The following is a 97241-nucleotide window of genomic DNA, read 5'->3' as shown; positions in this document are numbered from 1 at the left end:
CCGACCGGCCGGCGTCCGAGGTTTCGTTTTACTGCCGAAACGCTGGGTTGCTGAGAGAACGTTCAGTTGGCTAGGTCGCTGGCGACGCTTGAGTCGTGACTATGAACATCACACCAAATCGAGCGAAGCCATGATCTATGTGGCTTCCATTGGTCGCATGCTCCGCCGCTTAGCTCCTTCACCCAACCAAGCTCCGTTCAAATACCGACTTACAGCATGAAGAGGATTCCGGATAGGCTCTTAGTATGGATAGTAAATATCCACAACACACTCTCCATTCTTGGCAACCTCATAGCCTTCGAGTGATTCGCACTGAGACTGGGCGCCAGCGACGCAATCGTCCGGACCATCAGCTTCACAGCTTGAATCCACTGTTGGGTTGTCGAGTTGATGGATCGGTTTGGAACGATCGCATTTCATCCCCGTTTGAGACGCGGTTGCCTGACAGTCCAGGGCTTGTAGCTGCATCGAGACTCCGCTCGCGACGATCCCCATACCGAACACAACCAAGACGAATCCAAAGATCGAACGAACTTTCATTGCCGACTTTCCAGAGAGTTTGCTCTCGTCTGTAAATGAGTGCCTACCTGCAGCCTTCTGAATTCACAGCAGTCCAACGTAGACACGCTCTCACAATCGCTTTCGACTCACGCACGCAAGTCAAACTTGCCTTCGCCATAAGACAAATCCGATCACCATTAGAACAATCCCGTTCAAGATCAACAACAACGAACGCCAACTGAAATTCACTTCGCGGATCGAGGACTCGAGAGGTGGCTCCGGTTGCATGTTTTTGATGTACTCGGACTGGGCCAGAAAATATTCTTTCACATCGGAAAAGCTTTGCTGAAGCGTATTTCCCCGCGTGTATTCCGGGTTTCGAAAATCGATGGCAATCGCCCCAGCAGACGCCGGCATCTGAAATTCGGATTCATTCAGCTCGACATTGAAGACAGCCGACCGAATCAACTTCACCGACCAACTCTTCAATTTTCCCTCTGAGTCGAAATGAAATTCGTAGTGTTCAAGTGGCATGAGCACGTCTCCGGGGAAAAGTGTGTAATCACGGAAGTACTTGACCTGACTTGGAATCGCATCTTCAGATTTCCGAATGACGATTTCGAGCGGAAGAAGATGTTCGCCGTCAATCGCGACTGTCGATCCCGAAGCATTTCGAACGATGTATTCGCCGACCGTATTTCCCTCTGAAGGCAATGGTTCGACTTCAACCGGGCGGAAATTCGTAAGCTCACTCGTCGGCAGATAGGAGACAAGACGATAAAACCCCCATCTCGGCTGAGACCGATCATAGGCTTTAATTGTTTCATCTGTCGGAGGATCTTTAAGTGGAAACGATTTGACAAGATGTAAATCGTCGACCATGACATGATCGAATTCCGGTCCTGTCGTCCGTTCACTCACGCCATTGTTAAGAAGAGTCTCAACAAATGTCATCGTCCACTCACCCGGTCCGGAATACGACTTGTATTGCTTGAACGCTTCCGGGTTGAAGACTTCAATCAGCTGATAAATTTTTTCTTCAGGATCCGAAGTCTCGATGGAATCGATCTTGAGCGCAATTTCACGAGGGGAAATTTGCAGCGGTTCCCAGAGTGCGCCTGAGGAGACTTGCGATTCGATTCTCGCCGTTGTGACTCGCGATATTTCCCCAGCCCAGACAGCCTCAACCGACTCGACAGAAGGACCGTCAAAGCCAACGACCTCCAACGAATCCTCGGAAGTCTGACCGAAACATTGAATCGAGGACATCGATACAACAGCCAGCAGTAGCGTTGCAAGTCTCTTCATCTTCCCCACTGACTGATCCTTTGTTTCTGCCTCATACAATATACTTGTACAAGCTATTTCGATCGACAAGCGGTTGCAAGTTCTTCGAAACATCTCAACATCGCTCTCGGTTCTTATCGAACCGAACGGGAGTCGCCTTGAAAACCTTGCAACTGCTTTCCGCACTCCGTAGCCTTTTTGATTCAATCAGCATCACTTTATCGACACGATTCAAAAGAGTCATCGACTTGCTGATCGCTCCCCCCGATTCACCAACGCTTTTGGACTTGACCAAGAAAGTTGTTTGATCATGAAAAGTATGTTCGCGATTGGATTGTGTGGGTTCGTTCTCTTGCTGAGTGCTCAAGTGAAGGTCAATCTCGCACAAGAGAGTGATTCTACTTCACAGCGAGAAGCGACCTTCCGATTGCCCTTCCATTACGGCAAAATTGGAGTCTCGCCGTCTCAGCGAGAAAAGTTGAAACAGATCCACAATACCTATGAAGAACGAATCGAAGAACTTCGAAATCAACTGAAAGCAGTCGTGTCTGAACGGAACGCAGCCATGGAAGCAGAACTGACTGCCGGACAGCGATTGCGGCTGAAAGAACTTCGGGAAGAATCGATTCAGTCCAAACCGCGAGGCCAGCAACCAGCAACTCCTGCCGAAAACGACCAGGAGTAGCAGCGACTCTTCGGACCGCTCGATCAGCGGCGAGAACATTTCGAAGTGGCCGGTCATGAATTACAATCGCCTCATGACACGGTCTCACACTTCTATCAACTTGTTTTCGCACCTGCGTTCTCGATGCGTGTGTTGCCTGCTTGTTCTTCTGAGCATGGTGACACACGCTGAAGAGACACGCATTCGTCTTTCCCCGATCGAACTTCAGGCAACGCCGACCACGAATCCCCGCCGCCCCGTGCAAATGGACTGGGTCATCCCCGGCGAACAAATTCTCGTCGCCAACCGCCGCTCAGCTTCGCTAAGTCTCATCGATCTTGCGAATCAAGACACCGCAACTGAGTTTGCCCTCTCTGCAAGTCCTTTCGCATTAACATCTCTGGCCGATTCCCCCTCATCCCGGACAAAGCGATTCGCGGTCACGACTTCTCCTCCGGGAAAATTGTTGATCGTAGAAATTGAAGCAGGAAAAGTCTTTGAAGCGGAATCGCTGAATCTGACATCGCGGCGGATGGAGTCGTACGTGGCAGTCCATGGGCCCACGATAGCTGTCAGTTCAGTCTGGGACCGATGTGTCTGGCTGATTGATGATGCGAAACCGCTACGAATCTCAAATCGCATCGAACTCGCATTCGAAGCCGGAACTCTTCAAATCAGCCCCGATGGAGAACATCTCATCGTGGCTGATGCGTTCGGTGGTTCTCTCGCACTGATCGCCACTTCGACAGGGGAGATTCTCGATGTCATCGAAACTGGAGGCCACAACATTGCTGGTCTCAGTTTTCTCACCCCCACTCGACTGATGATCACACATCAGATTCACCATGCGGACGGGGCAACGACCATTGATCGGATCGCCAACGGGGCTGTGATTGAAAATGTCATTCAGGAACTCGATCTCAAAACGAATGACGTCGACTCCGCCGAATTGATCCCTCGACTCGTCGGCGAACTGGGGGAGCCCTCACACGGAGCAGCAGATCCCGGCGCAATCGCCATCGACAGCACAGGATCGCGGTTCGTTGCCATCTCCGGCAATGATGAAGTCCTTCGCCTCAACAAATACGGCGTCAACCTTTCCCTCACTCCCGTCGGCGACCGACCTGTTGATCTCTTGCTTTCTCCTGCTGAAGACTCGCTGTATTGCCTGAACCAGTTTGACGAGACAATTTCCGTCATTTCAACCGAAGAGAATCACGTCGAGAGAGTCATTCCTCTCGGGCCTCGAAGAACGGAAACACCCGCAGACCGCGGCGAACGCCTCTTTTTTGATGGGTCACTTTCCCGCTTCGAATGGTTCAGCTGTCATAGTTGTCACGTTCGAGGACACACTCACTATGGGCTTGCAGACACCTTTGGAGACGGGGATTCCGGAGCACCAAAGCGGGTGCTGTCTCTACTTGGAGGGCGTGACAACACTCCCTGGGGATGGAATGGAAGCAAGTCAACGTTGCATGATCAAGTGCGGCAATCCGCGATCTTGACGATGCGCGGGGAATCGCCGTCCGCACGGGAGGTCAACGATCTCGTCGCTTATCTGCACACTCTCAATTCTCCGCCTCCCTTTCAGCCATCGCGAAGCTTGGAAGACACACGGACTATTTCGCGGGGGCGAGCGATTTTCGACCGTCAAGGGTGTGTCAGTTGTCATGTCCCTCCACTGACATTTACGTCCGATTCCATCTACAATGTCGGAATCGCCGACGAGCACGGAAATCAGAAGTTCAATCCCCCTTCTCTCAATGGCGTCGGATACCGACGCGGTTTCTTCCATGATCGCCGTGCGAAAACTCTTCACGATGTCATTGTCAATCAAAGTCATCAACTTGACGAGACACTCAACCCCAACGACGTCGAAGCACTGATTCGTTTTCTGGAAAGCCTGTAAGTGTCCGACAATTCAACACAACGCGCCACACTGCAACTCCTGCGTGACCTGTCTCGCGCCGGTGTGACTCATTTGCCACATTGGGACGCAGCCATCGCAATGGCGGCATCGGAAAATGGTCCCGCAATCGAAACGGACGCGAGAGCTGACGAAGCTAGCCCGCCAGAAATTCACTCCGAACAAATTCCGGAAGCAGATTCCCAGACCGATCGCGTGAACCCATCAACGTCTCATGACACTGCGATTCTCCCAGAAAACCAATCGCCGGTAAGCGACGTCACATCTCCCGATCAGCCTGTCCTCCCAGCGAAAACTCTCACCGAACTCGCCGAGCGTGTCGCCACCTGCACTCGCTGCCAGGAGCTCGCTGAACAACGAACGCAAACAGTCTTCGGAGTCGGCAATCCCAACGCGAAGATCATGTTCATCGGAGAAGCTCCGGGAGCGGACGAAGACCGACAGGGCGAACCGTTCGTCGGGAAAGCTGGCCAGCTACTCAATCGAATCATCGAAGCCTGCGGCTGGAAGCGGCCGGACTTATACATCTGCAACATCCTTCGATGCCGACCACCAGGAAACCGGAACCCGACACCGGAAGAAGCCAGTAATTGTCGCGAATATCTCGACGGGCAGATTGAACTGGTCCAACCGGAATACATCGTCTGCTGGGGATCAGTTGCCGCGAAGAATTTACTGAATCAAGATGTGAGCATCGGAAAAATGCGAGGAAAATTCTTCGACTATCGAAACGCGAAAGTTCTTTGCACTTATCACCCGTCCTATCTCTTGCGAAATCCTGAAGCTAAGAAACCCGTCTGGGAAGACATGAAGTTACTCATGGCAAAAATCGAATCGGATGCCAGAGACTGAATGAGCACCCCTGTGAACGTCGCAGTTTTGACCCTCTCAACACGACTGCGAAAAGAAAGTGAAGTGTTATGCGTGTGCTCGTGACTGCCGGCCCGACCCGAGAGTACCTCGATGAAGTCAGATATCTGTCGAACGCCAGCAGCGGAAAAATGGGTTATGCCATCGTCAGTGCCGGGCTGAAACTCGGCTGGGAGATGGTCCTCGTCAGCGGCCCCGTCGATCTGCCTCCTCCTCCCGGATGCGAGTTTCATCCCGTTGTGACCACTCGTGAAATGCGCGACGCTTCAGTCGAAGCGTTCGACCAATGCGATGGAGTGATCGCTGCGGCTGCGGTCTGCGATTACCGTCCAATCGTGCGAGTCGCAGGCAAACTGTCGAAAACGGGAAACCCCGTCACCATCGAAATGATTGAAACCGACGACGTTCTGGCGGAACTCGGAACGAGAAAACAAAATCGCTGGGTCGTTGGGTTTGCACTGGAAGCTCAGAATCCCCGGGAGAATGCGCTCCAGAAACTTCGACGCAAAAACTGCGATTGGATTGTCTTGAATTCCCCGGCAGCCATCGGAGCAGACTCCAATCAGGTCGAACTCATCGCGGCGGACGAAACGACTCAAGCGACGTGGGCGGGGTCAAAGTCGGAAGTCGCGGACTCCCTCGTTCATTGGATCGCGGAGAACCGGGAACGTGGCCATGGTCAAAGTTGAATTCTTCGGAATTCCCCGACAACGTACCGGCGTTTCACACACCACTCTCGAAGCGACGACGATTGGCAATCTTCTCAACCTTCTCGCACAGCAGTATCCCGATTTTCGCGATACGTGCATGGAGGAAGAACAACTCACCAAGGACGTTCTCGTCTCGGTCAATGGAAAAACGACCACAAGAGACCGCGCCTGTCCGCTCCAGGAAAATGACAACGTTCTAATACTCACTGCCGACGTCGGAGGTTAAACGACCTCTTAGAAAACAACTTTTCACTCGAACGAGTGAACACCGTCGCGATGAAAAGAACACTTACAGGTGAGCGTTTAGAAACTCGATAAGATCATTTAACGCTCTTTCGCGGACTCTATATTTCGGAGCAGCTTTCGATAGTCCTTGAGACATTGCTCAACCATCGAAACAAGTTCCGAGAGTTCCCCCTGATTCTTCACTGCCAATTCCGTCAGCGGCTTCATCCACTCCTGCATCAGGCTGAACTGCGATTCGAGGACCCCGTAAACAGACCTCGGAAGCTTATTCACGACTGTGATTCGATCTGACGATCCACGGTCCTGATCTTGACTGACTTCAGAAGATTTCGAGGCTGCCTCCTTTGAAGAAACGGGTAGATTCTCTGGCCATTGGACTTCGAGAGGCGGAAATCGAATCGGGGGAAGAGTCACATTCAGTGGTCGATCAACAAGATGTGCAAGCTGCTGCAGCCCTGCTTCAAAGTGACCACTCAACACTTTCAACTCATTTTGAATATTGTCTTGAAGTCGAGTCGATTCCTGTTCCTGTGGTTCTGAATTCGTCGACTTTGTCAGAGCACTCGCTCCGTCGACCACAGCTGTCCGAATCGAGTCGAGACCTTCGTTGAGCGAGTTAATCGTGAGAATAACCTGACCAACTTTGTCGCCAGCATCAATCCCCTTCATCTTGACATTCTGTCGAAACGCTTTCTTAATCGCTTCCCATCGTTCCTTTTGTTCAGCTGTCAATGTTCCGTTGAGTTCCCGAAACTTTAATAGATTCGCTTCGGTTCCTGAAGTCAGAGTTTGTGCATCATTCTGATAGCTGGAATCGATCAACGTTTCTAATTCGGCGCCATCCATGATCGGCATCACCTTTTCAGCGATACGATTCATGTTTCGATACGAACCCTGAAGCAAGAACGGTGGTTCAGTTCGATAGTCATCATTCTGGGCTGCCGACGCGATATATGCCTGATTCACTTTCAGCACAACATCGCGCACGCACATCAACTTTGTCATCGTCTGGACAAACTCATTGAGTTCCTCAATCGAATAGTTCGATTCAAACTCGACGCCCTCGGAAGTCATTTCTTCACCGCGGCGGACACGTTCGGCAAGTTCAACAACAGCATGAACATCCTTCTGAGATCGACTCGCCAGCTGAGTCAGAACTGGATTCGAGGTCAGAGCGTTCTCGATGTAACTCAACTCGAAAGCGCGTGCACTGTCTCCGATAATCTCGCCAAGGTTATAGATATCGGCACGATTGCTCAGCATGTCCGGGATTCGAAACTTCTCTCCACTCTCGGTGTACGGATTTCCGGCCATGACCACTGCGACCTTCTTTCCACGAAAGTCATAAGTCTTCGCGACTCCTTTATAAACTCCTTCAATCTTTCGCTGAGCATCACATAAACTAATAAACTTCTGCAAGAACTCCGGATGGCAATGCTGAATATCGTCGAGATAGATCATCACATTGTCGCCCATCTCGAAAGCAAGGCTAAGCTTGTCAATCTCCTCGCGTGCTCCTGCGTTCGGAGCGGCATTCGGGTCCAGTGAAGTCACCTCATGCCCCAGCGCCGGACCGTTGATCTTCATGAAGATGATCCCCAGCCGGTTTGCGATGTATTCCATCAGCGTCGTTTTACCGTAGCCAGGAGGAGAGATTAGCAACAGCAGGCCCTGCCGATCTGTTCTCTTCCCTTCTCCACTCGCTCCGATTTGCTTTGCGAGATTATCACCGACCAGCGGAAGATAAACTTCATCAATGAGCTTGTTCCGGACGAACGATGTCAACACACGCGGCTGAGAGTCTTCCAACTGCATTTCTGTCTGAGCAGCTTCAATCAGTTCTTTCTTGAGGGTATGGAACCGTTCGTATTGCGGAACGACTTCATTCGCAAACCGTGCCAGACGATTATTAAACTGATGGTACTGGAGTTGATAAACGCCGTTGGAAACCACGGGATGGCTTCCGGTCATCCCTTCGAGATTCATTTCCAATTGCGCTGAGACAATCGCCGTCGACTCGAGTTGACCATCCATGATCAGTTCCGCAACTTCATCACGATAGCTGATGAGTTGGTCAGCATTCTTATGATTGATCAGGAATGCGGTGATCCAGTCGCGAGCAAGTTCGAAACACGAGCTTGTATCTCGGCTGACAGCTTTCATCGCATCAGCAAATCTTTGATCAACTTCCCGCCGATGCAGTTCCTCATGAAACTCGGAAAACAGATCTGCGGACGTCTGCGATGTGACAAAAACATTTCCTCGCGATTTTCGCTCTGAGTCCGTCAATTCCTCAAAGAGATACTCTGCCGCCTCGCAAAGCAAGAGAGAGTCACGATTCAGTTCCCCATAAAAGTCCTTGTTTGTAAACAGCCCACAAACAGAGAACCATTCCCAAAGTTGATCCTGAAGTTCAGTAATATATGCTTTCTGCTGATCCAGCCCCGGAAACAACTCTGAGACAACACCAAACCCTGATAGCTTTGATTCGATCTTCTTCTTAATCTTGGAATCGCCAAAATTCCACCAGTACAAATTCGCAATCGCGCGAGCTTGAGGAGAGTAGCGAAGCAGGCCACATTCCGAATGGATTGCCAGAAGCGATTGCAGAATAATCGCAGCATCGTGGTCATGAACTCCTTTGGAATACCCTTCCCGGTAGCGTGGCCCCATAAAGCGTTGAACAACCGGCAGAAGTTCGTCAACCTGAAAGTGATCGCCTCGCTCACGATCCGTTCCGACTTCATCGCTTAGTGATAAATCGCCAGACTGGATCGCTAATAGAATCTGATAGGCAAGGTACTCCGCTCGATAAACGTTCTTGTTTTCACTGACCACTTCCATCGACCAGACTTCTTCCGTTTCACGAAGTTCTGCACTCCCAATCGGCTCATAGAAGTCTGTTCCTGTGAGATGGAAAGTCGGTTCTCCGTCTCGAAAGACCAGCGTGAGATCGAGAACTTGCGTGTTCACTGAGAACCGGTGATTTCCGAATCGAATCACATGGTCGCCGTCTTCGTAAAGTTCCTTTCTGTCTTTAAGTTGACGGATCGAGTCATCGCGAATTGACTTCAGTTTGGATTGAATGTCGTCAACTTTGACGCTGTCACCCAACTCCTCAAGATCAGCGACAATATTGCGGACCTTCTCAATCATCAGGTCCGATGCAAAATACCCGTGAATGTCGCGGACCTCATCCATCGAGTCGACACGATTCTTAACTCCTTTCAGAATTCGATCCGCCGCATCAGCCAGGGCATTGGCACGACGATTCCGCTTTTCAAGAAGTTGCATTCGACGCGATTCGAACGCGCTCGCGACTTCCTCCCGTTTTTCTGTAAGTTGAAGAATAAACTCGTCAAACTCGGCGAACTTTCCTTCAAGCTCTTCAAGCTGCACCATTAACTTCGTGAGATATTCTTCACATCGCTGCGGTGTGTCACAGACGTCGAGATAGTTCACGACCGACTGATTGAGCAGCTTCAACTGACTGGAAAACTCAGCCGCCCCTTCGACCGACGCGAGTTCCTGAGTCTTGCGCTTCAGAGTTGCCCGGGCTGTGTTGAGGCGAGAGAAGATTGCGGAGATATTGTCGATAATTGATGTTCGTTGCGTCGCATCATCGATCCGCAGATTGCTGACAATCTCAATCAACATCTCGAGCTCGTTTGCTGACTCAGCAATGCGAGACTCAACCTCTCGGGCCTCAGCAACTCTTTCGAGCTGATCGATCTCCGCCTGCTCTTTTTCAATCGCAGCCACGTAAGGCGAGAGAGCATCGTCCTGCAACAGGAAACCGACACATCGATGCGACAACTGCTCCGAAGCTTCTGAGACCTCTTTTTCGATGTTGGCAATCAAGTCCAGGTCCGCATACCGAAGCTCACGCAGGCCGATAATGTCTCCCCGAATTCTCCGAAAATCTGAGAGCGACTCAACATACTCATCGATGCCTTCGAACCGTTGCCGTCCCAGGCGATTGAGCAGTTCCCGCGTCTGTTGAACAATCGAGTCTGTCTGGCTCCGTGTATTCTTTCGGACACGGACCACCTTCTCGTATTCATCAACTGCAGCAGCAGCAGTCTTTCGAATCTCTTGAAGAGGGATCGCAAGATTAAACGCATCGTCTTCTTTAATCCAGAAGTAGCTATCGAGAATATCGATCGCTCGTTTTTCCAGATCGACATACAACCCGGTGTATCTGTCATCCTTGTCAACCAGACTCAGGATTTCATGACACTCAGCCATGGCCCGGACGATATCACGATTGCCGATTTTATAGAGATAAGAGTCTGTTCGAGTCGGTGCCTGATAGTCTTCTCCCACGTACGGAGTCTGCCAGACTTGAATGGCGTGATGCTTTTGAGCCTCCTGCTGCGATTTTTGCAGGATCATTTCCCCGCCCTGAAACATCGTGAAGCCGTGACAGACGATGGGCGTATCCACCTTCTGTTCGATCACGTTGTACCCGAGCAGAACATAGTCGCCGAGTTTCGGCTGATAGAACACATAAAGAGTGTCTTCTCCATTCGGAGAGACAATGCGCCGTTCGAAGATTAATCCCTGCAGGCTTGTTTCAAATGTTTTCTGTTCTCCACTTTGGAGATAGTAACCGTTTGAAAAGATAAGCCCATGGTCGTCGGGAAGTAGAACACAGGAATCCGCAATCGAATCGACTCGGCTCGCCTTCTGAGTTTTCTCATTGAAGACGATATATCTCCAGACGGTTTCCTGATAAGGCCGAATCTTAAGCAGTATCGTATGACCAACGAAGGCGTAATAAATGTCTGCGTCGTCGAGTGTCTGATCTGAGTTTTCGACGAGTTCCTCGTAGACTCCCTTCCCCGACTCAGTGTTGTCTTCCACTTTGATCGTGAGATCGCCGCCCACAGTTTCGACGAAAATCTTGTCTTCGATGGAAATGTGGGGGTGCAGCCCGTGTCGCTGCATATCCCGGGTCGTCTTGACCCACTCAAACTCGTGCTGCGAGGGATATCGAACTTCGTGATCGCTCCGATTCCCGAGATATTCGAGAGCCCCGCCATGGACCAACCATTTGAAGGACTTGATGTCGCTGAAGTCTTTCCCGACACGGAACACCATATACAAGTGCAATCCGCGCACAAAAAACTTCTCGAACGTCGCGTTCTTGTAGTAGCGATAGACATCCTGAAAGTCTTTCTCGAACTCAGGATATCGAATCACATCGAGAGGGCGTTGATTGAACGACTTTGAATCGTCGTCAAACTCATAAACGCCGAAGACGTCCGATAAACTTCTCTCAGACTTCAACCCGAACTGAACATTATAACCGAACAGAAACTGATCACCGACAGCGACCATATCTCGAGGAACACAGTTATTCTCTGTTGTAATCCTCTCGGTATTTAACAGCTTCAGCTCGATCGACCCGAAGACCTGCTTTCGTTCATCATTTAAATGCGAGAGTCGCGAACGAAGTTCATCAGCATGCTTGCGCAGCCGATTTTGCAGAATCTCATAGGTCCCGGATTCCAGCTTCGATTCAGATTCAGGCTGCGGAGCTGTTTCGGTCATGAGGCAACTTACCGACGTCTAGTAATTCAGTTGAGACGGTTCAAATGATTCTGAAGTCAACAATGACCAGCCACTTCTCCATCATTAAATTCTGGCTCTAATGGCGAGTGGAGCTTCAGAGTCCTGAGATCAGTTCACTCCTCCGTGAGTCGATCGGATCAATCATCGCTGTCACCGGATTGAACCATTCCCAACCCAAGAGCACCGACCTTCTTATCCATCAAGCCTGCATCCTTGAGGTACCGTTGAAGTCGCTTCAGACTCGATGTTGTTCCGTCATTGTCAGATTCGACCAGAAGTTTCGTGAGAAGAGCAGCAACGGACAGGTCTTTCACATCTTCCATTTTCATGCCAAACTGGCTTGCGAATCCAACCAGGTTTTGAGTGAAGTCTTCCGAACCGTTCCCATCAAAGAACGTGCTCTTAACATCCGTGAGCACCTCTGAGTTGCCGATGTAACGATCGACAGATTTTCCGGCTTTGATCGAATCGACAATCCGATCGAAGAACTCAGTCTCACCACCGACGATGTCAATCCGTGCGGACTCGAGAGCGGCGCCCACGATTCCGGACTGTTCACGAGCAATGTCTTTCTGTGCGTCAATTGCTGCGATCTCGATTTCTTTATCTTTGTTAAGTCTGAGTTTGAACTCTTCGTGCTCACGTCCGACACCATCGAAGAGTTTCATGGCTTCGGCCTTCTGCTCGATGCCTTTCGCTTCCGCGTAGTACTTCTGCTCCAGAACGGTCGCTTCGGCCATTCCTTCTTTCTCGATCGCTTCGGCTTTGGCTTTCTGCCCCTTGGCTTCAGCAACAAGTTTTCGCTCGACCACTGTCGCTTCCGCTGTTCCTTCCTTCTCGAGAGCGTCGGCACGCATGGTCATCACCTGAACTTCGGCCAATCCATCTGCAGCCGCTTCCGCCTGTCGGGCTTCTGCCAGGAGTTTCTTGGATGCGGTCTCTTTCTCAGCAGCAGAAAGTTTAGCGTCCGCTTCGATAACAACCTTGTCGGCTTCGAATGTCGCAGCCTGCTTCTGAGCTTCGGCAGCTTTAATTTCTTTAACCAGCGACTCTTCTGCCTGCTTCTCGGCAATTGTAATTGCGACACGTTTTTCTCGATCGGCGGTCGCGAACTCTTCGGTATCCTTAATTCGCTGCTGTTCTTCGACGACAGATCGTTCGACGGCAACACGCTCGCGAATCACATCCTGAATGTTACGTTTCTCAACCTCGATCACTTTCTCTTTTTCAATCTCGGCGAGGCCAACAATTCGCTCTCTCTCTGTCACTTCGAGGAGTCGATCCTTTTCGACACGTTCGCTCTCGACGGCATCTGTCCGCTCTTTATTCTTTTGAGCGACGATGATTTGACGCTGCATATTTTCTTCAGCAACTGCAAGTTCTTCTTCGGTGCTGATTCGAGCCGATTCGGATCGGAGACGCTGTTCTTCCTGAACTTTGGCGGCTTCGGCATGTTCTCGTGAGGAGATCTCGGCAATTTCGCGCTTCTGCTTTTCTGTCGCTTCGACACGTTGTTTTTCCAGCTCAAGGATTGCTTCTTGAGCTTCGACATCCTGCTTCTTAATCGTCTTCTCTTTTTCTCTCCGAATGTCGTTCGCTTGAATATGTTCCTGCGCTGTGAGATTTGTAATCTTCTTAATCCCCTCTGCGTCGAGGATATTCATCTCGTTCAGGTGTGTAATCGGCGTCTGCTCAAGAAAATCGATCGCGCAGTCGTCGAGAACATAACCATTCAGGTCTGTCCCGATATGCTTAAGAATCTCTTCTTTAAACTGGTCTCGTTCTGTATAGAGATCAACGAAATCGAAGTGCTTTCCGACAGTCTTAAGTGCTTCCGAAAATTTGGCATCAAAGAGTTCAACGAGTGCAGCCTTCTCAGAAGCTCGCCGACATCCCAGGGCTTGGGCGACTTGTAGAATGTCCTGCGTCGTATTATTCACCCGAACGAAGAAGGCGACTTCGATATCTGCTCGGACATTGTCTTTACAGATCAGCCCGGAAATTTCTCGACGAGCGATTTCGATCCGCTTGACCGAGAGGTCCATGTGCTCGACGCGGTGTGCGATCGGAATGACCCACATTCCGCCTCCGGAGACGACACTCATGCCTCCCCATCCGGTTTTGACCAAAGCTTCTTCCGGCCCAACTTTGCGATAGAATCGCGACATCGCGATGAGAAAGCCCACGAGCAGAACCGAGAGAAACACGAACGCCGGTATGAATACTTCCCACATGGTTTGTCATTCCCTCAGTGATTGATGCCACTCTGACAGCGAGACCGTCGATCGAAGAATTTCGACTCAGGCGTTCTCGGTGCATTCGACGTAATACAGCCCCGTTTCGGGGGAGTAGTCTACGATTCGCACAAGCGAATCTTTTTTTGCCGTTCCTTCGACAGTTCGTACGTTCAAGCGCAAAGGCGCTCCACTCTCAACAGCACACATTGCCTGCCCAAATTCTTTCGTCGCTTCGGAAGTGACGATCGTGCAAGTCTTTCCGAGCAATTCCGGAATTGTGTTTGGCTGTTGAACTCGTAATCTTCCTCGGAGAGGATTTGTGATGAGTTTTGCCCCCACGATGCCAAGCCCCAGGCTTCTGGCGATCGCAAATGCTGATTCCCCCAACGTCGGATCTTCCAGCCCGCGATCAAGGATCATCGTGCTAATCCAGGAAACGATGGCCACAACTGAAAGCCAAACCATGAACGGGACTTCTCCCAGGTTCAGCCATCTCAATCCGAGCATCCCCAAGTCCGTGACCGAAGGTGAGACGTCGGGATCGAGATCCAGATCGAATCCAAGGTCAAAGTCGAAGACATCGATGTCGATTCCGCCGACAATCACCAGCAACCAGTAAAGTGTGACAACCACCAGCAAGATGCTGAATGGAAGTTCAGGCCACTGAAAATATGTTTCCAACAGAAAAGTCATCGCAATTCTCCGATGTTGCCATTATGCAACAGAGTCTCTGGCAACCCTTGTCAAAACGGGAATTCGCTGCGATGGATCAAGAATTCCGGAGCGAATTCGGATAGTTTTCGGGTGACAACGATCAATCAGAGTGTGCCATCGATGGCGATCGTCACGGTCGGAACAGGTTATGAGGGCAGCGATTCGAAGTTGCTCACCGACTCTTCGGCGTTGCCTCAACACAACTCAACATGCGAAAAGAGCGACAAGCAAGATGGTCTACTTGAACAAAATCTACACGCGTACGGGTGATTCCGGAGAGACGTCACTCGGCGATGGGACGCGCGTTCCGAAAGATCATCCGAGAATTGTCGCGTACGGGACGATCGACGAATTGAACTCTGCACTGGGAACGGTGACAGCACTGGGACAACCAACATCTCAGACACAATCGTCACTTCGAATAATTCAGAACGACCTCTTTGATGTTGGTGCCGATCTTTGTGTTCCGGAGAGTGAAGAGCCCCTTGAGTACACGCCGCTGCGAGTGACCGCTGAGCAGGTCACCCGACTCGAGGACTGGATCGACCGAGCGAATGAAAGCCTCTCGCCCCTGACAAGTTTCATTCTTCCCGGAGGAAAACCGGCTTCTGCATTGCTTCATCAGGCTCGCACAATTTGCCGACGAGCAGAAGTTCATATCTACCAACTTCTCAGCGAAGAACGAATCAATCCACAAATTCTCAGCTACGTGAATCGCCTCAGCGATTTGCTCTTCGTGCTGGCCCGAGTTGAAAACGACAACGGCACAGCAGACATTCTTTGGAAACCGGGAGGAGACGGCTCAAAGATCCCGGAAGAATAAGACAGTCGCAGCGCCCCAACTCAGCTGTCGGGAAGACAGACTAAAAGATCGAGGAGCGCAGTTCTTCAAACTTCTCTTTGAGTTCAGGCATTGCGCCATGGTGCGATGCGACGATTCCGCCGACCTGATTCGCAAAGTCTCCCGTCTCCTGAAGTGTCTTCTTTCGAAGCAGCGACGTGATCAGACCGGCGGTGAACGCATCCCCTGCCCCGACGGTGTCTGCCACCTCAACTGGCTTGCCGTCGACTTCAACAACACCATCGGCACTCACAAGACAGCACCCATTGGCCCCGCGAGTAATACAAACGAGCCCCGGTGAGAATTCCTGAATGACTTGCTGGCCAAATGTGACTTCGTCACTACTGAAGTTGAAAAGCGGAGCGATCACTCGAACTTCTTCATCGTTCAGCTTTACAACACTGGCGAGGTTGAGGGAATCTCGAATCCAATCGGGGGTGAAGTAACTCTGCCTGAGATTGACGTCGTAAACCTTCAAACAGGAATCCTGAACTGATTGAACAGCCTTGAGAATTGTTTCCCGTGACGTCGACTCACGCTGTGCCAGCGTTCCGAAGCAGACGGCACTCGCAGACTTCATGATCTTCTCAAGCTCTTCGGTGAACTCAAGCCGATCCCAAGCGACGCCTTCGTGAATCACATAGGTCGGTTGATTCCGTTCATCGAATTGAACTGTGACCGCCCCGGTCGGAGCTGCTTCGTCACGCTGGATTCCATGAGTCTCCAATCCCTTTGACTTGAGAAAGCTAATCAGCTCGTCGCCCAATTCGTCCGCTCCGACACGACTGACGACGATCCCCTGATTGCCGAGTTGCTCAGCTTGGAATGCCACATTCGCCGGTGCTCCTCCGGGTCGCCGTTCATCCGGAAAGACATCCCACAGGAGTTCTCCAAGACCAACGATGATGGGGCGATGCTCAGACATAAATCACTTCATCCGGAATTCAAATTGCTACGTTTATTTCGACGCAATGGTCGAAATCGATTGGCTCTCCTGAAGCTATCAGAAAGAGAACTTCACTGAAACTCTTCAATTCTTCTCAATCCTCGACCGTCCACCTATAATCAATCCCGGTCGCAGTAGCGACAATTGCCGTTTCCATCCCTCAGCACACCTCTCGTCAAGTATCCGCACTTATGCCCGTATTGAATCAGAGCCAACTTTTTGACGTCGCAAACACTCTTCTCAGTGGCGCAGGTGTTCCCGCCGAAGATGCGAAAATCGTCGCCCAGGAACTCTCCGACGCCAATATCGTTGGACACGACAGCCATGGCATCATGCGGTTGATGCAATATGTCGACTTCATCCGCGATGGTCATGTCAAAATTGGAGGAGAGTTTGAAGTTGTCCGCAACGCACCTGCCTTCGCAGTCGTCGATGGAAACTTTAACTTCGGACAGGTCACTGCGAGAAAAGGACTGGCACTCGGGATTGAGAAAGCACAGTCTGCCGGGACCGCAACGATCATGATGCGAAACTGCAATCACGTCGGGCGACTCGGAGCTTACACTCAAGATGCGGCAAATCGTGGATTCGCAGCCATCATGGCCGTGAATGCTCCCGGTCCGGGAGGAGTGGCGCCGTTCGGAGGAATGGAACGTCGACTGGGTACGAATCCGATCAGCATGTCCGGCCCGTCAATCAATGGTCCACTTGTCCTCGACATGACAACGAGCGCAACGGCCGAAGGCAAGCTGCGCGTCGCGAAACAGTCCGGGAAGACTGTCCCTGATGGAATGATCATCGACGGGCACGGGAAACTTTCCACAGATCCGAATGCGTATTACGACAAGCCTTATGGTTCCATTCTTCCGCTGGGAGGTCCGGAATTGGGACACAAAGGATACGGACTTTCCGTGATGGTCGATGTCTTCTGCGGAATGCTTTCCGGGAGTGGCGTCTGCCGCACGGATCTCCCTCGGGGAGCCAACGGGGTTTGGCTGCATCTGATGGATGTCGAACAATTCCTGCCACGCGATGAGTATGATGAGTGGATGTCGAAATACGTGAGTCACTTAAAAGACTGCCCACGACTGCCCGGAGTCGACGAAATCCTTCTTCCGGGAGAACTTGAAGAACGAGTCAAACAACAGCGCTCAGCGAACGGAGTCGAAATTCCACCAGAGACATGGAGACAAATCTCCGAGTTGGCTGCATCCTTGAATGTGTCTCTCGACTTTGCGACAGACAGTTCATCGTAACCCTCCAAGTCAACTTCAGCGACATGCGTCTTCATTCAATTTAAGGTCGCTTTATGCTTCGAGTCACGACGATCCTGAGAAACACGGTCACACTCACAGCTGTCATGGTTTCGACAGCAGCGTGTCAGGAGATCGATTTCACGAGAGACATTCGTCCAATCCTCTCGGGGAAGTGCTACGCCTGCCACGGCCCCGATCCGGAAACTCGCGAAGCAGGATTACGACTCGACCAGGAAGACGCATCGCGGCAAACACTCGACAGCGGCGAAACAGCCATTGTTCCAAACGACTGGAGCAAGAGTGAGTTAGTCGTTCGTGTCACGACATCGGATGAATTCTCTCGAATGCCGCCCCCGGAACACGGAGCTGCTCTCTCCGAAAAAGAAGTCGATCTCCTTAAGCGCTGGATTGAACAGGGTGCTGCATATGCGCGCCACTGGTCATTCGATCCCCCGCAACGACCGAAACTTCCGGATGTTGGGCAATCCAACTGGCCCCGTAATCCCATCGATACTTTCGTGCTGGCTCGCCTGAATCGAGAAGGGCTGAGTCCGTCCCCGATGGCCGATCGAACGACACTCATTCGCAGAGTCTCTCTCGACTTGACGGGACTTCCCCCGTCACCTGACGAAGTCGAGGGTTTCATCAATGACAATTCTCCCGACGCCTACGAACGCCTCGTTGATCGCTTGCTCAGTTCTCCCCGATTCGGCGAACGCTGGGGCCGCACCTGGCTCGACCTCGCTCGCTATGCTGATTCCGCCGGATACGCTGACGATCCTCCGCGAGAGATCTGGAAGGACCGAGACTGGGTCATTAATGCCATCAACGATGGAATGCCATTCGACCAGTTCACGATCGAACAAATCGCAGGAGATCTTCTTCCCGACCCGACGGACGATCAATTGATCGCGACCGCGTTCCATCGAAACACGATGACCAACAGCGAAGGGGGAACCGATGACGAAGAATTTCGAAGCGCTGCGATCGTTGATCGTGTGAACACGACGCTGCAAACATGGATGGGTTTAACGATGGGGTGTGCACAATGTCACACCCACAAATACGATCCGATCACTCAGACGGAATACTATCAAGTGTATGCCATCTTCAATCAAACTGAAGATGCCGATCGACGCGACGAAGCCCCCGTTCTCGAAACATGGACACCCGAACTTCTCGCCAGGAAACAACGAATCAGCGACCGAATCCGCTCGCTCCAGAAACAACTCGACGAAAGTTCCAGCCCCAACAATTCCGAACAAGCTGCCGCAAAAGTTCCCGCTGGCCCGGTGGTCGCTCGATATGTGCGAATCGAACTTCCCGAAAAAGATCAGTTTCTTTCGCTGGCAGAAGTCGAAGTCTTTTCCGGCGACGAAAATCTGGCTCTCAACAAACCGGCAACTCAAAGTTCCACAGCTTATGACGCCCCTCCCGAACTGGCGGTCGACGGGAATTCTTCTGGAGCGTTCTTCGCGGAGAAATCCACGACGCATACCGAAAAGGAAAACTCCCCGTGGTGGATGGTCGACCTGAAACGCGATTCAGAGATTGATCTCATCAAAGTCTGGAATCGCAACGACAGCCCAACGATCTTCCAACGTCTCAACGGTTTTCGCGTTGTACTCCTCGATCAGGAGAAGCAACCCGTCTGGGCGAAGACGATTTCGAAGGCCGCAGAGTTCGACACCACAATCCAGATTCCGAAAACTGGAACTCCATTTTCCGAAGACGAAGTTCACGATCTCACCGCACTCCAGCAGCAAAGTTCGCCACGCATCAAGGCATTGCAGAAGGAGATTGATCAACTCAGAAAACAACAGGCAAAAATCTCGCCGATCAAAACTCCCGTGATGCGTGAGCTTCCCGCAGAGAAGCAGCGAACGACCCACATTCAAATTCGCGGAAACTTTCTTGACCTCGGTGACGAAGTTCAGGCAGGCGTTTTAAATGAGTTTCACCCGATTGATGTCGAGACTCCCAATCGCCTTGATTTCGCCCGCTGGCTGATGTCTCCCGAAAACCCATTGACGTCGCGCGTTCTGGCCAATCGTCACTGGGAAGTTCTCTTCGGAAGAGGACTTGTTGAAACGAGTGAAGACTTCGGAATGCAGGGGGAACTTCCCAGCCACCCGGAATTGCTTGACTTGCTGGCGACCCGTTTCGTGGAATCGGACTGGAGTCAAAAGGACCTCATTCGTTTAATTGTCACATCGGCCACTTATCGACAGTCTTCTGACACGACTCCCGACCTCATCGAGCGCGATCCGGCGAACCGGCTACTGACCCGCGGACCACGGTTTCGGCTTTCTGCGGAATTGATTCGTGATCAGGCTCTTTCACTTTCTGGATTGCTCAGCGACAAGATGCTCGGCCCGTCGGTCAATCCTCCTCGACCGAAACTCGGCCTCAGAGCAGCCTTTGGAGGCTCAACCGATTGGGAAACCAGCACAGGCGAAGACAAATTCCGCAGAGGAATCTACACCACCTGGAGGAGATCGATTCCGTATCCATCGATGGACGCTTTCGACGCGCCCAGTCGAGAAGTCTGTACTGTTCGGCGAATCCGGACCAACACGCCGCTTCAGGCACTCGTGACACTCAACGATCCGGTATACGTCGAAGCTGCGCAGGCTCTGGCAGGACGGATTCTCACCGAAGGCGGAGACAAATTGGAAGATCGTCTCGCCTACGGTTTTCGACTTTGCACCGCCCGATCGCCCAATCCCTCAGAGCTGGAAGTTTTGACCCGAACATTTCGGTTGGTGCAATCTCAGTTTGAGTCGAAAGAGCAAGAGGCCGCCAAGTTGCGAGTCATCCCAGCGACTGCTGAAAGCGAAGCCTCATTCGCAGAACAGGCCAGCTGGACGACCTTGGCAAATGTTTTATTGAATCTTGACGAAACCTTAACGCGACGGTGACACTCTCCAGCCGCTTCCTGTCAGAGTCAATGACTCTGTAAATTCGCCGATTCTGGATTTCAATAGTAGACTTATCAAGATGGCTTCCTCACGCTTCCTGTTGTTCATTCTGAGTTCACTCACAGCTCTTCCGCTGCTGACATCCGGCTGCGCCCCCAAAATTCAGGCGGTCGACGACCTGAACGGCATTCAATCGACCTTCGATCAATTCAAGATAGCCGTTCGAAATCGCAAGGGAGACGCTGCGGCGGAACTCGTCACAGAGAATTCGGTGGAACGCTTTGACGAACTTCGAAGCTGGGCAGTCTCGGATTCTCCGGAACGACTTTCCGAGCGTCCCGTTCTTGACCAGATTGAGATCTTGCGACTTCGCCACGAACTCACACCAGAACAGCTTCAGAATTCGGACGGGAAACAAGTCATCGCCCTTCTCGTCGAACGGGGTGAGCTCCCAACACCGTTCGTGCAAGACTCCCAGATTGCCGAACCGGTCTTTCATGGAGATCGTTGCATCCTGAGAATCTTCGACGATTCCGGGCTGGCCAAAGAACGCATGACATTCCGCAAAGAAGATGACATCTGGAAACTCGACATCGCCTCGATGGAATATGTCCAGGAGAAAATCTACAACGCGATGAAACGAAAGCGGAACATGTCCGACGAAGAAATTATCGAAGAAATCTCGGCGACATGGGATGACGACATCGATATCGATACACTCAATGACACGACAGATCAAACGGTCCATCCGGATCAGCCGGAAGCCGTTCTTCAATCGGAGACTGAACAGGATTCTCAATGACTATGCGGCAATCGATTGTCTGCGTTTCTCTTCTCTTCACTTCTCTTTCAGCGGCATACGCACAACGCGATTTGAAAGAGATTCCCTCACCTGATCCAGAACTGGAACGGCAGACGTTCATTCTCCCGGAGGGATTTGAAGTCAATCTGTTTGCGGCCGATCCAGCGATCGCCAAACCGATTCAGATGAATTTCGATCCGCAAGGTCGCCTTTGGATCGCAAGTTCCGAAACGTATCCACATATCGAACCCGGCGCAGTCGCGAACGACAAGATTCTTTACCTCAAAGATGACGATGGAGACGGAGTCAGCGATCGCACAGAAATCTTCGCCGACGGACTTCTCATTCCGACTGGGGTCATCCCCGGCGATGACGGCGTCTATGTGGGAGCGAGCACAGAGCTTCTGCATTTCAAAGACACCAACGGCGACGGCAAAGCTGACGAGAAAAGAATCGTCCTCTCGGGATTCGGCACTGAAGACACACACCACATTCTTCACACTCTGCGATATGGTCCCGAATCACTCCTCTACTTCAATCAGTCCATCTACATTCACAGCCATATCGAGACCCCCTGGGGCATCCGGAGATTGAATGCCGGAGGAATCTGGCGGTTTCGACCCGAGACTCTGGAGCTCGAAGTCTTTGCTCGCGGACTCGTCAACCAATGGGGGACAGACTTCGACCAGTACGGCCAGACGTTCGCAACAGACGGAGCCGGAGGCGAAGGAATTAACTACATCGTGCCGGGTGCGTCATATGTCACCGCGTTCGGAGCTCAACGCATTCTACACGGTCTCAATCCCGGCAGCCCGAAACATTGCGGACTCGAAATCGTCGAGACACCAGATCTCCCGGAAGACTGGCAGGGAAGTCTGATCACCAACGACTTCCGGGGACACCGTGTCTGTCGGTTCGTCCTGACCGAAAGCGGATCCGGATACCGATCGCAGGAACAACAGGAAGTCATCAAGTCCGATCACGTCGCGTTCCGGCCCGTTGATGTCAAACAAGGCCCCGATGGATCCATCTACATTGCCGACTGGTACAACCCGATCATTCAACACGGTGAAGTCGACTTTCGAGATCCCCGCCGAGATCACACTCACGGTCGCATCTGGCGAGTGACCTACACAGGAAACAAGACTAATCCACCGCTTAATGTTGAATCACTCGATGTTGACCAACTACTCGACCTCGTGGCAACTCCAAATCGGTTCTACCGGCAGCAGGCCAAAGTCGTGCTTAAGGAGCGAGGCGAAAGCATCCTCCCCACTGTGAAGCAATGGGCAACGTCTGTTCAAGACAATCAACACGATCGACTACTCCTCGAAGGGCTCTGGATTTTCCAATCCCTCGGTCAGCTCGAACATGATCTTTTGAATCGATGTCTCAACTCCGACAACCACAGCGTCCGGGCAGCTGCGACGCGAGTCGTCGGACAAATGGTTTCTAAGATTGACGCCCCGCTCGAAGTTCTCGCGGAGCGCGTTCTCGATTCCCATCCTCAGGTTCGCCTTGAAGCAATTTGTGCGTTGTCGCATGTTTCTGATCCCTCAGCAGTCGAGGTCGCTCTTCAAGCATTGACTCTCGATGTCGACGAAAACATTGACTACGCGTTGTGGATGACATGCCGTGACCTCGAACCGTACTGGGCCCCGGCACTGGTGCGCGGAGAACTTTCGCTCGATTCTCTTCCGCAGGCACTTCCGTTTCTGCTGAGAGCAACGAACAACAACACCGGTGTCGCAACGCTTGTCACTCGTCTGAAGGACGGCACTCTGACTGCCGATTCCCTCGACGACGCTCTCAGTGTGCTCGCTGATCTTGGAACGACGGAGCATCTCGGGGAAATTCACGATCTCATCCTCGCTGAACAAACACCGTTGACTCTTCGAATCCATTTCCTGAACACACTCACAGAGGCCGCACGGAAACGAAATCAAGTTTCCAACCGCCCGCACGCCTCCCTGAGAGTCCTCTTTAACCACGAAGACCCGGCACTTCGTGTCGCCCTCATTCGATATGCGGGAGCTTCCAAAGCGGCGGAACTGAGGTCGGTGATCGAAGAGACCATCGACGAAGAAGACACTTCACTCGGGGAACGAGTCGAAGCGGTTCATTCGTTCGGTCAGTTCTCCGACGCAGCTTCTGCTTCCAAACTGATGCAGGTGGCCAAGTCAGAGATGGCTCCGGAAATCCGCCGCGCCGCACTCATCGAGTTGCTTCGCTTCCGACCGAAACAGGCTCCGGCGCTCATCGCGGAGTTCCTTCAAACCGCTCCGCCGCAAATCATTGAACCGCTCTTTCACGCAATCCTGCAACGCAAAGGAGCAGAAGCTTCCGTCGCAGCTGCCATGAAGGATCTTTCATTTCCGAAAGACGTCGCTGTGATCGGATCGCGAGTTCTCGGTTCGTCGGGGCAACAGGATTCCGAACTTGCCAAAGTCCTTCGTCAATCCGGACAACTGGCGGACGAACCGGTTCAACTCAGCCCGGAAGAAATGCAACACCTTGTGGCCGAAATTCAGGCCAACGGAAATCCGACTCGCGGTGAAGCAATCTTCCGACGCGGCGATCTCAACTGTCTTAAGTGTCACGCGATTGGACCTGCGGGCGGACAGATTGGTTCGAACCTCGTCAGTCTCGGAGCAACAGCACAGTTGGACTACATCGTGGAGTCTCTTCTGGATCCAAACGCCAAAGTCAAAGAAGGTTATCACACCGTGGTTGTGGCGACTGACGAAGGAAAAGTCTATTCAGGAATTCAAACTCGCGAATCGGCTGATTCACTTTACCTCCGAGATGCGGAAGGCCGTGAGCACGTCGTCGTCAAAGACGAAATCGTTCAGCAGAAACAAGGCCTCTCCCTGATGCCCGCGGGTCTGACTTCGTCGATCACGCACAATGAGCTTCTCGATTTGTGTGCCTTTCTTTCGTCGCTGGGACGAACGCCCGACTTCACGATTGGAACGAAACCCGTCGTGCGGAACTGGGAGACCATTGAAGCCACGAAAGAAGCGGCATATCAACTGCGTCGAACCAGTTACGCCGACACAGCCACGGATCACCCGGCCTTTCAATGGAAAACCGTTTACAGCCACGTTGATGGTCGACTGAGTTTGAACGACCTGCCAGAAGTCTTTGTCCGCAATCGCTCAGCTCCTGGAATTCGCGGCATGAGTTTCGTTCGAGTTCGATTTGAATCGACCGAAGGTGTCGTCGGCTTTGACCTGCAAGATTCAGCGGGTCTTCAGATCTGGTTTGATGGACAACCGATTGAAGCAGCGAAACGCATCGAGGCGGAAGCTTCCGCCGGTCCGCATCAACTGACTATTGCCGTTGACCGTTCGGTTCGAACGTCCCCAATTCTCTTAAGCCCGGTGAATGGTGAAAACTTCGCAATCATTGACCTCCCGGCACAGAACTAACACGTCGAGAAAGAAAGCCCATTGATGAGGATCGGAATCGTCAGCGATACTCACGGAAACCTCGAAAACACGTCACTGGCAGTTGAGCATCTTCGATCCCACGAGATCGAGAATGTCATTCATTGTGGCGACATTGGCTCAGCCTCTATCCCGTCAGAATTCACTGAATCTCAAACACACTTCGTGTTTGGGAACGTCGATTCTGATGTGGCAACGCTTCGACAGGCAATTAACGACGCCAACGGAACATGCCACGGTCGATTCGGAGAAGTCACTCTCGGAGGACGAAAGATCGCTTTCTTACACGGAGACGACGCAGCCCGCGCGAACGAGACGATTGAGTCCGACGAGTACGACCTCGTCTGCTACGGGCACACACATAAGGCAGAGTCCCACAAAGAGGGATCTACGCTGGTCCTCAATCCCGGAGCCCTTCACAGGGCGAATCCGCACACTTTGGCAATCGTCGACTTGACCGATCTTTCCGTTCAACATCTTCCATTACGTCTCGAGGAAGGAACAGCAACGTCGCACTCGAAGGAGCATTGATTCGATTTTCGACTGATCGAAAATTCGTGAGCGAACCGCTGGTGAAATCCCGACAGGAATGTGCGACAATCGCATCAGCGAACGCTGATTTCACACACTCTCTCACTGGAGGAATCGATGTCAACCGCCACAACTTCGCCAAGTGTGATCGCTCCCCCGACAGTCCGCCGGACACAGTTGCTCATTGATGGCCAGTGGTGTGATTCCACAAGCGGCAAGACTTTCGCGACCTACCATCCTGCTACGGAAGAAAAGATCGCCGATGTTGCTCTCGCGAACGCGGATGATGTTGACCGTGCTGTGAAAGCTGCCCGTCGGGCGTTCGAATCTGGTGACTGGCCCGCAATGGATGCCCGTGATCGCGGTCGGCTCCTGAATCGTCTGGCTGATCTGATCGAAGAAAACGCAGACGAACTCGCTGCGCTGGAAACACTCGACAACGGGAAACCGATTCGCGACGCCCGAGCAGCAGACATCCCGCTGGTGATCGATTGCCTGCGATATTATGCCGGATGGGCAGACAAAATTACCGGCGAGACCATCCCCATTCGCGGCGATTACTTCTGCTACTCACGTCGTGAACCATTGGGAGTTTGCGGGCAGATCATCCCGTGGAATTTCCCAGCTCTGATGGTCGCCTGGAAATGGGGACCAGCACTCGCCGCCGGATGCACAATCGTCATGAAACCGGCCGAACAAACTCCCCTTTCCTGTTTACGACTCGCTGAGCTGGCAACCGAAGCGGGCTTCCCTCCCGGCGTGATCAACATCGTTCCGGGATTTGGGGAAACGGGGGCCGCAATTGTTCGCCACCCCGATGTCGACAAGATCGCGTTCACCGGGTCGACAGAAACCGCACAGCGAATCATGTCCGACGCTGCGCAAACATTGAAACGACTGACCTTCGAACTCGGCGGAAAGTCTCCGAATATCATCTTCGGTGACTCGGACCTCGATGCAGCAATTGAAGGAGCGGAATTCGGCCTCTTCTTCAATCAAGGTCAATGTTGCTGCGCAGGAAGCCGGGTCTTCGTTGAGCAATCTGTGCATGAAGAGTTCATCGAAAGAGTTGTCGCCCGGGCTCAGGAAAGACGCCTCGGAAATCCGTTCGACGAAAACACGACACAGGGTCCGCAAATCGACATTGATCAGTTCCGAAAGATCATGCACTACATCGACCGTGGCAAACACTCAAAAGCAACGTGCGTGACTGGAGGAGAACGCGAAGGCACGCAAGGGTTTTACGTACAACCCACGATCTTCGACAATGTCACTGACGACATGGATATCGCAACAGACGAGATCTTTGGCCCCGTCATGAGTGTTCTTCCGTTCCGTGATATCGACGAAGTCATTGAACGTTCGAACAAAACCTACTACGGACTCGCAGCTGCGGTCTGGACGAAAGATGTCGCCAAAGCCCACCGCATCGCCAACTCCGTCAAAGCGGGGACCGTGTGGATCAACTGCTACGACGTCTTCGATGCGGCCGCCCCGTTCGGTGGATTCAAAATGTCAGGCATCGGACGAGAACTCGGAGGCGCTGCGTTGGCGAACTACACGGAACACAAGACCGTCACGATGAACCTCAACTCGTAACAACGAGCCGTTCACGAGTGCGAACTCCGAGTACAGCCCCGACACTTGCCGCCACAATGCCGACCGATTCGCCCCGGTCACGACGGCGCTCTCGTGGTGCCGCTGCGCTCGCTTCATCTTTGAGAAATGGTTATCGTCCGGGTTGCTTGAATCGTTTTAAGATCAATTCAAGCAATCGCAACAAAGCCACTTCTGCAACAAGGCCACTCAGAGGGTCAATCAGAGACATTGTGGCCACCGAAAAACTTCAACTCGCATCGATAGTTGCGAAGTATAGAGACTGAGAGACGATGAATTCTGAAGCTGTGAACGAGTCCGAACTGATCCGAACCGATGTCGACGGAGTGTCGACACTTCAACTCAATCGTCCCAATCGTCGACACGCTTTGTCGCTGTCGTTGTTGTCGGAACTCGAAACGACACTCCAGTCCCTGAAAGACGACCGATCGATTCGCGTCGTCGTCATTGCTTCTGCCGGTCCCGTCTTTTCATCAGGTCATGATCTCGGAGAAATGCAACAACGAACTGAAGAGGAGTATTCCACTCTGTTCGCTACCTGCGCTCGAGTGATGATGGAAATTCGCTCGATGCCTCAACCTGTGATCGCCAGAGTACAGGGTTTTGCAACAGCTGCCGGATGCCAACTTGTCGCTGCGTGCGATCTTGCGGTTGCCGTCGACACCGCACAGTTCGCAACTCCCGGAGTCAAGATCGGGCTGTTTTGCACAACTCCCATGGTTCCACTTGTTCGAAACATTGCCCCCAAGATCGCAATGGAGATGCTTCTCACCGGGCAGCCGATCTCTGCAAAGCGAGCACTTGAAGCGGGACTCGTCAACCGCGTCGTCTCAGAAGAGGAACTCGATTCGACCGTCAAGGAATTGACGACAGCGATCGTCGCTTCAAGTCGACGAACACTCGCCCTCGGCAAAGAAGAGTTTTATACGCAACTGGAAATGACGGAAGAAGAAGCCTATGCCCGGGCTGTTTCGGTGATGACGAAGAACGTCCTCGAACACGATGCTCAGGAAGGAATGGCTGCGTTCCTGCAAAAGCGAACGCCCGTTTGGAGCGAGTAACGTGACGCCGACGTTCCGAAACTCGTCGACACCGTTCCAGCAGCTTCATCATTCGTTGACAAAAATTCGAAGAAGCCAATGCTACACTCGCTTAGCTTTGCGAGGAATGAGCATCGATGGGATCTCCTACACCCGAACGCGCAACCATCTGCGGGACCAGAATCGCCACGTTGCAATCACTCCGCGAGCGAACATGTCGGCATTCATTCCGACCCAGGCGCCCATCAACCCCATCTCCATTGTGACGCCGAAAAAGTACCCCAGCGGAATACGAATCAGATAGGTCGTGAACATCGCGACATACAGGGGAAACTTGGTTTCTCCTGCACCACGAATCGCAGCGAAGTAAACGATTGAGAGAATCAGCGGAATCTGAAACAGACCGACAACTCGAAACGCGGGAATCCCGACAGCTCGGACAGCTTCGTCCCGGTTCATTTGGTTGTAAATCCAATCCGCTCCGAAAACGAACCAGGCGGTGATTAAAACTCCGAGGAGTGCACACTGCATAGCTGCCTCGTGTCCGGCTCGAACCGCCCTTTCCTTGTTTCCCGCTCCCAGCGACTGGCCCACCATTGTCGCGGCAGCAGCTCCGTACGCGACAGCAGGCAGATAGGTAATTGCTTCCACGCGCACCCCGATGATGTGTGCTGCGAACTCCGTTTTTCCAATCCCGGAAATGACACGCAGGAAGATACAGTGCCCCACCCACATGACGATCCCTTCCATCCCGGAAGGAACGCCGATCGCGAGAATCCTTCGAACGGTTTCCCCGCGCAGACTTAAATCCGAGGGAACCAGCGACAACCCGCTGAAACCCATCATGAAAATGGTGAGAATTAACAGTCCTCCGCACACTCTCGCCACAACAGTTCCAGCGACGATTCCATCGACTCCCCATGGCTCAATCGGTCCGACTCCATGAACGAGCGCGGTCGACACAATCACATTCAAGATGCTGACTGATCCAAACACCCACATTGGAGTCTTCATGTCGCCGCAACCTCGAAGAGCAGCGGCCAGCACCAGACTGAAACTCGAAAACAGCAAACCGATGGCATCCACTCGCAGGTAACGCACAGCGATTCCGGCAGCCTGTCCATCAAGTCCCATCAGAGCCACAAGCGTCGGCGCAGCGAAGAGAATCACTCCCGTAAACAGCAAGCCAGAAACGAGAGAGAGTGCGAGAGACCGGTTGGCGACAACGTTCGCGCCATCTCGATCATCGGCACCCCACGCCCGCGAAATGAGTGCGGTCGTCCCTGTGGCCACGAGCGAGAAGATCAACGACGCCAACCATCCCACATAGGCTGCAACACCAACAGCAGCAGTCGCGTCGGTCCGAATGTCACTCGTCAGGTTCCCCGCCAGATAAACGTCATAAAACCCAACCAGGAAATTGAGAACCTGTTCTCCCAGCACCGGGAGCGCCAGGAATAAGACAGTTGTTCGAAGAGGACCTGACATCAGATCCACATTGGCAGAAGAGATCGGAGCGCGAGACATCGGTCGATTCTAGAAGATCTGGATCCCAGGTTTGCAGTAACTCACACAAACAAACACCTCATTCATCAAAAGAGAGAAAATCAGGTGAATGCAGAGAAACGATGAAAACGGTTTCGGTTCAATAATGGAAAAGAGAATTCCCAGGCACTCGAGACAAGAGCCCCGAACTCATCCATGAACACTGATGCAAATTTCAGGAGATCCGATGGAATACAGAAACTCCTTCCGTGAACCCTACCTGACTTCCCGATCGCACGATACGATGGGAACACCATCTCCTTGACCTTTCAAATCGATAGGATGCGTGACTCGTGATTATCGGAGTGACAAAGGAAACATACCCAGGTGAGCGGCGTGTCGCCCTGGTTCCAGCATCGGTTTCGGCATTGAAGAAACTCGGAGCTGAAGTCACCATTCAATCTGGTGCCGGAGTCGAAGCAGGGTTCCCCGATTCAGATTATGAGGCCGTTGGCGCCAAACTGGTTGAATCGCGTGAGAACATTGTCGAGACAGCGGATGTGCTGCTTCAGGTTCGCGCAGCTGTCGCGAATCCGGAACATGGCTCGGCCGATCTCGCATCACTGAAGCCTGATCAGGTCTTGATCGCACAGTGTGATCCACTGTCTGATCCGAAACAGATGCAGGATGCCGCCTCGAAAGACGCTGTGATCTTCGCCCTCGAACTGGTTCCGCGAATTACCCGTGCTCAAAGCATGGACGTGCTGTCATCGATGGCCACAATTGCTGGTTACAAAGCCGTTTTGCTGGCAGCGATCACTTCTCCTCAAATGTTCCCGATGATGATGACCGCAGCTGGGACATTGACTCCTGCTCGCGTGTTTATTCTGGGTGCTGGAGTTGCCGGTTTGCAGGCCATTGCAACCGCTCGAAGAATGGGCGCAGTCGTCAGTGCTTACGATGTTCGTCCTGCAGTCAAAGAACAGGTCGAAAGCCTGGGAGCCAAATTCGTTGAGATGGACCTCGGCACCGCTGAAGGAGAAGGTGGTTATGCGAAGGAAATGGACGAAGAATTTTATCGAAAACAACGCGAACTGATGCTGAAAGTGATTGCCGACACAGATGTCGTCATCACCACTGCGGCCATCCCCGGCAAGAAAGCTCCCATTCTCGTCACCGAAGAGATGGTGGAAGCGATGCCGCCTGGAGGAGTGATCGTGGACCTCGCCGCAGAACGTGGTGGAAACTGCGAACTCACCAAATCTGGGGAAACGGTTGTCGCCCACGGCGTGACCATTCTGGGCCCGGAGAATGTCCCGTCAGACATCCCACGCCACGCAAGTCAGATGTTCTCGAATAACGTCACTACGTTTCTGAAGTCGCTCATCAAAGACGGGGCAGTCAACGTCGATCTCGATGACGAAGTCATTGCGGGAACTCTGGTCACATATAAAGGCGAGATGGTCCATCCGCTGTGCCGAAAAATTGCTGGCCTTGAAGAGATTTCACTCGATCAGTTCAAAGCCCCTGAACCCGATCCTTATGCCCCGATTCCACTGGCCCCAGATGATGAGCCGGCAGAATCGAGTCCGGAATCGAATGAGAACTCTTCGGAATCGAAATCGGATTCTGAAAACTGAGTGGGGTGACGGAAACCGAACTCCACAACAGTTCATTTCTGGTGACGTGTTGAGAATCGAAACGTTCACAACTTGATGAAACAGAGTGCCACATGCCATTCCATCCATTGTTGCTAGTTGCTCCAGTTGGTTCCGAGGAAGCGATCCAGCAATCAATCGAGCAAATCAGTGAAATGTCCGAAGCGATTTCGACAGTTGCGGGATACTCAGCTGGCCTGGCGCTGGTCCAGGGGCTGACGGTCTTTGCTCTCGCAGTCTTCGTCGGTTTCGAAATCATCACCAAGATCCCTCCGACCCTGCACACTCCATTGATGTCGGGGTCGAACGCAATTTCCGGAATCACACTCGTCGGGGCCATTTTTGCGACCGGAGCCAAACAGCACGACTTCGCAACCTTTCTTGGTTTTCTGGCAGTCATCATGGCGACTGTCAACGTGATTGGCGGCTTCATGGTCACCCATCGGATGCTGCAGAAGTTCAAACGGTAACCTCAGGCACGTTCGTCTATCTCGTCGTTCACTCGATCAGGAGTTGTTGTCTTGTCTCCCGTCTGGCTAAATCTGAGTTACCTCGTCGCTGCCGTCCTGTTCATTCTCGGTCTCAAGGGAATGACTCGACCACGGACAGCTGTTCAGGGGAACCTTTTCGGTTCGATCGGCATGTTCGTGGCTGTGGTGGCCACATTGCTGGCCACTGGTGTCGTTGGCTACGTATGGATCCTGTTGGGTGTTCTGATCGGTGGAGCCATCGGAGCTTATTTCGCTCTGACCGTGAAAATCGACCAGATGCCCGAAATGGTTGCGCTTCTCAACGGTTTCGGGGGCGCCGCTTCGATGTTCGTGGCGACCGCTGACTTCTTCCGAAATTCGAATGTCGCCTCGACGGACGTCATTATCGCAACAGGTATTTCCGCATTGATTGGATCGGTGACACTCTCGGGAAGCCTCGTTGCCTTCGGAAAACTGGCCGAACTCGACTTCGTCAAGAAACTCAAACCGCTCGACAATCAGCAGATCATCAACGCCGGAATCGCAGGCGTGCTTGTCGTTCTGATTGCATTGCTGATCACGCATCCGATGAACTTCTGGCTGTGGCTGATCGTCATCACAGCCCTTGCATTGGGTTATTTCCTGACAATCTCGATTGGCGGAGCGGACATGCCGGTGGTGATCGCTCTCTTGAATTCCTATTCCGGTCTGGCTGCCGCTGCGACTGGTTTCGTGTTGCAGAACAACGTGTTGATCATCGCAGGTTCGCTTGTCGGAGCATCCGGACTCATTCTGACGAAAGTGATGTGCGATGCGATGAATCGATCGTTGCCCGCTGTTCTCTTTGGAACATTAGGACCAACGGCGGATGGGCCGAGTGCCGACGAAGTCTACAAGACCGTGAAATCGACCTCGGCAGAAGAAGTCGCAATGCTGATGGAAATCGCGAGAAAAGTCGTCATCGTTCCGGGATACGGGATGGCGGTTGCCCAGGCCCAACACTCCGTCCGCGACTTGATGAACCTCCTCAAAAGTCGAGGAATCGAAGTCACCTTCGGGATTCATCCCGTCGCTGGCCGAATGCCGGGTCATATGAACGTCCTTCTTGCCGAAGCAGACATTCCTTACGATCTGCTCAAGGAAATGGACGATGCAAACTCAGAAATGGAGCAAACGGACGTCTGTCTGGTGATCGGTGCCAACGATACCGTCAACCCTGACGCACGCACCAATCCGAACAGCCCAATCGCCGGGATGCCGATCATCAATGCTGACAAAGCAAGGACCTGCGTCGTCATCAAGCGAAGCCTCAGCCCCGGTTTTGCAAAGATCCCCAATCCACTGTTCGCGAACGACAACACCCTGATGCTGTTTTCTGATGGAAAGCAAGCTGTGATGGATATCATCACCGCGATCAAAGAAGGTTAGTCGGTCGACCATCCGGTAAGTTGTCGGCATCGATTCGCAAGAGCGAACGGAGTAAAAGCTCAGCACACAAGATCTTCAGGTGCTGAGCCCCGTTCTTCTCATCCGAAAGTAAGTGATCAGTCTTCTGGATTTTCCGCTGACTGGTGCTAGCATACGGATTCACGCGAACCGGACTGCGTCCGCGTTTGTGAAGACGTCCTCCCAACCTAAACTTCCCTCCTTGTGAGAATCTCATGAACCCGCGAACTGTTGGACTTCTGTTTGCCATTGCGACTGCTGTTTTCTGGGGCCTCTACGGACCAGCCCTTGGCAAATCACGAATCGTCGGGCAGACCCCGTTCAAGCCGTACATCTTTATCGGAGTCGCCTACCTGATCTGGGGATGCCTCGGGGGAGCCATTGCCGTCCAGATGTCTGGAGATGGATTCGCGTTTCCGGCGAAAGCGGGATGGTGGGGCTTTATCGCAGGAACGCTCGGAGCATTCGGAGCGTTAACTCTGACGTTCGCAATGTATAAATCTCACGATGCCTCACTCGTCATGCCCGTCGTTTTCGGCGGAGCGACATCAGTCGCAGCCATCACAGGACTGTTGATGCAGGCCCAGGCCGGCAAGATGCATCTCGACGTTCGACAGGTCCTCGGGTTCGTACTCGTCGTTGTGGGTGTCGTGCTGATTCAAAGATACTCAGCACACGGCCCTGCTCCCAAACCGGCCCCCCAAGCTGTTGAATCAAGTAGCGACGCACCAACAGAAGCTGCGCCAGCCTCGAGCGACTCATCAGCAACTTAAAGTGCTCTACGACGGAAGACCTCGCATCAACTCGACCGAGGCAGTGAATGTTTGCATCTGGCTTTCAGTGATCGACACGTGAAAACCCAGCACTCGTTGAAACAAGCAAGTGCGAGCGAACGCAAAGATTCCACGCAAGCGATTTAGTCATCCGCAAACGGATCGTATTCGAGGTCGTCGCTGTCAAACCCGAGCGAGAGTTTGAGTTCTTCTGCAGTCTTGAGAACTCCTTCGTCGCTTTCGGCTGCAATGATTTCGTCGAGAAACTCGAGCAGGTTCGGTGGACGAAGCTCGCCCAATGCTTCGACCGCCGACGCTCTGACTCGGTTCTTGGGATCTTTTTTCGCCAGTTGTTGAAGTTCCGAAATCGCTTTCGATATTCCGAGACTTCCCAGTCCATTCGCAGCCCACATCCGATCGAGCCATTCCTCGGATTTCAATTGACGAATGAGCGGCTGCAAAGCCCGCTGGTCTTTTGTTTGCCCCAGTAGACGTGCCGCCGGAGAACGTGTGAGTACGGCGGAGTGAGACAAGAGTTCCACTAACGGTTCGACTCCAACAGATGAGACCGCTTCTGAGCGTTTCAAAAGAGACCGCTCTGCGACATTGCGTACTTTGTTGACGCTGTCTGATAGCTGACCGATCAGAGGCAAAATCGTCGCGGAGTCATTGTCTTCCCCCAGCCCCACAGCTCCCAGTTCTCGAACAACCGCGTCCTCGTCTCGTGTAAAGTCGAGCAGCCGATTCCTCGCTTCAGGTTGCTGAATCCTTCCGAGCAAGACTGCCGACTCTTCTCGAACCAAATCTGCGCGGTTTCGATCGGTCGCTATATTTGCAACGAATTCGACAACGTCCAGGTCAAGCGGAGGTGACAGTTCCTTAAGCAGCCCAATCAATTCATTGTTGTCAGCAGACTGAAGTTGTTCAATTGTGACTGCCATTTTGATTCCCTTCTCGAACGGAGACCTGTCTTTCCCAAAGACTGAACGATCCGTGAAACCCAAAATTCAGTTTGAGTCCTGTTGAAGACTTCCGTTCGCACGAAAGTTTTTGGCATGAAAATTGAGAATATCGCGGCCAATCTTCGCATACATTTTCTTCGAGCTATGGGGAACTCCCGGAACGACAACGAACGTGTGATCGATGCCTAAATCGTTGAGATGCTGACTCCATTCGCGATTTCCTTGAGCATTGTCATCTTCTTCACCCACTGCGACGAAAATTTTCACTTCGGGACCTGAACTTCGTTTCGCATATGCTTCGGCCAAATCCCACGTGTTGTTGGTCGCCGGCTGAATCGTCAACGCTTCGCTTTCTTTGCCTGAATTTTCCGAGATGCGTTTTTCATGTTGCTGGCCTCCTCCCAGCGGAGCAGCCGAACAAAATAGCTCCGGATACTTGAAGAGATAACGGGCAGTCCCGCGGCCACCTTGAGAGAAACCTTCGATGGCTCTTCCGGACCGATCGGCAACAGTTCGATATTCGGAATCAACATGATCCACGAGTTCACGAAACGCTGTCTCTCCTAAAAATCCCTCGTGATCGTAATGGCTGAGTTTTCCTCCGTTGGGAAAAACAACAATCAGCTCGGGAAGAGTGCCGTCCTTCATTGCGTCCTCGTAGATGGACGACATCGAGATATTTTTTGTCTCACTTCCGGGACGCCCCCCGTGTAGCCAGTAGATGACAGGATAGCGTCGCTGTTCGCTTCCCGGCTTGTTGTAAGAAGGTGGAAGAAGGATGCAATAGCCGACGTCGACACCATTAGCAGAGCTATGAAATGTCTCATGATGCAACGCTTTGGAAACTTCTGCAGGAAGTGCATTCACCCACTGAAACGGTCTTTGAGCTTTCTTTTTGGCTGGTTGTTGAGCGAATACGGTTGTCGCAAAAAGAAGACTGAAAACGAACGCCATCGAGTAACGAGTAGACATCGAGCCACCTGTTAAAAATTCGTCAGAAGACAATTAAAAAACACGATCTTAAAACTTTAGAGATCAATCGCTTTAAGCACCATTCACAGTATCGAGTGCTCACTAAGAATCGATCAAGCTCTTCAAGACTCGCAAGTTCACAGCGTCCATCTCCTCTCCTTCACGCTTTTCTTTTTTGGTTTCCAGATACATGGGAAGCGATTGAAACCTTGAATCATTGAGCAAGAACCGAAACGGCTCCAGACCGAGAAAGCCTTCGCCGATGTGATCATGACGATCGACGCGACTTCCCTGCTCTTTCTTGCTGTCATTCAAGTGCATCGCCCGAACGTTCGGAATTCCGACGTGTTCGTCGAGTTGCTGCATCGTCTCTTCATATTCTTCCGATGTCTTCAATCCATAGCCAGCCGCAAAAATATGGCACGTATCGAGACAGACACCAAAGCGTTCGCCGTCTTCCGCTTCCCTGAGGATTTTCCCAAGATGCTCGAATCGATATCCAAGATTGGTCCCCTGCCCGGCTGTTGCTTCGACCCAGGTCTGAACCTGAAAACCTTTGGTTCTGCGATGTGCTTCGTTGAGGCCGTCGATCACCTTGGCGAGTCCTTCCTCTTCAGAACTCTTCAAATATGACCCCGGATGCATCACGACTCCCGCCAACCCGAGTTTCTCAGCCCGTTCCAGCTCAATGACATAAGCGTTTAACGACTTCTCCCAGAGTTCGTCATCAGGACTGGCGAGATTAATCAGATAGCTGTCGTGCGAACAAGGGCTTTTGAGTCCGTTCTCTTCAACCGCCGCTCGGAACAAATCGGCGTCCTCATCCGTCAGCGGTTTGGCTTTCCACTGATTGTTGTTCTTTGTAAAGATTTGAACGGTGTCCATCCCCAAAGCGCCTGCAGCGTTGGCAGCTTTGTAATAACCACCGGCGATGGAAAGATGAGAGCCAAAAAGCGGCATTGGAATTCCTTAGAAGCGAATAGGCAACATTAAGTCTGCGATAAACTCGACCACATTCTCATGTGATCCCATGATTGATAGCTGTGCCCGGCGGAGTCAAAGCCAACGATGCGAAGAGATCTTCGGAACGAAAGTTCCTGACTTCGCAGATTCACGCACGAATCCGAATCGCTGTGGACTGAGACCGACAACGTGGGCAACAGAACGTCCGTCAATGTGGATGAGAATGCGGGTCGTTGTTGAGGTGAAGTTGGTTCCAGTGAAAGTGCAATTGCGGAGATGCTTTCACAAGCTCCGACAACCCTTCTTCGCTGCAGCCTCCTCCGTCGAGGTAAAAGGACTCCAGTGAATTCTTCTTCGCAATATCTTTCAAGACCTGATCGTCAATCGAAACATTGATCAAGTGCAGAAATCGAAGATTGGGAATCTCAAGAATGGCTCTCACGCCATCGTTATTCACGTTGGGAGCACCGATCCGCAACAACTCCAGTTTCGAATGTTCGGAAAGAGCCTGAACACCTTCGTTCCCGAATTCTCCCTGAGGCAAGTTCAGGACGGTCAATTCGGGAAGGTTTGAAGCAATCCATTTCAAATCGCTCTCAACGACCGGTCCGTCGAATCGAAGTTGGCGCAATCCCGGAAGTTTCGTAAGCACCTGATGGATGAGTTCCGAAGAAATGGCCGACTGATCAATTTCGAGGACCATGAGCCCGTCACAACCTTCCAATAGCATCCGGAACTCTTCTTTAGAGACCGGACGACTCCGAAACCGGATCGCGTTTTCGTCTTGTTCACGAACCAGTTGCACGAAAACATCCCAGTCTTCCGGCGCGGTTTCATCGGCCGCATTGGCTGATTTCGGCATCTCGCTGTCGGTCGCGGATTGTTGCGGAGCTCGCCCACAGGCAGATGCCAGCACAATCGCGCCCAGCATCGCTACAATTCCTCGTGAACCGAAAGGACGATTTCGTGTCGGGTTCATTATCAGTATCTTCTGGTTTGCATTCACGTCTTCGGCATTCTTCCCGTTTGCGGTCACTGACTCAGCCCGGTAAACGCGGAATCAGATGAGGGAGAGTGCAAGATAACGCATCGGAAAGAATTCAACATGTCTACCGTTACCATCTCGATTGCCGACTTTGACAATCCAACTCATGCACAGGCAATCGTCGACTGCATCAACGCCTACGCTACGGAACACCACGGAGGAGGTGCCAAAGTCGCCCCGGAAATTGCCTCTCAAATCGTTCCGGGAATGAAACGAATTCCGGGAGCGTTCACCTTGCTGGCCTGGGATGGCGACAAACCCGTAGGGGCTGCGGTCTGCTTCATGGGCTTCACGACGTTCGCCGCCAAACCGCTCGTCAATGTTCACGACTTATCAGTCGTTCATGAATACCGAGGACAGGGAATCGGATCGAAGTTGATTCAAGCTGTCGAAGATCACGCGCGTGAACTCGGATGCTGTAAAGTGACGCTCGAAGTTCGCAAAGAAAACCCGCTTGCAGAAAAGCTCTATCTGCGAATGGGATTCGGCGACCCCGACGGATTCGAAACACGATTCCTGGATAAAAAATTGACCTAAATCATCTTCATAGTTTCTGCACATTCGCCCGAGTTTGCTTCGTCCGAAGGCCTGCTGCGTTGGTTCTTCCGATGTGCGGCCATCCGTGATCGATGATCTTTAAGAGTCGATTCACGGTTCGGGCTGAATGCATCAGTGACGGCCTACCACGGATTCGGGCGATTCATCGAATTTGATGAACCCGCCTGTCCGCGGCGCCAACGTTCTTCATGAATCTGACCGCGTCCCGAGGCGCAGCCTTCCCAGTCTTCGGATTTCCATCGACAGCTGTGTCGGTCGACGTTTTCTCCCGCGACGAAGCAGTTCTGATCGGCCGCTCTCCAAACGCCCATTTCAATTTCAGGGGGAAGCCAGCCCATCGCCTTCTTCACCGCGAAGACCATCGCAAGACACGCGGCGAACAAACCTGTCAGGAACAGAATCAGCGGGAACAGCAAGATGCCGAGATCGAAGAATCTCGTCCCGATCGGAGAGATCTGCTTCCAAAAAAGAACGGTGACCAGCGTCGCCAGACTCAAGTACGGACCGTAGGGAATGGAACGATCCCGCACAAAGACTGCTGTCCCAAGAATGGCCAGCAAGGCAAACAGTGGAGCCAGAAAGAAGGCGACCACGGTCGGTTGCCATCCCAGAAAGGCCCCCACCATTGCCATCAGCACGACATCACCGAAGCCCATTGCTTCTTCTCGGAGAAACAGAAATCCCAACAATCGAACCGCCCACACAACGCCTCCGCCCACGATCAGTCCAATCAGACTGACCGCAAGGCCATGAAGGTGAGGATGCAGGGAAATCCACTCGGGAACCCGGGGCCCCGATATGAGCGGATGAACCCAATCCGGGGTCACGATGCTGAAGGTTCGAGCCAGCGATTCATCCTGAAACCAGACAGGAACGATGTGCAAAATCCCGAACGTGGTACTCGCAATCACCGCGAAGATCATCGCGGGAAGCGTCGACCCATCGGGAATGATTCGCAAGTCGAAATCGATCAGTGACGCGACAAGCAGAGCTTCGATCATCACCATGTGAAACGCATACCGAAGCCAGACGAAAGCCTCGGGAGACCATCCGTTCAAGCCGGGATAGATCTGTGGTCCGATCTCTGAATAGATCGAACTCTCGCTGAGAAGTGGATGAAATCCGCCTGGAACTTCAAACAGATAGACCAGCACGAAAAGGCAACCATTCGCGAACTCGACAAGCGGATAGCGGGGGGAAATCCGCATCTGGCAATTGCGACAACGTCCCCGCAGCTTGATCCAACCGAAGATCGGGATGTTGTCGGACCAGAAGATATCGGTATCACATCGAGGGCAGTGCGAAGGTCGATTCCATAACGACCGGAGTTGATCCAGGAATCTCGGCTCTGACGGAATTCTGTGAACGCAGACGTTCAAAAAACTTCCGATCACTGATCCGATAATGAACAGGTACGAAATGATCATCCAATCAGGCAAATCGAAGTGGAGAATCACGATGCTCCTCCGGACTCGGGCCCCAGTTGGGACATGATCTCGTCGACGATCTCATCGACGGTTCGCTCATCGGTCTCGATCACGAAACTCGCAGCTTCTGAATAAAGCGGCAAACGACTTCGCAGAACGGACTCGACTTCTTCCACCAGTCCTTCCCCGGTCAGCGAGGGGCGGGAACCGGTCGATGCGGCATCTTCTTTCAATCGTTCAACAATCGTTTCAACCGAAGCACTCAGCCAGACCACCGGTCCGCTTTCCCGCATCAGTTGCCGCGTCTGTTCGTTAAGAATTGCTCCGCCCCCGGAAGAAATCACAGCATGCTCGCGACTGAGTTCTCGCTGAAGCTGTTGTCGTTCCAGTTCACGAAAGTGCGGTTCACCATCTTCTCGGAAGATCTCCGCAATGGACTTTCCTGAGACGCTCACAATCTGATCATCGGTGTCGACAAAATCCCATCCGAGACGCGACGCCAGAAGCTGACCGACGGTCGACTTTCCTGTCGCTCGATAACCGATGAGAGTCACAACCATGTTCGTGTTGCCGTTATGTCTAAGTGGGCAGTCCAGGACATTCGCTCGAATTGCTTGCCTGAGTTTTTCCTGAGTTTTTCCTGTGAATTGCTGACGAGAACGTTCAACACTCGACAGATTGTCAAACCAGTGGATCGAATGTGCTCGAAATCTCCGTCGAATTCTAGGGTCGCGGGGGACCGAAGTGGAGCAACGATTTGAGCTCAGAACATATTGATTCTCAAATAAAAATCCCAGTCGCACAGACCTCAAACTCTGAGTGGCGAATCCCTCTCATGAGAACGACAGGTTCTCCGGAGGACACGTCATCAATAGTGGTTGAAGCGATTTTCAAGACCACGCTGTTTGGAGTAACGTCTCTATTCGCTTCTCAAAGTCGACAGAATCGGAGTCGAGACCGCAGCTCGAACGGCCCAGATGACGGAAATCATTCCGACAACAAAGACCGCGCAGAGCATTCCCAGCAATTCACTCCACGGAACGCTTGCCACAGAACTCGAGAGGTGAGGCGCCATGGCGAGCAGCGCCGAAATCGTTCCCAGAACAAGTCCGCAGAACAAGAGAATTGCATTCTCAATCGCAACGACTGACGCCAGTTGGCTGTTGCGAAACCCAATCGCTCGCATGAGCGCCAATTCACTTCGACGCTCAATCACATTTCGAAGCATGACCGTCGCCAGCCCGATTGTTCCCAACAGAAGACCGAGTCCTCCGAGTGTCTGGAACGTTGAGAGATAGGTATTTTGCACAGCGAGAAAGTTCGCCAACCTTTCTTCGACCCGCTCCGCATCAAATCCATAGTCGCCGAGCGACGACTCGAACGCGTCGCTCACTGAGCCAGCATCTTCCAGAGGAGTTTCAATCAGAAAGTATTCAAACCCAACCTCTTCCGGAAAGACTTCACGGAAGTTCTCTTCTGACATCACCAGCACACCTTGAAACACGCTGTTGGCAAACATTCCGACAATTTCCAGCGAGTGCTGCGGGTCTTCATCGCTGGGAACATTGACGACCTGACCGATTCCTTTGTGAAGGCTGTATAACAGAGTATTCATATCTCCGAAGACCGGAACCGCACCGGAAGCAGTCTTGCCTTCGAGCAGTTTCCAGGGCTGATCTCCGGGAGTATCCGCGAAGAGAAACCGTTCGTGCTCAATAAAGTCTTTCAGCACAACTTCGGGAACTGCCAGAACTGTCGGAAGCTGTGTCTGATAGAGATTGAGACAACTTGCGTTCTCGCCATGCCGGACACGAAACGGCATGACGCTCGCTTGATTGAGTGTTGCCATCAGTTCTTCATTGAGAACATCAATTCCCAGCTTGGAACGCCCCTCGACCGTGTTCAGATCATAGAGGATGGGGATGTTGGTCTCCGCGACCAATGTAAACCCGCCGTTCCCGGAATTTGTCTTCGGTTCCGCGTTCGCCGGGTCTTGTCGCCCTGCCGCAACGGCAACAATCACAAAAGTCGCTGAGGCAATCAAGCTGGCACTCAAGACGCTTCGAGACCGATTTCTCGCCGCATTGCGAAGCCCCAACTGCAACGTCCCCCATTTCGAAGAATGAGAATCCAGAATCCAATTGCTGTTCTGCAAGAGTGCTGAAAACGCGAACAGTCCACCGATGAGCATTCCGAACCCAACGAGGAAGAACGCCACGATCCTCCAGGAAAATCCAGAGAACGCCTCGCTGTCCGGAATCAGTCCAACCAGTGTGAACAGCAAAACCAGAGACGAGAGAAGCAACAGGGTGACAGCTATTCGTTCTGTTCGTTTGCGATTGCGATGTTGATGCACCGTGCTCGGCTCAATCTGTGCATTCAACAGTTGCCGAGTCGACTGCAATCGTGTTTGCCAGAGCGACCGAAAGATCGCGAGTGCCGCAACGACGATCGCGATCACCAAGCCCACAATCAGACTTCCCGGATGAACGTACACATCGAGAAACGGTGTCCCCACAGCCCCAAACCACCAGGTTTTCAGGCCATGGATCATGATTGCCGCATACCCAACAGCCAGTAGCATCCCGACCAATCCTCCCAACAAAGCGACAACAAGTCCTTCATAGAGATAAATCCGGCGGACACGACTGGTCGTCATTCCAATCGCATTCAAGAGACCTAACTCGGAAATACGATTTTCGATCCCGAGGCGGAACAGAAGCCCGATCAACAGCATCGCTGAGAAAATCAGGAAGAAGGAAAACCCGATAAACAGACCGGTGAAATCGGTCGTTCCCTGCGCTGCCATCAATCCCGCAGCCTTGATGGGTTGCGCGACAATCCCTGTGTCCGATGGCTGCAATTCTGAGAGCAATCGTTTACCGAACTCGTCGCTAAGTTCGGCGAGTGTCTGCCCTTCTCGGGGTGCAATACGGAACGATGTCAATCCCCCGTAACGGCTTCGCCACAGATCTTGCGCCGTTTTGAGAGACGTGAACATCTTGGGTGTTGTTCGATAATCGTTTTCTCGCTCGGTCTCCGTATTGTCCCAGTACAAGTGGTCACGATCGGTGATCAGATTTCGTTTCAGCGGAAAGGGTGCCCGCCAATCTCCATACGAGTCCGCATCGGTGACACCCGGAACGTTGGGAGTAAACCCCATATCATCGGCGACTCCTTGCAAAGCCACGACTCCGGCAACATCGAAGATTTCTTCCTGTTCCGGCAATTCGCCTCGATCGCCGACCTCGTAAAACTTCACGGCCACTTTTTGGCCTGCCTGAAGATCGAGGTCCGTTGCGAGCCATTCGTTGAGATACACGCTGCCCTCGTTGAGAGGAGTGTGATCTCCGACGAAATCGAAAGGTCCAAACGGAGCACTCGGTTCCGGATCGACGCCTGCGATGACCGAGTACATCGAGTATTTGTCAGCATCCTCCGGGTTCCACATGCGATTGAGCAGATAAACCAGAACGGGAGAGGTTCGCAGCTGAAGCGATTTAGCTGCCGACTCCGCAGCTTCAACAATCTGGTCGTCGAGGATCATCTGATCGCTTTCGAGCGACAGATATCCGTGTTCTTCATTCGGAACAAGGCGGAGCGCGAGGTCGTCCAGCGTTAACTCTTCGGACAACGCTGTCGTGATCTCCTTCGCGACCTCCGGACCGATCGTATCCACCGAAAGAGTCTCTCCGGCCGAAACGAACAAGGCATTGACTCTCGCAGGTTTGGCGATGGGATTTCTTCGGGATCGACGCACTTCAGCGAGTCCGATTTGCGATTGTAAATCGGAGAGATTCACGAAAGCATTTGTCGGAATCTGTTGACTCGGATTGAGGCCAAAACGTGCAACGCCATTGCTCTCATCTGCGATCGCAGAGACATCGACGACAAGTTCTGTGATGGTCTCTTCTCGATCTCCCAGTAAGGAATCCCTCGGAATCGATGCCGGGATTTCGATCAGCACGGAAATCTGATCGCCCACCTGAACTTGAAGTTGATCAGCGGCCCGTTGGCTCAGAACAACTTCACCCTTTTCAGGAGCCTCAAGCCCGTTCGTTTCGAGCATCGACCAGAGCCGTTCATCGGTCCCGATCAGTTCGATGTGAGACGCTCTCGTCGTCACGTCATCATCGGATGTTCGTTCGAGCGTTCCCTGCATCAGGATGGCTGGAGCTGACTGCTGAACTTTCGGATCCGCGTTGCCCAGAGTGCTCGCGAGTTCTTCTCGAAAGAATCGGAACCCGGTGATTGAGTGATCAATCTTTCCCAGACGGTCCAGCGACATTTGACGCAAGCTGTCGCGAACAGAGTCACCAACGACGAGTGCCCCGGCGATCACAGCTGTCGCGGCCGCAACTCCCAGAAGGACCGCAAGATGATTCCTCCAGTAATAACGAAGGCTGTCGACCAGAAAATCTCGAAACCACATCAGAGAACACAATCCAGAGTCAAACGGATAGAAAACATGACTCAAGATTAACCGCGGATCGAGGAAAGTTCGAGGCGGAAAGAAGATCAGCTACAGCATCGATTGCGGCCGAGCCGTTTCGCTTCGTAAAGGTTCTTGTCTGCCTGTTCGAGCATCCCGTTCATCGTGATGGGAGCCGACCCCAAAGCATGCGCAACGCCGATACTGATCGTCACGTTGATATCCCCCTTACTCGAGGGAAACGGTTTTCCGCCAACGAGTTCACAGAGTTCCTCACCCAAACGACGCAGATTGTCGAGCGTACACTCAACGATCACCAACGCAAATTCTTCCCCGCCAACCCTCGCGAAGATTTCGTCGTTTCGAACGCGGCTGTTGACCCGTTTACAGACACCTGCAAGCAGCTCATCTCCAATCAGGTGACCGTGCGTGTCGTTGATCTGCTTGAAGTAATCGATGTCGAGCAACAGAAGTCCGAGTTGCCGACCGTGCCGAAAGCTTCGATTGATTTCACGGATAAAAGCATCTTCGAAGTAGCGACGATTGTAGGTCTTCGTCAGCGCGTCGACCGTCATCATTTCGAAAACGGCTTCGTGGTACATCGCCTCAACGTGATCGGAGGCAAGAAACTTGAAGATGTGATGGCCAATGCGGATCTGATCCCCCGACTTGAGGACCTGTTCACCCACACGTTGATCATTCACGTATGTGCCGTTCATACTGTTCTGATCGACGATCATACAGTTGCGGTCGACCCACCGAATCACAGCATGACGTCTCGATGCGAAATCATCCGAGAGTTCATAGTCACAGGAGATATCGCGTCCGAAGAGGATCTCATCCTGATCGAGAGCAATCAAACTCCCGGTGACGACTGGCGGATAGATCTTCACCAGACATGCGTCTTTCGGACGAGAGTGTACGGAGTCCTCCCCGAATTTCTCGGGAGATTCCGATTCCAGATTCAAAATGGGGACTGTATGGCGCATCGTCAACCGAAAAGGCCACGTGAGTTTTGCGATCTTGACACGGTAGGTTAACTCGCAGAAAGAGGTTCCTACGGCGGAATTATGTTGTCTTTCGGACACACACAAATGTCCCGCCAAATTGTAACGATTCTTCCTGTCAGTCTCATTGTAGGGAATTTTCCGATCAGTGCATGATTGCAACTGACTGATCGAGTCAGTTTCCTGATTGCGTTCATCCCTTTATGATACGGGAACGAATACGACCTGACTGTTTGATTGACCTGGAAAACCATGAATCGCCCCCGCACTCCCCAGAATCTCCCTGACCCCACGATCAAGACTTCTGAAGGCTGGCACTGCCTTCACATCTACTACAACATCGACCGAGCAGCCCTCGCCCAACTTTCCCAGGAAGAAATCACGGCAGGCGCCAAGGCCGTCTCAGAACTCATGGACCCGATGCACGACGACGCTCCTGAACGCGTGCAATGCTTTGCCGTCACCGGTCATCGTGCTGACTTCGGAATGATGATGCTCGATTACAATCCGTTGAAGATCGATCGTGTTCATCAGCGCCTGCGATCCAGCGTGCTGGGACCGGCACTTCAACCCAGCTATTCGTTCGTTTCAATTACCGAAGTCTCCGAATACGTTCCGACCGTCGAACAGTATTCGGAAAAGCTTCGCCTCGCTGGAGCAAACGCCGAAGACCCCGCCTATCAGGCGAAAGTGGCTGCCTACGAACAGCGACTTCCAATGATGAACAAGCAGCGACTCTACCCGGACTTCCCGGATTGGCCCGTTCACTGCTTTTACCCCATGAACAAAATTCGTCACCCGCAGGCCAACTGGTACACCGAACCGTTCAGTAAGCGTTCTTCGCTCATGGCAGAGCATGCGACTTCAGGAATTAAGTTCGCTGGCAGAGTCTCTCAGTTGATCACAGCCTCGACCGGTTTCGACGACTGGGAATGGGGAGTGACGCTTTGGAGTCGCGCACCTGAGTACATCAAGGAAATCGTTTACACCATGCGATTTGATCAGGCATCCGCCCGATACGCCGAATTCGGACCGTTTTACATCGGCTATGTCATGACTCCGGAGAAGCTTCTTAATCATCTCCAGATCTTGCGTTAAGCCTTCGAGGAAACGGTTGCAATGATGCCCCGGCTGCCGGGGACTTTCGAAGTCGAGAACAAAAGTCGTTATCCGAACGAAAACGAGTTCACCACCGTCACGAATTGGTTTGGCTATGTATTTCATCGATCCACATGTCCACATGGTTTCGAGGACGACCGACGATTACGAACGAATGGCGCGAATGGGATGCGTCGCGATCAGTGAACCGGCCTTCTGGGCTGGCTTCGATCGTGGGAGTGTCGACGGGTTTCGCGACTACTTCGAGCAACTCACAAGCTTCGAGCCGAAAAGATCGGGATGGAGCGGAATTCAGCATTACACGTGGTTGTGCATCAACGCGAAAGAAGCCGAGAACGTTCCTCTCGCCCGTGAAGTCATTGCGATGATCCCCGAATTTCTGGACCGCCCCGGCGTGCTCGGAATCGGAGAAATTGGCCTCAACAAAAACACTCCAAACGAATCGACGATTTTCCGCGAACACCTCGATCTGGCCGCCAGAACGAACGAACTCGTTCTGATCCATACTCCCCATCTTGTCGACAAGTACAAGGGGACTCGAATGATCGTCGACATGCTTCAGGAGCGAAATGACATTCCTCCGGAACGGGTTTGCATTGATCATGTCGAAGAGCACACCGTGAAAGCGGCGCTCGACGGCGGATTCTGGTGCGGAATGACCCTATACCCAACGACAAAATGCACCCCAGCCCGAGCGGCGGACATTATCGAACAGTATGGGGATGAGAGAATCCTTGTGAATTCGGCTGGCGACTGGGGTCCATCGAATCCGCTTGCAGTCCCGGACTTCATTCAGGAGATGCGAAAGCGCGGGCACAGCGAAGCGAAAATCCGCAAAGTTGTTTACGAGAATCCTCTGGAGTTCTTCGGCCAGTCTAGACGCTTCAAATTCACCCCTCCAGAATAACACCCGTCGTCGCATCGCTGCGAAAACTCGATCAACGCGACGATCACGGATAATCCTCACTGGTGGTGTTTTCCTTACGGTGAACCGCTCCTGCAATGGAATCGGCATTCCTTGCCGGAACTTGCTTCAGGTGGACTGCTCTTGCGCGCCGATGCACTCAGAGAAGTGATCCCAACACATCCTGATTGAGTGGTTTTCCAAAACGCTCTTCGAGTCGCACTCATTTTCAGGACGAGGTCTCTCTCCACCCGAAATGATGGGAGAATCCGATTTCCAGTCTTGTTGTTACCAGCGACCAGCAACCTTACGTGACCCGACTGGTCGAAATCACGTTTCGACAATCTGGTTGCGAGGTCGTCATCTGTTCCAACGGGCGCTCCACCTGGGAAACGATTCAACAAGTCACACCGAGCCTGCTTGTACTTAATACCGATCTCGGTGAAATGAGTGGCCTGGACTTGTGCCGAATGATTCGGTCTCATCAAGACCTCAGAACTGTCCCGATCATCCTTCTTTCCGATCGCGGATTACATGCTCCTTCTGAAGAAGTGCTCTCCGAACTCGGAGTCTCTCAAGTGTTGACGAAACCGTTCAACCCGGCCGAGCTTCGAACTTTTGGGCTGTCGGAGATCATGCGGTATCACAAATCCCGATCATCGTCTCACCTGCGCCACTTCAACAACTAGAACTTGTCTCAATGAGTTCAATGAGGTTGCCGACTCGCTTCTTGAAGCGGGTGCAATCGTTGGTCGTTGCAGGCAGCAATCTTCTCAATCGCTCCGCAAGTTGGAAAAAGGTCCATCTGTCGACCTGCGTGCTTTCCAACAGGTGTCTCATGAGCGAATCACACAAATGAGAGCGGTGGTGAATACACCTGACAACTCCGATGTGATAGGTTGAAGTCCTCACCTTACCAATGCTCTTTGGGATTAGAGGCCGCCATTGAAGACCAACCTGTATGGAATCACCACTCTTGGAATCACCCTCTTGCTGGGGAACTTCGCGACTGCCGAAGATGTCTCCCAACCCAATGTTTTGTTCCTCGCCGTGGACGACATGAAGGACTGGGTCGGATGCTTAAACGGCTACGAAGGAGTTGTCAAAACTCCGAACATTGATTCTCTCGCGAAACAGGGCCTTTTGTTTACGAATGCGCACTGTCCCTCTCCAAAGTGTGCGCCATCGCGGGCAGCAATCATGACAGGGTTGCGGCCGTCGACGACCGGGCTCTACGACAACGGACACTGGTGGTATCCCAATTTTCCGGACGTGGTGACTATTCCACAATGCTTTCGAAACAACGGTTATCAAGTTGTCGGAGCAGGGAAGATCTTTCATCACACAGCGGGGAACAATCCGCCAAACCAGTGGGACGACTTCTTCCGACTGACCTTTCGAAACGATCCGTGGTTTCGCGGCGCAAAGCTCAACTATCCCTGGTCAAAATCCGGACCGTTTCCCGAAGCATATCCATGGAGCGGTGTGACAGGGCTTGGACATGAAAACGATTGGGGATCGCTGGGGATTGAAGAGAGAGACCACGACGACTTTCTCACCGCAAGCTACGCAGTCGACTTCCTTCAGAAGGAACACAACAAGCCATTCTTCCTGGCGTGCGGACTTTTCCGCCCTCACCTTCCGTGGTATGTCCCGCAACGATTCTTCGATATGTATCGGAGTGAAGACGTCATTTTGCCCGAGGTCAAGGACGACGACCTCAACGACATTCCCGACTCAGGTCAAAAACTGGCCGCGGATCGACGCAAAGATCTGAAGCTGATTCGTCAGAGCCAAAAGTGGCGAGAAGCTGTCGAAGCGTATCTCGCGAGCATCTCCTTCGCCGACGATCAGATCGGTCGGGTTCTTCAAGCGCTCGAAGCAAGCGACGCCCGCAACTCGACGATCGTCGTCCTTTGGTCCGATCATGGCTGGCATCTGGGCGAGAAAGACCACTGGCACAAGTCGACACTCTGGGAAGAGGCAACAAGAGTTCCCTTCATCATCAAAGCCCCCGGATTCTCCAGTGGAGAGTGCTCAAAACCGGTCAACTTGATCGACCTGCTTCCCACATTCGTTGAGCTGTGTTACTTCGAACCTGTTCCCAATCTCGATGGGCAGAGTCTAGTTCCGCTCCTCCAGAACCCTCAGGCACAATGGGATCGCCCCTCGGTGATTGAGTACCGCAAGGGAAACGGCGCCGTCCGTAGCGAACGCTATCGGTTGATTCGGTACGCCGATGGAAGCGAAGAACTGTACGACCACAATGTCGACCCGCAAGAGTGGACGAACCTCGCTGGTTCTCCGGAAGTGGCAACGATTCAATCTGAACTCGCCGAGTGGTTGCCAACGAAGTGGGCCGACTCCGCACCGACCAAGTCCGCTTACAACTTCGATCCCGACAACTACACATGGACAGTCAAATCGACTGGGGATGTCATCGACGGAAAAACACCATGAACACCACTCTCCCGACAAAATTACTGCTTGTGTTGATCACAAGCTTTTGCAGCTTCTCACTGTGTGTTGCAGCTGCTGAAGAGAAAACGAACGTCGTCTTCATACTGGTCGATGATCTCGGTTGGAACGACATTGGCTGCATGGGCAGCGATTATTATCAAACGCCGAACATTGATCGACTCGCCGCACGCGGAGTCAGATTTACCAATGCTTATTCGGCGTGCGCGGTCTGCTCTCCAACTCGGGCTGCGATTCTCACCGGGAAGTACCCTGCCCGACTCTTGCTGACTCAATGGCTTCCGTCGGGGCGATGGGACCGAGAACGAAACAAGATGATCGAAGGACGATACATCGGAGAACTTCCTCTTGAAGAGATCACTGTCGCAGAAGCACTTCGCGAAGCAGGCTATACGACGGGATACGTCGGGAAATGGCATCTCGGTACGGAAGCGTTCTACTACCCGCAACATCAGGGCTTCGATGTCAACATCGCCGGGAGAGACTACGGAGCACCGGGAAGCTACTTCTACCCATTTGAAGGGACATGGAAAATTCCCACAACGGGACAAGTTCAAGTGAAGGCATCGCCCGTTTCGGGCAAGGAGGGTGACTATCTGGTTGATCGCCTTGCAGAAGAAGCAGAACATTTTATTCGATCTCACTCGGAAGAGCCGTTCTTCCTGATGCTCGCTCATTATGCGGTGCATACACCCTTACAAGGGAAACCGGAAAAAGTTGACGCTTACAAACGTGTCGATCCCGGCACACGACAAGGAAACCCAAAATACGCTGCCATGGTCGAAAGTATTGACGAGAGTGTAGGAAGAGTCTTGAACACGCTTAACGAACTCGACCTCGACAATCGGACATTAGTGATTTTCACCAGCGACAACGGAGGCTTCGCCAAAGCGACCGACAACTCCCCTCTTCGAGCAAATAAAGGCTCACACTACGAAGGAGGCATTCGAATTCCCGCAATTGTTTCCTCGCCGCGCAGCCAGAATTCCGGCTCGGTGTGCGACGTTCCAGTCATCAGCACTGACTGGTATCCAACAATTCTCGAAGCCACCGACACGCCTCTTCGACCGTTTCAACATCTCGACGGAGAGAGCCTGTTGCCGCTCATTGAATCCAAAAGTGACTCACTCGATCGGGAGGCAATTTTCTGGCACTATCCACACTACAACCAACATCCCCAGAACTTCCCCTGCAGCATCGTTCGTCGAGGTGACTGGAAACTCATTGAGAACCTCGAAACCGGAGAGTTCGAGTTATACCACTTGGGCGACGACATCGGAGAGTCTGAGAACCGGTTGAAATCGGAACCGAAAATCGCCAGTGAATTGCAAGCTCTGCTCACAAGCTGGAAGATCGAAGTCGGCGCAGATCCCATGCGTCCGAACCCGGAATACCAAGAATCAATCAAATCAAAGAAGTGACACAAAACGGGCTCGAATATGAACCCGCACTGCCCAATTCGATTCTGTTTTCGAGGCCAAAGCCTGCTCGAAAACTTCCAACACGGTCGTCACTTTCTACGTAGAGGTCATCTATCTCTTCAACTTCACGCAATCAGGAGCAACTGTGATGCGACTCGCTTTGCTGCTTACGACCGTGTTTGCATTTCCATCTCTTCTCATTGGGCAAGATCAACCGCCCGCATACGGGGAAGGCATTTCGCTGACGGACGCGAAGACCGTCATGGCTGCTGCAGAAGAATATGCCCGAAGCAACAACTGGCCGGTCGCCATTACGATTGTCGACAGTGCCGGTTTTCTGGTGATGTTCCAACGTCTCGAAAACACACAACTCGGAAGCGTTGAAATCTCAATTCAAAAAGCGAAAACATCTGCCCTGTTTCGTCGATCGACGAAAGCCTTCGAAGATCGAGTCGCAGAAGGGGGTGCGAACCTGAAGCTTCTCAAACTTCCTGGAGGGCTTCCGATGGAAGGCGGACTTCCAATCATCGTCGATCACAAACTCATCGGAGCAATCGGTGTTTCGGGAGTTACCTCCGCGCAAGATGGAATGATCGCCCAGGCAGGAATAGACGGGCTCTCTACTCTCAATCCGGCACAATCCAAAATCAACAACGAGGATTCCGATAAGTCATCTTTTGCGGGTACAGTCACCCTCGACGGAAAACCGCTCGAGATGGGGACCGTTCTTTTTGTTCCTCAGTCCGGTGGACGACCGGCGGGAGCCATGACGAATGCGAACGGAATTTACGAGTTTTCGAATCCTCTTGAACCCGGAGTTTACACTGTTCGAATCTCCTCAAAACGTGACGAAATCGTCCAACCCGATGGAAAAGTCCTGCCAGCGCAACCAGAAACCATCCCGGCACGATACAATTCTCGATCCGAACTCAGAGTGGGAATTATGGACGCCAGCGATGAATTCTTCTTTGAGTTGAATTCCGAAAACTGAGCGCTGAACAAACACGGAAAGAACGCTTGAGAAAATGGCAGAGCACGATATCGATTCGTTGATTCGAAACCGACGGACAATCAACGCTTTCAAGACTGAACGCCCCGACAATGAAGCCGTTCTCGCAGCTTTGGAATCGGGGTGTTGGGCTCCCAATCACAAGATGGCAGAGCCCTGGCGATTCTACCTGCTCGGGGAAAAAACAATCGCACAAATTGTCGATCTCAATGCCGAAATGACCCGCGTGAAAAAAGGCGACGGTGCTGCACAAAAGAAGCGGGACAAATGGTCGACCATTCCCGGATGGATCGTTGTCACCTCTCTTCGTTCTGATGATTCTCTCCGAGACCGTGAGAACTACGCAGCGGTCTGCTGTGCGATTCAAAACATTGCTTTGTCATTGTGGTCACGCGGAATTGGGATCAAGTGGACGACTGGCGACGTCACTCGGTCGCCGGAGTTGTATGAAATCCTGCAAATCGATCCCGCGATCGAAGACATCGTCGGGGTGCTGTGGTACGGTTTTCCGAAAGAGTCCCCGACGTCTCACCGTCGTCCGCTTACTGATGTCTTGAAGCAGCTTCCATGACCACACTCAAACTGATGAATCCTCACAGCGTGCTGGCAACTCTTGAGCATCGTCCACACGATGTTCTGGAGGTTCACGCCAGTCGAACTCGAAGCAACGAAAGCTGGAAGCTCGTCGCCAATGTCGCTGCCGATCAAGGCATTTCCGTACAGGAACCCGCCCAGCGAGGGCGACAACGCGGACGGGACGAATCTGGTCGAGTCGGGACGACTTATGCCGTCATTCGTCCTAAAGCGGCATCTACACTGAAAGACCTGTTTTCGGACTCCAGTCCTCAAGGACTCTGGCTGATGATGGATCGATTGCAGGATCCTCACAACGTCGGAGCCGTGTTTCGATCAGCCGGCTTCTTCGGCGTCAAAGGGGTGATTCTCACACAAGACAAATCGGCCCCGCTCACGGGAACAGTCTACGATGTCGCTGCCGGTGGGATGGAATCCGTTCCACATGTCATTCAGACGAATCTTGTCCGAGCGATTCAGGAAGCAAAGAAATGCGACATGTGGGTCCTCGGGAGTTCAGAACATGCGGAAATGCCGCTTTCGGAGGTCGACCGCGATCGTCGTTGGCTTCTCGTCATTGGAAGTGAAGAGAAGGGGCTGCGGCGCCTCACTTTGGAAAACTGCGATCAGGTCTGCCAGATTCCACCTCGCGGATCAGTCACTTCGTTGAACGTTTCCGTCGCTGCGGGACTAATGATCGCTTCGCTATCACCATCGAGCTGATCTCGCAGGCGTTCCCGCTCGGTTTGATCACGCTCAGTTTGATCACGCTTGGATTGTTGATGGAGCGATCGATCAGAATTCGTGAAACCGATCGCAGTAAACAATTGAAACAAAAAACGCCGACCTGAATCCATGGATTCGGGTCGGCGTCGTTTTTGTTCATCGTCGAAAATCTCCACAGTCATAGCTGTGAGGAGATCTTCGAAGGTGTTATCTCAAGAATTCGCTCGCTTCGTCGAGGAACTCAGGATACAGGGTTCGCATTGTTCCGACAGCTTCTGCCAGAGGAACTCCCACGATGTGGAGCCCATTCAACGCAACCATTTTCCCGAAGTCTTTGTTCAACGCCAATCGACCAGCGTGAATTCCGAGTCGAGTTCCGAGGACGCGATCGTAAGCACTTGGTGAACCACCTCGCTGAAGATGGCCGAGAGTGACGTCTCGCGTCTCGATCCCGGTCTTCTTTTCGATCATTTTGGCGACTCGTGATCCGACTCCGCCCAGTTTCACATGGCCAAATTCATCGAGTTCCGCATCTTTGGTCGTAAGGTCTTCGCCCTTCAGGACCGCACCTTCGCTGACCATTACGATGCCGTACTTCTTGCCGTTTTCGCGACGCTTCTTCAGCAGTTCACAAACAGCATTGAGATCGACTTCCTGCTCAGGAACCATAATCGCATCGGCGGAACATGCGATTCCTGAGAAACAGGTAATCCAGCCAGCGTGACGTCCCATGACTTCGACGACAATCACGCGTCGGTGAGACTCTGCGGTTGTTCGCAGTTTGTCCACAGCATCCATGACGGTGTTCAAACAGGTATCGAACCCAAAAGTGAAGTCCGTGCTGCTCAAGTCGTTATCGATTGTTTTCGGGCAACCGATCGTTGGAAGATTGTGGTCGCTGTACAATTTGCTTGCGACACCAAGAGTGTCGTCACCACCGATCGCGACCAGACAATCGAGTTCCAACTCGTTGAATGTCTTGACGACTTGCTCAACGAGCGATTCGTCTTTGTAAGGATTGGTTCGGGAAGAGCCGAGAATTGTTCCACCCATCGGGAGAATTTCATCGGTTTCCATTGGGTTCAGTTGAACGAAGTTGCCTTCGATCGCACCTCTCCAACCTTCCAATAATCCGATTGTCTCACCGCCGGCATTGTGGATTGTGCGGACGAGGCCTCGAATGACAGCATTGAGACCGGGGCAATCTCCACCCCCTGTTAGACAGGCGACTTTCATTTTCAAATTCCTGATGTGTTAACGGAGCGAAGAAAGCGCTTCGCAGACGTAGGTGAGAACGCATTTCTGCGCGGCATCGTAAAAGCGGAACGCCAAACGTTCAAGCGCGAAGGAACTCAGACGATTGAGTTCATCTGAATTGTTCAAAGAATTCCCAAACTACCAGGTTCGTTCGACGAACTTGGTATCCCCTTCTGCATTGCGGAACACCGAGTGCATCAGGATCTTCTTGGCGAGCGGAATTGTCGTCTTAATTCCGGGACCATCGATACGAAACTCGTTGAGAGCACGTAACATACACGCAATTGCCTCCTCGCGTGTCGGCTTGTACACAATGAGTTTTCCGATCATCGAATCGTAATGCGGACTGATCCGATAACCAGTATACACATGTGAATCGAAGCGGACACCGAGACCACCTGGGATAATCAGGTCCGTGATCGTGCCAGGACAGCCTCGAAACCCCTGATCTGGATCTTCGGCGTTGATCCGAACTTCGATCGAGCATCCCGTCGAAGTGATTTCGTCTTGTGTGAAACTCAGTTTTTCGCCTGCCGCGACGAGGATTTGCTGACGAATCAAGTCGATTCCGGTGACCATTTCCGTCACCGGATGTTCCACCTGAATTCGAGCATTCACTTCGATGAAATAGAAGTTATTGTCCTGATCGACGATGAACTCCACTGTTCCAGCGTTGAAGTAGCCTGAAGTGCGTACGAGACGCGTGGCCGCTTCACACATTTCCAGCCGAACGTTTTCGGGGAGTTTTGGTGCGGGACTCTCTTCGATCAGCTTCTGATGCTTTCGCTGCATCGTGCAATCACGTTCCCACAGATGAACCGCGTTCCCGTGTTGATCGGCCAGCACCTGAACTTCGACGTGTCGCGGTTTTTGAACGAACTTCTCGATGTACACGCCAGCATTCTTGAACGCCTTTTCTGCTTCAGCAGAAGCGGCTTTCAATTCGGTTCTCAATGATTTTTCATCGGTCGCGGGCCGAATTCCTTTTCCGCCGCCGCCTGCGGTCGCTTTGATGAGCACGGGGTAGCCAATTTCGTTGGCGACTCGCACCGCTTCTTCTTCACTGGTAATCAGCCCATCGCTTCCGGGAACGACAGGAACTTTGGCTTCCATCGCAATTTTGCGGGCTTCAACTTTGTCGCCCAACTTGCGCATCGCTTCCTGTGGAGGTCCGATGAACTCGATTCCAGAATCCCGACACTGTTCAGCGAAATCGTAGTTTTCAGCCAGAAAACCATAGCCAGGATGAATCGCCTGGGCTTCGCTCAGTTCCGCAGCGGCGATGATGTGTTCGATCTTCAAATAGCTTTCTGAAGACGAAGCCGGACCGATGCAAATTGCCTCATCGGCCAAATCGAGGTAGTGAGCACCGCGATCTGCTTCGCTGAAAACCGCGACAGTCCCGATCCCAAGTTCCTGACAGGCGCGAATCACACGAAGTGCGATTTCGCCTCGGTTAGCAACCAAAATCCTTTGAAACATGATATCGATTCAATCCTAGAGAACTCTTATGGGATGCTGTGTGGCCCCTGAAACGTTCGCTCGTGAAAATTGAGACGGTTGTCATCCGGACTCGACGTCCGGCTCTTTGAAAACACGCCACCAACATTGCAAACTCCAGCGTCGGCGAACATTTCGCAAGTCTGCACGTTGCTCAACTGCTCATGAGATTATGACGTGAAGACTTCACTTCGACACTGCAACCGCTGTGATCAATCGGGCTTAACGAGGAACAACGGCTGTCCGTATTCTACGGAATCACTGTCCTTCAAGAGAACTTTGACGATGGTCCCTGAAACCTCAGCAGGAATTTGGTTAAAGACCTTCATCGCTTCCACGATGCAGACAATTGAGTCTTTGGTCACGTGATCCCCGACCTTGACGAAGACTGGCTCGCCGGGAGACGGAGACTGGTAGAACGTCCCCACAGTGGGACTTTTGATCTCAACAACTCCTTCGTCCGCTGCTGGCGCGGCCGCAGGAGCAGAATCCGACGCTGCAGGCGGTGCGGCTGCCGGGGCAACGGGAACAGCTTGTGCGGGCAAGACTGGGGCAGGAGCAGGAAGCGTGGCACTGAATTCATGCCCTCCGCGACGCAGAACGTATTTCGCCGTTCCCTGTTCCAGCTTCAGCTCGGTCACGTCGTGCTTTTCCATCAGTTCCATGACCTGACGAAGCCCATCGATGTTTAGTTCGTCTGCTTCGGCGTTCGCGTCGCGAGCCATCTCAATTCCTCAGTGTTTAGTCGATTATGTCGGATGTCCGCTTCGCATCCTGATTCGGAAGGCGAATGGATTCTTGGAGATTGGATATGTCTGATTCGAATTTGAGATCATTCCGTTCGTACGAATCGGCTTCTCACGAGGGTGACATGCCAAAACCTGACGATATTGATGGAACAATCGACGGAATCCCACAGGTTGTCTTGTTCAATGAGATGTTGAAGGATGACGTCCACTCACCAGATCAATCAGATGGTGATTCGAACAGAATCCCAACTCTTTGTGACGCTGGACAATACTTCACATCCCTGGTCGGTGACAAGAACATCATCTTCAATCCTGACACCTCCCCAGCCCGGAAGATAGATCCCAGGCTCGACGGTGACAACCATTCCGGGCTCAAGCGGAGTCTCTGCAGTCCGGGAAAATCGCGGCAATTCGTGAATATCGAGGCCAATTCCGTGACCGAGTCCATGATCGAAGTACTCCCCGAAACCCGCGTCAGCGATGTGTTGGCGTGCTGCGTTATCGACATCAAGCGTGGAAACTCCCGGAGCGATGAGTTCGATCGCCAGCATTTGTGCTTCGAGCACGGTCCGATAGATTTTCTCGAATTGAGGCTCTGCGAAGTCTTGAGTGAGCATCGTCCGCGTCAAATCTGACTTGTATCCCAAATAAGTTTGAGCTCCCCAGTCAACAAGAAGGATCGGATGTTCCGAGAGTTTTCGATCTCCGGGACGGTAGTGCGGCATCGCGGAATGGTCACCGACCGCAATAATCGGATGGAAACTCAACTCCTCGCCACCCAGCCCACGAACGATGTGCTCTAACTCATAGGCCATTTCTCGCTCGGTTGCCTCGGGGCGGAATTGATCGAGAAGCTGGGAGAATCCTTCCTCAGCCAATCGAACCGCGAGGCGAATGTCTTCGATCTCGCTGCTGTCTTTGATCGCTCGGATCGTTTCGACCTTCCAGGAAAGCGGAACCCACTCCTGCCCCTTCGAACTGTCAAGGAGTACCTGATAGGTGTCAAACGGCATCGCATGCCCTTCGAACCCGATCGGGCCATTGGAACTCGTCGGAAGTTCCGCGACGACTCCTTGAATGAGGGACAAATTGGATGGGCGAATCACTGCCGCAACATCCGGACATTCTGATGCAAGCTGTGTCGTGTATCGGAAATCACTGACGAGTCGGGCTGAGTCCTGCGTTAACAGCATCCATGTGCTGTCGCCGGTGAACCCAGTGAGATACGCCACATTCTTCTCGGTGGTGATCAGGAAGGCCTCGATTCCGTCTCGACGCATCTGTTCTCGGACCCGATCACGTCGGGCTGCATGTTGCTCAGCCATCTGATTCCATTCTCTGAAAAGTTTGGACGTCGTTTGAAACGAGTCAGGATTCCACCGATTGCTCCTGGACTCCGGCAAATCGTGCCGAAAAGGAGGCATTCACGCAAGGATGGACCTGTTTTCCGTCAGCCGAAAATTTCGACTCATTAAGCTGGGAAAACTTTACCGATAGTAACGGTTGTACGGATTCTCCTAATCCATGGGGATTGCGTGCCGCGCGGAAAGCTGAAATTCCATGAACGAATTGGAAGTCCCAAAATGCGATTGTTCGAAATGGTGACAAGACGTGGTTTCGTCGCTCCGGCAGTATGCTGTGTGATCGCCGCATCTTTGTGCCCGAACCAAGCGTCGGCCCAAGGCTTCTTCCGAAAAAAAGTCAAAACGACCAACGAAACTGTTGAAGCCGGTTGGGATACTGAAGCTTCCAAACGGAAATCAGTTCGTCTCAACTTTCTTACGACTCCGTGGGCAAAAGTCCTGAACGATGTCGCGAAAGAGACCGGATCGACACTCGTCATGCACGATGTCCCTCCCGGAAATTTCTCTCGTCACGACTGGAATCAGTATAACCGTGATGACGCCGTCAAGATCTTGAATCGGGAACTCGAACGGGTCGGATTCCGTATCCTGATTAAGGACCAGTTCCTGACAGTCATGTCGACTCGTCGCGGTCGATTGGAATACGAACGACCGATTTCCCCTTTGCCGGAAGAGCCAGGCACTCAAGCCGCTCAGACGACCGAAGCTGTCGCACCAACGCCTGAAAGCGAGCCACTGCAGGCACAGACAATTCCAACAACGACAGATGTTCCAGCTCCTGCCAAGAAACCGACGATCATTCAAACGGCCGGAGTGAATTCGAACTACCAGTTCACAACTGAAGTCCCTCGGCATCGCATGCTGCCTCCGGAAGTTCAAAATTCTCCCAAGGGCCAATCGATTCAGCCACTGGCTTACGATCAAGCTTCTCAGCCGGAATCTGAACAGGTCGAAGCGAACGAAACACGAACTTATCGTCCGCGTCATCGATCCCCCGTCGATATCGCCCGACAAATTCATAAAGCCTTTTCATCCCGATCAAAACTGGAAAACGCCGGTCCGAACGGGATGCCTGCTTTCGTCGTTTCCGATATCGCGGAAGACCAGGCTCCTGCCGACACACTCTTCGTTGTCGAAATCGACAGCGAGCAGCGACAACTTCTCGTCACCGCCACTGCACCTGTTCAGTCTGGCCTCAAGACGCTGATTCAAAGCCTCGACATTAATCCGATCGGGGCAGAATCGGTCCCAACTCTGATGGCTGGAAACGGATCGACTGCGGAAATTGCGGAACGCCTGAAACGCCCGATTTCGACAATCGCTTCAGCTCAACAAGCTGCGAAAGCGGCAAGCACGAACGAAAGAATGCTCGCACAAGCTGAGCAACCGGTTCCAGATCCGGCACCGCTCGGAGACCAGCCCGCGAACCCTGAAGACAGCGCGAGAATCATCGGTCGCGGCGGGTTGATGACTCTTTCAGGGAATCTGAAAGGTGATGTCACAATTGAAACCATTCCCGGGTTCGACCTCCTGATCATTCGCGGTAACGAAGGTGACATTGAAACCGTGATGGAAGTCATCTCGGAAATCGAACGAATGGCAGTGGGAAGTCTTCCTGAAATTCACCTTCTCAAGCTGGAACACGTTGACTCGCAATCGCTGGCCCAGTTGCTGAGCGATGTTTATGAACAACTCGCAGAACTTCGCAGCGACAGTGCTCAACAAAGTGCCGCAGCTGTGAACGTCATTCCGGTTGTCGTCCCGAACGCGGTTCTGATTCTGGCCCCCACAAATACGATGGAAGCCATTCTCGATCTCGCTGCTGAACTTGATCAACCCATTGATCCAACTCATGAAATTCAGGTGATTCGACTCGAATACGCAGTCGCGAACAGCGTTGTCGAAATCCTGAGCGACTTCTATCCGGACGAAGACCCCACAGGCCTCGGAACACGACTGAAAGTCGCAGCCGATCCGCGAACCAACTCGGTCGTTATTCAAGCTCGTCCTCGCGACTTGTCAGAGATTGAAGTCTTCATCAAAAAGTTGGATGCAGACGAAGCAGCTTCTATCAGTCAGATGAAAGTCATCCGATTGAAAAATGCCCTCGCGGATGAATTGGCTGAGTTCCTGACAGCCGCCTTCCGAAGCGTCACCGATCCTCAAGCATCAACAGTCGCTCAGTCATTCACTTCGCAGATTCAGGGAGCGACTGATCCGAAGTCCGTTGTGTTGGAGTTTCTTTCCGAAGACGGTGAGAAGCTGGCACGATCCGGACTCCTGGACAATATCGTCTTCAATGCAGAAACCCGAACGAACACATTGCAATACTCGGCTTCACCGCAGAGCATTCCAGTGATTGAGGAACTCGTTCGAATTCTGGATCAGCCCAGTAGCGCCGTCGCAGAAGTCAAATACTTTAAGCTTCAAAAAGCCGACGCCGTCAATGCTGTCGAATTGCTTAACGAACTCTTCCAGCAGGAAGAAACGACCAACCAGAATGATCAGGGACAACTCGGAGTCCAACTCGCAGGAGCGACGGACACAGCGAGTTCGCTGCTTCAGCTACGTTTCGTTGCGGACACTCGAACGAACAGCGTGATCGCAACCGGTGGTCCAGACGCATTGATCATCGCCGAAAACCTGTTGTACCGACTCGATGCGACCGATCCTCAGAACCGAACGACGCAGGTCATCAAACTCCTGAATGTTCCGGTTGCTGACGTCGCTTTGGCGATCAACGATTTCCTCCAATCACAACGTGACCTCGCAACCATCGATCCAGACCGCATCAGCACGAGCCAGTTGCTCGAACAGGAAGTGATTGTCACACCTGAACCGATCACCAACAGCGTGCTGATCAGTGCAACACCGGCCTACTTCAACGAAATCGAAGCGATGGTGCGAACTCTCGACGCAGAGTTCTCGCAGGTCTTGATTCAAGCGTTGCTCGTCGAAGTTCAGCTCGACAACACAGATGAATTCGGCGTGGAACTCGGATTCCAGGATCCGGTCCTCTTCGATCGAAGCATCATCGACGAACTCTTGACCGTTACGGAGACAATCTTTGACCCGAACGGAAACCCATCCGCCACGGTCACTCGTGTGATTTCCCAAAACGCATCCCCAGGGTTTGGCTTCAATAACCAGCCCATCGGAAGTAACCCGATCGGGAACCCGTCACGCGTCGGAGCACAGGGGCTCAGCAGCTTCGCACTTCAACGAACGAACAATGACCTCGGCTACGGTGGTCTCGTCCTCTCGGCAAGTTCCGACTCAGTGAGCGTTCTCATTCGTGCACTGGCAGCCCGTCGGCAGGTTCGAGTCCTCAGCCGACCACAAGTGCTCGCCCTGGACAACCAGACAGCGCAGATTCAGGTCGGCCAAGACGTTCCAGTTGTGAACGGTGTGAACCAGACAAACACCTCGACGTCACCGATCATCGTTCGTGAGAACGCGGGGATCATCCTCACAGTGCGTCCTCGAATCAGCCCCGGCGGACAAATTGTGATGGAAGTCGTCGCTGAGAAGAGTCAGTTCATCGACAACGGTGTTCCTGTCTTCACCGACATCAACACCGGAACCGTGATCACCTCGCCAATTAAGAACATTCAGACAGCACAAACAACTGTGAAAGTCCCCGACGGACAAACAGTTGTGCTCGGGGGAATGATCACCGATTCCGACGACATTCTCGAACGAAAGGTCCCGTGGCTCGGCGATCTTCCGATCATCGGAAACGCATTCCGATTCGATTCCCACACGACTGAACGTCGAGAGTTGATCATCTTCCTGACTCCGCGAATCGTCCACAACGACGCTGAATCAGAAATGTTCAAGCAGATCGAAGCACAACGTCTCCACTACTTCCAGGAAGAAGCGGAAGAGCTACACGGTCCGATCTTCGGAGTGCCAAACTCAATGACTGATCCAAACGCTCAGTACTACGAGGGAACTCCTCAACCAGCGGACATGTCTCCGATTCCGGAGAGCTCCCCGATTCCTCCATACGTCGAACCTCCAGCACCGCTGGAACCAGCCGTTCCTGCAACCGGGGAGACCAAGTGATCATGAGAACTCTCAAACCCAATTCCTGGTTTCTCAACAGGCAATCTTCATCTCGAAGTTCTCGGCTCAATCTGATCCTGTGCCTCCTGTTCCTTTTGACGAATTGCGGTTGCCATCAACTTTCTCTACTCGGGAAAGATGACGCGAAGAAGAAGAAAGCCCCGGAATCCGGAAAAGAACGGGTCGCAGAAGTGATCTGTGCCTGGGAGCCGGCCGAAGGTGTCGGTTTGAACGGGCTCCCATGCCGCGGTTTCGCGGGTCAAATCCTCTTCTTCGGAAACGACACATCTTCCCCGATCAAAGTGAACGGCGATGTGCGAATTTACGTGTTCGACGACCATGGATCAGAAGAGGAACGAGCCGAGCCGATTCATTATTTCGACTTCGAAGAAATGGCATTCCAGGGCCTGATGACAGAAACAAACCTTGGAATCGCCTACCAGCTCTTCGTGCCCTACACACGAAAAACAGTCCACGAGGCCAATTGCTCATTGCGAGTGATGGTCACCCCGAAAGACGGGGGAATGCCAGTCTACTCCAAAATGGCCACTCTTTACCTTCAGGGCCCCCCGCGTGACAAACGTCATACAAAGACGAAAACGGAGATTTCCAGCCCCATCCAGCAAGTCTCACACGTGACGACTGAGGCTGTGACTGAAGCCGATCGCCGCAGAAGCCCGGAAGCAGTTCGACACTTCGGCGGAACCATCGCTGGACATCAAGTGAATACGGCAGATCAACATCGAGACCGTTTGAAGTCGATCGCAGCCCAGGCTGTCTCCGGAGCATCGCCATCCACTGAGTCGGCAACTCCAGCGGTCCAGCAGCACGCACTTTCTCCAACAGAAGCTCCGAAATTACAACCGACGCAGCATCAGCACCCACTCGCCAACTGAACATTTGACCAGATTCATCAGCCAATAAAACCGTTGACGCACGACACCTCTCCGGAGAAAATATTCCGACTAAACCAGTCCAACTGCCCAGATCGTCTTTCAAGACAGCTGATCTGACAGAACTTCCGAAACCTCTGGTTGCATTCGGGGTTAATACTCGATGAGATAGTCAAAAGAGGCTTGTCGATACGGACTGCCCTGAGGAAATGTTATGCAGACACGGATACTCACACTCGCAACGGCTTTGATGATTCTGACGACGGCATCAAATGCCCAGGCACAATCACTCTTCGGTGGCGGGACTACGACTGGCGGAGGAACCACAGGCGGGACTGGCGGTTCCGCAGCCGGAGTGGGAAGAACCACTCAAGGTGGAGGTGGAACCACTTTCGCGGCACAAGGGGGATCACTCATTGATCCGGGACGTGCTGCTGGAGACATGGTTTTGAACACCGGAGACGGGAGCCTTTCCTCGATGGTCGGACAAAACGCCTTCACCGGATTCTCTTCGGATTCAGCCTTCATCGGTGGAAACACCGCTGCGAGCCAGTCCTTCACGAATAATCGTGCTCAATTCGGAGGGCTCCAAGGGCGAGGAAACACCGGAGGTGGCCAAAACGGAAGAGGTCAGGGGCAAACGGATCGAAAACCCGTTCGACCACAATATCGAATGGCATTTACGGCTCCAGCACTTCCAGTCCAGCAACTTGAATCTTCGCTGAAAAGCAGCTTGCTGGAACTTCCGCATCTCGCCTATTCAAACCGCACCGTCGAACTCTCAGTTGACGAAAACGGAGTCGCAACAATCTCCGGAACAGTCAACAGCGAACGCGAAATGAAGAGCGTGGAATCTTACGTTCGGATGGAACCCGGAGTTCGCAAAGTCGCCAACCAGCTGATCATTCAGCAGTAACACCTTCGCCATCGCGTTGGCGCAGTGACATTGGCACACGAAGCGGGCGCGTGCAGAGAAATCACAGGGCGAAATCGCACAGCTCGCTGATCGAGTAATAAAGAAATCGGGTCAGGTGTTCAAAACGAAACACCTGACCCGTTCTTATTTACAGATCGACCTCATTCTTCGGCATCACTCAGGGAGCGACCGCCCTTCTCATCAGGTCGTCGAGACTTCTTTCGGGTTGCTTCGCCACAAATTCAGTGGGGTGCACGCGATCATCGCAATGAACACCTGTGACAAGCAGAAGAGGATCAACCAGGCGAGTCGACCTTCTGTGAACCCGTAGCTGTGAAGTCCAACACTCAACTCATTGACGCCGAACCAGGACCAGCTCACAACCACATTCCCCAGAACGGTCAGCATCGCGAGTCCACGATCTTTGACCATTCCGCCCCAACGGGCATGAAGGACCAGTGCGTTCCACAGCACGATGATCAACGCCCCGTTCTCTTTCGGGTCCCAACCCCAGAAGCGTCCCCAGGAATCATCCGCCCAAAGTCCTCCCAGAACCGTTCCGACGAAGCTGAAGAACGTCGCGAAGCACAACACACCATACGTCATCCGTGCAAATTCCTTACTGACGTTCTTGTCGAGCCTCTTCGAAAACAACCCGGTAAAGACATACAACGCACCCAGGAACCCAGCGAGATAAGTCGTTGCGTATCCGAGAGTGATACAGACGACGTGAGTCGCCAACCAGAACTGAGTATCCAGAACAGCTTCAAGCACGACGAAGGTATCTCCATCGTTCGCTAAGCCGTCAGCAATTCGGAGCGAAAGGAATCCGCAGATCGCCGCAACGATGTTTCCGGCACCGAGCTTGGAAATTGATTCCAGAATCAAACTTCCCAGAACGACAGCCCAACCGATAAAGATGGCCGACGAATAAAGATTCGTCACCGGTGGCCGACCGGAAATACAAATCCGACCGATCAGGGCAGCTGTATGAATCAGGAACACGGTCACCAGCGTCCAGAATGCAGCACGCTGAAAGAACCCCGGCAGGAACAACCATCCCAAGGCAGCGAGAATCCCGGCGAACAGGTAAAGATTCGCCGATTGATAGAAAGCATCGAATCGGTTGTAGACCGCTTCAAACTCAGTCTTCTGCAAGAATGTCGGATCGGATTCTTGACGGGCATAGTCGCTCAGGAAGACCTGATAATCCTTCAACTGGTCATTGAAAGCGTCAACATCTTCGTCCTCATAAGCTTGGACCATCGAGACGAACAACTTCACCGCTGGCGGCTTGGTGTATTCGCTCGAATCCATCTCCACCAGTTCGTCATAGATTCGGTCAAAAATCTTCGCAGCTGTTAACGATTCCCATTCCGTCTGAAACGCTTCCTGCTCCGGACGGTCTTTCGCATTAAAATGCGTCGGAACCATGAGCGGAATCGGCGATTTATTAAATGCCTGGCTATGCAACCGATCGAACTCACGAAGTTTAAACCCGAGTTCAATCAACTGAGACTGCGTCGCGTCGCCAAGTTCCTTGTCTCGCATCAAATCAATAATCCGCCCTCCACCGGTTGTGAATTCGAGCAGGACGTATTCATCGACTTTGCGTGAAAGTTCAATAATCTTTCGCTCAAACCGAGTCCGTTCGTTTTGCGGAGTGTCAGAAACAGCAACTTCAAACTCCCGTGGCTGCTGTGGGTCGATCTCGGTCAGACCTTCCAACTCACGCAGAATCGTGAGGATTCCCATTTCTTTAATGCCATCGACCTTTGGGGACTTCAACAGCTCATTAAACGAGTACGTGAACTTCTCACGTTCTGGCAAACCAAGTGCTTCGATGACATCTTTGTTCTCAATCTTGAACACGCGAAGATCGCGGGCTGCCACTTCATTCGACATGACCTGCAGCAACCACTTCGTTGCGGAATGCTTTTCGCCGTCTTCGTCGCGATAGGTTTCGTAGTCGGAGAGACGAAGAAGCATATTTCGTGCGAACGAGTCAATGGGCATCGGCCGCCCCTTGTACCAGATCGGCAATTCACTGAACGACTCAACGTGCATCACGTCTGCCGATTCACGAGGTGCCCTTCCCAGCATCAACATGGAACTGAGAATCGAGAGGCAAATGACTCCCGTCATCGCCCAGCTGATCTTGTTTTGTTTTGGTGTCAGCTGCGCCCCGTATCCTCTGCTTGCCCCGGAACTGACGACTGTCGTTCTTGATCGACGATCAAGATATCTCAACAGAGTGAGCGAGAAGTGATACATCATCCCCACCCAGACAATCATGCAGGAGACATACGGCGTCATCCAGCCTGCATTGTCGACGACCTGCAGAGTCGTCATTTCCCGGCCGCCTTCCATCATCGCATAATTCGATTGATAGAACGTCTTGCCGGCGAACCGCATTGGGTTATTCATCCAGATGCGATGATCGAATTCCAGATCACGCGATGGATCTGTCACTGTGATGTAAGACGAATAATCCTTAACCTGCGATGTTCCCTTATAGTCGTTCTTCTGAACATCAGTCAGCTTGATTGAGAAGTCGTTGTAATATCTGACAAACCGCAGCGCGATTTCATAAGTCTTGCCGTCGACCGAAACCGATTGTGTTTCCCCGAAAGGCTCAGGAGAGAGGTCGAAGATCGACGAGACCATATAGACTCCAAGGTCCTCACCATCTTCTCCCTTTGTGCGAAGGCGGATATAAGCTGACGGCACATCCACCCGTCCGCCGGTGTCAGTTCCTTTGACATTATCAACCGGCGTAACAACCACATTCTTTCCAATCCCGGCTGTCGCAGGATTCTCCGGAATCTCTTCGTTCGGGCCAAACGAACGCAAACCTCGCACGTCTGAGTTGCGATAGAATTGCAACACTTCAACATCGAACGGTAAACGCTCATCTGTGATTGTTGTCTCAGGACGCAGAAGAGACGATGAGACCACCGTCATCTGATCTTCTTCAGGCGAACTGCCATCAATGATCGCCAGTTCGACGTCACGAATATCCCGACTGAAATTAACCGTGTCGCCTTCCACAATCGACATTTGACTTTCGATATGCTGCGTTCCAACGAGCACATCGTAAAACATCATTAAGCCAATCCCGGCGTGCAGCAGAACGACCCCGGCCCGCTTCTTAAACACCATGATGCAACCGGCCAACAGGAAGCACGAAGCAAGTGTTGCTTTCACTAGCTGATACAAGATTCGCATCGAGGCAGCATCCGAAGATTCCCACATCCCGATAAAGCCAGCAGTCAGAACGAGAAGCACGGTCGCAATAACGTTTAACCAGCGCTTCGCAAAGTCGCCGCCAGAAACAATCGCTCCATAAACCGTCACGCCACAACAACCGAACAGTGTTGTCAGCATCAGCAGGCGCAGAGATTCGTAAGAGATCAACGGCTTTGATTGAAGACCTTCAGGGCTGGAACCGCTCAAGATCACGAGGTAAGTGAACAGCGATCCGACGACGAGAACCCCGGAACCTGCAATCAGCCGTGTGCCTCGCGCTTGTACCTTAAATCGCAATGTATGGGCAGCCACAAGATTCATGGCCATCACCACACCGATGGTCCAACCCTTCGGAAACCAGAATCCCTTGCCAACCAGAAACTCAGGAGTTCCATCCGGCCAAACCGGAGCCATCCACCTTAAGTGGTCCGGAAAGACAGGCTGCGGCGGGAAGAACGCTTCCGGAAAGAACAGGCTGTAGTCGATTCTGACGAACAGCGAGCCCAGATTGACGAACGGGAATGTCGACGTGAAGAGACTTCCCATATCGACACGGAAGTACTCATTGATCACGTACCAGATGTCGTCGTGCACCTGGGCGAACGTTCCGGCCAGAACGATAAAGATACTGAGCAGGAATAACGTCACAGTGAGTTTCAGCGACGCCAGCGGAAGAAGCATTCTCCTCCACTGCACTGAGCCCCCCTGCCCGACCTCACTTTGATCTGAGGCCAGAGAGTCGAGATTGTCATCAATAGTCGAGGCCATGTCCGGCTCCGGAATCAAAAGTATTGTATAGCAATTAAACCGCCCATGCGGGGCGTTATTCACAAGCAGGGCTGAACAAAACCGGAAGCAGAAGCTGCGCAAATTTTTACAGATTCTGCTTCATGCGATCAGCCTATTCCTCTTCCTGGTCCAGTCGAACAGAATCCAGAAACTCCCGGAAACGTCCTTGTTCGGCTTTGACGACTTCCGTCGGACCCTGCATTTTGTAGAACCATTTCACACCACCCTTCTCTGCAATCGCAGCGAGGATGGACTCGGTTTCACCTTCAATCATCACAAGACGAGCGGGCATCCCGGCAATTTCCAACTCTTCCATGGCTTCATCAAGCTCAGCCTGTGTGATTGGTTCAAGCTTTACCTGTCCGCGCCAGCGATTGATGTTCGCGAGCCGATCGCCACCACCGGGAAGGCGAATCACGCTGACGTCTGCGGTCTCGTCAGAGCTTCCTGTTCGCAAGGAGACCAGTCGCATCGCGTTCCCCGCACTCTCTTCCCAATTCTCCGGCACATCATAGTCAACCTGAGAAGATGGACGGGACGGAGGAGTCACTGGTTGTGCCTGAGAAGCTTCGCGAGCCGGGGCAGCAAGTCCAAGGTCGGAGATGACTGCGACCAGCATCAAGGTGTCACCAAACTCTTCAGTCGTCCCGTTTAGCTGAACGACACTCATGACCTGATCACCTTTCTCAACGGTAATCAGCTCCTGATTTTGCGTCGCTTTCGCCACCCAGTTTGTTGCATCCAGCGGGGGAAGACTGACCTGTCTCCGCCAGCGATTGACGTTGCTCAACAGATAGCCTGGAAAGTCACTCGGAGGAGCGGGCAGTGCCGAGACCGTCACTTCGATCTCCGGATCAGAGTCCGAAACGGTCAGCGTCTTGAATCGAGGAGGAGGACCATCTTTGACGGTCCAACCCGCCGGAACTTCAAATTCGGGCTCTCCATCCGGAAACGTCGTCCCGCGCAGAAAACCAATGAAGGGTTCAAGATACGGAACAAGATCTTCCCGCGGCCCCATCAGCTTGAAAAACCAAACTTGATCGCCAGCTTTCGAAACCGTGGGCGGTTCTTTATCGAATTTGGCCACAGAATACTGACGAATGGGGTCTTCTCCGCCACATCCGACGAGAAGCACGCCAGCCATCAGGCAGATCAGTTGACTGAAGCGACGAAATTGCGGGCGACAACACTGCTGACACTTGGAATTCATAATAACCGCGAATGAAGGACGAGGAAGGGAAGTTTGGCAGGAAGAAGCGATAAAGTCATTTAACAGAAAGAGTTGCAACAAAACGGCAAGTCCGCCGCCTCGATGCGTTCTCTCTCAATGATTATAGGGAGGCTGATTTCAGAAAGTACACGAGCATCGATCAAGATTCCGTGATTCAACCTCCGATTCTCACCTTCAATAACCGTCTCTGCAATCGACACAATCGTCAAAAGCCGCAGTTCCAGATGAAATCGCCCGAGACGCTGGAATTCCGACACAAACGTCGATGCCTCCCCATCGCACCAGTCGATTCGATCCTTTGGACGCCAATTGCAACGGCTCACCACCCATCAATTTCACGGTGAGATCCCCGCTGCAAAATCACTCCAGGAGGAAATCCGCACTATGACTGGCATCAACTCGAACGACCGACGCGCCTTCCTCATCAAAACCATCGGCGGTGCTTTCGGGCTCGGAGCTGGAATCCTGGTCGGAAACCAGATCTTCGCTGACCCAACACGAATCGCCTCAAAAGTCGCAGACACCCCAGACTCTCACCCGCTCGCCCCAGCCCTGCAATTGGGGACCAAAGCACTTGAGTCACTCGACGGGGTCAAAGACTACACAGCCGACTTTACCAAGCGCGAATTGATTGGCCGAAAACTCCTCGATTCTCAGATCAAACTCAAACTCAGAGAAGATCCGTTCAGCGTCTATCTGAAAATCCTGAAACCCGTCGCAGGCCGGGAAGCCTTGTATGTCGCTGGACAACATGACGGCAAAATGAAAGCCCATGATGTCGGATTCGCCGGGCTGGCTGGGACTCTCTCACTCGACGTCGACGGCAGCTTCGCGATGTCCGAAAACCGCTACCCCATCACAATGGCGGGAATGAAAATCATGGCATCCAAGGTCCTCGAACAGTGGTTGAACGACCTGCAATACACCGACATCGACGTCAACTACTATCCAAATGCCCGGATCGGAAAAGTCTCCTGTAAGGCCATCGAAACGATCCACCGGCAGCATCCCAAAGACGTCAAGTTCCAGATGACTCGACTCTACGTGGAACAAGAACGAGGACTGCCGATCCGCGTCCAACAATACGAGTTCCCTGGAATTCGCCAGAAAAATCCAGTCCTCGCGGAAGACTACCTCTACAGCAATATCAAACTGAACGCCGGACTGACTGACAAAGACTTCAGCCTCACGAATCCGGAATACAACTTCTAACGCCTCGATTCACCTGGCGGGAAGCCGATCACACCTGCCAACCCGAAACAGAAAAGACCTGCCTGAAAATCTTCGGGCAGGTCTTTTTGTATTTCATCGATGAGCTGAGCCCAATATCCTCTCAGCAGGAAGAGGCGTTTGCCCCGTTAAAAACCACACTTCCGCAAAACCCGAAGTGCCGAAAACCCGCTGAAACGTCATGACCTAGTCGTCATCGTCATCGCTGTCGTCGTCGCTGTCATCCTCGAATTCGTCATCATCGTCACTGTCGTCGTCGCTCATTTCGACGTCGTCTTCAGTGGTTTCGACGACTTCGTCTTCAACCTCTTCGACCACTTCATCTTCAACAGCTTCCGAAACCGAGTCAGACAAACTCGCCTTAATTGGCTGAATGAAATAGAGCTTTTTGGTGCTTCGATTTCGCAGAGCTTCCAGCTTCTCTTCAGCTTTATCCCGCCGGTCGTACGCAAAACGCCCTTCCTCCTTGAGCGTTCCGCTGAACACACCCCAGAAGATTTTCTTTCGCTCGACAGCCTTCGCTTTTCGCTTGCGAGTGGTCGTTTTCTTGCGAGTGGCACGTTTCGCTTTGGTTGCCGTCTTTTTAGCTGTTTTTCCCAGCTTCTCGGCTGCTTCCGCTTCGATTCGTTTTTGGAGGCGTCTGGAGGCCATAGTTGTTCCGGAGAGTTGGTTGGACCACGGAAGATGCCAATTCCGCACCTTTACCGCAGTCAAGTCTGAACTTTTGCGAATCGCGAAGTGTCCCAAGTCAACATCAGGATGTCAATTGAGGGAATTATCGAGTTCCAAAAATGGTCTGACAAAATTGAAACTGGTTTGTTGACGATTTGTGAAGTGGCAATTACATTACCGCTCCAACTCAGCGAGGGGCCGTAGCTCAATTGGTTAGAGTGTCGGACTGTCGATCCGAAGGTTGCGGGTTCAAGTCCCGTCGGCCTCGCTACCCTCGCCGGGAGCTCCATCTGGAACTCCCGGCGTTTTTTGTTGTGTGAGATGAGATGATGCCTCACACCATGACCGACATGGATGTCCTTGCTCTCCGCTCTTACCAGGAGACACACCTTAATGGATTCATCAGGTCGCACCGGGCAGTTCAATCTTCGGGATAATCAGTCGAGCCCGGTTTTTGCTGCAACCGTCAACATTGCTATGGCACAAGCTAGTGCTGGCAAAAAAGAGTTCTGTGAAAACGCTCACACGTCCAACAAAGGCTGAGGACAATTGATAGTCCCCTAGCGGGGATAAGGTGGCCGGTACCAGAAATGGCCGGAAAGCGAGTATATCCGCTTAGGCCCACCTCGATTCCCGCTGGGCACTATCAGATCTGAGCTGAAGACAATTGATAGTCCCCCTGGGGGGGATTGAGGTGGCCGGTCGCCGTAAGGCCCGGAAAGCTTGTATTGAAGCTTAGGCCCACCTTCTTTCCCCCAGAGCACTATCAGTCACGGGCAACGGATTGTATATCCGTCGCCCATGGGCAGAAACTGGAACGGGACGAACTACGAATCTTCAACGCCGAATGTCGCATACGCCCCCCTCCAACATTCAAACCCACAGGCGAGGACCATGGCTTCTTTTCTGCTTCATCTTTGCGGGCACAACGGTACTCTGATCGGTGAATGCACCGTCGAGTCCGACTACCTTCCGAGAATCAATCAGACCCTCGACCTACGTGGATTTACAGAGCTCTCGATTCCTGAGGCAGATTGTGCCAATCCGGATGGCTTCATCGTGAGCAATGTTCACTTCGTCTCGAAAGGCGGGAAGTTCATCGCAGTTGTTAAAGCAGACTACCACGGCAAGCGGATCGAGGGTTGTGAAGCAATCAGACTCGCATCAGAAGAGAATTACGGTTCTTGGCCGCCGTTCGGGTGAAGACCGTCAACTTTCTGCAAGAGGGCCATCAGGGTCATTCGAATGTCACCCAGGAACTCTTCCTTGGGGTAGATCTTCGTATCTTCCTGTTCTTCCATCACATAGTCGATCCGGCGATAAAATTCGCACAACTCGCGAGCGAATTTCGCTCGCTGCGCAGCACAACTGAAGTCTCCCAACTTGCGCAAGTGTTTCGAGTCGATCTGGATGCCACGTGACATGAGTTATCCTCCACTGATTTTCGAAGTGACGATTTGTTTCAGCAACTGCCGGAGGACTTCCACAGAAGCGCTTCCCCCGATCGAGGCGATTTTATCTTTTGCTTCCTTCCAGCAATTGGGGTCGCGACAGAGACTTACGAATTCGTGACCCTCCCAGGTCAGCTCGCGGAAACTGGCACCCTCCTCCACGATCAAGACAACTTGCACGAATCCTGATTGTTCGAGGAGCCGGGCATGACCCTTTAGAGTCGCCACGTCATAGTCGGGAAAGGTGTCTCTGCAAACAGTGAGGAATTCGCACGCTGGCTGCAACTCAACGAGTAGCAACACATCCCGGATCAAATCTAGCAGCCCGTTGAAAAACTCGCATTGATGGGGGAGATGAATTATCTTTCAGCAGTTGGAGTTGATCAAGGAGGAAACGATGGCGTTGGGGCGACGGAAATCGGAAGTTCAGGGTGAGTTGTGGGTGGCAACTGTTGATGTGGCTCGTTCGCCGGGTCATGTCTTCTATGAACGGCTCAACACACTTCTCAGCGACGCGGGCTTTGATGAGTTCGTCGAGGAACTTTGCGAGCCGTACTATTCGAAATTGGGTCGACGTGGGATTCCACCGGGAACGTACATTCGGATGCTGTTCATCGGTTATTTCGAAGGGATTGATTCACAGCGAGGGATCGCCTGGCGCTGCCAGGATTCTTTGTCGCTACGAGAATTTCTCGGACTCAAGCTCACCGACTGTGTCCCGGACCACAGTTCGCTCACGCGGATTCGTGATCGACTCCCGGTCGAAGTCGTTCAGGAGGTGTTCGCCTTCGTGCTGCAGATGGCCAATGAGAAGAAACTCGTTTCGGCGGCACACGTCGGTGTGGATGCCACGTACCTGGAAGCCAACGCTGCGATGAAATCCATCGTTCGTCGCGATTCCGAAGACGACTGGAAGACATACGTTGTCAAGCTGATGAAAGAAGACGGAGTCATCGAAGAGGACGAAGAACCGACCGACAAACAGATCCGTCAGTTTGATAAAAAACGCAAAGGGAAGACGGTTTCCAACAAGGACTGGAAGAGCCCTGTCGATGACGATGCCCGCATTGTCAAAATGAAAGACCGCCGGACACGGCTCGGTTACAAAGCCGAACATGCTGTTGACCTGGAGAGCGAGATCATTCTCTCGGCCACGATTCAGGAAGGAACGAACCCGGACTCCCAAACGCTGCTGGACGCGGTGGCTGATGCTCAGGCGAACTTGATTCGCTCCGGCAGCGAGGCTGCGATTCAAGACGTTGCTGCCGACACCGGGTATCACGCCAACGATCAGATCACAGAGTGTGATCGCTTCGGCATTCGGACCTACATTCCTGAACCAGATTCTCCCCACCAGCGCAAATGGACAGACAAGAGCGAAGAGACCAAACAAGCGGTGCTGAACAATCGCCGTCGGGCGAAACGTGCCAAGAGCAAGCGAATGCAAAAGCAGCGAAGCGAGAAAATCGAACGGAGCTTTGCTCACATCTGCGAGACCGGCGGAGCCAGACGAACCTGGCTGCGAGGCATCGAGAAGATCAGCAAACGTTACTCACTGGTGGTCGCTGCGCACAACTTGGGCATCATATTGAGATCCATCTTCGGCAGCGGCAAACCACGAGAAGCTGCGGCACTTGGGCAAGGCCTCTTCACGCAGATGCTCCGAATCACACCCACAACTGTTCAAAGTCTCTCCCGAGCCATCGAAAGCAACTTCCGGCACTTCAAAACAAGCACGACCTCACTCAATGGCAACCAACCAAAACTCAGACTGCTACTCAGAAGTCCGCAATGTTCAACGGGCTGCTAGGCTCTGTCGGAAAAGGGGCTTTTCTGTTTGCAAAGTTCTGCGAACATGGAGGTTCGAAGGAACGTATTCAGCCAGGGAGGTCGGAACAATGGTGCGTCATCAGTTGACGGATACGCAATGGGAATTGATCGCGGATGTGTTTCCCCCACTGACGGCCGAACGCCAGACCGAAGAGTTCGTGAACGGCAAAGGGGTCGTCACCCGCTGGGAACGGACTCGTCGCAACAACCACTGGCTCGATGCCCTGTACAACGCCTGCGCAGCTGGTCACTACGTCGGTGCGAGACTGTTAGGCGACCAGAGCGCTCCGATCAAACGAACCCGCACGCTCAAACAGATCGCCGAACAGAAACAGGAGACCCGCCACTGGTTCGACGACCAACGCTGGCAGGAAATGATGAACAGAACGCTGGGGCGAGAGTGAGGTTCTCGTGAATTGTTTGGTCCAGCAATTTTGCAAGAAACCGAACTGACTCGAAAGACGGATTCACGGAGTGATTTCAGAACCGGGTAAGTGGTGTGCAGATTGAAAAGCTTGTTGCTCTTTTTTGAGGAAGAACCATTTTTCTCAATGAGGATTCCATGCGCAGGTTCCAGGATCGCCAAAAACCGTATCTCGCGTTCTGGACCACGCTGAAATGATTTCATCAGAGATCGAGGAACAACGCTGTACGGTGCACAAGACGGCCAATGTTCTGAACAATATGCTCAAGAACGTTCACCCCCCTTAGTAAAGTTTGGCCTCCATGAAAACCTGCAGGCGGTGACAATGGTCAAGCCAGCTGTGGGAAAGAAAATGCTTCAGAAAGCCATAGAACAGTTTTAAAGACTTGTGACTCGATCGAAACTTGGCATTCACGATCGTAGGTGAGTCCTTTCATCGAGTCACACGGGTTCGAAAATCGAGTCACAATGTTATTCCACCGTCCAGAATTGGGATCGGTGAGTCAGAGTTCGGTCGGCATGCGGTGTGCAGGTGCGGAGTAGGTTCCAAAATTCGCCCAAAATGCTGAGGTCAATTAGACCGAAGCGACTTGACGGAAACTGAAAGTGATGTCGGCTGATGCAACCAAGCGGAATCCATGAGTTGCCAAACTGCGTTCGGTGTGCGACGTATCTCAATCGCGTCGGCTAACTGGCTCGGGTACTTTTTGAGAAACAGGATTTTGCGGTCGCCGTAGTTGACATTGTGTCATAGTGTTGTATAACACCGGGATGATTGACACAAATAGCGACGTGCCGATTTACAAGCAGATCGCGGAGCGAATCCGTGCTGACATCGCAATCGGGATCTATCGGACCGGGGAAGGATTACCCTCGATTCGCAGCCTGGCGATCAAGTTAAAGGTCAACCAAAACACCGTCCATAAAGCATACGGAGAGCTTGAATCCGAAGGCCTGATTGTCCAGAGGCGAGGCTTGGGTATGTTCGTCGCCAAACGTGCCGGCGTCAGCGCCAAAGCGAGCGCTTTAAAGGCTGCTAAGGAGGAGTTGAATCGTGGGCTAGCATCGTGCATCGCGGCCGGGATGTCATCGAAGGAAATCGCTGCATTGCTGAAGGAGAGTCTTTCTGTCTTGGAAAAAGAGAGGCATTCTGGTGACTAATTCCAATGACTCAATGATCTGTCTGTCGAACATCAGCCGACGTTTCGGAAGCGTTTACGCTGTTGAGAACGTCTCCCTCGACGTTCCCCGTGGCGCGACGCTTGGACTGCTCGGGATGAATGGCGCCGGCAAGAGTACGACGTTGAGAATTCTGATGGGGCTCCTGAAGCCTCACGCGGGCTCTGTCACTATCGACGATAAGGATGTGGTCGCTGACGGGGCGGAGTTGCGAACACGCATAGGCTACGTTCCTGAACGGCCAACAGCCTACAGCTGGATGACTGTGGGCGAAGTGATGATGTTCTGCAAAAGACTACAGCCTCACTGGCACGACCAGACCGCTGATGAAATGTTGAAGTCGTTCCGATTGGATGCTGGAAAACGGATCAGCGCTCTCTCGAAAGGCATGGCAACCAAGTTGCATTTGCTTCTGGCATTATCGCATCGACCAACGACCCTGATTCTGGACGAACCACTGTCGGGACTTGACCCCGTCGTTCGAGACGAATTTCTAGAAGGTGCGTTAGCCGCAACCTGCGAGAGAGATTGCACGGTCGTTCTTTCGAGCCACCAGGTCGACGATGTTCAGCGGCTCGCCGATCGCGTCGCAATCATGCACGAGGGTCAAATGCTTTTGGATGGGGGAACAGAATCGATGCTTGAACGAGCGGCTCGTCTGCGGCTGGCGCTAGAAAACAACGATGTCGTAATTCCATCACTTCCCGGATTAATCCGCAACTTTCGCGAGCATCGTTCATGCACGCTAACGGTCAAACGATGTACCGACGAGATTCTTGCTGACATCAGATCGACCGCTGGAATCATTTCGGTCGAAAGGATTCGCTTATCGTTGGCAGATTTGTTCAAAGATATCGTGCTTGGAATCGAGCAACACCAGCCAACCACGGCTTCAATCAGTGGCAAAGTTTGATGCTAACGCTGTTTCGAAAAGATGTCCGGCTGAACCGACTTCCAATCGTCGTCTGCATCGTCCTGCTGCTGCTGCCCTATTTCGCTGCTGCATTCATGATGTATCGGGTGTACGCCCCCGAGTTGCCTTCGGCTGCAACCGTCGGCGATTACCTTGCGACGGCGGCGGTATTCGGGTTAATGCTCAATATTGTTGCGGGAGGAATCGCAGCCGGTAATAGCGTCGCCTGCGAGCGAATGGATGGTTCCGCTGTTTTTCTGGCGTGCCAACCGGTTTCGCGTCTTCAGTGTCTATCCTCGAAAGCAGCTCTCGTTGGGTTGCTCATCGGAGGTGTCTGGCTGGTCCATTGCAGTGTTTTCTACGTGATTGCACCTTCCCTGGACAAAGACTCCAGTCCGTATATGAATCTTGAGAACCCAGTTATATTTGCCGCGTCCGCGCTGGTCGTCGCTGTCGGTGCGGGTTGGCTGGCATCAATCCTGGGAAGAAATCCATCGATGGCAATATGCGCGGCGCTCGCTGCCGCGTTTCTTGTGCCCTGGCTGGTCTATATCGGGTCGTTCTGGCTCGCGATTGCTCCGGACGATGTCGTGCTTTTGATAAGAACGGTACAGTGGTCAGTTGGCGTGACGACAGTCGTTATCGGCTCGTGCGTCTATCTCAGGCGTGTCGAGCCATGATGAAGTTCGCGTGGTTCTCTTCATTTGTATTGCTCGCTATCGGGTGTTCGTCAGGTGAATCTGGGCTTTCTTCAGATCGGATCGACATCGGCAGCCATCGGCTTGAAGTTCGCGTAAGTGGAGACGCACAAGCATACCCGGCCGTTGTAATCGAGTCGGGATTGGGCGCAACGGTTGAGGAATGGTCCCGCGTTCAGGAACTGCTGTCACAGAAGACTCAAGTCATTTGTTACAACCGGGCAGGAATCGGAGGCTCACAGCCCGGAGCAGAACCCCGGGACGCATCGACAATCTCTCGAGAACTTCGTGAGCTCTTGCTGCGACTGCAGGTCGATCCACCGTTTGTAATTGTTGGGCATTCAATCGGCGGAATATACGTTCGCCAGTTCGCAGCCGAGCATCCAGACGAGGTCTGCGGAATCATCCTTCTCGATCCCACGATGGAGTTTCTGAAGCCGCTTTCCAGGAACCGCATTGAATCTCAATTACAGGAACGCTGGCCCCAAGATTACGGTCGCATTGAGTCGCTTCTGAACCGTATCCATCCGAGAATGTCGCTGATGGCTGGACAATCGATACTTGAACTGGAACCGTACTTCGAACGGGTCCCGATTGAACAGCGACAGCAGCAACGCGAAGTATGGCTGGATCTGGTCACGAAACGTGCTCGACAAATAGAGGGAATGCTGAGTGTGCTGGGTCGCGCCGAGTGTCAGGAGCTATTTGCATCGGCAGAATCGATGGATCTCGTCCGCGACAAAGCGATCGACGTTCCACTGCTGCTGCTTGCAGCTGGGAAAACAGGCAGTTCATCCGCTTCCGACAATCCAAGCGATAATGAAGCGATGACATCGGACTATTTCCTGTGGGCAAATGATCTTCGCATTGATCGATACACCAGCTTCGTCAACTCTCAGGCAAACGGACGCTTTAAAGTCGTTCCTGATGCCGGTCACAACATCCATCGCGACCGACCACGATATGTCGCCAAAGCTATAGAAAAAATGCTCGACACGGTAGCGAAGGAGATTGCCCACACAGAACGTGAAGTGCTGACCGACTGAGGCAACAATATGGAGTTCAGTCGGCGATTGACCAGTGACACACCGAAGCGAGCAGCCACCATGCATAACTCACTGAAGTTGGACAAACACGTGCGGCTTTGAGGTTCATTGAGTCTGCTGAGGAATCTCGCTGAAATTGAGACCTCTGCAACAATTGGCAAAGTCATAAGTAGCGTCGATTGATGCAACCGCCTCTTCGAAGAAACTGGCTCAATTCGCGGAGGTGGGACAGATTTAGATTGGAATCCAACCCAGAGAAAGTCCTTGATTTGCCCCACCTTGAATCAACCCGTTTTCCTTCGGTCAAGGAAATTAGCTTTGTCAATGAAAGACCCCCGTGGCCCATCGACATCGTCCTGCAACTTGAGAACCGGAAATCGAGAATCAAGATGCCGTGTGCAATTTCCGCAAATTCGGAGTTTTTTTGAAAACAGCTGTGAATGCGGGGAGTTGGCGCGCGTGTCCAAAAGTGGAATCTCCCCCTACCACTTTGATTTTCAAAAGGAAGTTTTGATGCGTTTTGCAACGTTTTGTTTGGGGTCTGCACTTCTGATGACCCTTTCGTCAACTGCTTCGGCAGCCATGATTACCCAAGTCGACCAACAGGCCACGGCCACTGATGGCGGAAGTCGTGCTGGCAGCGACACTCTTAACATCGGGACCGGTCAGTCTTTTACACCGACGCTCACAACGGTCGACGCAGCGACGTTCAGATTGGCACATCGGCAAGGAACCTCCTCAACCGTCCGTCTGGATCTCTTTGACGGGGCAGGCTTTGGTGGGGCACTACTTTCCTCATCGGACGATGTGACTTTTTCCAATTTTGATTTCGAGGACATTCACTTCGACATCTATTCCCCGCTGACTCCTGGGAACGTTTACACGTTTCGCCTGACTCTCGTTGCGGGAGATGAATATTCGTATCAGACCGGTCTAGATCCATACTCCGGGGGTCAACTTTACTTCTCAAGCGGAAACGCTGCTGCTGGAAGAGATTTGGTCTTTGCCGAAGGTGTGGTCCCCGAACCATCGAGCATGATTCTGCTGGGTTCCGGTGTACTGGGCATTGGATTGCTTGCCCGCCGGCGACGAAGAAAAACGATTGTTTGATCGTTCGACTTCGTGGTTGAATGAATAACTCTACCCGCTTGGTGTGGTGAACGGTGAGCGGTCTTTGAATCGCTCGCCGTTTTCATCGTCACGCATTGTGAGCAAGAGGACCAAAATGCCACGCAAACCGATCCCAATGACGACAATTCACCAGTCGTTCTTCGCTTCTGACGGTCCAAAAAACACTTTCGTCGGACGAAATGCTCCCCCGGTTTTGGGGCGATCAACTGTGGAAGCGGTTCGGATGGCGAAGGCGATGCATTTGACGACAGAGGTTTCAGGGAGGATTGACTCTCCCAGGGTGATCGGATGAATTTACGTCTCGGCAACAGATTCGCCTTACCTCACTCTTGAAGGTAACCATCTTCAACTTCGTACCCACGAGACGCATCCCAGATCACGACGTTCCCCTCGCTCGATGTGACAATCATTCGGGCGTCATGATGCCAACACGGGGACCGAAGTCTCCCGATTCCGGCGAACTCGGAAAACGTTTCCTCTCCCGACACAGGATCCCAAAGCTTGACCGTCCCACGAACACTGGTCGAAAGAATGCGACGATCTTCTGGTCCCCATTGGACGGAGGAGAGTAGATCGTTGTGTCCGATCAGTTCCTGCTCAAGTTCTCCCGTCGAAACGTTCCAGATGTGGACGTTTGGGTCGTCAGCAATCGTCGCGAGACGGTTTCCATCGGCGCTCCAGGCGAGATGACGGACGGCACCCGATGAATCATTGAATGACGACTTGAGCACTCCTTCAGTAGTAAAAATGTCAACTCGCGCCTGACTCCCTCCAACGGCGATTAATGATCCGTCGAGGTTGTACGCGATCGACAAGACACGAGATTCCGGCGTCACGATCTCGTCGATCTGGTTGGACAATGATGAGTCCCAGATCTCCACACGATCCGCGACCCCGAATGCGACTCGATCTCCATGTGGTGACCAGGCAAGTGATCTGACTTGCTGATCCAATGTTGTTGAAGCCATCATTTCCTTTGAATCCATGTCCCACAACTCGACCTCGCCCCTCTGTGAGACCGCAAGTAGGTGATTCCTCGTGGGGTGAAACTGAACGAGACTCAGCCGTCGAAACTCACTCGGTAGCGCTGTGATCCGTTGACCGGTCGCTGAGTCCCAGGTTTCAAGTTGTCCCGAGCCGGTTGCGATGCAGAATTGGCTTGCATCGTGATTGAGGTCCATTGACATGATCGCTTCTGTTGGGCTGACCTCGACGACTCGATGACTCGTTGCCGCCTCGGGATTCCAAATTTTGACGAGATTATCATCTCCCGCGGTCGCCAGCATGTCACCGGATGGTGACCACTCGACAGCGAAGACATGCTTCGTGTGTCCCAAAATCTTGCGAAGTTCCTCGCCTGTTTCGGTATTCCACAAGCGTGTCGTTCCATCCCACCCACACGACGCAAGACGGACACCGTCGACATGCCAATCGATTGAGGCGATGCCGTGCGTGTGTCCCCGCAGTGTCGTCATCAAATTGCCAAATGCCTCGGGAGGAGTCTTCGAACGATCAAATCCCAATTGATAAACGAGAATCGACGCATCGCGACTCGCTGTCGCCAAGTGTCCGCGACGGGTCGGACTGAACTGCGCAGACTTTGAAAACGCACGGTGATCGTTGAAGGTGAGAAGCGGTTTGTCACCTGGAACTTGCTCAATCATGTTCCAGACTTCGACCCGTTGCTCATTCGGAGTTGCCAGAAACCAACCATTGGGGTTCCATCCGATTTCGGTGGTGTAGAGGCCGACTCTTGACAATCCAATCGTTCGTTGCAGGCTCCAATCGTCGACGCGATAGATCTGGACTTCTGCCGGTTCTTCTCTACTTTTGTCTTTGAACAGGCAGGCGAGGTGATAGTCCAGCGGTGACCACTCGACACTGAAGACTCGGCGACCTGCTCCTGCGCGATGGACTTCTTCGTTGGAATCCGTATTCCAGACGACAAAACCATCATCTCCGCCCGCTGAAAAGTAATCTCCGCTGGGAGACCAGGCGATGGAATAAACCTCCGCAAACCCTGTTTCAATCAGTAAGACTTGCGAGTGTGACTCCACATCCCACAACCTGACGGTCCCGTCCAAACTCGCCGACGCAATTGTCCTCCCATCCGGACTCCAGGCGACACAGCGAATTGCATCTTCATGACCAGCCAGACTGAATTCCTCTTCATGACATAGCGACTGAATAAAATACCACTCCCAGTCTCTCAGGTCTCTTTCTCCTGGTTGTGGACGCCATTGTTCCAGCAATCGTTGCGTCCGGACGAGCCCTCGATGTTCATTCAAGGACTGCCGAGCTGTCCCCATGTGTGAATGGTAAAGAATCCGGCGCGTCTTTTGTTCCTGTTCGACAGCAACCGCTCGAGCAACTTCCAGCCGTTGTCCTTTTTCAATCGCATCTTCGAGAGCAGCTTGGTTCTGTTTGAACAGCTTCAGATTACGCTCGGCGAGTCCGTCTTTTTCCTGTACAAGTCCAGCCTGGATTTCGGACTGTTTCTGAAAATAAATTGCTGAGGCCACACCACCGACAGCTAGCAAAAACAGCAAACAGACAGTCACTGCTGTTGATGCAGCCAGCAGCTGGTTTCGACGAGCCCAACGCACCAATCTTTCAATAGCCGTCGAGCGTCGAGCGAGAATCGGCACGTCGTGGAGAAAACGATCGAGATCATCCGCGAGTTGACCTGCTGATTGGTATCGATCCTGTGGGTCACGCTGGATTGCCTTTTCAACGATCGTAGCGAGGTCGCGAGGAATCTTCGCATTCAAACTCTCGATTCGCGGAATTTCGGCTTCTGTGACTTTCTTGATCAGTTTGTGGCGGTCGGATTCCTGAAACGCGGCTTTGAGCGTCAACAACTCATAGAGAGTAATCCCGAGAGAATAGATATCACTGAGCGCGTCCGACTCACCGATGAATGCTTCCGGCGGCATATACCGAATCGTTCCCAGAATATCTCCTGAGTGAGTGATGTTGTGGTGGTCTTCAGCTTTCGCGAGACCAAAATCAGTAATCCACACAACCCCACGGTAGTCGAGAAGCAAATTTCCCGGCTTGATATCGCGATGCGTGACACCTTGCTCATGCGAATACTGTAGGGCGTCTGCGATCTGAAATCCGATTCTGGCGATTCGTTTCCAATAAGATGATTCCGGTGACGAACTCGAACCACTTCCAGTCTTCACATAAGAATTGTTCACCGAACTCTGATCGGAGTGATAAATCGATCCGCTGCCTTGCTCCTTCTCAAGGCACTGCAATTCATCAATAACCAAGTCCAGACTCTGCCCATTAATGTACTGCATGACATAGAAGTCGAGTCCTTCATCCGTGCCAATACCAAACACCGGAACGATGTTTGTGTGATGCAGCCGTGCCGCCGCTCGGGCTTCGCGTTCGAATCGTAACCGCTGTTTCTCATTGAGTTGAGAATGTCGTCTCAGGATTTTGAGTGCAACCTGACGCCCTAATGAGATTTGTTGGGCCTCATAAACGATTCCCATTCCTCCACGACCGACTTCCCGAACAATCTCGAAGTCGCCAAATTTTTGCCCGACGAATGAATTCTCCCACGAATCGTGGCCCACAATCCCCGAAGAATCCGATGCCTTGGATCGCTCCATAACCATCAGCATCGGCAAGACTTCACGAAGCGCCTCAGCATAGTCCGGATGAACCGAGACAAATTCCTCCACCGATGGATCTTGCCCCGCTTGCATTTGTTGCACAAATTCGTCGACAAGCTGACCGATTGGATCGAGTTGTTCGTCGGCGTGGGTCATCCCAACAAACTCTCGATTCCACCGGGCATTCGTTCGAAAACCTGCCTGAGACGCTTCAATGCGCGGACATACCGATTGCAAGCAGCTGTCGGCGAGATGCCGAGCGCAAGTGCCGACTCGGAATTGGAGAGTTCTTCAAAATGTCTCAAGACGAGCATTTCGCGATCATTCTCATCCATCGTATTCAACGCGTCCTGGACTTTGATTTTCACTTCAGCCTTCATTGCTGCCTGACTGACCGTCGAGAGACGACCCATCAAATGCTCAGCCAACGTGATCGACGCAACCGAAGGAACGCCGCCGATGTGAAGTGAAACTTCTTGTCCAACGTCGCGCATCTTGACACCCAGGTGATGTCGATGCACATCAATGAGTTTCTGACCGACTTCCAGGCGAAACCACAAAAACAGAGGCAAGTCCCGCTTCTTTAGATAGCCCGAAAACTTCTGTTGGAGGTTCACATAGGCATCTTGGACGACATCCCCAGAATCAACGCGTCGTTGCAATCGCCTGTCGAGCCGTAATTCGACCATCCGCTGCAAACGTGGTTTGTACAATTCGAAAAGTTCAGCCAATGCTGACTGATCGCCGGATTCAGCCGCTTCAGCAAGTTGTTCGTACTGTATTGATTGATTTGAGAACAATGAGAACTCGGATATTTAGTGAGTATTGCTGGTTCTGAGGGCGTCCGAGCGGAGTCACTGCAGGGCTGCACCAATGGTAGTATCTCGCAAAACCAAAGTCTTCGACTCTAGAATCTGATCCGATTTTTCGAGGTCAAGCAAAACTGCGTCAAATTCAACTTAGGCCAGTTGAGCCGAAAGGCAATCAGATCAATAACGATTACCCTGCGTTATAAGGAATTTGTGAGCAGGCCAAACCTGCGAAATCACCTATCCTGTGACTCATACGAATTAGGAAAATTCGCCCGTTGATTACTTCGCCGGACGTTTCAATCAACACATCCAGCGTGGTGATGCATGGACTTGAGAGAACACTCATTGATTGAACGTACGCGAGCGAATCAATCGGAATTCAACCACAATCAGCCCCGCTGTCGTCAAAATGAATCTCGAACGCGACATGAAGGATGGAGAACGCAAGGCTCAAACATGCATCTGACTCGCAAAAGAAACGTCTGTCGACTTCACCAAACGCAATTTGTGTCAGAATCAAATTGCTGAGGCTGGACAAGTCTCAGCAAGTTGGCTTGCAGGCTTCAAGGCAGAGGTCGTCAGACAGAAACGGCACCTCCGCATGAAAACTGGCGGAGGAGCCGCTTTCGCTCATGTCATGCCTGAACGAATTTCCTCCGACAGCACGGGCATTCGCCGTCGAATCCATGTACGAGAGCTGTAAATGCGGACGGCTGAGGAAGTGACATGATTGCTTTGAAGGCAAGTGGATCGCGATGAGCATAGTGCCGATACGTCACGCCCCCGACGGAGTGTCCCAGGATCTCAATTGATGACTCTGGCATGTGTTCATCGTAGTAGGTTGCGCATGTTTTCCTCAGATCCTTGAGCACCCACGGCTTTTCTTCACCCGTTTCGACATCCTGCTTCGGTTTGACGTCTGCAAGCTCACAGAGTTTCTGAAACTGCTGATTCGGACGCGAACTCCCGGAATGAAAAATCGGCAGGTCCACCTCGATTTCATCTTGCCTAAGACTTTTCAGATGAGCCTGCACGACGCGATTCATGGGGCGATAGAACTGCTTCTTCGTCTTCACACGGCGATAGTAGAGCCAACCGTAGCGAGATTCTCGGCCTTGACCATTGGGTGGTTCAGGGCGCCAATAGATATGTCGCCAGAGAATCGGCTCGTGAAAAGCTGCCGACCTGAAAACGGTTCCGGTGTCAACTCCATAGTTGAAGAACACAACCAACGCTGCTCGCCAATAATGTCCGATCGTGAGTGGGTGATTCCATCCCCTCGGTCTCTCCAGCTGGAATGTCGCGAAATAGAGTGTATTCAGATCAGACTTGGTCAGATAGTGGCGTCCAGCGATATCACGTTGCGGCTTTGGCTTCGGAAATCGCGGCAGCTTCTCCAGAAAATCTTGCTCCCAAGCCCAAGAGAGTATTGCTCGCAGATTCTCCCGTGCCTTATTCGCCGTACGTCCCGCGTTGGAACCGCCATCATCGGATGCTTTCTGATAAACCCAGTCAACAAACTCCCTCAATTGAACTCTGCCGATTTGATCCACAGCAACTCCCTGACCCCAGGCAGTCCACTTTGTGATCGTCGACCGATATTCCTTCCGTGTTCCGCTGGAGAGTTTCCTGGCAGTCAAATACCGTTCCGCAACATTTTCGAGACTGATGGACATGACGATTGCTCCAAAGCCATCGACATCCGCTTTCCATGCTCGATTCCCTCAGCCGATAGTCTTTCAACTGGCCTCGTGCATCGCTTCCAGCCGCTTTGGTGAAGAAAAACACAGCCTCCGACAGACTGCACAGATGCATCCAGAATAACCGAAAAATGACGAAGTGTGCAGATTCGGTGCTGACTGAACTCGCGTAGACTGATGCAACCGAGGCGTCTTTGATTTGATTCAAAAGGACAGCGGTGTCTCCCACCGAATCGTTCAAGCACAATGCATCAGGCACGAGCAGCTGCAAGTTGTTCAGAAAGGCATTCTTGGATTTCCATAAGACCAGAACAACGTGCTGAGGCAGATCGCACGGCGAGCAAAACCTCAATTGGCTTGAAGATCCTGGTGGACAATTCGCCAGACTGGTGGACAATTCGCCAGAAGGGTATTGTGACATGATTCCGGTTCTCCACGCAAAGGCCACCAACAAGTTCGGTTCGTGATGTCAATTGCATTGCATAAGAGGAAGGCAAGTGGTTTGCACTAGATGTCCCCACCTATATGATAAACCCCGCAACTGTATGATAAACCCCGCAACTGCGACATTCGCGCCAGCTTGAGAGACGGGTCTCAGTACAAGACTGCGTCTCCAACGTCACATCCAATCTTTAGAGCTCTCAACATGACTAAATCACATTGGTGGCCATTCTTCGTATTCGCGATCCTTGGAGTCGGACTGATCTTCAATGCTCTCAACTTCGCGTCGGCAGAAGATGAGCTTGATCGAACGACTCTGCCAATCGAGCCACCCAAACGCAAGCCGATTACGGAGTTTGACGCCCGCAAAGCGACCAAGCCGGCTCCCTTCAATGTCGAGGCTCCGGAGGGAGCGCCCAATGTCGTGATCGTGCTGATCGATGATATCGGATTCGGAGCGACGACTCCATTCGGCGGAGCGATCGAAACCCCGACCTTCAGCAAATTGGCCGAGAACGGCGTGCGGTTCAATCGCTTCCACACGACGGCACTTTGCTCGCCGACTAGGGCCTCATTGCTGTCGGGACGCAACCACCACAATGTGAATGTTGGTTCCGTCATGGAGGTCGCAACCGGCTTTCCCGGTAATTTGGGGATGCGACCAAATGATGCCAAATACTTTGCGGAAACTCTTCGCCACAACGGATACAGCACCGCAGCCTTTGGGAAGTGGCATGAGACACCAACCTGGGAAGTCTCCGTTTCCGGCCCGTATTTCCGCTGGCCGACACACTCCGGTTTCGACAAGTTCTACGGATTCATTGGCGGGGAGACGAATCAGTGGGAGCCAGTGATTTTTGACGGTGTGACACGCGTTCCGAAGAAGGATCAAGAAGACTACCACTTCACAACTGATATGACGACAGAGGCCATCGAATGGGTCAAATTCCAACAGGCAATGACTCCGGCCAAACCGTTCTTCATCTACTACGCGACCGGCGCGACCCACGCTCCGCATCACGCGCCCAAAGAGTGGATCGAGAAGTACAAGGGCAAGTTCGACGACGGCTGGCTGGCCCTGCGCGAGGAAACGATCGCTCGCCAGAAGAAAATGGGGGTCATTCCCGAGGATGCGAAACTTGCGCCGATGCCGAAGGACATCAAGGAGTGGGAAACGCTCAGCGACGATGAGAAGCGACTGTTTGCGCTGCAGATGGAGACCTTCGCCGGTTTTGCCGAGCATACGGACGTCGAAGTGGGCCGACTCGTGGATGCCATCGACGAAATCGGCGTGTTGGACAACACTCTGTTCATCTACATCATGGGCGACAACGGCTCCAGCGCAGAAGGCGGACTTGAGGGCACCTTTAACGAACTGGTTCATTTGAACGGCATCTTTGATGCGGAAACGATCGAAAGCATGCTGGAACGGGCCGATGATTGGGGTGGCCCTGACTCGTTTCCACATATGAGCTGCGGCTGGGCCGTCGCGACAGATGCTCCGTTCAAATGGACCAAACAGATGGCCGCGGACTTCGGCGGGACACGCAATGGAATGGTCATGCACTGGCCCGCGGGCTTTGAGGCCAAGGGGGAGATCCGCAGCCAGTGGCATCATGTGAACGACGTCGCCGCCACTGTGTTGGAGGCAGCGAAGATTCCGCCCTCGAAATCCATTAACGGTGTGAAGCAGAAGCCACTGGACGGTGTGAGCATGCTGTATGCCGTTCAAGACAAGGACGCAGCAGAGCGACATACGACCCAGTATTTCGAGATGTTCGGCAATCGTGCGATCTATCACGAAGGCTGGCTGGCCCGCGTCGTTCACCAAGTTCCGTGGCATGGCAAACCGTTGTGCACGCTCCAAGAGGATGTCTGGGAGCTCTACAACATCGAGAAGGATTTCAGTTTGACACGCGATCTCGCGGAAGAACGTCCGGAGAAGCTTAAGGAGCTGCAAGCCGTTTTCAAGAAGGAGGCCATTGCGAACAGTGTCTTCCCGCTGGATGACCGCCTCTACGAGCGCTTCAATGCCGCGCTCGCAGGACGCCCGGATCTCATGGGAGACAGAAAATCTCTGACGCTGGCCCACGGCATGGAAGGCATCCTTGAGAACACCTTTCTGAACGTAAAGAACACTTCGAAAACGATCGAAGCCGACGTGACACTCAATGGGAAGGACCAGGGCATCATCCTCTGCCAGGGTGGAAAATTTGGTGGTTGGGCGCTCTACATGAACGACGGCAAACCCGGGTACACCTACAACTGGTTCGGTCTCGCACGCTATACCATCGAGTCGCCTGTCGCGATTGAGGGGGGCAAAGCGAAGATCAAGCTGACCTTCGATTACGACGGAGGCGGCATTGGCAAGGGAGGCACAGCCACATTATTCGTCGACGGCAAGAAGGTTGCGGAGGGCAGAGTGGAGCAGACGGAACCGGCCGTCTTTTCTGCCGACGAAACGGCCGATGTGGGAGTGGATGACGCGACGCAGGTCGTCGAAACACTCTTCGGCAATCGCCAGGAGTCCGAGTTCACCGGACACGTGAATTCGGTGCGGACCAGCATCGCAGGTAGTGAGTGATCGATCACTGTGGCGCGGAGTCGGTAAACGAACGAGAAGGCCAAGCTGAGCAATTTGAGCGCACACGCGAAGCAGCGGAGGTCCAGGTCTCCACTGCAGGCTTGGTGCGTAATCAAGTCATTGAAGTTGGACAAGCCGAGGCAGATCGCCGGGCCACGATTCTCGCGTCGGTGATTTCGACCTCAGCACGAAACAGCGAATTTCGAAACTGCGTCGGTCACATTGTTCGGTGCAGTTTGAGAAGCGGTTCAAAAAGGGATTGGCTTTCCTATTCCGAAGCCAACCATGACTGTCCAGACCGCCCAGTCTCTCTCCAGTCTCCATGTCTCTACAGAGAGCGAGAAGAGTGTTGACTTCACACCTGTGAGCGGGTTCACGCCGCCCGCCTCGAATACGAATTTAGCGTTCCACCGAGCCGCGTGTTGCAGACCACGTCGCCACGACGAATCGTGGTTCGCTTCTCCGGCTCTACTTCCATCGCTGGCGGCAGATGACGACAAGCCTCGTGTGGTCGCTCGGTATTGTACCACGCTTCAAACTGCCGGCAGACGTAGTTCAAATGCCGCTGAGCCACGATCACGAACTTGTTGAGGCACTCGACCTGTAGCGTCTGAATGAACCGTTCGACATGAGCCCGCAGGTTGGGAGACAGTGGGGTGTTGCGTTTGATGCGGGCGCCACTGCTCTCGAACACGGCATCAAATAGAGCGGTGAACTTCGTGTCGTTGTCCCGCATGACCATCTTCGGCGTGAGATCCATATCCTCGGCGTCCATTAGGAAGTTCTTCGCCTGCTGCGTGACCCACTGTGAGTTCGGGCTGGTCGTGCAGGGACTAATCCAGCACCGCCGCGTGCCGATGTGTAGAAACACCAGCATGTAGAGGTCGACGAGTCCCTTCGCCGTCCACATCGGTTTGGACACGAAATCGCATTGCCAGAGCGTATCAGCGTGTCGGGCAAGGAAGGCGTCCCACGAATCCTTGCTGTCGTTTGGAAGTGGCTCAAGTCCCGCTTCCTTGAGGATGTTCTTGACTGTTTGTCGCGAGAGTTTGATCCCGAGTTTGCGGAGTTCGCCCATCAGCTTCGTGTAGCCGAACCCGGTGTCCTTCCGCATCTGGATGATCAGATCGCGGACCTCTTCCGGTGTCCGTGGCCGTCCCGGTTTGCGATTGGATGTCGTCTTGGATTTGGTGTGGTTCTCTTCTGCTTCCCGAATCCAGCGCCGGAACGTCTGGTAGCTGACGAACGATATCAGCTCCTTCAACTGAACTCCGAGACGGCGGCCGGCGCGGAGCAGTCGTTTCTTCTCCTGCGGCGTAGCAACGATCCGTTGCGGCAACCGCGCCCGAAGAATGCGGTTCTCCTCTTTGAGGTAGGCCACCTGGCGGGCCAGTTCCTGGCGTGTGGCGGACGCCAGCAGGGCGAATAACGGATGAAAAATGCGTCCCATCGTGGTACGGTCGTGATCTTGCGGAATGCTGTAAAATCCGGGGAATCAGAGTTTTTTTACCCCGCTGGAAAGCCGGCCAGGATACCCCGCCGAGCGATTCCAGCCGACCGCCACAGGATGGCTGGTTGAGAGGTTCCGGAGGCCCGACGGAGCGTGGGCGCAGTGCTGTTACAGCTTCCCCGGTTTCATGCCGACTCTGGCGCGCTTGACAGGCTGTTAACTGCCTTGTCTGGAGTTCGATAAGGGTCCCGATCGTCGGTGATCGTCCGAAAGAGGTGCTGAAAACTCGAACATGCTTTGAGTTAAGGGTTTACGTCAATTCCTGCGTCCCAAAACCGGTGAGCATTGTTACGAAGAGGGTCCCTTACGGGGAGGAACGCTCCGTGGCCGCGTGATCTATGGCATCGATTCCGAAGCGGGCGACGTGCTGGCATGGGCTGGTCGCGATCCCGATTACGACGCTAAGCGTCAAAAATGGCTGAAAGCCAACAAATCGGGCACCGAGCCGATGAAGCATCGGTTCCCTACACAGAAGATGTTCCGCAAGGGGCTTGAACTGTACGGTCAGCAGGCGAAGCGACTCGACGAAGCGGAGTATCGCGACCGCATTGCCGAAATTGGCATTTTGGTTGTTGAAGGGATGAACGATGTCATCCGACTCGACGCCTTGAAACAGCCAGCCGTCGGTGTGATGTCCAACCGCATGACCGATGCCCAAGTCGAGAAAGTTGTCCACTGGGCGAGGCGTCTGGCCGGTGGGAAGATCGCGTTGATGTTCGACAATGACGAACAGGGCATTGATGGAGCGAAGGAAACGCTTTGGAAACTGCACCAACAGGACGGCATTCAGCCGCGACTGGTCTGGTCGCGAGAAATGTTCGGCGGAGTCTTCGACGGGCGTCAGCCCGAGTCAGTAACGGAGCCGGAATGGCAAACCATCGGCGACCGCCTGCGTCAAGGTTGATCGCGTGGCTGCTCCTCTTTTTGAGAGGTCAGAAGATGACGACGCATTCTGCGGCGTTTTAAGAGGCGTTTCAATCATGACTCGTGGTGGAGACGCCTCAGCGCATTCGCGCCTTATTGAGACGCCTTGGATGAGCCGAGAGGGGTAGTGGAGAAATGATGGACGACCAGTCGGTCGTCAAAGGTGACGCCTCCGGCGTGAGAGTGGAGTGTGGCACCGACGTCGCGAGCCGAAGCATGAGGCCGAGACCGCAGGGGTGTAGCAGCGAGATCGGTGAGGTACGAGTCCGGCCGCGTCGTCGAAAGCCCTGCGGTCGCGGGCGATAGCTCGTGACGTGGTGCCCTCATCGAGGCGACACTTTCTTGGCTCTGCCAAGCGTAGAACCGAGTCAGTTCCACTGCTCGGCTGCCTGATCGCAAAGGGTGACGTCTCAATCATCAGCCTTCTGTACGTGATTGAGTCCCCTTTTCCTTGTGGCGAATTCAGGCGACTTTGTAGCCAATCGAACTGCGTGGACTGTCACTTGCAACACTGATTGGCGGCAGCTTCCGTGCTGCCGCAATGGCATCGAGCACATGGCAATGCGGCGACTCTGCTTTCGTCCCCTGTCGTCGGATGATGTCGGCGATGACACAGCTTGATTCCGCTTTCACGGCAGTCTGAATCCATGCCTTGCGTTGTTCGGATGTCGCCGTGTCCCATTCAGACAAAAGCCGCTCTCGACGTTTGGCGCGAGCCGCCTTTTCTCGTGCGACTCGTTTCGATTCCTGTGATTGTTTGGCCGCTTCGATTTGTTCCCGCTCGCGTATTGATTTTTGACGATTCTTCACGGCAATGGATGGTGGTGGCGACCAGTCTTCTGTGATGGATTTACAAAGTAGACCGATACGATTTTCGCGGGGGGTGCGAGCGTCAAGCCACTGCAACTGTCGCTGCACTCGCTCCGGCCCGCTCTTTTCGACAAGTCGAAAGGCTATTGCTCGATCAACACCAGCCTCAAGCAATAATTGAATCGCAGCTTCTGTTTCCTGACTGGCAACATGCTGTTGTTTGTGGATGTCTTTGGAATCTGTCTTTGAAGTGGTTCGTTTTTTGAACCGATCCACTGGTCTGGATTTTGAACCGTTACTGGTTCGTTTATTGAACCGATCCTCTGGTTCGTTTTTTGAACTGATTGGAACAACCTGATTGGCCGCAAACCATCGAACAGAGTAACACGCAGCCGATTGTTGGGACCGATCCGCATCGAATTGTCCGGCTTGCGTGCAGGTGATATAGCCACGTTCTTGAGCAACAGCGATGGCTTCACTGACACCCGATCGACTGTTGAGTCCCGCGTATCGCTGCACGTAGTTGTAAGAAAGTGGAGCTGACTTGCGTCGTCCTCCGAATTGGTTTTGATAACCGATCGTATGTCGGAGAACCGTCCCGACGACTTTGACGACGGCGCGCGTTTCGGTTGGGATGATCTCATCAAAGAAGGAATTCGGAATCGGTGTACGATGCCCCTCACCAACAAAGAAACCGTCGAATTCGTCGACCGACTTTGTAAACGTTGAACTGGCACTCCATCGGAGAGCGTACTTTGCTGACTGCCCTGATCGACCAGTCGCTTTCGATTGCCCCGTAGAACAAACTCGAATGAATCTGCTTTGGACCAATTTCTGAATTGCCGGTCCAATCGATCCCCTGCTGACGCCCGCTTTTTCAATCAAGTCGCGGTAACTCACCTGCACTTCTTCGTTGATCGGTTGACCGTTTTCGTCGAGCCAGCCGAGAGTCTGGCGAATCAGATACGCGACAATGCGAACTTCCCCACGGGAACAGTTCGGCACGCAGATGTCGAGAAACTGATTCGGGCAGTAGATGTAGTTTGCTGTCAGCGGCTCAAATCCGCGAAAGTGCCGTTGTGGTTGGGATGGTGCGTCAGTCACTGGAAAGGTTTTCTGAATTGGCAGCGTGGTCAACGGACAATGAGTCCCCTACTTCTTCGATCGGAACCAACCGGCTATCGTCGGTAAGTGTTTTTCCATTGTGGAGGATTGCTTTTCTGAAGTGTTGGACGGGGAATTCGTTGCAGGTTCTGCATCGATCGGAATTGACGGTTCAGCAGGAGCAGTCGGTGCTGCAATCGCTAACTTCTGTTGCAGTTCTTTCATCAGAATGTTGGTTTCACGCATACGCTCATTAAGGTTGTCGATCTGACCGTCTTTTCGATCAAGCTGAGTCTTGAAGGTTTGGATCTGGTCGTCTTGGGACAAGAGTCGCTCGCGCAGGGAATCAACAAGTTGATTCTCTGAAGCCGTCGCCGCGTCGGTCTCGTCAGTGCGATCACTCCCCTCTTCGGCCTGCGGTTCCTGAGGGTAACGTTTGAGTAACAGCATCCGGTCGATCTTCCAGACATACGGCTCTCCCGCGTCGCGAAGTCGTTCCAGTTCGTCATGTGCTGGATGGATCGAATTGCGGTCTTCATGCGCGACATCTGCTGTGATGACGTGGATGAGTCGCTTGATGGTTGACTCGGACTTGCCGGTAAGTTTGGTTGCTTCCTTGACGGTGAGATGTTGGTCCATGGCGGGGGGAGAATCAGAACGAAGCCAGCCTAACGCAGGTGCGGCTGGCATCCAAGGCAATATGACACCCCAGTGACCCCCACTGTTGAATCCCCTCGTTCGTGAACCGTCCGTTGCACCGTGCATGACGCGGGCCATGCACGGTGCAAGTCGCGTTCAACCAAGGTCCAAAGCGAGTTCAAGGGGAGTCGCGTGGCCGTCACCTGAACCGACCATGACCGGGCACAGCGTCGAGGATTCCCGCTTGCAACATTGCCTTACCGATGGAGTGAATACCATTCATGAACGGTGTCAGGTCACCGACTTGATCGAACCCGTTCAACAAGTGTCGAACACAAATTGTGTTCATGCCCGCATACATCTTTTGAACAAGGGATGAAGCTAACTTGGAGCTGTCTGAGAGTAGGGGAGTCAAGACCGGTCATTTGCTCCCCGCCGACTTCTTTTGAACGGTGCATGACCGAGTAAACGAACCATCGTGAACTGGCTCACGCACGTAGCAAACCGTTGAGGTTCAATCCGTTGAGTCTACTTCGGTCTCTTCTGGTTTCGCATGTAATTTCTTTAGTGCATCTTTGGCGTCCAGTTGTTCATCCACCACTGCCTGGCCGAGAATGAGGTAATGTTTAAGCTCTCGTGGCATCATTGGTCCATCATCTGTCACGCCGTGTTTTCCTGGTTTCACGTACCAATGCAGTTGTGAATCATTGGCAGAAATCTCGATCCGCACGGGATAGTCTTGTTCATTCCAACCCCAGAGTGATGGATACGCATTGGAATCGACTTTGAAGATATCATCCACCTCCTTGTGTCCACGAAGGTTTTGAATCGCCGACAGCAGGGCTTCACGCTGTCTGCCCGAGACAAGGCGGGATATCTCGTAGCGAAACTGCGACTCCAACAATCTGCGCTGTTCACCGTAGTCACGAATTTCGGCAATCAGTTGTCCGCGGTGACCACGAGAATACGTCGTGTGTTCAAGTTCCGCTGTCACGAACTGCTTCCAAAGCTTATCCAGCAGTTCATCGATAGCTTTCAGTTTTTCGTCATCCAGTTGCAGATTGCGAGCCAGACGCCTGCTAAGGCAAACCGTTACATTCCCATGCTTGTTCGCTCCCCACTGAATTGGTGTCCTGGAAAGTTTGCACACATCATGCCCATTTCTGACAGCAAACGAGCGTGGGAGGCCTGAACCAGCGCCTTCAACCGTGCTGAGAACAAATTGATCTCCCTGCTGCCTGATAATGCCCTTGAGAGTCCCCGGCGAGGCCTCTTGAAGTAAATCCTCGATCATACTTTTTACCGATGGTGGCGGATCTGAGTCAGCCTGCCAGAATTCATCTTGCATTTTTACCAATTGAGTTTCCGTCCAAACCGGGGTCAATTCAACGGTCCAATATGGCTTCGTTTCCTTTAGTGTGATAGCGAAAGTGACGATGTCGTCATCGCCCTGTAAATGGTCACCTGTGATTGTGATAACGTCTACGTTTCCACTGGACATGGATTGTATATCCCACGTGCCCTGCAGGGCCTTCATCATTATTTTTACGGCTTCAGACGGTTCTTCAGCTGTGTTCTGTGATCGGGAGGCAGAGGGGATGATCGCTTTCGCCGGGATGTCAGAGTTGACTTGAATTGGCTTGCCTTCGTCCCCGTCGCGCTTGGGAAACCCTGCAGGCCAATTATGGAGACGCGATTGTATACCGACTTCGCCACCGCTCCATATGTTGGTCACGAGCCACGCTTTCTGGTCCTGGGGGCTTTCGGTAACGCTCTTGAAATGACGACTGCCAGGATACACCGGAATTCCTACCGGCCTGCTTGACGCTGGAATAACTGCACCTACCTGTTCGAGCAGGTAGGCGCTGCTTCCGTCTTCGCTCATTGCAGTCGCCTTGCCATTGACGGGCTGAAAGACGCGGTAGTTGTGCTGCGGCAGCACTTCACCACTGCTCTCCTCTTCCCACTGCCAAATCTTAGCCAGAAGTCGTCGCGGTGCCTGAACATGTCGGGGAATCCAGTCAGCATAATCCACTCTGTTTTGCTCAGGGTCGAGAAGCTGTGGCAAGTAGCCTTCCAGGACGAGTCTGTCATCATCAGATACTGCGATGTCTTTATCATGAGACCGAACGATCCCTGCCAATCGTTTTTGGCGTTCCGTCCACTTACCGGGCATGCCAAACAGTTCCACGCGAACTCTGTCCAAAGCATCGCCCAGCATTAGCCGAATCAAGTGATCATTAAAAATTGCGGTCAACGCAGAATGATCGTGGGCTCGCGTGGACCGTATTAGGTGCTGAATGAGCGTCTCAGACGTTGGAAATACGAAAGACTGCTGTTCGGCAGACGCATTGTTGGCGTTAAAGGGAGGCGTTCCAGCCTGGTCCGGTTTGTGTGGCCGGAACTGCATGGAAATGACGGCTTGACCAAAGCGATTCGCTTCATCAAGGGCATCAAGTTCTGGATCGATGCGAGTGGAGACGAGTGTTTCCAACGAGTTTGTTTCACCGTCTGGCAGGTAGATGACTTTGGTGATCTCATTGCCTGAAACGACAGTACCAAAATCATCCAGCGTGACATGGATATTCACCTTATGCCCCATGACTCGCTCCCAGAATTCGTCGGGGGCGTCGGCGCACTCCATCCGAATGGTCGCCTTGATTACATGATCATCCTTGTCCGTCAACAGAACAACACCTGTTGCTTCAGAGTTGGTGACGCTAAATCGAGTCGGAAGTGATGTATGAGTTTCCTGGCAGTCAATCCCCGGACTTCCACTCAGAGGCTATCCGGAAACTGAGGTTTTGTGAAAGTCTGGTTTTGTTCACACTTTGCGGTTCATCAACGCAAAGGAGTGCACGGTGTCCGAGGCGATTCGAAAAGCGTACCCAAGTGACCTGACTGACCTTCAGTGGGAGATGATCGAAATGATTC

71 protein-coding genes and 1 tRNA gene are annotated in these 97241 nt (G+C 52.7%); 41 read left to right on the top strand and 31 right to left on the bottom strand.

From position 1 onward, the window contains the following. A partial coding sequence (locus KOR42_RS15490) for a transposase (protein WP_146510749.1) occupies window positions 1-220 on the top strand: 220 nt, incomplete at its 5' end. Window positions 221-240: 20 nt separating this feature from the next. Here the strand turns inward: KOR42_RS15490 and KOR42_RS15485 are convergent. Both KOR42_RS15485 and KOR42_RS15480 read right to left on the bottom strand, forming a co-directional pair. Beyond that, window positions 241-540, bottom strand: coding sequence for a hypothetical protein (locus KOR42_RS15485; protein ID WP_146510748.1), 300 nt, complete (start codon window positions 538-540; stop codon window positions 241-243). 120 nt (window positions 541-660) lie between these two features. Next, window positions 661-1809, bottom strand: a complete 1149-nt coding sequence (locus tag KOR42_RS15480) for a hypothetical protein (protein ID WP_146510747.1) — start codon at window positions 1807-1809, stop codon at window positions 661-663. A 289-nt stretch (window positions 1810-2098) separates the two neighbouring features. Here KOR42_RS15480 and KOR42_RS15475 point away from each other — a divergent pair, with 289 nt between their 5' ends. The 5 genes from KOR42_RS15475 (at window position 2099) to KOR42_RS15455 (ending at window position 6185) form a co-directional block, all read left to right on the top strand. After that, window positions 2099-2473 carry a hypothetical protein gene (locus KOR42_RS15475; protein ID WP_146510746.1) on the top strand — a complete coding sequence of 125 codons (375 nt, stop codon included), beginning with the start codon at window positions 2099-2101 and terminating at the stop codon, window positions 2471-2473. Window positions 2474-2627: 154 nt separating this feature from the next. Continuing rightward, window positions 2628-4361, top strand: a complete 1734-nt coding sequence (locus KOR42_RS15470; RefSeq protein ID WP_197441227.1) for a cytochrome c peroxidase — start codon at window positions 2628-2630, stop codon at window positions 4359-4361. Then, on the top strand, window positions 4362-5231 hold the full coding sequence (locus KOR42_RS15465; RefSeq protein WP_231740945.1) for a uracil-DNA glycosylase: 870 nt from the start codon (window positions 4362-4364) through the stop codon (window positions 5229-5231). 68 nt (window positions 5232-5299) lie between these two features. After that, window positions 5300-5938 (top strand): phosphopantothenoylcysteine decarboxylase domain-containing protein, encoded by a 639-nt coding sequence (locus KOR42_RS15460; RefSeq protein ID WP_146510744.1) that lies wholly within the window; start codon window positions 5300-5302, stop codon window positions 5936-5938. Then, window positions 5925-6185: a MoaD/ThiS family protein gene (locus KOR42_RS15455; protein WP_146510743.1), complete on the top strand. Its 261-nt coding sequence runs from the start codon at window positions 5925-5927 to the stop codon at window positions 6183-6185. Before KOR42_RS15460 ends, KOR42_RS15455 begins: the two co-directional genes overlap by 14 nt. A 98-nt stretch (window positions 6186-6283) precedes the next feature. On the opposite strand, the gene KOR42_RS15450 is transcribed toward KOR42_RS15455, so the two are convergent. The 3 genes from KOR42_RS15450 to KOR42_RS15440 form a co-directional block, all read right to left on the bottom strand. Continuing rightward, the gene (locus tag KOR42_RS15450; protein ID WP_146510742.1) at window positions 6284-11761 is read right to left on the bottom strand and encodes a DNA repair ATPase; all 5478 of its coding nucleotides are present in this window, start codon (window positions 11759-11761) and stop codon (window positions 6284-6286) included. Window positions 11762-11919: 158 nt separating this feature from the next. Beyond that, the gene (locus tag KOR42_RS15445; RefSeq protein ID WP_146510741.1) at window positions 11920-14016 is read right to left on the bottom strand and encodes a flotillin family protein; all 2097 of its coding nucleotides are present in this window, start codon (window positions 14014-14016) and stop codon (window positions 11920-11922) included. Window positions 14017-14082: 66 nt separating this feature from the next. Further along, window positions 14083-14712, bottom strand: coding sequence for an OB-fold-containig protein (locus KOR42_RS15440; RefSeq protein WP_146510740.1), 630 nt, complete (start codon window positions 14710-14712; stop codon window positions 14083-14085). Between the two features lie 253 nt (window positions 14713-14965). Between KOR42_RS15440 and KOR42_RS15435 the strand changes: the two genes are divergently transcribed. Continuing rightward, the gene (locus KOR42_RS15435; protein ID WP_146510739.1) at window positions 14966-15556 is read left to right on the top strand and encodes a cob(I)yrinic acid a,c-diamide adenosyltransferase; all 591 of its coding nucleotides are present in this window, start codon (window positions 14966-14968) and stop codon (window positions 15554-15556) included. 40 nt (window positions 15557-15596) lie between these two features. Here KOR42_RS15435 and KOR42_RS15430 read toward each other — a convergent pair whose 3' ends face one another. Continuing rightward, the gene (locus KOR42_RS15430) at window positions 15597-16499 is read right to left on the bottom strand and encodes a carbohydrate kinase family protein (RefSeq protein WP_146510738.1); all 903 of its coding nucleotides are present in this window, start codon (window positions 16497-16499) and stop codon (window positions 15597-15599) included. A 212-nt stretch (window positions 16500-16711) separates the two neighbouring features. On the opposite strand from KOR42_RS15430, the gene KOR42_RS15425 reads away from it, so the two are divergent. The 7 genes from KOR42_RS15425 to KOR42_RS15395 all read left to right on the top strand — a co-directional run bounded on the left by KOR42_RS15425 (window position 16712) and on the right by KOR42_RS15395 (window position 28157). Then, entirely contained in the window at window positions 16712-17776 is a 1065-nt protein-coding gene (locus KOR42_RS15425; protein ID WP_146510737.1) for an Ldh family oxidoreductase, read from the top strand. A 53-nt stretch (window positions 17777-17829) separates the two neighbouring features. After that, window positions 17830-20697, top strand: coding sequence for a DUF1553 domain-containing protein (locus KOR42_RS15420; protein ID WP_146510736.1), 2868 nt, complete (start codon window positions 17830-17832; stop codon window positions 20695-20697). Window positions 20698-20776: 79 nt separating this feature from the next. Continuing rightward, window positions 20777-21499 carry a hypothetical protein gene (locus KOR42_RS15415; protein ID WP_146510735.1) on the top strand — a complete coding sequence of 241 codons (723 nt, stop codon included), beginning with the start codon at window positions 20777-20779 and terminating at the stop codon, window positions 21497-21499. Then, window positions 21496-24930 (top strand): PVC-type heme-binding CxxCH protein, encoded by a 3435-nt coding sequence (locus KOR42_RS15410; protein WP_146510734.1) that lies wholly within the window; start codon window positions 21496-21498, stop codon window positions 24928-24930. The genes KOR42_RS15415 and KOR42_RS15410 overlap by 4 nt, the downstream gene beginning before the upstream one ends. A 24-nt stretch (window positions 24931-24954) precedes the next feature. After that, entirely contained in the window at window positions 24955-25479 is a 525-nt protein-coding gene (locus KOR42_RS15405; RefSeq protein WP_146510733.1) for a metallophosphoesterase family protein, read from the top strand. Between the two features lie 117 nt (window positions 25480-25596). Then, window positions 25597-27078, top strand: coding sequence for an aldehyde dehydrogenase family protein (locus tag KOR42_RS15400; RefSeq protein WP_146510732.1), 1482 nt, complete (start codon window positions 25597-25599; stop codon window positions 27076-27078). Between the two features lie 290 nt (window positions 27079-27368). Further along, on the top strand, window positions 27369-28157 hold the full coding sequence (locus KOR42_RS15395; RefSeq protein ID WP_146510731.1) for an enoyl-CoA hydratase: 789 nt from the start codon (window positions 27369-27371) through the stop codon (window positions 28155-28157). 126 nt (window positions 28158-28283) lie between these two features. Here KOR42_RS15395 and KOR42_RS15390 read toward each other — a convergent pair whose 3' ends face one another. Continuing rightward, window positions 28284-29624, bottom strand: a complete 1341-nt coding sequence (locus KOR42_RS15390) for an MATE family efflux transporter (protein WP_197441226.1) — start codon at window positions 29622-29624, stop codon at window positions 28284-28286. Window positions 29625-29974: 350 nt separating this feature from the next. On the opposite strand from KOR42_RS15390, the gene KOR42_RS15385 reads away from it, so the two are divergent. The 4 genes from KOR42_RS15385 (at window position 29975) to KOR42_RS15370 (ending at window position 33968) form a co-directional block, all read left to right on the top strand. Next, window positions 29975-31261 carry a Re/Si-specific NAD(P)(+) transhydrogenase subunit alpha gene (locus tag KOR42_RS15385; RefSeq protein WP_146510729.1) on the top strand — a complete coding sequence of 429 codons (1287 nt, stop codon included), beginning with the start codon at window positions 29975-29977 and terminating at the stop codon, window positions 31259-31261. Window positions 31262-31434: 173 nt separating this feature from the next. Continuing rightward, on the top strand, window positions 31435-31749 hold the full coding sequence (locus tag KOR42_RS15380; protein WP_146510752.1) for an NAD(P) transhydrogenase subunit alpha: 315 nt from the start codon (window positions 31435-31437) through the stop codon (window positions 31747-31749). A gap of 51 nt (window positions 31750-31800) precedes the next feature. Then, window positions 31801-33177, top strand: coding sequence for an NAD(P)(+) transhydrogenase (Re/Si-specific) subunit beta (locus KOR42_RS15375; RefSeq protein WP_146510728.1), 1377 nt, complete (start codon window positions 31801-31803; stop codon window positions 33175-33177). 233 nt (window positions 33178-33410) lie between these two features. Next, window positions 33411-33968: a hypothetical protein gene (locus tag KOR42_RS15370; RefSeq protein ID WP_146510727.1), complete on the top strand. Its 558-nt coding sequence runs from the start codon at window positions 33411-33413 to the stop codon at window positions 33966-33968. 143 nt (window positions 33969-34111) lie between these two features. On the opposite strand, the gene KOR42_RS15365 is transcribed toward KOR42_RS15370, so the two are convergent. From KOR42_RS15365 to KOR42_RS15350, 4 genes are all read right to left on the bottom strand, one after another. After that, window positions 34112-34909: a HEAT repeat domain-containing protein gene (locus KOR42_RS15365; protein ID WP_146510726.1), complete on the bottom strand. Its 798-nt coding sequence runs from the start codon at window positions 34907-34909 to the stop codon at window positions 34112-34114. A 66-nt stretch (window positions 34910-34975) separates the two neighbouring features. Beyond that, complete coding sequence (locus KOR42_RS15360) at window positions 34976-35902, bottom strand: alpha/beta hydrolase (protein ID WP_146510725.1); 927 nt, start codon at window positions 35900-35902, stop codon at window positions 34976-34978. 102 nt (window positions 35903-36004) lie between these two features. Beyond that, the gene (locus tag KOR42_RS15355) at window positions 36005-36862 is read right to left on the bottom strand and encodes a deoxyribonuclease IV (RefSeq protein WP_146510724.1); all 858 of its coding nucleotides are present in this window, start codon (window positions 36860-36862) and stop codon (window positions 36005-36007) included. A 211-nt stretch (window positions 36863-37073) separates the two neighbouring features. Next, a complete protein-coding gene (locus KOR42_RS15350; protein ID WP_146510723.1) occupies window positions 37074-37844 on the bottom strand; it encodes a leucine-rich repeat domain-containing protein in 771 nt (256 codons plus the stop codon). Window positions 37845-37970: 126 nt separating this feature from the next. On the opposite strand from KOR42_RS15350, the gene KOR42_RS15345 reads away from it, so the two are divergent. After that, the gene (locus KOR42_RS15345; protein ID WP_146510722.1) at window positions 37971-38447 is read left to right on the top strand and encodes a GNAT family N-acetyltransferase; all 477 of its coding nucleotides are present in this window, start codon (window positions 37971-37973) and stop codon (window positions 38445-38447) included. A gap of 143 nt (window positions 38448-38590) precedes the next feature. On the opposite strand, the gene KOR42_RS15340 is transcribed toward KOR42_RS15345, so the two are convergent. From KOR42_RS15340 to KOR42_RS15325, 4 genes are all read right to left on the bottom strand, one after another. After that, a complete protein-coding gene (locus KOR42_RS15340) occupies window positions 38591-39925 on the bottom strand; it encodes a prepilin peptidase (protein ID WP_146510721.1) in 1335 nt (444 codons plus the stop codon). Further along, entirely contained in the window at window positions 39922-40455 is a 534-nt protein-coding gene (aroL, locus tag KOR42_RS15335) for a shikimate kinase AroL (RefSeq protein ID WP_146510720.1), read from the bottom strand. Before aroL ends, KOR42_RS15340 begins: the two co-directional genes overlap by 4 nt. 359 nt (window positions 40456-40814) lie before the next feature. Beyond that, window positions 40815-44327 (bottom strand): ABC transporter permease, encoded by a 3513-nt coding sequence (locus KOR42_RS15330; RefSeq protein WP_146510719.1) that lies wholly within the window; start codon window positions 44325-44327, stop codon window positions 40815-40817. A gap of 86 nt (window positions 44328-44413) precedes the next feature. After that, on the bottom strand, window positions 44414-45316 hold the full coding sequence (locus KOR42_RS15325; protein WP_146510718.1) for a diguanylate cyclase: 903 nt from the start codon (window positions 45314-45316) through the stop codon (window positions 44414-44416). A gap of 270 nt (window positions 45317-45586) precedes the next feature. Between KOR42_RS15325 and hemQ the strand changes: the two genes are divergently transcribed. From hemQ to rlmB, 8 genes are all read left to right on the top strand, one after another. After that, window positions 45587-46432: a hydrogen peroxide-dependent heme synthase gene (gene hemQ, locus KOR42_RS15320; protein ID WP_146510717.1), complete on the top strand. Its 846-nt coding sequence runs from the start codon at window positions 45587-45589 to the stop codon at window positions 46430-46432. Window positions 46433-46547: 115 nt separating this feature from the next. Beyond that, window positions 46548-47360, top strand: a complete 813-nt coding sequence (locus tag KOR42_RS15315) for a TatD family hydrolase (RefSeq protein ID WP_146510716.1) — start codon at window positions 46548-46550, stop codon at window positions 47358-47360. 269 nt (window positions 47361-47629) lie between these two features. Next, window positions 47630-48046: a response regulator gene (locus tag KOR42_RS15310; RefSeq protein ID WP_146510715.1), complete on the top strand. Its 417-nt coding sequence runs from the start codon at window positions 47630-47632 to the stop codon at window positions 48044-48046. A 256-nt stretch (window positions 48047-48302) separates the two neighbouring features. Further along, entirely contained in the window at window positions 48303-49817 is a 1515-nt protein-coding gene (locus tag KOR42_RS15305) for a sulfatase (RefSeq protein ID WP_231740943.1), read from the top strand. Next, window positions 49814-51256 carry a sulfatase gene (locus KOR42_RS15300; RefSeq protein WP_197441223.1) on the top strand — a complete coding sequence of 481 codons (1443 nt, stop codon included), beginning with the start codon at window positions 49814-49816 and terminating at the stop codon, window positions 51254-51256. The genes KOR42_RS15305 and KOR42_RS15300 overlap by 4 nt, the downstream gene beginning before the upstream one ends. A 148-nt stretch (window positions 51257-51404) precedes the next feature. Then, the gene (locus KOR42_RS15295; protein ID WP_146510713.1) at window positions 51405-52247 is read left to right on the top strand and encodes a heme-binding protein; all 843 of its coding nucleotides are present in this window, start codon (window positions 51405-51407) and stop codon (window positions 52245-52247) included. A 34-nt stretch (window positions 52248-52281) separates the two neighbouring features. Continuing rightward, window positions 52282-52836: a nitroreductase family protein gene (locus KOR42_RS15290; RefSeq protein ID WP_146510712.1), complete on the top strand. Its 555-nt coding sequence runs from the start codon at window positions 52282-52284 to the stop codon at window positions 52834-52836. Beyond that, window positions 52833-53561, top strand: a complete 729-nt coding sequence (gene rlmB / locus KOR42_RS15285; protein WP_146510711.1) for a 23S rRNA (guanosine(2251)-2'-O)-methyltransferase RlmB — start codon at window positions 52833-52835, stop codon at window positions 53559-53561. Before KOR42_RS15290 ends, rlmB begins: the two co-directional genes overlap by 4 nt. Before the next feature lie 210 nt (window positions 53562-53771). Here the strand turns inward: rlmB and KOR42_RS15280 are convergent, their stop codons facing one another. From KOR42_RS15280 to KOR42_RS15265, 4 genes are all read right to left on the bottom strand, one after another. Further along, the gene (locus tag KOR42_RS15280; protein ID WP_146510710.1) at window positions 53772-54800 is read right to left on the bottom strand and encodes a 6-phosphofructokinase; all 1029 of its coding nucleotides are present in this window, start codon (window positions 54798-54800) and stop codon (window positions 53772-53774) included. 159 nt (window positions 54801-54959) lie between these two features. Beyond that, complete coding sequence (gene accC / locus KOR42_RS15275; protein ID WP_146510709.1) at window positions 54960-56303, bottom strand: acetyl-CoA carboxylase biotin carboxylase subunit; 1344 nt, start codon at window positions 56301-56303, stop codon at window positions 54960-54962. Between the two features lie 230 nt (window positions 56304-56533). Continuing rightward, a complete protein-coding gene (gene accB / locus KOR42_RS15270) occupies window positions 56534-57046 on the bottom strand; it encodes an acetyl-CoA carboxylase biotin carboxyl carrier protein (protein ID WP_146510708.1) in 513 nt (170 codons plus the stop codon). A gap of 245 nt (window positions 57047-57291) precedes the next feature. Further along, complete coding sequence (locus KOR42_RS15265; RefSeq protein WP_146510707.1) at window positions 57292-58395, bottom strand: M24 family metallopeptidase; 1104 nt, start codon at window positions 58393-58395, stop codon at window positions 57292-57294. 258 nt (window positions 58396-58653) lie between these two features. Between KOR42_RS15265 and KOR42_RS15260 the strand changes: the two genes are divergently transcribed. From KOR42_RS15260 to KOR42_RS15250, 3 genes are all read left to right on the top strand, one after another. Continuing rightward, window positions 58654-62502 carry a secretin N-terminal domain-containing protein gene (locus tag KOR42_RS15260; protein ID WP_146510706.1) on the top strand — a complete coding sequence of 1283 codons (3849 nt, stop codon included), beginning with the start codon at window positions 58654-58656 and terminating at the stop codon, window positions 62500-62502. Window positions 62503-62504: 2 nt separating this feature from the next. Further along, window positions 62505-63398: a hypothetical protein gene (locus KOR42_RS15255; RefSeq protein ID WP_146510705.1), complete on the top strand. Its 894-nt coding sequence runs from the start codon at window positions 62505-62507 to the stop codon at window positions 63396-63398. A 211-nt stretch (window positions 63399-63609) separates the two neighbouring features. Next, window positions 63610-64311 (top strand): BON domain-containing protein, encoded by a 702-nt coding sequence (locus KOR42_RS15250; RefSeq protein WP_146510704.1) that lies wholly within the window; start codon window positions 63610-63612, stop codon window positions 64309-64311. 201 nt (window positions 64312-64512) lie between these two features. On the opposite strand, the gene ccsA is transcribed toward KOR42_RS15250, so the two are convergent. Together ccsA and KOR42_RS15240 are read right to left on the bottom strand one after the other, a co-directional pair. Next, window positions 64513-68328 carry a cytochrome c biogenesis protein CcsA gene (ccsA, locus tag KOR42_RS15245; RefSeq protein ID WP_146510703.1) on the bottom strand — a complete coding sequence of 1272 codons (3816 nt, stop codon included), beginning with the start codon at window positions 68326-68328 and terminating at the stop codon, window positions 64513-64515. 133 nt (window positions 68329-68461) lie between these two features. Further along, a complete protein-coding gene (locus tag KOR42_RS15240; protein ID WP_146510702.1) occupies window positions 68462-69493 on the bottom strand; it encodes a hypothetical protein in 1032 nt (343 codons plus the stop codon). Between the two features lie 471 nt (window positions 69494-69964). On the opposite strand from KOR42_RS15240, the gene KOR42_RS15235 reads away from it, so the two are divergent. Beyond that, window positions 69965-70792, top strand: a complete 828-nt coding sequence (locus KOR42_RS15235; RefSeq protein WP_146510701.1) for a DUF1571 domain-containing protein — start codon at window positions 69965-69967, stop codon at window positions 70790-70792. Window positions 70793-70996: 204 nt separating this feature from the next. Here KOR42_RS15235 and KOR42_RS15230 read toward each other — a convergent pair whose 3' ends face one another. After that, window positions 70997-71461: a hypothetical protein gene (locus KOR42_RS15230; protein WP_146510700.1), complete on the bottom strand. Its 465-nt coding sequence runs from the start codon at window positions 71459-71461 to the stop codon at window positions 70997-70999. Window positions 71462-71676: 215 nt separating this feature from the next. Between KOR42_RS15230 and KOR42_RS15225 the strand changes: the two genes are divergently transcribed. Next, a tRNA-Asp gene (locus KOR42_RS15225) sits at window positions 71677-71750 on the top strand. Between the two features lie 907 nt (window positions 71751-72657). Here the strand turns inward: KOR42_RS15225 and KOR42_RS15215 are convergent. Together KOR42_RS15215 and KOR42_RS27880 are read right to left on the bottom strand one after the other, a co-directional pair. Beyond that, entirely contained in the window at window positions 72658-72906 is a 249-nt protein-coding gene (locus KOR42_RS15215) for a hypothetical protein (protein WP_146510698.1), read from the bottom strand. A 3-nt stretch (window positions 72907-72909) separates the two neighbouring features. Further along, complete coding sequence (locus KOR42_RS27880) at window positions 72910-73248, bottom strand: DUF2513 domain-containing protein (RefSeq protein ID WP_390620889.1); 339 nt, start codon at window positions 73246-73248, stop codon at window positions 72910-72912. Window positions 73249-73330: 82 nt separating this feature from the next. On the opposite strand from KOR42_RS27880, the gene KOR42_RS15205 reads away from it, so the two are divergent. The 7 genes from KOR42_RS15205 to KOR42_RS15180 all read left to right on the top strand — a co-directional run bounded on the left by KOR42_RS15205 (window position 73331) and on the right by KOR42_RS15180 (window position 80133). Next, window positions 73331-74743, top strand: coding sequence for a transposase (locus KOR42_RS15205; RefSeq protein ID WP_197441221.1), 1413 nt, complete (start codon window positions 73331-73333; stop codon window positions 74741-74743). An 88-nt stretch (window positions 74744-74831) separates the two neighbouring features. Then, a complete protein-coding gene (locus tag KOR42_RS15200; RefSeq protein WP_146510696.1) occupies window positions 74832-75167 on the top strand; it encodes a hypothetical protein in 336 nt (111 codons plus the stop codon). A 791-nt stretch (window positions 75168-75958) separates the two neighbouring features. Continuing rightward, the gene (locus KOR42_RS15195) at window positions 75959-76348 is read left to right on the top strand and encodes a GntR family transcriptional regulator (RefSeq protein WP_146510695.1); all 390 of its coding nucleotides are present in this window, start codon (window positions 75959-75961) and stop codon (window positions 76346-76348) included. Then, entirely contained in the window at window positions 76341-77279 is a 939-nt protein-coding gene (locus KOR42_RS15190) for an ABC transporter ATP-binding protein (protein ID WP_146510694.1), read from the top strand. The genes KOR42_RS15195 and KOR42_RS15190 overlap by 8 nt, the downstream gene beginning before the upstream one ends. Continuing rightward, window positions 77279-77959, top strand: a complete 681-nt coding sequence (locus KOR42_RS26695; RefSeq protein ID WP_197441220.1) for a hypothetical protein — start codon at window positions 77279-77281, stop codon at window positions 77957-77959. The genes KOR42_RS15190 and KOR42_RS26695 overlap by 1 nt, the downstream gene beginning before the upstream one ends. Beyond that, window positions 77956-79023 (top strand): alpha/beta hydrolase, encoded by a 1068-nt coding sequence (locus KOR42_RS15185; RefSeq protein ID WP_197441219.1) that lies wholly within the window; start codon window positions 77956-77958, stop codon window positions 79021-79023. Before KOR42_RS26695 ends, KOR42_RS15185 begins: the two co-directional genes overlap by 4 nt. A 513-nt stretch (window positions 79024-79536) precedes the next feature. Further along, on the top strand, window positions 79537-80133 hold the full coding sequence (locus tag KOR42_RS15180) for a PEP-CTERM sorting domain-containing protein (RefSeq protein ID WP_146510692.1): 597 nt from the start codon (window positions 79537-79539) through the stop codon (window positions 80131-80133). Window positions 80134-80477: 344 nt separating this feature from the next. On the opposite strand, the gene KOR42_RS15175 is transcribed toward KOR42_RS15180, so the two are convergent. From KOR42_RS15175 to KOR42_RS15165, 3 genes are all read right to left on the bottom strand, one after another. Next, window positions 80478-83939: a protein kinase domain-containing protein gene (locus KOR42_RS15175; RefSeq protein WP_146510691.1), complete on the bottom strand. Its 3462-nt coding sequence runs from the start codon at window positions 83937-83939 to the stop codon at window positions 80478-80480. After that, window positions 83936-84583 carry a sigma-70 family RNA polymerase sigma factor gene (locus KOR42_RS15170; RefSeq protein WP_197441218.1) on the bottom strand — a complete coding sequence of 216 codons (648 nt, stop codon included), beginning with the start codon at window positions 84581-84583 and terminating at the stop codon, window positions 83936-83938. Before KOR42_RS15170 ends, KOR42_RS15175 begins: the two co-directional genes overlap by 4 nt. Before the next feature lie 647 nt (window positions 84584-85230). Then, a complete protein-coding gene (locus KOR42_RS15165) occupies window positions 85231-86271 on the bottom strand; it encodes a tyrosine-type recombinase/integrase (RefSeq protein WP_146510690.1) in 1041 nt (346 codons plus the stop codon). Between the two features lie 670 nt (window positions 86272-86941). On the opposite strand from KOR42_RS15165, the gene KOR42_RS15160 reads away from it, so the two are divergent. After that, a complete protein-coding gene (locus KOR42_RS15160; protein ID WP_146510689.1) occupies window positions 86942-89320 on the top strand; it encodes an arylsulfatase in 2379 nt (792 codons plus the stop codon). A 373-nt stretch (window positions 89321-89693) separates the two neighbouring features. Here KOR42_RS15160 and KOR42_RS15155 read toward each other — a convergent pair whose 3' ends face one another. After that, complete coding sequence (locus tag KOR42_RS15155) at window positions 89694-90770, bottom strand: integrase core domain-containing protein (RefSeq protein WP_146510688.1); 1077 nt, start codon at window positions 90768-90770, stop codon at window positions 89694-89696. A 391-nt stretch (window positions 90771-91161) separates the two neighbouring features. Between KOR42_RS15155 and KOR42_RS15150 the strand changes: the two genes are divergently transcribed. Further along, complete coding sequence (locus KOR42_RS15150) at window positions 91162-91734, top strand: toprim domain-containing protein (protein WP_146510687.1); 573 nt, start codon at window positions 91162-91164, stop codon at window positions 91732-91734. 482 nt (window positions 91735-92216) lie between these two features. Here the strand turns inward: KOR42_RS15150 and KOR42_RS15140 are convergent, their stop codons facing one another. The 3 genes from KOR42_RS15140 to KOR42_RS15130 all read right to left on the bottom strand — a co-directional run bounded on the left by KOR42_RS15140 (window position 92217) and on the right by KOR42_RS15130 (window position 96993). After that, a complete protein-coding gene (locus KOR42_RS15140; protein ID WP_146510685.1) occupies window positions 92217-93668 on the bottom strand; it encodes a hypothetical protein in 1452 nt (483 codons plus the stop codon). Between the two features lie 48 nt (window positions 93669-93716). Further along, window positions 93717-94307: a hypothetical protein gene (locus tag KOR42_RS15135; RefSeq protein WP_146510684.1), complete on the bottom strand. Its 591-nt coding sequence runs from the start codon at window positions 94305-94307 to the stop codon at window positions 93717-93719. A gap of 514 nt (window positions 94308-94821) precedes the next feature. Next, the gene (locus KOR42_RS15130) at window positions 94822-96993 is read right to left on the bottom strand and encodes a hypothetical protein (protein WP_146510683.1); all 2172 of its coding nucleotides are present in this window, start codon (window positions 96991-96993) and stop codon (window positions 94822-94824) included. Window positions 96994-97241 lie beyond the last annotated feature (248 nt).

It is taken from the genome of Thalassoglobus neptunius, assembly GCF_007859735.1.
Taxonomy (GTDB): Bacteria; Planctomycetota; Planctomycetia; order Planctomycetales; family Planctomycetaceae; genus Thalassoglobus; species Thalassoglobus neptunius.
This window is presented reverse-complemented; position numbering and strand designations above follow the sequence as displayed.

Bases quoted from the DNA above. Each gene is read 5' to 3' on its own strand.
- KOR42_RS15420 (WP_146510736.1), top strand. From the start codon at position 17,830: ATGCTTCGAGTCACGACGATCCTGAGAAACACGGTCACACTCACAGCT.
- KOR42_RS26695 (WP_197441220.1), top strand. From the start codon at position 77,279: ATGCTAACGCTGTTTCGAAAAGATGTCCGGCTGAACCGACTTCCAATC.
- KOR42_RS15175 (WP_146510691.1), bottom strand. From the start codon at position 83,939: ATGACCCACGCCGACGAACAACTCGATCCAATCGGTCAGCTTGTCGAC.
- KOR42_RS15475 (WP_146510746.1), top strand. From the start codon at position 2,099: ATGAAAAGTATGTTCGCGATTGGATTGTGTGGGTTCGTTCTCTTGCTG.
- KOR42_RS15355 (WP_146510724.1), bottom strand. From the start codon at position 36,862: ATGCCGCTTTTTGGCTCTCATCTTTCCATCGCCGGTGGTTATTACAAA.
- KOR42_RS15395 (WP_146510731.1), top strand. From the start codon at position 27,369: ATGAATTCTGAAGCTGTGAACGAGTCCGAACTGATCCGAACCGATGTC.
- KOR42_RS15450 (WP_146510742.1), bottom strand. From the start codon at position 11,761: ATGACCGAAACAGCTCCGCAGCCTGAATCTGAATCGAAGCTGGAATCC.
- KOR42_RS15230 (WP_146510700.1), bottom strand. From the start codon at position 71,461: ATGGCCTCCAGACGCCTCCAAAAACGAATCGAAGCGGAAGCAGCCGAG.
- aroL (WP_146510720.1), bottom strand. From the start codon at position 40,455: ATGGTTGTGACTCTCATCGGTTATCGAGCGACAGGAAAGTCGACCGTC.
- KOR42_RS15390 (WP_197441226.1), bottom strand. From the start codon at position 29,624: ATGTCAGGTCCTCTTCGAACAACTGTCTTATTCCTGGCGCTCCCGGTG.
- KOR42_RS15165 (WP_146510690.1), bottom strand. From the start codon at position 86,271: ATGTCCATCAGTCTCGAAAATGTTGCGGAACGGTATTTGACTGCCAGG.
- KOR42_RS15235 (WP_146510701.1), top strand. From the start codon at position 69,965: ATGACTGGCATCAACTCGAACGACCGACGCGCCTTCCTCATCAAAACC.
- KOR42_RS15440 (WP_146510740.1), bottom strand. From the start codon at position 14,712: ATGACTTTTCTGTTGGAAACATATTTTCAGTGGCCTGAACTTCCATTC.
- KOR42_RS15300 (WP_197441223.1), top strand. From the start codon at position 49,814: ATGAACACCACTCTCCCGACAAAATTACTGCTTGTGTTGATCACAAGC.
- KOR42_RS15430 (WP_146510738.1), bottom strand. From the start codon at position 16,499: ATGTCTGAGCATCGCCCCATCATCGTTGGTCTTGGAGAACTCCTGTGG.
- KOR42_RS15460 (WP_146510744.1), top strand. From the start codon at position 5,300: ATGCGTGTGCTCGTGACTGCCGGCCCGACCCGAGAGTACCTCGATGAA.
- KOR42_RS15280 (WP_146510710.1), bottom strand. From the start codon at position 54,800: ATGAAAGTCGCCTGTCTAACAGGGGGTGGAGATTGCCCCGGTCTCAAT.
- KOR42_RS15200 (WP_146510696.1), top strand. From the start codon at position 74,832: ATGGTGCGTCATCAGTTGACGGATACGCAATGGGAATTGATCGCGGAT.
- KOR42_RS15265 (WP_146510707.1), bottom strand. From the start codon at position 58,395: ATGGCTGAGCAACATGCAGCCCGACGTGATCGGGTCCGAGAACAGATG.
- KOR42_RS15155 (WP_146510688.1), bottom strand. From the start codon at position 90,770: ATGGGACGCATTTTTCATCCGTTATTCGCCCTGCTGGCGTCCGCCACA.
- KOR42_RS15360 (WP_146510725.1), bottom strand. From the start codon at position 35,902: ATGTCTACTCGTTACTCGATGGCGTTCGTTTTCAGTCTTCTTTTTGCG.
- KOR42_RS15250 (WP_146510704.1), top strand. From the start codon at position 63,610: ATGCAGACACGGATACTCACACTCGCAACGGCTTTGATGATTCTGACG.
- KOR42_RS15330 (WP_146510719.1), bottom strand. From the start codon at position 44,327: ATGTGGTTTCGAGATTTTCTGGTCGACAGCCTTCGTTATTACTGGAGG.
- KOR42_RS15435 (WP_146510739.1), top strand. From the start codon at position 14,966: ATGGTCTACTTGAACAAAATCTACACGCGTACGGGTGATTCCGGAGAG.
- KOR42_RS15135 (WP_146510684.1), bottom strand. From the start codon at position 94,307: ATGGACCAACATCTCACCGTCAAGGAAGCAACCAAACTTACCGGCAAG.
- rlmB (WP_146510711.1), top strand. From the start codon at position 52,833: ATGACCACACTCAAACTGATGAATCCTCACAGCGTGCTGGCAACTCTT.
- KOR42_RS15290 (WP_146510712.1), top strand. From the start codon at position 52,282: ATGGCAGAGCACGATATCGATTCGTTGATTCGAAACCGACGGACAATC.
- KOR42_RS15185 (WP_197441219.1), top strand. From the start codon at position 77,956: ATGATGAAGTTCGCGTGGTTCTCTTCATTTGTATTGCTCGCTATCGGG.
- KOR42_RS15345 (WP_146510722.1), top strand. From the start codon at position 37,971: ATGTCTACCGTTACCATCTCGATTGCCGACTTTGACAATCCAACTCAT.
- KOR42_RS15445 (WP_146510741.1), bottom strand. From the start codon at position 14,016: ATGTGGGAAGTATTCATACCGGCGTTCGTGTTTCTCTCGGTTCTGCTC.
- KOR42_RS15400 (WP_146510732.1), top strand. From the start codon at position 25,597: ATGTCAACCGCCACAACTTCGCCAAGTGTGATCGCTCCCCCGACAGTC.
- KOR42_RS15180 (WP_146510692.1), top strand. From the start codon at position 79,537: ATGCGTTTTGCAACGTTTTGTTTGGGGTCTGCACTTCTGATGACCCTT.
- accC (WP_146510709.1), bottom strand. From the start codon at position 56,303: ATGTTTCAAAGGATTTTGGTTGCTAACCGAGGCGAAATCGCACTTCGT.
- KOR42_RS15365 (WP_146510726.1), bottom strand. From the start codon at position 34,909: ATGGCAGTCACAATTGAACAACTTCAGTCTGCTGACAACAATGAATTG.
- KOR42_RS15260 (WP_146510706.1), top strand. From the start codon at position 58,654: ATGCGATTGTTCGAAATGGTGACAAGACGTGGTTTCGTCGCTCCGGCA.
- accB (WP_146510708.1), bottom strand. From the start codon at position 57,046: ATGGCTCGCGACGCGAACGCCGAAGCAGACGAACTAAACATCGATGGG.
- KOR42_RS15350 (WP_146510723.1), bottom strand. From the start codon at position 37,844: ATGAACCCGACACGAAATCGTCCTTTCGGTTCACGAGGAATTGTAGCG.
- KOR42_RS15205 (WP_197441221.1), top strand. From the start codon at position 73,331: ATGGCGTTGGGGCGACGGAAATCGGAAGTTCAGGGTGAGTTGTGGGTG.
- ccsA (WP_146510703.1), bottom strand. From the start codon at position 68,328: ATGGCCTCGACTATTGATGACAATCTCGACTCTCTGGCCTCAGATCAA.
- KOR42_RS15410 (WP_146510734.1), top strand. From the start codon at position 21,496: ATGACTATGCGGCAATCGATTGTCTGCGTTTCTCTTCTCTTCACTTCT.
- KOR42_RS15215 (WP_146510698.1), bottom strand. From the start codon at position 72,906: ATGTCACGTGGCATCCAGATCGACTCGAAACACTTGCGCAAGTTGGGA.
- KOR42_RS15480 (WP_146510747.1), bottom strand. From the start codon at position 1,809: ATGAAGAGACTTGCAACGCTACTGCTGGCTGTTGTATCGATGTCCTCG.
- KOR42_RS15315 (WP_146510716.1), top strand. From the start codon at position 46,548: ATGTATTTCATCGATCCACATGTCCACATGGTTTCGAGGACGACCGAC.
- KOR42_RS15380 (WP_146510752.1), top strand. From the start codon at position 31,435: ATGTCCGAAGCGATTTCGACAGTTGCGGGATACTCAGCTGGCCTGGCG.
- KOR42_RS15370 (WP_146510727.1), top strand. From the start codon at position 33,411: ATGAACCCGCGAACTGTTGGACTTCTGTTTGCCATTGCGACTGCTGTT.
- hemQ (WP_146510717.1), top strand. From the start codon at position 45,587: ATGAATCGCCCCCGCACTCCCCAGAATCTCCCTGACCCCACGATCAAG.
- KOR42_RS15455 (WP_146510743.1), top strand. From the start codon at position 5,925: ATGGTCAAAGTTGAATTCTTCGGAATTCCCCGACAACGTACCGGCGTT.
- KOR42_RS15425 (WP_146510737.1), top strand. From the start codon at position 16,712: ATGCCCGTATTGAATCAGAGCCAACTTTTTGACGTCGCAAACACTCTT.
- KOR42_RS15160 (WP_146510689.1), top strand. From the start codon at position 86,942: ATGACTAAATCACATTGGTGGCCATTCTTCGTATTCGCGATCCTTGGA.
- KOR42_RS15470 (WP_197441227.1), top strand. From the start codon at position 2,628: ATGGTGACACACGCTGAAGAGACACGCATTCGTCTTTCCCCGATCGAA.
- KOR42_RS15295 (WP_146510713.1), top strand. From the start codon at position 51,405: ATGCGACTCGCTTTGCTGCTTACGACCGTGTTTGCATTTCCATCTCTT.
- KOR42_RS15195 (WP_146510695.1), top strand. From the start codon at position 75,959: ATGATTGACACAAATAGCGACGTGCCGATTTACAAGCAGATCGCGGAG.
- KOR42_RS15255 (WP_146510705.1), top strand. From the start codon at position 62,505: ATGAGAACTCTCAAACCCAATTCCTGGTTTCTCAACAGGCAATCTTCA.
- KOR42_RS15240 (WP_146510702.1), bottom strand. From the start codon at position 69,493: ATGGCTGGCGTGCTTCTCGTCGGATGTGGCGGAGAAGACCCCATTCGT.
- KOR42_RS15485 (WP_146510748.1), bottom strand. From the start codon at position 540: ATGAAAGTTCGTTCGATCTTTGGATTCGTCTTGGTTGTGTTCGGTATG.
- KOR42_RS15415 (WP_146510735.1), top strand. From the start codon at position 20,777: ATGGCTTCCTCACGCTTCCTGTTGTTCATTCTGAGTTCACTCACAGCT.
- KOR42_RS15405 (WP_146510733.1), top strand. From the start codon at position 24,955: ATGAGGATCGGAATCGTCAGCGATACTCACGGAAACCTCGAAAACACG.
- KOR42_RS15325 (WP_146510718.1), bottom strand. From the start codon at position 45,316: ATGCGCCATACAGTCCCCATTTTGAATCTGGAATCGGAATCTCCCGAG.